Below are 113,492 nucleotides of genomic sequence, written 5' to 3' on the forward strand. Positions count from 1 at the left end.
TGGCCGACGTCCGGCTCGAGCTGTCGAAGCACACGCTCGAGCAGGCGAAGGCCCTCGCGGCCGCCGCGGTCGCCGCGACCACGGCCACCGGTGCCCGTCAGGCCGCCGAGGCGCTCGCCGGCTAGTCCCGACGGGCCGGCCCGGCCAGGCCGGCCGGGTCCGGCTCGGACCGGGTCCGGTCCGCCCGGGCTCAGCCCTCGACGGCCTGCTGCAGGTGCGCGGCGACGACCGCGTCGACCACCTGGCCGACGGCGGCCTCGACGGCCGCGACGAGCTCCGGAGCCGCGACCCGCGCCTCCTCGAGCGACAGGTCGCCGTCGACGGCCTCGGCGCCCTCGACGCCGGGCAGCAGCCCGGCCGCGACGGCCTCGTCGTGCAGGCGCAGCAAGGTCGCGACACGGTGCGGGGCGATCACGTCGGCGACGACGGCCTCGCGCACGAGGGGGGCCAGCTGGTCGACGGTGAGCACGGGGGAGTCGGTCGCCGTTCCGCCCCCCTCCTCTCCTGCCGTCGTCGCCCCGGCCACCGACGACACCGGTGCCGTCGCCGTCTGCTGCGCGACGCTCTCGAGCACGCCCGGCCAGCCCCAGCGGCCCTCGAGGGCCGTGAGGGCGCCAGGCAGGGCGACGGAGGCGGTGGTCGCGGAGGCCGTGCCGCCCGTTCCCGCGGTGGTCGGCAGCCACTCGGGCCGGTAGCGCTCCGCGCGCGGGAACCGATCGAGGTCGGCGGCGTAGTCGGCGTCCGAGGGCAGCACCCCGGCGTCGCCGGGCTCGAAGGGCGAGCCCGGGTTCACCCAGACGCGTCGGTCGAGGTTGAAGCGGGCGGTGAACGACCCGTCGCGCGAGACGGTGAGCGAGAGGGAGAACCAGGCGCCCTTCTCCGGGTCGGCCATCACCTCGCGGAGCTGCCCGCCGAGGGCGACGACGTCGGGCACGGTGCCGACGGTGCGGCTGCTGCCCGCGGCGTCGACGGCGTCGACCCAGAGGCGCGAGACCGAGCCCACCTCGAGCAGCTGGAGCGTGGCCGCCGCCCAGTCGGTGCCCTCGAGGCTGGCGGCGAAGCGCTCGGCGATGTCGTTCTGGAGCTGCTGCTGGCGGGGGACGTCCATGTCGGCGCGGCCTCTCGGTCGTGGTCGGTGATCGGGGGCGGTGCCGACGACGGGGCGGTGCCCGGCAGGACGGCACGAGAAGCATATGCGCCCGGGCGGGGCCGTGCCCTGATCCGGAGGACGCCGGGCTCGTTCCGGTCAGCGCGCAGGGGCGTGGAGCAGACTGTCCCCGTGGGCACCCCTATCCGACACCCGATGGTCGACGCGGTCACCGCGCAGGTCGTCCGGGTCGACAGCCGGGCCCGGGTCGTGCGGCTGAGCGCGCCCTTCGCCGACCTCCTCTCGCGTCGCCGCAGCCGACGACGCGTCGTGCTCGTCACGAGCGACCGGTCGCGGCTGACCGTCGGCGTGCGCGCCGCGCTCGTCGACGCCGGCGGCACCTGGGCCGTCCACGACGACGCCGGGGCCCTGCGCGACGGGCTGACCGGCCTGCCCTACGCCGACGTCGACGCGGCCGGCCGGCCCCAGGAGGACCCCCTCGCGCCGGTCGTCCCGGTCGACGTGCCGGCTGCGGTCGGCACCACCGCCCAGCTCAGCGTCGACCTCACGGTGCTGCACCGCGCCTCCCACGACACCAGCCTGGGAGGCGCGCTCGAGGCCCTCGGGACGGCCGTCTCCGGCACCGGCCCCGCGTCCTGGGGCAGCTCCGAGCCCCTCCTCCACGACTGGGACCGCTGGGTCCTCACGCAGCACGCTCGGCACGCCGCCCCCGAGACCGTCCGGGTCGTCGTCGAGGGCCCTCGCCTCTCGGGCACCGTGACCGCCCGGGTGACCGAGCACGGCATCGAGGAGACCACCGCCGTCACCATCGACGTGCCCGTCGTCGAGACCGCCGCCGGGGGCTCCGAGGGGGCCGAGGCGGACGCCCGACGCGCCCTCGACGCCGCGATCTCGCGCCTCACCGAGGCGCTCTCCGACATCGCCGGGTCGTCGCTGCCCACCTTCGCGCTCGTCGTGGCGCGGGAGGGCGACGTCGACCGCTGCGTGCGGGCGAAGACCTACCCGCCGCCGAACCCGGTCGCGCTGCTCATCGGCGCGCCCTCCGTGAAGCGGCTGGGCCTCGAGCTGTCCGCCCTCCCCTCGACACGGCCGGTGGTCGTCGTCGGTCGGCCGCGGCTGCCCGCCTACGTCGTCCCGCTCGGCGACGCGAGCACCTCCGGCTGGGACGCCCTCCACGACACCCTCGACGCCGTCGGGCCCGAGCGTCTCGCCACCATGGTCGCCACCCCCCTGCTGCAGGCGTGGGAGGAGGACCTCGCCGAGGCCGACCTCCTGCACGAGAGCGCCGTCGACGGCGCCGTCGGCGTCGCGGGGGCCGGCCGCCCCCGCGAGGGCGAGGTCGACGACGACGACGAGCAGCACGACGACGACGACGAGGAGACGCCCCCCGGTGCCCCGTGACATCACGATCCTGAGCCCCACCGTCCCCGACGCCCTCGACCTCGCCACGGCCGCGCGGGCCGTCGACGAGTCGTACGGCGTGCGCGAGATCGACGAGGGCGACGCCCTGCAGGTCTTCGCGGAGGGCGGCGAGCCCCTCCTCACCGTGTGGGGCGCGCGGGAGCTCACGACGGCGGGGGAGATCGAGCGGCTGCTGCCGCACCCTCCCGAGGTGCGCCTCCCGGTCTTCTGGGTCGACGCCGTGGCGCCCCTGGCCGACGCCGGCGAGGCCGGGGTCTCCGTGGCCCTGCGCCTGGCGCTCGGGCTCGACGCGACGTGCATCGTCGAGGACGACTGAGCCGCGCCGTCACCCTGCCCCTGGCGATCGACGGTCGCCCGGCGCGACGAGAGGCCCGGACCCCCTGGGGGAGTCCGGGCCTCTCGTCGTCGGAGGGCGGTGCCGGCGGAGGCTAGGCCCGCCCGCGCAGGACGGCCTGCTTGACCTCGGCGATCGCCTGGGTCACCTGGATGCCGCGGGGGCACGCCTCGGTGCAGTTGAAGGTGGTGCGGCAGCGCCACACCCCCTCCTTGTCGTTGAGGATGTCCAGGCGCACCTGGGCGCCCTCGTCGCGCGAGTCGAAGATGAAACGGTGCGCGTTGACGATCGCGGCGGGGCCGAAGTACTGGCCGTCCGTCCAGAAGACGGGGCAGCTCGAGGTGCACGCGGCACAGAGGATGCACTTGGTCGTGTCGTCGAACCGTTCGCGCTGCGTGGCGCTCTGGATCCGCTCCTTCTCCGGCTTCGACGAGGCCATCAGGAACGGCTGGATCTCGCGGTACGACTGGAAGAAGGGCTCCATGTCGACGACGAGGTCCTTCTCGAGCGGCAGCCCCTTGATCGCCTCGACGTAGATCGGCTGGGTGATGTCGAGGTCCTTGATCAGGGTCTTGCAGGCGAGCCGGTTGCGACCGTTGATGCGCATCGCGTCGGAGCCGCAGACCCCGTGGGCGCACGAGCGGCGGAAGGTCAGCGAGCCGTCCTGCTCCCACTTGATCTGGTGCAGGGCGTCGAGGACGCGGTCGGTGGGCAGCACCTCGACGTCGAAGTCCTGCCAGCGCGGCTCCGTGTCGACGTCCGGGTCGAACCGTCGGATGATCAGGGTGGCGGTGAAGGTGGGGATCGCGTCGGCGCCGGTGGGGGCGTTCTCGAGGACAGCGGTGCTCATGCTCAGTACTTCCGTTCCATCGGCTGGTAGTTCGTGATCACGACGGGCTTGGTGTCGAGGCGGATGTGGTCGCCCGCCAGCGACGAGTGGGCGTCGCCGGTGAGGTAGGCCATCGTGTGCACCAGCCAGTTCTCGTCGTCGCGCGTCGGGTAGTCCTCGCGGAAGTGCCCGCCGCGGCTCTCCTGGCGGGAGCGGGCCGAGTAGACGACGACCTCGGCGAGGTCGAGCAGGAAGCCCAGCTCGATCGCCTCGAGCAGGTCGGTGTTGAACCGCTTGCCCTTGTCCTGCACGGAGATGTTCTTGAAGCGGTCGCGCAGGTCGGCGATCACGTGGGTGACCTCGTCGAGGGTCTCCTCCGTGCGGAACACCTGGGCGTTGCGGTCCATGCTGTCCTGCAGCTCCTTGCGGAGGGTCGCGATGCGCTCGGTGCCGGTGGCGGCCCGCACGTCGTCGACGAGGCCCCGCACGAAGCCCGCCGGGTCGTCCGGCAGCGGCACGAACTCGGCCGTCCTGACGAACTCGACGGCGTTGTTGCCGGCGCGCTTGCCGAAGACGTTGATGTCGAGCAGCGAGTTGGTGCCGAGCCGGTTCGAGCCGTGCACGCTGACGCAGGCGCACTCGCCCGCGGCGTAGAGCCCGGGCACCACGGTCGTGTTGTCGCGCAGCACCTCGGCGTGGACGTTGGTGGGGATGCCGCCCATGGCGTAGTGCGCCGTGGGCAGGACGGGCACGGGCTCGGTGTAGGGCTCGACGCCGAGGTAGGTGCGGGCGAACTCGGTGATGTCGGGCAGCTTCGCGTCGATCACGGCCGGGTCGAGGTGCGTGATGTCGAGGTAGACGTAGTCCTTGTGCGGCCCGCCGCCCCGGCCCTCGCGGATCTCCGTGGCCATGCAGCGCGCCACGATGTCGCGCGGCGCGAGGTCCTTGATGGTGGGCGCGTAGCGCTCCATGAAGCGCTCGCCCTCGCTGTTGCGCAGGATGGCGCCCTCGCCGCGGGCGGCCTCGGAGAGGAGGATGCCGAGCCCGGCCAGGCCGGTCGGGTGGAACTGGAAGAACTCCATGTCCTCCAGCGGCAGGCCCTTGCGCCAGATGATGCCCACGCCGTCGCCCGTCAGCGTGTGCGCGTTCGAGGTCGTCTTGTAGATCTTGCCGAAGCCGCCGGTCGCGAAGATCACGGCCTTGCCCTGGAAGACGTGGAGCTCACCGGTCGACAGCTCGTAGGCGACGACCCCGGCGGGCCGCTCGACCCCGTCGACCTCGCCCATGATCAGGTCGAGGACGTAGAACTCGTTGAAGAACTCGATGCCGTGCTTGACGCAGTTCTGGTACAGCGTCTGCAGGATCATGTGGCCGGTGCGGTCGGCCGCGTAGCAGGCGCGACGGACGGGGCTCTTGCCGTGCTCGGCCGTGTGCCCGCCGAAGCGCCGCTGGTCGATCTTGCCCTCGGGCGTCCGGTTGAAGGGCAGGCCCATGTTCTCGAGGTCGAGGACGGCGTCGATCGCCTCCTTCGCGAGGATCTCGGCGGCGTCCTGGTCGACGAGGTAGTCGCCGCCCTTGACCGTGTCGAAGGTGTGCCACTCCCAGTTGTCGTCCTCGACGTTAGCGAGGGCGGCGGCCATGCCGCCCTGGGCGGCGCCGGTGTGCGAGCGCGTGGGGTAGAGCTTCGAGATGACCGCCGTGCTGGCGTTCGGCCCGGCCTCGATGGCCGCGCGCATCCCCGCCCCGCCGGCGCCGACGATGACGATGTCGTGCTGGTGGTAGTGGATGCCGTCGACGACGGAGCTCTGGGCGGAGGGTGCAGGTGTGGTCACGGTGCTTCCAGGTGGGACGTGGTGCAGGTGGACGGGGTGGTCGGTCGTGGGGCGTCGGCGCGGCGCCCGCCGACGGTCAGCGAGAGCAGATCGACGGGAGGAGGTCGGCCGGGGCGCCCGCGGGGCAGGGGTCGAAGGTCCAGATGACGAGCGAGCCGAGCAGCAGCAGCACGCCGCTGGAGACGACCAGGGCGCCGAGGAAGACCTTGCGGGTGGTCGGGCGGCCCACGTAGTCGTTGACGATCGTGCGCATGCCGTTCGAGCCGTGGATCAGCGCCAGCCAGAGGAGGAGCGTGTCGTAGACCTGCCAGAACGGGTCGGCCCACTTGCCCGCCACGAACGCGAAGTCGATGGCCTTGACGCCGCCCTCGCCCGCGAGCAGGTTGATGAAGAGATGGCCGAAGATCAGCACGACGAGCACGAGCCCGCTCGCGCGCATGTAGATCCAGCCCCACTTCTCCCAGTTGGTGCTGCGCTGGGCGGTGCGGGCCGACCGGGGGGCCTCGATGGTCTCAGTGGTCATCGCTCTACTCCGAGAAGACGTTCATGAGGTGGCGGGGGGCGAAGCCGAGCATCAGCACGGCCCAGAGGCCGATCACGACCCAGAACATGACGCGCTGGTGCTTGGTGCCGGCGCTCCAGAAGTCGATGAGGATGATGCGCAGGCCGTTGAGGGCGTGGAAGAGGATGGCGGCGACCAGGCCGGTCTCGCCGAGCCCCATCACCGGGTTCTTGTACGTGCCGATGACCGCGTCGTAGGCCTCGGGGCTGATGCGCACCAGCGCCGTGTCGAGGATGTGCACGAGGAGGAAGAAGTAGATGCTGACGCCGGTGATCCGGTGCAGGACCCACGACCACATGCCCTCACGGCCGCGGTAGAGCGTGCCCTGGAAGCGCTTGGCGCGCTGCGGCTCGCTGATGGTGGGTGCACCCGGTCGCCCCGAGGGCGTGCCCGGTGACGCCAGTGTTCCCGTCGACTGCTCGGCCATGAGCTGCCCTCCTCGCGGCTGGGGCGGTCGGCTGTGGTCAGGGAGGACAGCCGTGTCCACCGTGTGTTCTCAGAACACCCCGAGCATACGGAACGCGCGGTGGGCACCGCTGCCGAGGCTGCCCTAACTAGTTCGATGTCGAGAGACGGTCAGCTCGTCGCCGACAGCTGCCGGGCCCGGGCGGAGGCGCGGGTCGGCACCGCCGGAGCCGCCACCGCGTCGGCGTAGTGCCCGAGCAGCTCGTCCCCGAGGCGCTCCCAGGTGCGCCCGACGACGGCGCGGCGCCCCGCCTCCCCGAACCGTGCCCGGAGGGCCGGGTCGTCGACCAGGAGCCGGACGGCCCGGCGGAGCGAGTGGTCGTGCAGGGGGTCGACCAGGAACCCGTCGACGCCGTGCCGGACGAGGTCGAGGGGCCCGCCCGCGGCGGGGGCCACGACCGGCGTCCCGCTCGCGTGCGCCTCCTGGACCGTCTGCCCGAAGGTCTCCGTGACGCCGGTGTGCACGAAGACGTCCAGCGCCGCGTAGGCGTCCGCCAGCTCGTCGCCGTGGAGCGCCCCGGTGAACACGGGGTCGAGGTGGCGGAGCCGCCGCCGCAGCGACGGCAGCGCCGGGCCGTCGCCGACCACGACGAAGCGGGTGCCGGGCGTGCGGTGCAGGGCCGCGAGCCGCTCGACCTGCTTCTCGGGGGCGAGGCGTCCCACGTAGCCGACCAGCGCCTCCCCGGGGGCCGCGCCGACCGCCGCGCGGAAGGCGGCGGACCCGCCCGTGCCGCGCCGGTTCGGGTGGTAGCGCACCGAGTCGACGCCGCGGCCCCAGGTCGCGAGCCGGTCGACCCCGGCGCGGCGCAGGTCGCGCAGCGAGGCCGACGACGGCACCAGGGTGACGGTGGCCTGCTCGTGCAGTCGACGGACCAGGCGCCAGGCGACCGCGGCGGTGACGGGGCCGAGGCCGCTCGTGCTCGCGTAGCGGGCGACGTCGGTCTGGAAGACCGCGACGCTCGGCAGCCCGAGGCGGGCCGCCGCCGCGATCGCGTGACCGCCGAGGAGGAAGGGGGAGGCGACGTGGACGACGTCGGGGCAGAAGTCCGCGAGGGCGCCCGCGACGACCGGCGAGGGCAGCCCGACGGGGAACTGCCGGTACGCCACGCTGGGCACGCGGTGCACCCTGGCGGGGCCGTAGGAGTCGTGGCCCCGGCCCGCGGGAGCGATGACGATGGCCTCGTGGCCGCGTCGCTCCAGGTGGTCGAGCACCCGCAGCACGCTCGTCGTCACCCCGTTGACGGTGGGCAGGAAGCTCTCGGTCACGATGGCGACCCTCATGGGGACCTCCTCGGCTCGGCGTCCTCCCAGGCTCCGCGGGCGGCGTGGCCGGACCGCGGCCGCGCCGTGGCCCCGCGGTGGCGGTCGCGTGAACGCAGGGAGTCGCGGCCGGGGCCCTCGCTAAGGTGGCGGACATGACACAGCCCGAGAGCGTCGAGCGCTTCTACAGCATCATCCCCGCCGGCGGCATCGGGTCGAGGCTGTGGCCGCTCAGCCGGGCCGACGCCCCGAAGTTCCTCCACGACCTCACGGGCAGCGGGTCGACCCTCCTCCGCGCCACCTGGGACCGCCTCGCGCCCCTCGCCGGGGAGCAGCGCATCATGGTGGTCACCGGGCGGGCTCACCGGGCGGCGGTCGAGGCGCAGCTGCCCGCCCTCGCCGACCACAACGTCGTCCTCGAGAGCGAGCCGAAGGACAGCACGGCGGCCATCGGCCTCGCCGCGGCCGTCCTCCGCCGCCGGGAGCCCGACGTGATCGTGGGCTCGTTCGCCGCCGACCACGTCATCTCCGACATCCGGGGGTTCCAGCGTGCCGTCGGCGAGGCCATCGTGGCCGCCGACGCGGGCTGGATCACCACGATCGGGATCACCCCGACCGAGCCGGCCATCGGCTTCGGGTACATCCACGCCGGCGCCGCGCTGGCCGTCGACGGGGCGCCGAGCGCCCTCCGCGTCGAGTCGTTCGTCGAGAAGCCGGACCTCGAGACGGCGGAGGGGTACGTCGCGGGGGGCGACTACCTCTGGAACGGCGGCATGTTCATCTCCCGGGCCGACCGCCTCCTGGAGCAGCTCGGCGAGACGCGGCCGGAGCTCCTGGCGGGCCTGGAGGAGCTCGCCGAGGCCTGGGACACCCCTCGTCGAGGAGCCGCCGTCGACAGGATCTGGCCCGGCCTGGAGAAGATCGCGATCGACTACACCGTCGCGGAGCCCGCCGCCGCGGCCGGCCGCCTCGCGGTCATCCCGGGGACCTTCGACTGGGACGACGTCGGCGACTTCGCGTCCATCGCGAAGCTGCACTCCGGCGGGCGCAAGAGCGACCTCGCCATCCTCGGCGAGAACGCCCGGGTGCTCTCGGACGCCTCCAGCGGCATCGTCGTGGGCCACAGCGGCCGGCTCATCTCGCTGATCGGGGTGAACGACATCATCGTGGTCGACACCCCGGACGCCCTCCTGGTCACCACGACGGCGAACGCGCAGCGCGTCAAGTCGGTCGTCGACGCCCTCAAGCTGAGCGGCCGCAGCGACGTCCTCTGACGGCCCGACCGGGCTGTCCTGTTACGGGCCCGTTACGCGACGGTCGCGGTCGTGTAACGCCTCGGTCTCACTCTCCCGGAGCGGTCGGAGGGGCTCCGCGCAGTAGGTAACCTGTCGCCATACGTGCCCGGCGTCTCGTGCCGGGCAGCACCTTGGAGGACAACTTGACTACAACTGCGCGCAGGGCCGTCTTCGGCGGCCTCGCCCTGGCGAGCACCGTCGCCATCCTGGCCGGCTGTGCCTCGGCTCCCGAGAGCGACGACGCCGCGGGCGGCAGCTCCAGCGACTTCGTGCCCTGCATGGTGTCCGACGCCGGCGGCTTCGACGACAAGTCGTTCAACCAGCTGGGCTACGAGGGTCTGACCGAGGCCGCGGAGACCGCGGGCGCCGAGGCCAAGACCGTCGAGTCCGCCGACGAGACCGTCTACGACGCCAACCTCTCGAACCTCGCCGACCAGGGCTGCGGCCTGATCGTCACGGTCGGCTTCGCCCTCGCCGACGCCACGAAGACGGCGGCCGAGGCCAACGCCGGCGTGAACTACGCCACCATCGACGACGCGTCGATCACCGCCGACAACGTCAAGCCGATCACGTTCAACACGTCGGAGGCGGCCTTCCTCGCCGGCTACGCCGCGGCGAGCTACTCGAAGAGCGGCACCGTCGGCACCTTCGGCGGCATGCAGTTCCCGACCGTCACCATCTTCATGGACGGCTTCGCCGACGGCGTCGAGTACTACAACGAGCAGAAGAGCGCCGACGTCAAGGTCGTCGGCTGGGACGTCGCGTCGCAGACCGGCACCTTCACCGGCGGCTTCGAGGCCGGCACCACGGCCAAGCAGAGCGCCCAGACCCTGATCGACCAGGGTGCGGACGTCATCCTGCCCGTCGGCGGACCGATCTACCAGAGCGCCGCCGAGGCCATCCGCGACTCCGGCTCGGACGTCGTCCTGGTCGGCGCCGACTCCGACACCTACGAGACCGACAGCGCCAACAGCGACCTGTTCCTGACCTCGGTGCTCAAGGGCATCAAGCAGGCCACGAACGACGTCGTGACCCAGTCGGCCGACGGCTCGTTCTCGAACGAGCCCTACGTGGGCACCCTCGAGAACGACGGCGTGGGCATCGCTCCGTTCCACGACTACGAGGACAAGGTCGACGCCGGGCTCCAGGACGAGCTCGACACGATCAAGGCCGGCATCATCGACGGCTCGATCGAGGTCGAGTCGCCCTCGGCCCTCAGCTGAGCCGAGCCAGCACCCCCTCAGGCATCGTCTAGCATTGCCTGATCGAGGGCCCGGTCCGGACGGTCTCCACCGTTCGGCCGGGCCCTTCCCACGCCTACACCCGAGGTAGATTGACGAGATGAAGCTCGAGCTCCAGGGCATCACCAAGCGATTCGGCGCACTGACCGCCAACGACCACATCAGCCTCACCGTCGAGCCGGGCGAGATCCACGCCCTCCTCGGTGAGAACGGCGCCGGCAAGTCCACGCTCATGAACGTGCTCTACGGCCTGTACCAGGCCGACGAGGGCGAGATCCTGCTCGACGACGTCGTCCAGCGGTTCTCCGGCCCCGGCGACGCCATGGCGGCGGGCATCGGCATGGTCCACCAGCACTTCATGCTCGTCCCCGTGTTCACGGTGGCGGAGAACGTGATGCTCGGCCACGAGGAGACCCGCCCCGGCGGGCGGCTCGACCTGCAGGCCGCCCGTGCGAAGGTGCGCGAGATCTCCCGGCGCTTCGGCTTCGACATCGACCCCGACGCCGTCGTCGAGGAGCTCCCGGTCGGCGTGCAGCAGCGCGTCGAGATCGTCAAGGCGCTCTCGCGCGACGCCGAGGTCCTCGTCTTCGACGAGCCGACCGCCGTGCTGACCCCTCAAGAGACCGACGAGCTCATGGTCATCATGCGCCAGCTCCGCGACGCCGGCGCGGGCATCGTCTTCATCACCCACAAGCTCCGCGAGGTGCGCGAGGTCGCCGACCGCATCACGGTGATCCGCCTCGGCAAGGTGGTCGGCGAGGCCGAGCCCACGGCGACCAACGCCGAGCTGGCGTCGCTCATGGTCGGCCGCGCGGTGGAGCTCACCGTCCAGAAGGCCCCCGCCGTCCCGGGCGAGGCCGCCCTGGTCGTGGAGGGGCTCCGGGTGCTCGACCCCATCGGCCAGGTCGTCGTCGACGACGTCTCGTTCGAGGTGCGCCGCGGCGAGGTGCTCGCGATCGCGGGCGTCCAGGGCAACGGCCAGACCGAGCTCACCGAGGCGATCCTCGGCCTCCAGGGCCGGGTCGAGGGCCGCGTCACGCTCGACGGGCGCGACATCACGGGGCTGAGCGTCCGCCGCGTGCTCGACGCCGGGGTCGGCTTCGTCCCCGAGGACCGCAACGAGGACGGCCTCGTCGGCGAGTTCACCGTCGCCGAGAACCTCATGCTCGACCGCTCGCAGTCCGGGCCGTTCGTCAAGCGCGGCTCGCTGCGCCTCGCCGAGCTCGCCGCCTTCGCGGTCGAGAAGGTGCGGGAGTTCGACATCCGCACCCAGGGCATCACCACGCCCGCCGGGCGCCTGTCGGGCGGCAACCAGCAGAAGGTCGTGCTCGCGCGCGAGCTGAGCCGCGACCTGCGCCTCTTCGTGGCGGCCCAGCCCACCCGCGGCATCGACGTCGGGTCGATCGAGTTCGTCCACAAGCGCATCGTCGAGACGCGCGACCAGGGCGTGCCCGTCATCGTCGTCTCGACCGAGCTCGACGAGGTCGTGGCCCTGGCCGACCGCATCGCCGTGATGTACCGCGGCTCGATCATCGGCATCGTCCCCGCCGACACCCCCCGCGACGTGCTGGGGCTCATGATGGCCGGCGAGACGCCGCACGGAACGGAGCAGGCAGCGTGAGCGACGCCACCACCACGACCACCCCGACCCCGGCAGGCGGCCCGGCCGCCCCGGAGACGCGACCGGACGACTCGCGCGGGTCGCGCCTCCTGCGGGAGATCACGACCGGCAACGCGGCCATCTCGGTCCTCGCCGTGGTGCTCGCCCTCGTCGTCTCGGGCCTGCTGATCGGCTTCACCGACCCCACGGTCCAGTCGACCCTCGGGTACTTCGCGTCGCGGCCGACCGACTTCTTCCAGGCCTTCGGCCGGACGGTGGGCGGGGCGTACTCGTCGCTCTTCCAGGGCGCGGTCTACAACTTCCGGGTCGACGGCTTCGCCGCCGGGATCCGCCCGCTCACCGAGACGCTCAACTACTCGGTGCCGCTCATCGCGGCCGGTCTCGGCGTCGCCCTCGCCTTCCGGGTCGGCCTCTTCAACATCGGTGCCCGCGGCCAGATGCTCGTCGCGGCCGGAGCGGCGGGGTGGGTCGGCTTCTCGTTCGACCTGCCGCTCGCGGTCCACCTGCCCCTCGCGCTCCTGGCCGGCATCGCCGGCGGAGCCGTGTGGGGCGGGCTCGTCGGCCTGCTGAAGGCCAGGACGGGCGCGCACGAGGTGATCCTCACGATCATGCTCAACTACATCGCCTTCTACCTGATCTCGTTCGCCCTGCGCACGCCGGGCCTCCTGCAGGCCCCGGGCAGCCCGAACCCGAAGTCGCCCGCCACGCTCCCGAGCGCCGTGCTGCCCGACCTCTTCGGGGCCCGCTACAACCTCAACTGGGGCTTCATCCTGGTGATCGTCGTGACCGCCGTCGTCTGGTGGCTGATCAACCGGTCGACGCTCGGGTTCCGGTTCCGCGCGGTGGGCGAGAACCCCCACGCTGCCCGCACGGCCGGCATGGACGTCAAGAACATCTACCTGTACGCCATGCTCATCTCCGGCGCGCTGGCGGGCGTCGCGGGCTCGACGCAGGTGCTCGGCACGCTGACCACGGGCTTCACCGCGGGCATCGACGCCGGCATCGGCTTCGACGCCATCACGGTCGCTCTGCTCGGTCGCTCGCGCCCGTGGGGCGTCTTCGGCGCCGGCGTGCTCTTCGGCGCCCTCAAGGCCGGCGGCTACTCGATGCAGGCGGCCAACGGCGTGCCGATCGACATCGTGCTCGTCGTGCAGTCCCTGATCGTGCTGTTCGTCGCGGCCCCGCCGCTCGTCCGCAGCATCTTCCGTCTGCCCGCGCCGGGTGCCCGCAGGGCCCCCCGCGCCTCGAAGAAGGAGGCGGTGGTCACCAAGTGAGCACCCTCACCCCCGACGTCGCGGCTCCCGCCGCGCCCACGCCCGGCCTCGCCCGCGCCGTCACGCGCAGCTTCAAGGCCCCGATCGCGTTCGCGGTCTTCTCGGTCATCGCCGTCGTGCTCTTCGTCGGCCTGCAGCGGGAGGGCCGGAGCACCTTCCGCCTCTCGACGCCCACCGACTTCTTCGCCCTGCCCGACGCGGTGCTGCCGTCCGCCGCGACGGGCGTCGTCCTCACCGTCGTGCTGGTGCTGCTGACCGTCGGCGCGTTCCTCCTGGCCGTCCGCGCCGCGCGCGTGCCGATCTGGCTGGTCAGCGTGTTCGGCGTGGTCTTCCTCGTCGCCTTCCTCACCTGGACGAGCGCCGACGCGACGATCCCCGTGCCGGGCCTCCTGCTCGGGGCCCTCGCGCTCAGCACGCCGCTCATCTTCGGCGCCCTGGGCGGCGTCATCTCGGAGCGGGTCGGCGTCGTGAACGTCGCGATCGAGGGGCAGCTGCTGGCCGGCGCCTTCGTCTCGGCCGTGGTGGCCTCGGCCACCGGGTCGGCCGTCGTCGGCCTCGCCTCGGCCATGGTCGCGGGCGTGCTCGTCTCGATGGTCCTCGCGGTGTTCAGCATCCGCTACATCGTCGACCAGGTGATCGTCGGCGTCGTGCTCAACGTGCTCGTCACGGGCCTCACGAGCTTCCTGTACTCACAGGTGCTCACGAAGTCGGAGGCGCTCAACGAGGGCGTCCGCTTCCCGCAGCTGCCGATCCCCGGCCTGAGCCAGATCCCGATCATCGGGCCGGTGTTCTTCCGCCAGACGATCATCGTCTACCTGATGTACGTCGCGATCGCCGTCGTCTTCTACGGGCTCTTCCGCACCCGGTGGGGGCTGCGCCTCCGCGCCGTCGGCGAGCACCCGCAGGCCGCCGACACCGTGGGCATCAAGGTCAACGCGACCCGGTTCTGGAACGTCTCCCTCGCCGGTGCCATCGCCGGCCTGGGCGGGGCGTACTTCACCCTCGGCTCGCTGGGCAACTTCCAGAAGGAGATGACGGCGGGGGCGGGCTTCATCGCCCTGGCCGCCGTGATCTTCGGCCGGTGGGACCCGATCAAGGCCACGCTCGCGGCGCTGCTGTTCGGCTTCGCCTCGAACCTCCAGAACGTGCTCGGGGCCATCGGCTCCCCGGTGCCGAGCGAGTTCATGCTGATGCTGCCCTACGTCGTGACGATCTTCGCCGTCGCGGGGCTCGTCGGCCAGTCCCGCGGCCCGGCCGCCTCCGGCAAGGCCTACGTGAAGTCGTGAGCGTCGTCGAGTCCACCGACTGGGAGGCCCTCCGGGCCGCGGCCCGGGCGGCCATGTCCAAGGCGTACGTCCCCTACTCGAAGTTCCCCGTGGGGGCGGCCGCGCTGACGACCGACGGCCGGCTCGTCTCGGGCTGCAACATCGAGAACGCGTCGTACGGCATCACGCTCTGCGCCGAGTGCTCCCTCGTCTCCGACCTCGTCATGGGCGGCGGGGGGCGACTCGTCGCCTTCGCCTGCGTCGACGGCAACGGCGACGTCCTGATGCCATGCGGCCGCTGCCGGCAGCTGCTCTACGAGCACTCCGACGCCTCCATGGTGCTCGACACCGTCTCGGGCTTCCGCACGATCGACGAGGTCATCCCCGACGCGTTCGGGCCGCGCCAGCTCGAGGAGTTCCGCGCCTCGCAGGCGTAGGCGCCCCTCGGGGCGTGCACCGCGCCTCCTCGCCCCCGCCCTCCGTCCGGCGTCGTTCCGGGGCCGGCGAGACACCTCCGGAACGACGCCGCCACCGCTGAGGAGACCCCATGACCACCACCGTCGAGCCCTTCGACACCGTCGACCTGATCCGCGTCAAGCGCGGCTCTGGCGCCCTCAGCACCGCGCAGATCGACTGGCTGATCGACGCCTACACCCGCGGGTACGTGGCGGACGAGCAGATGTCGGCGCTGACGATGGCGATCTTCCTCAACGGCATGGAGCGCCGCGAGATCCGCGACATGACCCTGGCCATGATCCGCAGCGGCGAGACGATGGACTTCGCCGGCCTCGGCAAGACCACCGTCGACAAGCACTCGACCGGGGGAGTGGGCGACAAGATCACGCTGCCGCTCGCCCCGCTCGTGGCCTCGTTCGGCGTCGCCGTGCCGCAGCTCTCGGGCCGCGGCCTCGGCCACACGGGCGGCACGCTCGACAAGCTCGAGTCGATCCCCGGCTGGCAGGCGTCGATCTCGAACGAGCGGATGCGCGAGATCATGGCCGACACCGGCGCGGTCGTCTGCGCGGCCGGCTCGGGCCTCGCCCCGGCCGACGGCAAGCTGTACGCGCTCCGCGACATCACCGGCACCGTGGAGTGCATCCCCCTCATCGCGTCGTCGATCATGAGCAAGAAGATCGCGGAGGGCACGGCGGCCCTGGTGCTCGACGTCAAGTTCGGCTCGGGCGCCTTCATCCAGGACATCGAGCAGTCGCGCCTGCTCGCCCGCACGATGGTCGACCTCGGCACCGACGCCGGGGTCGCGACGACCGCCCTGCTCACCGACATGAACGTGCCGCTCGGCCTGACGATCGGCAACGCCCTCGAGGTGCGCGAGTCCGTCGAGACCCTCGCCGGCGGCGGCCCGGCCGACATCCGGGAGCTCACGGTCGCGCTGGCGCGCGAGATGCTGACCCTCGCCGGCCAGCCCGACGCCGACGTGGAGGCCGCGCTCGACGACGGCCGCGCGATGGACGCCTGGAAGGCCATGATCCGCGCCCAGGGCGGCGACCCGGACGCGGCGCTCCCGACCGCGCGCGAGACGCACGTCGTCACGGCAGAGCGCAGCGGGTACCTCACCGAGCAGCGGGCGCTGCCCTTCGGCGTGGGCGCCTGGCGCCTGGGCGCGGGCCGTGCCCGCAAGCAGGACCCCGTCCAGGCCGCGGCCGGCATCGAGCTGCACGCGAAGCCGGGCGACGCGGTGACGGCGGGCCAGCCCCTGTTCACGCTGCACACCGACGAGCCCGCGCGCTTCGAGCGCGCGCTCGAGGCGGTGCAGGGCGCCTGGAGCATCGGCGACGAGCGGACGACCCGCGGCCCGATCGTGGCCGAGCGCGTCTCCTGACGCCCGTCCCGGCGGCGTCCAGCCGGTGTGCCGGGCGTGCCCGACGAGCGCCCGGCTGGCTCGCCGTGGTCGTCCAGGGTCGGGGGCCCGCGCACGGGTAGGTTGGTCCCCATGAGCGCTCCGGACAAGGACTACCGACTGCCTGACGGCGGCCCCAGCATCGTCTCCCTCCCCAAGGTGTCGTTGCACGACCACCTCGACGGCGGGCTCCGCCCCTCGACGATCATCGAGCTGGCCGACGAGATCGGCTACGACCTGCCGGTCGGGGGCGACGCGGAGGCGCTCGAGCGCTGGTTCGTCGAGAGCGCGGACTCCGGCAACCTGCCCGACTACCTCGCCACCTTCGACGTGACGACGGCGGTCATGCAGACCGAGGCGGGCCTGCACCGCGTGGCCCGTGAGTTCGTCCTCGACCTGGCAGCCGACGGCGTCGTGCACGGCGAGGTCCGCTGGGCCCCCGAGCAGCACCTCACCGCCGGCCTGTCGCTCGACGCGACGGTGGAGGCCGTCCAGGCGGGCATCGACCAGGCCGTGGAGGAGCTCTCCGGCCAGGGCCACGACATCTCCGTCGGCCAGCTGATCACGGCCATGCGCCACGCCGACCGCGGTCTCGAGATCGCCCAGCTCGCGGTGCGCCACCGGGAGAACGGCGTCGTCGGGTTCGACATCGCCGGCGCCGAGGCGGGCTTCCCCGCCAGCGCCCACCGTCCCGCCTTCGACCTCCTCGCGCGCGAGTTCTTCCCGGTCACCGTGCACGCCGGCGAGGCCGACGGCCTCGACAGCATCCGCAGCGCCCTCCTCGACGGCCGCGCCCTGCGCCTCGGCCACGGCGTCCGCCTCGCGGAGGACATCCGTGTCGTCGAGGCCCGTGGCGGCCAGACCACGGTCGAGCTCGGCCCGATCGCGTCGTGGGTCCGCGACCGCGAGATCGCCCTCGAGCTCTCCCCGCAGTCGAACCTCCAGACCGGGGCGATCTCGGCCTGGGGCACCGACCTCGACGACCACCCCTTCGACCTGCTCTACCAGCTCGGCTACCGGGTCACGGTCAACACCGACAACCGCCTGATGAGCGACACGAGCCTCAGCAAGGAGCTCGCGCTGCTGGCCCAGGCGTTCGACTACGGCCTCGACGACCTGCTCGCGTTCCAGCTCAACGCCGCCGCGTCGAGCTTCCTGCCGCTGGAGGACCGCGACGAGCTGGCCGACCGCATCACGGCGGGGTTCGAGGCGGTCTGACGTGACGCTGCCCCCGGTGCCCGACTCCGCCGTCGTCATCGCCGCGCCCGTCACCGACTGGCGCGCGGCGGTGCACGCGGCGGCCGACGCGCTGGTCGCCTCCGGGTCGGCGCTGCCCGGCTACGGCGACGAGATGGTGCGGATGATCGACGAGCACGGCCCGTACGTCGTCATCGCGCCGGGACTCGCGCTCGCCCACGCCCGGCCCGACGACCTCGTGCTGCGTGACGGCCTCGCCGTCGTCACCCTCGCGGCTCCCGTGGCCTTCGGGCACCCGCACAACGACCCGGTGAGCGTCGTGCTCGGCCTCGCCGTCGAGTCGGTGGGCGGTCACCTCGAGTCGATCGCCGACATCGCGAACGTCTTCAACGACGCCTCGGTCATCCCCGCCCTCGCCGGCGCGGCCTCCGCCGACGAGGTCCGTCGGCTGCTCGGCGCTCCCGCCGTGGCCGACGGCGGCCGCTCGACGCCCGAGGAGGGCTCCCCGTGAAGATCGTGACCATCTGCGGCGTCGGCATCGGCAGCAGCGGCATCCTCAAGGTCAACGCCGAGCGCGTCCTGGCCAAGCTCGACATCGAGGCGGACGTCGTCGCGGCCGACATCGGCTCCCTGGTGGGGGTCGCCGACGACGCCCAGGTGATCCTGACCTCCGCCGAGTTCGTCGAGGCCATCGGCCAGACCTTCGCCGACGTCATCGTCATCCAGAACCACTTCGACCAGCAGGAGCTCACCGAGAAGCTGCAGCGTTCGCTGGGCTGACGGAGCCGGTCCAGGCACGGACGCACGGACGGAGGCCGCCCACCTCAGGGGAGCGGCCTCCGTCCTCGTCTCGCGGCGGACTAGGCCAGCAACGCCCGCATGCCCGCGTCGAGGTCGGCCACGGCCGCCTCGGCGGCGGCCCGGCGAGCCAGGGCGTCTCCGTCGGTGCTCGACGCGTCGATGTAGACCTTGAGCTTCGGCTCCGTGCCGCTCGGGCGCACGATGACCCTCGAGCCGTCGGTGAACCAGAAGCGGAGGACGTCGCCCGCGGGGAACTCCCCGAAGCCGTCCACGAAGTCGTCGACGTGGTCGACCCGTCGCGTGCCGACCTGGCGGGGCGGCGACTGGCGGAGTCGCGTGGTCAGCTCCGTGATCCGCTCCAGGTCGTCGACGCGCAGCGAGATCTGCGAGGAGGCGTAGGCGCCGAACTCGGCGTCGAAGTCGCGCAGGTGCTCGGCGATGCTCGAGCCCCGGCCGTGCAGCTCGGTGGCCAGGGCCAGGATCTCGACGGCGGCGGAGATGCCGTCCTTGTCACGGACCTTCGCGGGGTCGACCAGGTAGCCGAGGGCCTCCTCGTAGCCGTACAGCAGGCCGCCGACGCGGGAGACCCACTTGAAGCCGGTGAGGGTGTCGCGGTAGTCGAGGTCGTAGCGGCGGGCGACCTCCCGGAGGGCCGGCGACGAGACGATGCTCGCCGCGAGGGTCCCGTCGACGTCGTCCCGGCGGGCGCGCTCGGCGGCACGCCACCCCAGCAGGGCCCCGACCTCGTTGCCGGTCAGGCGCCGCCACCCCTCGGGGCCCGGCACGGCGACCGCGAGGCGGTCCGCGTCCGGGTCGTTGGCGATGACGAGGTCGGCGGAGACGCGGTCGGCGGTGGCGAAGGCCAGGTCGAGCGCCCCGGGCTCCTCGGGGTTCGGGAAGGCGACCGTGGGGAAGGCGGGGTCGGGCGCCGACTGCTCGGCGACGGGCACGGGCTCGGTGAAGCCGGCCGTCGCGAAGACGCGACGGGCGACCTCCCACCCGACGCCGTGCATGGCCGTGTAGACGACGCGGGGCTGCGAGCCCGACGCGGCGGTGCCGGCGAGGGCCGCGGTGCGCGCCACGTACTCGCCGACGAGGTCGTCGCCGGCTTCCCGGTGGTCGTCGGAGCGGGGGATCTCCGACACCGGCCGGCGCGCGGCCTCCTCGATCAGGGCGGCGATCTCCGTGTCGACCGGCGACACGATCTGCGACCCGGCGTCGAGGCCGCCGAGGTACACCTTGTAGCCGTTGTCGGCGGCGGGGTTGTGGCTCGCGGTCACCATGACCCCGGCGCTGACGTCGAGGTGGCGCACGGCGAAGGCGAGCACGGGGGTGGGCAGCGCCCGGGGCAGCAGCGTGGCGGAGACGCCCGCCGCGGCCATGATCTCCGCCGTGTCGCGGGCGAAGACGTCGCTGTTGGTCCGGCCGTCGTAGCCGATGACGATCGACGGCGTGGCCTCACGGCCGACCAGGAAGGCCGCGAAGCCCGCTGCCGCCTGGGCCACGAGCACGCGGTTCATGCGGTTCGGGCCGGCTCCGAGGGCGCCGCGGAGGCCCGCCGTGCCGAACTGCAGGCGGCCGTCGAAGCGGTCGCGCAGCTCGGCGGTCGCCGCGGCGTCGCCCGACCGCGCCGCCGTCAGCAGCGCGGCGAGCTCGGCGCGGGTGACCTCGTCAGGGTCCTGGTCGAGCCAGGCCTGCGCGTCGGCGAGGAGGTCCGTGGTCGCGTCGCCGCTCACAGGGCCGCCACGATGCGGGAGAGCAGGTCGCTGATGGCGGCCTCGGCGTCACGGCCGGCCTGCAGCACCTCCTGGTGCGACAGCGGCTCCTTCTGGATGCCGGCGGCGAGGTTGGTGATGAGCGACATGCCGAGGATCTCCATGCCGGCCTGGCGGGCGGCGATGGCCTCGAGGGCCGTCGACATGCCGACGATGTGGCCGCCCATGGCCTTCGCCATCTGCACCTCGGCGGGGGTCTCGTAGTGCGGCCCGCGGAACTGCGTGTAGACGCCCTCGTCGAGCGAGGGGTCGATGCCCTTGGCGAGCTCGCGGAGCCGCGCCGAGTAGAGGTCGGTGAGGTCGATGAAGGTCGCGCCCTCGAGGGGGGAGTCGGCGGTCAGGTTGATGTGGTCGCTGATCAGCACGGGGCTGCCCGGCTTCCAGGTCTCCTTGATGCCGCCCGCGCCGTTGGTGAGGATCATCGTGGTCGCGCCGGTGGCGGCCGCGGTGCGGACGCTGTGCACGACACGGCGGACGCCGTGGCCCTCGTAGTAGTGCGTGCGGGCGCCGATGACGAGGGCGTGCTTGCCGCTGGGAAGCAGGATGCTGCGGATCGAGCCGGTGTGGCCGACGACCGCGGAGGCGCTGAAGCCGGTGATCTCGGTGGCGGGCACCTCGGCGACGGTCTCGCCGATCAGGTCGGCCGCCGCGGCCCAGCCGCTGCCCAGCGTGAGGGCGATGTCGTGGCGCTCGACGCCGGTGGCCCGGGCGATGTCGGCAGCGGCGGTGCGGGCGACCTCGAACGGGTCGGCAGCGGGGTCGTCGAGGGGGTGCGTGGGTGTCTCGGACATGCGCTCCACTCTAGGGTCTGCTCCCCGGGCCGGCGGGCGCCGCCGCGGGCGTCAGTCGATGCTGAGCAGCACGTGCCCCGACGACACCGTCTGGCCGACCGTGGCCGAGATGCCCGAGACGACGCCGTCGCGGTGGGCCGCGACCGGCTGCTCCATCTTCATCGCCTCGAGCACGAGCACGAGATCGCCCTTGACGACCGACTGGCCCTCCTCGACGGCGAGCTTGACGACGGTGGCCTGCATGGGCGACGTCACCTGCGAGCCCGTCGCGGTGACGACGGTCGACCCGCCGGAGCGCCGGCGGGGAGCGGCGGCGGGAGGCGCGGTGCGGGCCCCCAGACCGGCCGGCAGCGAGACCTCGACGCGCTTGCCGCCGACCTCGACCACGACGGTCGTGCGCTCGTCGAGCGCGCGCGGCGCCTCGGCCTCGCCGCTCCAGGCGGGGATGTCGTTCTCGAACTCGGTCTCGATCCACCGGGTGTAGATCGAGAAGGGCGCCCCGTCGGCCGGGGCGAAGGCGGGGTCGCGCACGATGGCGCGGTGGAACGGCAGGACGGTGGGGAGGCCGGCGACCGTGAACTCGTCGAGGGCCCGGCGCGAGCGCTCGAGGGCCTCCTCGCGGGTGGCCCCGGTGACGATCAGCTTGGCCAGCAGGGAGTCGAACGACCCGCTGATCTCGTCGCCCGCCTGCACGCCGCTGTCGACGCGGACGCCGGGGCCGGTCGGGGCGGAGAACACGTGGACGGGGCCGGGGGCGGGCATGAAGCCCCGCCCGGCGTCCTCGCCGTTGATGCGGAACTCGAACGAGTGCCCGCGGGCGACGGGGTCGCCGTACTCGAGCGCGCCGCCCTCGGCGAGGCGGAACTGCTCGCGCACGAGGTCGATGCCGGTGACCTCCTCCGAGACCGGGTGCTCGACCTGGAGGCGCGTGTTCACCTCGAGGAAGGAGACGGTGCCGTCCTTCCCGACGAGGAACTCGCAGGTGCCGGCGCCGACGTACCCGACCTCGCGGAGGATGGCCTTCGACGCGCTGTAGAGGGCCTCCACCTGGGCCTCCGTCAGGAACGGCGCGGGCGCCTCCTCGACGAGCTTCTGGTGACGGCGCTGCAGCGAGCAGTCGCGCGTGGAGACGACCACGACGTTGCCGTGCTGGTCGGCGAGGCACTGGGTCTCGACGTGCCGGGGCTGGTCGAGGTACTTCTCGACGAAGCACTCGCCGCGGCCGAACGCGGCGACGGCCTCGCGCGTCGCCGACTCGAAGAGCTCGGGGACCTCCTCGCGGGTGCGGGCGACCTTGAGGCCGCGGCCGCCGCCGCCGAACGCCGCCTTGATGGCGACGGGGAGGCCGTGCTGGTCGACGAACTCGAGCACCTCATCGGCCCCGGAGACCGGGTTGAGCGTGCCGGGGGCGAGCGGGGCGCCGACGCGCTCGGCGATGTGGCGGGCGCTGACCTTGTCGCCCAGCTGCTCGATGGCCTCGGGCGAGGGCCCGATCCAGACGAGCCCGGCGGCCGTGACGGCGCGCGCGAAGTCGGCGTTCTCGGCGAGGAACCCGTAGCCCGGGTGCACCGCGTCCGCGCCCGAGCGGCGGGCGACGGAGAGGATCTTGTCGATGACGAGGTACGTCTCGGCGCTCGTCGTGCCCTCGAGCGCGTAGGCCTCGTCGGCGAGGCGGGCGTGCTGGGCGTCGCGGTCCTGGTCGGCGTAGACGGCGACGGAGCCGATGCCGCTGTCGCGGGCGGCCCGGATCACGCGGACGGCGATCTCTCCACGGTTGGCGATGAGGACCTTGCTGATACGAGGCATAGTTCCTCACCCTATTGCGCGGTCGACCCTTTTCTTTGGCTGACGTGCACAAGAACACGCGGGAGGCGCGTGATGCTTCCTACGAGGACGCCCCGGTCGGAGAGGTCCAGAGCTCCTGCCAGCCGACGCCGAAGCCTCGCACGAGCGAGCGGAGCACCGGCACGGAGAGCCCCACGACGGCGCTCGGGGTGCCCTCGATGTGGCTGATGAAGGCGGAGGCCCGGCCGTCGATGGTGAAGGCGCCGGCCACCTCGAGGGGCTCCCCGGTGGCCACGTAGGCGTCGAGCTCGGCCGGGTCGAGGTCGTCGGCGAAGGTGAGGTCGGCGGAGGCGACGGCTCCCGCGCCTCCGGACGGGTGCTGCTCCGTCGCCCGGGGCGCGCCTCCGCGGTGGTCGATCAACCAGTGGCCCGACCAGAGCGTGCCGTGCCCGACCTCGGCCATGCGGCGCCAGCGGTCGAGCGCGAGCCGCGGCAGGTGCGGCTTCCCGTGCACCTCGCCGTCGAACTCGAAGGCGCTGTCGCCGCCCAGGACGAGGCCGTCGAGCGGGCGGCCGTCGACGGTCACGTCGAGCACGGCCTCGGCCTTGGCCCTGGCCAGGAGCGACACGGTCTCGGAGGCCGTCAGGCGTCGCCCCGCCTCCTCCTCGGCCCGCGCGACCGCGGCGTCCTCGTCGACGCCGGGGCTGATCAGGACGGGCTCGACGCCCGCGGCCCGGAGGAGGGCGAGGCGGGCGGGGGAGGTGCTGGCCAGGTAGAGCGCGACGGTCATGCCCGCCAGCCTGTCAGACTCGACGCATGGGAGACATGCTGGGCCGCGAGGTCGAACTGGACGTGACGGGCATCGCACACGGGGGCATCTCGGTGGCCCGCCTCGACGGGCGCGTGGTGTTCGTCAGCGACACCCTGCCGGGCGAGAGGGTGGTCGCCCGCGTCACCGACGACAAGAAGAAGTCGTTCTGGCGCGCCGACACCGTGTCGGTGGTCGAGGCCAGCGAGCACCGGCGCCCGCACGTGTGGTCGGCCGCCGCCCTCGAGGTCGACCCGGTCGACCGGGCCGGCGGCGCCGAGTTCGGCCACGTCGACCTCGCCCACCAGCGCGAGCTCAAGTCGCAGGTGCTGCGCGACGCGCTCGTGCGCACCGGTGGCGTCCCCGAGGCCGAGGCGACCGTCACGGTCGAGGCCCTGCCGGGCGACGACGAGCGCCGGGGGACGGGCTGGCGCACGCGGGTCCGCCTGCACCTCGACGCCGACGGCCGACCCGGCCAGTACGCGGCGCGCTCGCACCGCGTCGTGCCCGTCCGCGACCTGCCGCTCGCCACCGACGAGGTCGCCGCCGCGGCCCCGCTCGGCGAGGCCTTCGCCGGCGAGGAGCACGTCGACGTCCTCGCGCCGAGCGTCGGGGGAGCGCGCCTCGTCATCGGGCGCCAGGCGCCCACCACCATCACCGAGACGGTCGGCGACCGCAGCTTCCGCCTCGACGACCGCGGCTTCTGGCAGGTGCACCGCGAGGCCGCGGCGACCCTGACGGCCGCCGTGCAGCAGATGGTCGACGTCGACCTCTTCGACCCGCGCGCCGACAACCTCGACCTCTACGGCGGCGTGGGCCTGCTGGCGGCTGCGCTCGGCGACGCCTTCGGCCCCTCCGTCCGCGTGACGAGCGTCGAGAGCGACGAGCGAGCCACCGAGCACGCCTCCGAGAACCTCGCCGAGTGGCTCGGCGCCTCGGCCGAGACGGGCCGCGTCGAGCGCTGGGTCCGCCAGCGCGCCGACCGCGCGACCGCCGCCGAGCGCGACCGCGCGCGGGCCGCGACCGTCGTGCTCGACCCGCCGCGCTCGGGCGCCGGCAAGGAGGTCGTGGCCGCCCTCGGCGTGCTGTCGCCGGCCCAGGTCGTCTACGTCGCCTGCGACCCGGTCGCCCTCGCCCGCGACGTCGCCCTGTTCCGCGACGCGGGCTACGACGCCGTCCGTCTCCGCGCCTTCGACCTCTTCCCGAACACGCACCACGTCGAGACCGTCGTGCAGCTGCGCCGACGCTGACGCGGCCGCCCCGGGCGGATACGATGGCGTCGTGCACGGCCGGGATCAGGGACCGGCCGCACGCCGACAGAAGGACCCACCGTGACTGACGCCACGACCGACGCTCCGGTCTCGCCCCCGCCCGCTCCGCCCGTGAGGGTCGCCATCGTCGACGACCACGAATCGGTGCGCCTCGGCATCCAGGCCGCGTGCCAGAACGAGGGCTTCGACGTCGTGCTCACCGCCGCGGGGGTGCAGGAGCTCGTCGAGGCGCTCGCCGGCCGCGAGGTCGACGTGGTCGTGCTCGACCTCTCCCTCGGCGACGGCTCGACCGTCACCGAGAACGTCAAGCGCGTCCAGGCCACCGGCTCGGCCGTCCTGGTCCACAGCATCGCCGACCGGGTCGCCAGCGTGCGCGAGGCGCTCGCGGCGGGCGCGGCCGGCGTCATCCCCAAGTCGTCGGCGACGAAGACCGTGATGGCCGCCGTCGCCACGGTCGCCCGCGGCGACGTGCTGAACAACCTCGAGTGGGCGAGCGCGATCGACGCCGACCGCGACTTCGCGAAGGCCCAGCTCGGTCGGCGCGAGCGCGAGATCCTCCACCTCTACGCCTCGGGCCTCCCGCTCAAGCTCGCCGCCCAGCAGCTCGGCATCGGCTACTCGACGGCCCGCGAGTACCTCGACCGCATCCGCGTGAAGTACGTCGAGGTCGGCCGCCCGGCACCCACCAAGGTCGACCTGCTGCGTCGCGCCGTCGAGGACGGCATCCTGCCGGGCCTCGACGCGGACGGCGGCGATGGCCGCTGAGCGGGCGCTCACCGCTCCCGCCCCGCCCCGCGCCTCGCGCAACCCGATCAGCCAGGCCCTCTTCGACAAGGTCCTCGGCCGGGTCATCGCGCTCGCGGGCCTGATCTTCGGGCTGCAGGCCTTCCCGAGCATGCTCGCCCAGATCGGCAGCATGCAGGTGGCGTGGGCCTGGATCATCGGCCTGGCCATGTTCGGCGGCTTCGTCGCCATCGGGGTGGCGAGCCTCCTCGTCCGCGGCGTCGAGACGGCCAGCGCCTTCGTCGCGGTCGCCTACCTCATCGCCCTCATCACCTGGCCGCTGGCCGTCCAGGACCCGAGCGTCGTGCAGCCCTCCGTGCCCTGGCTCTGGTACCTCTGCACGGTGGCCACCGCGGCGGCCGCCTTCGCCTTCTCGGCCTGGATCGCGACCGGCTACCTCTTCGTCGCCCCGCTGGTCTACGGGCTCATCCGGCTGACGCCCTCGGGGGGCGGGGCGACGGTCTCCCGCGCCGCCCTCGACTCCGTCTACGCCGTGCTGCTCGGCGGCGCCGTCCTCATCCTCGTCCTGATCCTGCGGCAGGCCAGCGCCAACGTCGACGCGGCCCAGGCGACCGCGGTGGCGCGGTACTCGAACGCGATCCGCGAGCACGCGACCGAGCTCGAGCGCGTCGAGGTCGACGCGATCGTCCACGACAGCGTCCTGACGACCTTCATCCAGGCGGCGCGGGCCTACAGCGCGGAGGAGAAGGTCCTCGCGACCTCGATGGCCCGGAACGCGGTGGCGCACCTCTCCAGCGCCGCCAGCCAGACGCCCTTCGACGAGTCGGCGACGACCCTCGGCTCCATGCGCGACCGGCTGGTCGTCGTCACGAGCGAGATGGGCGCCGACGTGGAGGTCAGCACGCGCGGCATCGACGGCCACGGCATCCCCTCGCCGGCGGCCGAGGCGCTCTACAGCGCGGCCGTCCAGGCCGTCGTCAACAGCTGCCAGCACGCCGGCGGCGACGACGTCCGACGGTGGGTGACGGTCGAGTGGACCGAGACCGGCGGAGCGCTCGTCGAGGTCGGCGACACCGGCCGGGGGTTCGACCCCGGGCACGTGCCGGAGGGGCGCCTCGGCGTCCGGGTCTCCATCGTCGAACGGCTCGCCAACGCGGGCGGGCTCGCCTGCATCGACTCGCGCCCCGGCGAGGGCACCGTCGTGCGCCTCGCCTGGCCGAGCGGCGACGTCGTCGGCCCCGCCGACGCCGCCCGCGAGGAGGCCGCGTCGTGAGGGTCAGCGTCCCGCGCTGGCTGATCGTCCTGCTGGCCGCCGTCTTCTCCGGCTACCACCTCGTCCTCGCCGCCGTCAGCCTCGACCGCTTCGACGACCCGTGGCCCGTCGTGGCGTGCATGGTCGTCTACGTCGTCGTGACGGTCATGGTGCTCTGGCCCTCGGGCCGCGCGCGCATGCCCGTCTGGCTCGCCGCGTTCGCGCTGGCCGTCAGCGTCGTCATGCCGCTCCTCGTGACGTCGCAGCTCGACCCGTCGCAGAAGAACGGCTACGCGACCTGGTACGTCGCGGCGATCGGCACGCTGATGGTCATCGTCGCCACCCGTCGCCGCCAGGGGTTCGCCTGGCTCGGGGTCGGCTTCATGGCCGTCCACGGCGTGACCTGGGGCGGGCTCGGCGCCGTCGCCGACCTCGGGGTCGTCGGCAGTGTCTCGTGGGTCGCCTTCGCGCACGCGATGACGGCCACCCTGACCCGCGCCGGCCGGGAGACGCGCGAGTTCATCCTCGCCGAGCACGAGGCGGCCGACTGGCAGGCCGCCCAGGAGGCGCACGTCAACGAACGCCAGTACCGCCTCCTGCAGACCAGCCGCACCGCACGGCCGATGCTGCAGGAGATCGTGGCCCAGGGCGGCGACCTCACGCCCGAGCAGCGGCAGGAGTGCCTCCACCTCGAGGGCGCGATCCGCGACGAGATCCGCGGCCGCCGCCTCCTCGACGACGACGTCCGGCGAGAGGTCATGGCCGCCCGACGCCGGGGCGCCGTCGTCAGCCTGCTCGACGAGGGCGGCATCGACGACCTCGATGCCCGGGAGCTGCGACGCATCCACCAGGCCCTCGCCGAGGCGCTGCACGGTTCGTCCGCCGACCGCATCATCATCCGGACGGCCTCCGGCGGAGGCGACGACGCGGTGACGGTCGTGGGCCTCGGCTCGGCCGACCTCAGCTCCAGCGCCCTCGGTCGAGGAGTCGCGGCGGAGGCCGACGAGGACGACGACGGCGACGAGGTCCAGCTCTGGCTGCAGATCCCGCGCTCGGTGCCGGAGCAGGCGGCTCCGTAGCGGCCACGCCCCGGTCGTGCCCGGAGCAGGCTGGGGGCCCCCGGACGACGAAGGAGGGCCGGACGATGAGTCCGGCCCTCCTGGGGAACGTCACTGGGTCAGGGCGGTAACCCGAATACCGCCCTGACCCGCCCCCGGTCGAGGAACCCGCTTACCCTAGTCGGCCCTCGATCGGCGGTGCTACTCAGAGAGAGACACCTAGCACTGATGACTATGCCGGTCGACCCAGGGTGTCCACAGTCGTCATTTAGGGGGACACCGAGGGGACGATAGGTCGGTCTACCCCCGTTCGGGAGCACTGACCGCGCGGATCTCGCCCTGGCCGGCCCCGCGGGACCGACTCGACCGGGGGACAGGGCGGGGTACGTCGGCGGGGCCCCGCGGGGTCAGCGGACCGGGCTGCGCCAGGCGCCCGGGCCGTGAGGGAGCGGGCCTCGGACGACCCGGGCCCGCGACGACCACTCCGAGGGGCTCGCCGGCACGGCCTCGGTGTCGCGCCGGCTCCGGGTCTCGGCCTCGACGGCGGCGAGGACGGCCGTGACGGCAGCGAGCTCTTCCGGGGTCGGCGAGCCCGCCACGACGCGGAGGACGTCGTTCACAGCGGGATGTTCCCGTGCTTCTTGGGAGGCAGCTCGGCCCGCTTGGTCCGCAGTGCGCGGAGCGCCTTGATGACCGAGACCCGGGTGGCCGCCGGCTCGATGACGCCGTCGAGCTCGCCGCGCTCGGCGGCCAGGAACGGGCTGGCGACGTTGTAGGTGTACTCGCTCGCCAGCCGGGCCCGCACCGCGGCGACGTCCTCGCCGGCGGCCTCGGCGGCCTTGATCTCGCCCCGGTAGAGGATGTTGACGGCGCCCTGGCCGCCCATGACGGCGATCTCGGCGGTCGGCCAGGCGAGGTTGATGTCGGCCCCGAGCTGCTTGGAGCCCATGACGATGTAGGCCCCGCCGTAGGCCTTCCGCGTGATGACGGTGACCAGCGGCACGGTGGCCTCGGCGTACGCGTAGAGGAGCTTGGCCCCGCGCCGGATGACGCCCGTCCACTCCTGGTCGGTGCCCGGCAGGTAGCCGGGGACGTCGACGAGCGTGAGGATGGGGATGCCGAAGGCGTCGCAGAAGCGGACGAACCGGCTCGCCTTCTCGCCGGCCTCGATGTTGAGCGTGCCGGCCATGGCCGAGGGCTGGTTGGCGATGACGCCGACCGAGCGGCCCTCGACGCGGCCGAAGCCGATGACGATGTTGGGGGCGAAGAGGGGCTGGACCTCGAGGAACTCGCCGTCGTCGACCACGTGCTCGATCACCGTCGTGACGTCGTAGGGCTGGTTGGGGCTGTCCGGGATCAGCGTGTTCAGCGTGCGGTCGGCGTCCGTCGTCTCGAGCTCGACCGGCCGGTCGAAGACGTGCGGCTCCGAGAGGTTGTTGTCGGGCAGGTAGGAGAGCAGCGACCGGGCGTAGTCGAGGGCGTCGTCCTCGTCGCTCGCGAGGTAGTGCGACACCCCGCTGACCTTGTTGTGGGTCAGCGCTCCGCCGAGCTCCTCGAAGCCGACGTCCTCGCCCGTGACGGTCTTGATCACGTCGGGGCCGGTGACGAACATGTGGCTCGTCTTGTCGACCATGATGACGAAGTCCGTCAGCGCGGGCGAGTACACCGCGCCTCCCGCGGCCGGGCCCATGATGAGCGAGATCTGCGGGATGACGCCCGAGGCGGCGGTGTTCAGCCGGAAGATCTCGCCGTACTTGCCGAGGGCGACGACGCCCTCCTGGATGCGCGCTCCGCCGCTGTCGAGGATGCCGATGATCGGCACGCCCGTCTTCAACGCCAGCTGCATGACCTTGATGATCTTCTCGCCCGCGACCTCGCCCAGCGAGCCGCCGAAGATCGTGAAGTCCTGCGAGTAGACCGCCACCTGGCGGCCGTGGATGGTGCCCGTGCCGGTGACGACGGCGTCGCCGTAGGGGCGCTTGGCCTCCATGCCGAAGGCGTGGGTGCGGTGGCGGACGAACTCGTCGAGCTCGACGAACGACCCGGGGTCGAGCAGCCCGTCGATGCGCTCGCGGGCGGTCATCTTGCCCTTGGCGTGCTGCTTGGCGACGGCGGCCTCGCCGCTCGCCGTCACGGCCTCGTGGTACCGGTTCTTCAGGTCGGCGAGCTTGCCCGCCGTCGTCCGCAGGTCGGGCTGGGGGGCCGCCGGGCCGTCGGCCTCGGGGCGGGTGGTGTCGGAAGTCACGCGCCTCACTCTACCCAGGGGGCGCTCCCCGGCCGTTGGAGCTCGTCGCACGTCCATCGGCTCCCGCGCTGTGGGACTCCTCACACGCCTAGGCTGACCGCGTGACGTTCCCGCTCGCCTCCGCCCGCTCGCCCCGCCTCGTCCACGTCGCCGAGACGGGCTCGACCAACGCCGACCTGCTGGCCGACGCCTCGGCCCCGCACGGCGCCGTCCTCGCCACGCTCTCGCAGACGGCCGGCCGCGGCCGGCTCGACCGGCGGTGGGTCGCCCGGCCGGGCCGCACCGTGGCCGTCAGCGTCCTCCTCGAACGCGGCTCCCTGCCGGTCGACGCGCTGGGCTGGGTGCCCCTGCTGGCGGGCCTCGCGATGCGCGCCGCCGTCGCGTCGCTGGTGGGCCCCGACCGCGTCGGGCTCAAGTGGCCGAACGACGTGCAGGTCGGCGGGGCCAAGGTGTGCGGAGTCCTCGCCGAGCTGCGCCCCGGCGCGTCGGCCGTGGTGGTCGGCGCAGGCGTCAACCTCACGACGCCCCGCGACGAGCTGCCCACCGACTCCTCCACGTCGCTCCGGCTCGAGGGGGCCGAGGGCTCCGCGGAGTCGCTGGCCGACCTGGTCGTGGCCGGCTGGCTCGACGAGGTGCTCACCGGGTTCGACGCGCTCGCCGCCGCCGGGGGCGACGCCGTCTCCTCCGGCCTGCACGCCCGCGTGGCCGCCGAGTGCAGCTCGCTCGGCCGCGAGGTGCGGGTGGAGCTGCCCTCGGGGGAGCTGCTCGCGGGCCTCGCCGTCGCCGTCGACGAGGGCGGCCGTCTCGTCGTCCGCACGCCGTCGGGCGCCGAGCGGTCGGTGGCCTCGGGCGACGTCACCCACGTCCGCCATGGGTGACGCGGTGGGAACGGCCGACCAGCAGCCGCCCGAGGTCGTGGTCGCCCGGCTGCGCCCCCACGCTCGGGTCCTGTTCTGGCCCTCGGTGGCCCTCATCGCGATCTGCGCCGGCGCCGGGTGGCTGAGCGGCCTCGTCGAGGCCGGGTGGCAGACGTGGGCCGTGCTCGGAGCGGCGGCGCTCCTCGCCCTGCTGCTCTGGGCGGTCCCGCTGCTCGTCTGGCTGGGTCGCCACACCGTGATCACCACGCGGCGCCTCATCGTCCGACGCGGCTTCTTCGTGCGCACCCGACAGGAGCTGCTGCACAGCCGGGGCTACGACCTGACCGTGCGTCGGAACGCCGCGCAGAGCCTGTTCCGCAGCGGCGACGTGCTCGTCGGCACGGGCCTCGACCGGCCGGTCGTGCTCTGGGACGTGCCGTCGGCGGACCTGGTCCAGGCCACGCTGCACGACCTCATGGAGGCGGCGTCCGAGCCGCTCGCGCGGCGGCGTCCGGTCGAGCGGCCGGAGCCCGGGGGCGACGATCGCGGCTGGACCGAGCGGCCCGGCCGCTGAGCGCCGACGTCGCCCACCCCGCCGACTGGCGTCCGAGCCCGAACTGGAATAAGGTATGTCGATGCGAATCTCTGTGATCGGTTGCGGTTATCTCGGTGCGGTCCACGCGGCCTGCATGGCCGAGCTCGGGCACGACGTCGTCGGGGTCGACGTCGACGAGAGCAAGGTCGCCGAGCTCGCCGCCGGTCGGGCCCCGTTCTTCGAGCCGGGGCTGCCGGAGGTCCTGGCCCGGGGGGTCGCGAGCGGTCGGCTGCGCTTCACGACCGACATGGCCGAGACGGCGGGGGCCCGGGTCCACTTCGTGGCCGTGGGCACGCCCCAGACCGCCGGCAGCCACGCCGCCGACCTCCGCTACGTCGACGCGGCCGTGGGCGGCCTGCTGCCGCACCTCTCCGACGGCGACCTCGTGGTCGGCAAGTCGACCGTCCCCGTGGGCACCGCAGCCCGTCTCGGCGACCTGGTGCGCGCCTCCTCGGGGGCGGACCTCGCCTGGAACCCGGAGTTCCTCCGGGAGGGCTTCGCCGTGGCCGACACCCTCTCGCCCGACCGCTTCGTCTACGGCGTGCCCGGCGGCGAGGGCGGCGAGCGGGCGACCGCCCTGCTCGACGAGGTCTACGCAGGCCCGCTGGCCGCCGGCATGCCGCGCCTCGTGACGGACTACGCGACGGCCGAGCTGGTGAAGGTGTCGGCCAACGCCTTCCTGGCCACCAAGATCTCGTTCATCAACGCCATGGCCGAGATCGCCGAGGCGACGGGGGCCGACGTCACCCAGCTGGCCGACGCGATCGGGCACGACGCGCGCATCGGTCGCCGGTTCCTCAACGCCGGCCTCGGCTTCGGCGGCGGGTGCCTCCCGAAGGACATCAGGGCGTTCCAGGCCCGGGCCGACGAGCTCGGCCTCGAGTCGCTCGCCTTCCTCGCCGACGTCGACGCCGTGAACCTGCGCCGGCGCCGTCGCGTCGTCGACCTCGCCGTGGAGCTCCTCGGCGAGGTCGAGGGGGCCCGGGTCGCCGTGCTCGGCGTCGCGTTCAAACCCGACAGCGACGACGTCCGCGACTCGCCCGCCCTCGACGTCGCACGGGCCCTCCACGGGCTCGGTGCCCAGGTCGTCGTCTACGACCCGCAGGCGGCGGGGACGGCCGCGAAGCTCGCCCCCGAGCTCGCGTACGCCGCCGACCTCGAGGAGGCGCTGGCCGGGGCCGACGTCGTCCTGCTCCTCACCGAGTGGCAGCAGTTCCGTCAGCTCGACCCGGCCGTGGTCGGCGCTCTCGTGGCGCACCGGCGCATCGTCGACGCCCGCAACGTGCTCGCGCTGCCCGCCTGGCGGCACGCCGGGTTCGAGGCGCGGGGTCTCGGGCGACCCTGAGCCGGTCCCCTAGCATCGAGCCCATGGTCCGCCTCCACCGCCCCGTCGTCCTCGTCGCCGCCTCCGGGCTCCTCCTCGCCCTGACCGGCTGTGTCGGAGGCGGTGACGCGGAGCCCAGCCCCACCACGTCGGCGCCGGCGTCGTCGCCGTCGACCGTCGAGCCGGCTCCCGAGCCGACGAGCGCGCCGCCGGTGCCCACGACGGGCGCCGACGCCTGGACCGACGACACGGGCTACGCCGCCTGCGTGGAGCACGCCGGCACCGACCTCGAGGCGGGCTACACGTGGTACCCGCGCACCACCCAGGCGCTCGTGGCAGGCAGCGACGGCACGACGATCGACATCACCGGCGTGTTCACCGGCGGTGACGTCGGCGTGGCGAACGTCACCTACGGCTGCGTGCTCGGCGGTACGCAGGCCGCCCCCGAGATCTCGGGCGCACTCGTCCGCTAGGCCGTCTGCCACGATGATGTCCGGGGCTCGACCGAGCCCGAGAGCACGAGACAGCCGGCCCCTCCCGACGCGGAGGCCGTCCCGGCGCGACTTCGAGGAGACCACATGGCGTTCCGCATCGGCGTGATCGGCGGAGGGCAGCTCGCCCGGATGATGGTGCCCCCCGCGGTGCACCTCGGCGTCGACATCCGCGTGCTCGCCGAGCAGGAGGGCAGCTCCGCCCGCCTCGCCGCGACCGCGGTGGGCGACTACCACGACGTCGACACCGTGCTCGCCTTCGCGCGCGACGTCGACGTCGTGACGTTCGACCACGAGCACGTGCCGCAGCGCGTCCTGCACGCCCTCGTCGAGGCCGGCGTGGCCGTCCACCCGTCGCCGGGCGCGCTCGCCGTCGCGCAGGACAAGCTCGTCATGCGCGAGCGGCTGACGGCGCTCGGACTGCCGGTGCCCGCCTGGGCCGCCGTGCACGACGCCGCCGAGCTGGCCGCCTTCCTCGGCGAGCACGGGGGCCGCGCCGTGGTCAAGACGCCCCGGGGCGGCTACGACGGCAAGGGCGTCCGCGTCGTCTCGGGCGCCGACGAGGCGGACGACTGGTTCGCCGTGGTCGCGGAACAGGGCGACGGGGGCGCCCTCCTCGTCGAGGAGCTGGTCGAGTTCCGCCGGGAGCTCGCGCAGCTGGTCGCCCGCCGGACGAGCGGACAGGTCGAGGCCTGGTCCCTCGTCGAGACCGTGCAGCGCGACGGCGTCTGCGCCGAGGTGACGGCTCCGGCCCCGGGCGCCGAGCCGGTGCTCCAGCGGGAGGCGGAGGCCATCGCGCGCCGGGTGGCCGAGAGCCTCGGCGTGACCGGGGTGCTCGCGGTCGAGCTGTTCGAGACCGTCGACGGGCGCCTCCTCGTCAACGAGCTCGCGATGCGGCCGCACAACACCGGCCACTGGAGCATCGACGGAGCCGTGACGAGCCAGTTCGAGCAGCACCTCCGCGCCGTGCTCGACCTGCCGCTCGGTGACCCGGCTCCCCACCGGCCCTGGAGCGTCATGGTGAACGTGCTCGGCGGCCCCGCCGAGGGCACCATGGCCGAGAGGCTCCCCGCAATCATGCTCGCGCAGCCCGGCGCCAAGGTGCACGACTACGGCAAGGAGCCTCGTCCCGGCCGCAAGGTCGGGCACGTGACGACGACGGGCGACGACCTCGCCGACGTCCGTTCACGAGCGCGCGCCGCTGTTCGGTTCTTCGAGGACTGACGGCTATCCTCTCCCTCGTGCCTGACCCGATCGCCTCCGAGCCGACCACCCCGACGCGGCCGAACGACCCCGCCGTCGCGCCGTCGGTCGCCATCGTGATGGGGTCCGACAGTGACTGGCCCACCCTCCGCAGCGCTTCGGACATCCTCAGCGAGCTCGGCGTGGCGCACGAGGTCGAGGTCGTGTCGGCGCACCGCACGCCCGAGAAGATGATGCGCTTCGGCCAGCAGGCGGCAGGGCGCGGCATCCGGGTCGTCATCGCCGGGGCGGGAGGCGCGGCGCACCTGCCCGGCATGCTCGCGTCGCTGACGACCCTGCCCGTGATCGGCGTCCCGGTCGCGCTGGCGAAGCTCGACGGCCTCGACTCGCTCCTGTCCATCGTGCAGATGCCGGCGGGCATCCCCGTCGCGACCGTGTCCATCGGGGGAGCGGCCAACGCCGGTCTCCTGGCCGCCCGCATCCTCGGCATCTCCGACGCCGCGCTCTCGGCCCGGCTGGCCGACTACGCCACAGGGCTGGGCGAGCTCGTCGAGGAGAAGAACGCCGCCCTCCACCGGTCGCTGTGAGCGCTCAGCTGCCCGTGCGGCACCCCGACCTGAGCTCGCCGTCGTTCATGACGAAGCGGGCCTGGACGCTGGTGCTGCTGAACGTCGTCGTGCCCGGCTCGGCCCAGGTGCTGGCGGGCAGCCGCCGACTCGGCCGCTGGGGCCTCGCCTCCACCCTGGTCTTCTGGTCCGCGGCCCTCGTCACGGCGGCGCTGGCGATCTTCTGGCGCACGCCCCTCTTCGACGTGGCGACGAACGTGGCCGCGCTGACCGTGGTGCAGGTCTTCCTCGTCTACTACGCCGTGCTCTGGTCCGTGCTGACCATCGACACGCTGCGGCTCGTCCGCATCATCCGCACCGTGCCGACCGCGCGGGGGTTCCTGGCCGGCGTCATGGTGCTGCTGATGGCCGGCACGGTCGGCCCGATGGCGTGGGGCGCGTACCTCACCGGGGTGCAGCACGGGCTCCTCGACTCGCTCTTCACCTCGCGCCTGGCGGCGGCCGACCCGGTCGACGGGCGGTACAACATCCTCCTGCTCGGCGGCGACGCCGGGGCCGACCGCACGGGCCTCCGGCCCGACAGCATCTCGGTGGCGAGCATCGACGCCGAGACCGGCGCCACGACCATCATCGGCATCCCGCGCAACCTCTACAACGCCCCCTTCTCGGAGGGCTCGCCGCTCTGGGGCCAGTACCCCGACGGCTACTCCTGCGGCGACGACTGCCTCGTCAGCTACCTCTACACCTACGGTGAGGAGCACCCCGAGCTCTACCCCGAGGCCGAGGCGAAGGGCAGCAACCCCGGCATCGAGGCGATGCGGGACGCCGTCTCGGGAGTCACCGGGCTCACGCTGCAGTACTACGTGCTGATCGACATGCAGGGCTTCGTCGAGCTGATCGACGCCCTCGGCGGCATCACGGTCGACAACACCGAGGGGCGCCTGCCGATCAACGGCGGCGTCGACGGCGCGGGCAACCCGATCAACGTCGACGGGTGGATCGAACCGGGCGAGCAGGTGCTCGACGGCTACCACGCGCTCTGGTACGCACGGGCGCGCCACGGCTCGGACGACTACCACCGCATGGCTCGTCAGCGCGAGGTGCAGCAGGCCCTGCTCTCGCAGTTCCAGCCCGCGACCGTCCTCGCCAAGTTCCAGTCGGTCGCGTCGGCCGGCGCCCAGACCGTCGACACCGACATCCCGCAGGGCGCCCTCAGCGCCTTCGTCGAGCTCGCCCTCCAGGCGAAGGAGCAGCAGATCACCGACCTGGAGATCGTGCCGCCGACCTACTCGAACGTCTACCCCGACTTCGACGTCATCCACGCCGACGTCGCCGCGGCGACGACCTCGGCCGCGGCGGAGTGAGGCTGCCGAGCCGAGCCGACGGGCCCGTCCGTCCTGTGCCGGGCGCATCCGACCCAGGACGACGTCGTGCCCGGCACCGTCCGTGGAACGCCCCTCGCCGCCCGGTGCCGCTCAGAGGTCGGCGTGCAGCTGCCACACCTTGTCGGCCGAGTCGCGCCAGCTGAAGGCCCGTGCCCGGTCGAGGCCGGCGATCCCGAGGCGCGACGACAGCTCGAGGTCGCTGACGACCTGGAACATCGCCTGGGCGAGCCGTTCGGGGTAGCCCTCAGCGTCGAGGCGGGGCACCACGACGGCAGCCTCGTCGGCCACCTCGACGAGGGCCGGGGCGTCGGAGACGATCGTGGGCGTGCCGAGGCTGAGCGCCTCGACGACGGGCAGGCCGAAGCCCTCGGCGAGGCTGGGGAAGACGAAGACGGAGGCGCGCTGCAGCAGGACGGCCAGCTGGGCGTCGGTCACGAAGCCGAGGGTGCGCACACGCTCGGGCGCGAGGCCGGCGGCCGCGGCGACGTCGGCGACGCGGACGTCGCCCCAGCCCTCCGGCCCGACCACGAGGAGCGGGAGGTCGGGGGCGTCCGGGTGCGCAAGCGCTCGGATGAGGGGCTCGAGGCCCTTCCGGGGCTCGACGGTGCCGACGCTCAGCACGTAGCGGTCGGGGAGGCCGAGCTCGTCGGCCACGGCGTCGGCGTCGGCGGGCACCCGGAGGTCGTCGCTGACGGCGCCCCCGACGACGCGGACCCGGTCGCCGAAGGGGAACAGCTCTGCGAGCTCGCTCGCGACGGCGTGGGTCGGCACCACGACCGCGTCGGCGTGGCGGAAGGCGCGCTTCGTCATCGCCTTGTGCCACCGGACTCCCCGGGGCGTGAGGGTCTCGGGGTGGGTCCACGGGACGGTGTCGTGGATCGTGACGACGGTCTGGTCGCCGGGGTCGAGGTCGCGGTCGTGGCGGCCGAGGGGGGCCAGGAGGCTCGTGGCGTGCACCATGCCCTTGCCCGGCAGCCCGACGAGGCCGGTCTGCCACGCGACGGCGAGCTCACGCCGCCCGAGGGGGGACTTCGCGAGGCCGGAGAGGCCCGGCACGAGGTCCGTCAGCCGGTCGTACTCGGCCTGGGGGTGGGCTGCGACGACGCCCTGCACGTCGCAGCCACGGGGGGCCGTGGCGACGAGGGCGCGGGTGAGCTCGCTCGTGTAGCGGCCGATGCCGCCCGGCACGGGCGCGAGGATCTGGTCGACGACGACCCGCAGCGTGGTCATCGGCCCCCGGCGGCGTCGCTCAGCACGCCCGTCCGGCTGGCCTCGGCCAGGGCGTCCTGCCACGGGCGCATCGGGGCGATCCCGGCTCGCTGCCAGGCGTCGTGGCCGAGGACGCTGTAGCTCGGGCGCGGCGCCGGGCGGACGAAGGTCGAGCTGTCGGTGGGGTGGACCCGTTCCGGGTCGAGGCCGGTGAGGCGGAACGTCTCCCGGGCGAAGTCGCACCAGCTCGTCTGCCCGGCGTTCGTGCCGTGGTAGACGCCGGCGGGAGCGTCGGCGTCGAGCAGGGCGACGATCTGGTGGGCGAGGTCGAGGGTCCAGGTGGGCTGACCGACCTGGTCGGCGACGACCGAGAGCGTGTCGCGGGCCGCGGCCAGCCCCAGCATCGTCTTCGGGAAGTTGGCGCCGTGGCGGCCGTAGAGCCACGCGGTGCGCACGACGTACGTGCCGTCGGGGTTCGCCGCGAGGGCGGCCCGTTCGCCGACGGCCTTGGTGCGGCCGTAGGCGTTGAGCGGTGCGTAGGGGGCGTCTTCTGCGTAGGGCGCCGTGGCGTCGCCGGCGAAGACGTAGTCGGTCGACACCGTGACCAGCTTCGCGCCGGAGGCGGCCGTCGCCTCGCCGAGGAGGCCGACGGCCGTCCCGTTGACCGCCAGCGCCGCCTCCTCGTCGGTCTCCGCGGCGTCGACGGCCGTGTAGGCGGCCGCGTTCACGACGACGTCGTGGCCGTCGACCGCGGCGAAGACGGCGTCCCGGTCGGTGACGTCGAGCTCGGCCCGGCCGAGGAGGGTCACGTCGCGGCCGAACAGGGCCTCGACGAGGTCGGAGCCCAGCATGCCGCGGGCGCCGGTGACGAGGTACTTGGCGTGCTGGGATGTCGTCATCAGAGGGCCGCTCGCTCCTTCAGGGGCTCCCACCACTGACGGTTGTCGCGGTACCACTGCACCACGTCGGCGAGGCCCTGGGCGAAGGGCACCTGGGGCTCGTAGCCGAGCTCGGCGCGGATCTTCGAGATGTCCACCGAGTAGCGGAGGTCGTGGCCCAGGCGGTCCTGCACGCGGTCGACGTAGGACCAGTCCTTGCCGGTGGCCTCGAGCAGCATCTCGGTGAGCTCCTTGTTGGTGAGCTCGGTGCCGCCGCCGATGTTGTAGATCTCGCCCGCGCGGCCGCCCACCAGCACCATCGCGATGCCGCGGGTGTGGTCGTCGACGTGGAGCCAGTCGCGGATGTTGTTCCCCTCGCCGTACAGCGGCACGTGACGGTCGTCGATGAGGTTGGTGACGAAGAGCGGGATGACCTTCTCGGGGAAGTGGTACGGGCCGTAGTTGTTGCTGCAGCGCGTGATCGAGACGTTCAGGCCGTGGGTGCGGTGGTAGCTGCGCGCCAGGAGGTCGCTGCCTGCCTTCGAGGCGGAGTAGGGCGAGTTCGGCTCGAGGGGGCGGTCCTCCGCCCACGAGCCCTCGGCGATCGAGCCGTAGACCTCGTCGGTGGAGACGTGCACGAAGCGGGCCAGGTCGTTGCGGAGGGCCGCGTCGAGCAGCTGCTGCGTGCCGAGGACGTTGGTCTCGACGAAGATCGAGGCGTCGCGCACGGAGCGGTCGACGTGCGACTCGGCCGCGAAGTGGACGACGGCGTCGACCTCGGGGAAGAGCGTGTCGAGCAGGGCCCCGTCGCGGATGTCGCCCTCGACGAAGCGGTAGCGGGGGGAGTCGGCGACGCTCGCCAGGTTGGCGAGGTTGCCCGAGTAGGTGAGGGCGTCGAGCACGACCACCTCGGCCCCCTCGAGGCCCGGGTACGCGTCTTCGAGGGTGCGTCGGACGAAGTTGGAGCCGATGAAGCCGGCTCCGCCGGTGACGAGGATTTTCACGGAGGTTCCTTGAGATTGTCGGTCTTCTGAGGTCGGTCGATCTTAGCCGGACGCAGCTCGGCGACGGGCTCGGCACGCGCGGCCGGCCCCGTCGGGGCGGGGACGCTGCCGACGCCGGCGCCCCCGGGATGGGGGTAGACCGTGGCGGCCGTGGCGTGCGAACGTCGTCGGATGCACGAAGAGCAGTCCGACGCGGCGTCGGCCGGGGGACCCGGGGCACCCGTCGACCGACGCCGCCTCCTGGCCTACGCCGCCGCGACCCTCGTCGCGGCGACGGGCGCTGCGGCCCTGAGGCCGTCAGAGGCGCGTGCGGCCGCCAGCCTCGGGGAGACGACGCAGGGCGTGACGACGGTGCAGTCGGCCCTCCGCGTGGCCGCGACGAACGCGTGGGGCGGGCAGGTGAACGGCAAGATCCCCTCGTCGCTCCTGGCCACCGTGCCGGCCGTCGTCTCCGGTTCGGGGTACCTGCGAGCCGACGCTGCCCGTCAGTACTTCGCCCTCGCCTCGGCCTTCCAGAACGAGATGGCACGTACCCTCGTGATCACCGAGGGGTACCGGAGCTACGACCGCCAGGTCGAGTACTGGAACAAGTACCAGGCGGGCACGGGCAACCTGGCCGCCTACCCCGGCACGTCGAACCACGGCTGGGGCATCTCGTGCGACTTCGGCTCCAGCGTCGACGTCGCAGGTTCGTACATGAAGCGCTGGATGGACGCCTACGCTCCCTCGTACGGCTGGACGCCGACGGGCAACACGTTCTCGCGCCCGGAGCCCTGGCACTTCGACTACACCGCCCCCTACGTCCCCGAAGCGGTCCAGGCGGTGTCGAACTCGACCGGCCTGATCGCGCTGCGGGTGCCCGAGGCCATGCCCGGCGTGGGCACGAGCTACACCTGCATGGTCGGCACCCGCTTCCTCCGGCACTTCACGACGATCGGTCAGGTGAACGCGATCCGGAGCGTCGGGGTGCCGTACTTCGACGTCGTCCGCCGCGTCGACTTCGAGGCGCTCCTCGACGTCTTCTCCGTCCCGAGGTCCGCCCTCGTGACGGACGCCGACTACTGGCGTCCGTGATCCTCAGCCCCCTCACCCAGAGAGCCCGCACATGATCGTCCTCCACTGCACCGACTACCTCCCCGAGGTGGGCGGCGGCTACGTCTGCATCGTCGCTCCGCGGATGCTGCGCCACGTGACGACGGAGTCCACCGTCGTCGCCCTCCGTGCCGTGGGCATGGCCCCCCGCGACATCGGCGCCCAGGGTTTCTACGACATCCTCACTTCGCTGTCCATCCCCCGCAGCGAGCTGAGGACCGGGGCTGACTACTCCCGTCGGTGACCTGGTCCCACCTGGCTCCGTGCTCGCGACGACGGCGCGTGCCCCGGTGCGCCGGGGAGGCTCCTTGCTAGGCTGCCCGGGTGCAGATCCGCGAACTGAAGATCCCTGACAGCTACGAGATCACGCCGAAGCAGTTCGGCGACGACCGTGGCGTGTTCCTCGAGTGGTACCGCTTCGATCGTCTGGCCGAGGTCGTCGGCCACCCGATCGACCTCCGGCAGGCCAACACCTCGGTCTCGAAGCGAGGCGTCGTGCGCGGCATCCACTTCGCCGACGTGCCCCGCGGCCAGGCCAAGTACGTGACGGCGACGCACGGCGCCGTCCTCGACTACGTGATCGACATCCGCGTGGGCTCTCCGACCTTCGGGCAGTGGGACAGCGTCCTGCTCGACGACGTCGACCGGCGTGCGATCTACCTCGCCGAGGGCCTCGGCCACGCCTTCGTCGCCCTGACCGACGACGCGACCGTGAGCTACCTCGTCACCGACACGTTCCACGCCGAGCGCGAGCACGGCATCGACCCGCTCGACCCCGAGGTCGGCCTGGTGTTCCCGCCCGAGGCCGGGGAGGCGCTCCTCTCGCCGAAGGACACCGCGGCTCCGGGACTCGCCGAGGCGGCCGCGTCCGGCCTGCTCCCCACCTGGGACGACATGCGTGCGTTCTACGCGTCGCTCGACACGAGGGAGGCCTGAGCATGAAGGGCATCATCCTCGCCGGCGGGTCCGGCACGCGGCTGTGGCCGATCACCAAGGGCATCTCGAAGCAGCTGATGCCGATCTACGACAAGCCCATGGTCTACTACCCCTTGTCGACCCTCATGATGGCCGGCATCCGCGAGGTGCTCGTCATCACGACCCCCGAGTACAACGACCAGTTCCGGGCGCTGCTCGGCGACGGCTCGCAGCTCGGCATGGAGATCGAGTACGCGGTCCAGCCCTCGCCCGACGGCCTGGCTCAGGCCTTCGTCATCGGGGAGGAGTTCATCGGAGACGACAGCGTCGCCCTGGTGCTGGGCGACAACATCTTCCACGGGGTGGGCCTCGGCTCGAACCTCAAGAAGAACGCCGACGTCGACGGCGCCACCATCTTCGCGTACCACGTCTCCGACCCGAAGGCCTACGGCGTCGTCGAGTTCGACGAGGCGTTCAAGGCCGTCTCCATCGAGGAGAAGCCCGCGGCGCCCAAGAGCAACTACGCCGTCCCCGGGCTCTACTTCTACGACAACGACGTGGTCCGCATCGCGAAGACGATCGAGCCGAGCCCTCGCGGCGAGCTCGAGATCTCCACCGTCAACGAGCGCTACCTCGAGTCGGGCTCCCTGCAGGTGCAGGTGCTCGACCGGGGCACCGCCTGGCTCGACACCGGCACCTTCGAGTCCATGATGCAGGCGTCGGAGTACGTCCGGGTCATCGAGGACCGCCAGGGCCACAAGATCGGCTGCATCGAGGAGATCGCCTGGCGCAACGGCTGGATCGACGACGAGCACCTCGCGGCACTCGCTGCACCTCTCGCCAAGAGCGGCTACGGCGTCTACCTCCAGAAGCTGCTCAGCTCCCGCTGACGACGCCCCGGCCGACCGACGGCGCTCCCGAGAGGGAGCGCCGTTCGTCGTCTCAGCCCCTCGTGACCCACCACGACCGGGCGCGGAGCCCCACCCGGAGGGCGAGCCGGAGGGGGGCGAGCCACCAGGAGTCGTAGCGGCGAGAGAGGTAGAGGGCGGCGCTGCGGTGGTGCACCCGCTCCATCACGGCGCTGTTCTGCGCCGTGCTGTGCGCGCCGGTGTGCGTGACGACGGCGTCGGGCACGTAGACGTTCGTCCAGCCGGCCTCTCCGAGCCGCGCGCCGAGGTCGACGTCCTCGAAGTACATGAAGTAGGAGTGGTCGAACCCGCCGACGGCGTCGTAGGCCTCGCGCCGCACGAGGAAGCAGGCACCCGACAGCCACCCGGCGGCGCGCTCGCGGTCGGAGTCTCGTTCGGCCTTGTAGGCGACCGACCAGGGGTTGGCCGGCCAGACCCGCCCGAGCAGCGCGTGGCCGACTCCCGTGCGGAGCGACGGCAGGGCCCGGGCCGAGGGGTAGGTCTCACCGGTGCCGTCGAGGATGCGCGGCCCGATCGACGCCGCCCCGGGGAGGCGGTCGGCCGCCGTCACGAGGTGGTCGAGCGACGAGGGCGACAAGACGACGTCCGGGTTGGAGACGAGCACGAGGTCGACGTCGTCGGGCAGCGCGTCGACGGCGGCGTCGATGCCGGCGCCGTAGCCGTCGTTGGCCCGGCGATCGACGAACACGGCGGCGTGCGCCCGGGCGATGCCCGCCTCGATCGTCGGGTCGCGGGAGTCGTTGTCGGCGACGACGACCGTCGCGCGGTCGACGGTCGTGGCGACCCCGACGGCCTCGTCGACGCTCTGCAGGAACGACCGGAGGGTCTCGCCGGAGTTGTGGGTCACGGTCACCACGCCGAGCACGTGGTTCACGAGGCCTCCCGGTAGGCGGCCACGTGCGCCGCAGCCGTCGCCGCCCAGGTGAACCCGGCGGCGCGGGCGACGCCGGCCCTGCCGAGGGCAGCCCGGCGTGCGGCGTCGTCGAGGAGGCGGCCGAGCTCGTCCCGGATCGAGGTCTCGTCGGGCTCCGAGTAGGCCACCGCGTCTCCGCCGACCTCCGGCAGGGCCGAGCGCCGTGTGGTGAGCACGCACGCCCCGCAGGCCATGGCCTCGAGCACCGGGAGGCCGAAGCCCTCGGCCGAGCTCGGGTAGGCGACGACCGAGGCACCGCCGAGGAGGGCGGGGAGCGACGCGAAGGGCAGGTAGCCGACCTCGCGCACGCCGTCGGCGGGGGAGAGGGCGTCGAGGAGCCGGGCCGCCTCGTCGTCCCAGCCCCGGGCCCCGGCCACCACGAGGTCGGGCACGGCCGCGGCGCCGCGGTCGGCACGCAGCTGCTGGTGAGCACGCAGGAGGAGCGCGACGTTCTTCCGGGGCTCGATCGTGCCCAGGAAGGCGAGCCAGGGCTCGTCGTCGGCGAGGCCGACCAGGCGGCGGAGCTCCACCAGCTCGGCGTCGGACGGAGGTGCGAAGGCCGCGTGGTCGACCCCGTGGTGCGCCACCCTCACGGAGGCACGGCGGGTCTGCACGTGGCGCACGAGCTCGTCGGCGGTCGCGGCGCTCGGGACCACGCAGACCAGGCGTCGGCGGAGCGAGGCCCTGATCCAGGCGGAGAAGAAGGTGCGCTTCAGGCGTCCGTGGCTGCCCGGGTCGCTGAAGAAGGTGGCGTCGTGCACCGTGACCACCCGGCGGCGTGCGACGAGGGGGAAGGTGTAGTGCGGCGAGTGGAGGGCACGGGCGCCGAGGCGACGACGGAGCAGGACGAGGCCGGTCTGCTCCCAGACGAAGCGGAGCGGGCGGCGGTCGACGGCCCGGGGCGCCTCGACGACGTGGGCCGTCGGCGCGAGTCGCCGGAAGTGCTCCACGTGCTCTCGCCGGACGACGACCGCGACCGGCTCGTCGGCGGCGTCGAGGGCGGAGACGAGGCCCTCGAGGTACCGGCCCACGCCGCCCAGCTCGGAGGGGACGGCGGTCCCGTCGATCAGGACCGACACGGTCTTCGACAAATGGAACCCCTCACGCAGACTCGGCAGCCGCCAGCATATCCGAGCCGACGACGCACTACAGTCGGTCCGGTGACCGCCCCGCATCCCGACCTGCCGCGCATCCTCATCGTGATCGGCGAGCCCGTCTCCGAGAGGCTCGCCGGCCCCGCCATCCGCGCGTGGGAGATCGCCACGATCCTCCACGCCGAGGGCCACGCCGTGACCATCGCCTCCCTGCGCGACGTGTCGCGCCGCACGGACGACTTCGACGTCGTCGAGTTCGGCCCGGAGAACGCGGAGCAGCTCGTCGACGACTCCGACGTCGTCCTCTTCCAGGGCGGCTTCTACGCGAGCATGCCCTGGCTGCGCGACAAGCCCCAGGTCCAGGTGATGGACCTCTACGACCCGTTCCACCTGGAGTTCCTGCACCGTCAGCACGGCATGGAGAAGGCGGAGGTCGACCGGGTCTTCGCCGAGCTGACGACCGAGCTCAACGCGCAGCTGTCACGGGCCGACCTCGTGCTCTGCGCGAGCGACCGTCAGCGCGACCTCTGGATCGGTCAGCTCGCGGCGCTCGGCCGCGTCCGCCCGCCCCTCGAGGTCGAGGCCGACGCCGCGGTCCTCGACGACCTCGTCCGCATCGTCCCCTTCGGGGTCCCCGACAGCGCCTTCGCCCCCGAGACCAGGGCCATCCGAGGGATCGTGCCCGGCATCGGCCACGACGACTTCGTCCTGATCTGGGGCGGCGGCATCTACGACTGGTTCGATCCGCTGACGCTGATCCGGGCCGTCGACCACGCCCGGGAGCACCTGCCGAACCTCCGCCTGTTCTTCCTCGCCAAGGTCCACCCCAACGCGGGCATCGACGGCCACGCCGTCCCCGACCAGGCCGTGGCCCTCGCGAAGGAGCTGGGCCTCTACGGCACCCACGTCGTCTTCAACGAGGAGTGGGTCGCCTACGACGACCGCGCAGCGTACCTCGCCGACGCCGACCTCGGCGTCACCACCCACCACGCCGGCCTGGAGACCCGCTTCAGCTTCCGCACGAGGAACCTCGACTACGTCTGGGCGGGTCTGCCCCTCATCACCACGGAGGGAGACGTCTTCGAGGACCTCATCCTCCGCCACGGCTTCGGGGCCACCGTGCCCGTCGGTGACGTCGAGGCCCTCTCGGCGGCGATCGTGGCCGCGGCGGCCGACGACGAGACCCGGGCCCGGTGGTCGGCGGCTGCCCGCGAACTGGCCGCGACGATGACGTGGCGCGCCAACCTGGCCCCTCTCGTCGAGTTCTGCCGTGAGCCTCGGCGGTCGTCGGTCGACACGTGGAACCTCGTGACGGCACCGCCGCCCGTCCTGCCGCGCACGCGGTTCGACGACGTCAAGACCCTGGGGCGCCTCCTCAGGACGGGAGGTCCCTCGCTCGTGGCGGAGCGGCTCCGCGACCGTCGTCGACGTGCCGCCCTCGCCGCGGTCACGGCGTCCGAGGCCGACGCGGAGGAGGAGCCGGGCGCCTAGCCCTCGCTCGCGGAGGCTCCCGTCGGGAGCGTGGCGACGACCGTGGCCCGGGAGACCGAGGCTCCGGCGTCGACGGCACGTCGCTCCGCGAGGGTGCGCGGCACCCGGGCCAGGAACTGCCCCAGGGCCCGGGCCCGCCAGACCGCCCGCCTCCGCTCCCGCGGAGAGCGGATGCCGTGCAGCCCGTCGACCAGGAGTCGCACGGTGGTCCGCGAGACCGCGCGCGAGACCATCGACCACGGTCCGTGTCGCAGGGCCACGACGAGCCGGTTGCGCGTGTTGCTCGTGACGAAGAGCTCCGACTCCACGCCCGACGACGAGGCGTGGCGGTGCAGCGCGACCGCAGCTCCGACGTAGCGGACGTCCCAGCCGCGGCGCCGGAGCTTCCAGCTGAGGTCGGTGTCCTCGTAGTACATGAAGAGGCTCTCGTCGAAGCCGCCGCTGTCGCGGACCGCCGTGACCCGCAGGGCGCAGGCGCCGCCTCCGAAGCCGAACACCTCGGCGGGGGAGTCGACGGGGTGGGGGCGCTGCCAGTCGCGGTCGCCGCCGTTGCCGGCCCGGTCGACCACGTTGCCCGTCGAGTTGGTGCGGTCTGACGTGCCGTCGGCGTCGAGCAGGAGGAGGCGAGCGGTGGTCGCGCCCAGCCGCGGCGAGGCCGCGAAGGGCCCGACGAGCTCGGACACGAACCCGGGCCGGGCCAGGGCGTCGTTGTTGAGCAGGACCAGCACCTCGGCGTCGCTCGCGGCGAGGGCGGCGCCGACGCCCGCCGCGAACCCGCGGTTGTCCGGCACCTGGACGAGGCGCACCCAGGGGGCCGCGGCGGCGATGCGGCCGGCCGAGCCGTCGCCCGAGCCGTTGTCCACGACCGTCACCGTGGCGCCCGAGGCGGCAGCCTCGGCCCGCAGGGACTCGACGCAGGCGATGGTCAGGTCCGCGCGTCGCCAGTTGACGACCACGACCTCCGTCACGGGCAGGCCCCGAACGTCGAGCACGGGCCCGCTCAGAAGGTGAGCTTGGCCGCGGCGCCGACCGGGCCGTAGGTCTTGACCGGCGACTTCACCGTGAAGGTCGCGCCGTCGGTGAGGCGGTGCAGCTCCTGCCCGCCCGTGCCGAAGACGGCACTGGTGACGCGGTACTCGCCGCTGCCGAGGTGAGCGTCGGACAGGGTGAAGCGGACCGTGCGACGCCCCTCGAGCACGGGGACGGTGACCGGCAGCACGCTCGAGTGAGTGCCGACGACGACCTGGCCGAAGGGGTTGTCGACGTGGACGCCGATGCCCCAGTCGGTCAGCCGTGTCTTCGCGTCGACCGTGATGTCGATCTCGAGGGGCCGGTCGGCCTCGACCAGGATCTGGTCGCCCGTGTCGCGGCCGGAGACCGAGATGCTCTCGACCCGGGCGATCTCGAAGCTGGACACCTCGACGTGGTCGGCGACGATGCGCTCCTCGGCCGCGTCGGTCGCGGTCTTGAAGCCGGAGCGCAGCACGCTCACGGCGTCCGTGGGGTCGCCGTCGAAGACGACCGAGCCCCTCGCCAGCACCAGGGCCCGCGAGCACAGGTCGGTGATCTGGTTCAGCGTGTGCGTGACCAGCACGATGGTGCGGCCCTCCGCCTGGAACGACGCGATCTTGTCGAGGCACTTCTTCTGGAACGCCTCGTCACCGACCGCGAGCACCTCGTCGACGAGGAGGAGGTCGGGGTCGACGTGCACGGCGACGGCGAACGCCAGCCGCACGTACATGCCGCTCGAGTAGAACTTGACCTGCGTGTCGATGAACTCCTCGATGCCGGAGAACTCCACGATGTCGTCGAAGTAGAGGTCGGTCTGGCGACGGCTGAGCCCCAAGATCGACGCGTTGAGGTAGACGTTCTCGCGACCGGTCAGGTCGCTGTGGAAGCCGGCGCCGAGCTCCAGGAGGGCCGCCATGCGGCCACGACGCACGACCGAGCCCGACGTGGGCTGGATGATGCCGCCGATCGCCTTGAGCAGGGTCGACTTGCCCGAGCCGTTCGGGCCGATGAGGCCGATGGTCGAGCCGGCGTCGATCTCGAGGTCGATGTTGCGGAGCGCCCAGAAGTCCTCCCGGTGCACCTTGCCGCGGCCCAGGCTGACGAGCCGCTCCTTGACGCTCTTGTCCTTGTGGAGGACGAACCTCTTCGAGACGTCGGCGACCTGGACGATGGGGACGGTGGTGTCGGACATCAAAGCTCCTGAGCGAAGTTGCCCTGCAACTTCGAGAAGATGCGCTGCGAGACGAACAGCAGGACGAGGCCCACGAGACCGGCGATCACCATGCGGGTGAAGAGGTCGTCGGGGGCCGTGCCGGGGGTGCCCGCCGACCAGAAGGCCTCCTGGAAGCCGATCACCGCGAGGGTGACGGGGTTGTCGAGGTAGACCTGGACCAGCCAGGCCGGGAGGTGGTTCTGCACCTGGGTCCAGGAGTAGACGATCGGGGAGCCCCACATGACCAGCATGAGGATGACCTCGACGAGGTACTGGACGTCGCGGAGGAAGACGTTGAGCGCGCCCAGCAGGAGGCCGAGGGCGACGGCGTAGACGAGCACCAGCGACAGCCCCGCGACCCCGTAGAGGAGGTGCGGCCCGAGCCGGAGGGAGCCGGTGACGGCCGCCGCGATCAGCAGGATCACGAACTGGATGCCGAAGTTGAAGAGCGACGACCCCACGCTCGAGAGCGTGAAGACCTCCCTCGGCAGGTACACCTTCTTCACCAGGCCCGCGTTCGCCACGATCGACGCGGTGCCGGCGCCCACGATCTCGGAGAAGACGGTGTAGACCGTCAGGCCGGCGAAGATGTAGATGGCGAAGTTCGGGATGTTGCGGGCGGCTCCGAGGAACTGCCCGAGGACGACGTAGTAGATGAAGAGCTGGGTGAGCGGACGCGCGAGGCTCCAGAGGAAGCCCAGCGTGGAGTCCTTGTAGCGGGCCTTGAGCTCGCGCTTCGTGAGCATGCCGAGCAGCTCGCGGTGGCCCCAGATGTCACGGACGGACGAGGCGAACCCGGACACGAACGTGCCGGTCGCGCCCGCGTCCTGCCAGTCGGTCTTCTCGAGTCTGGCGAGGCGCTCTGCAGCGACGTTCTTGGCATCAGCCATGGATGTGCGGCCTCCAGCCGGTACGGGTGCGCGGGTCGTGGCGAACCACCCCGAGACAATACAATAGACATCTTCGGCGAACGGAAAGGACCGGGCTCATCGTCAGGATTCCGACGTGGGCTGGCGCCAGGCGCCGCCTCATGAGAGGGCGCATCACCCTCGGACAGAAGCTCCTCCGCGACGGTGTCGCCGCCGGCACGGCGCACCGGTCGCCCTCCGACTTCCGCTCCTTCGTGGCGAGGCGCGCGACCAGCCGCTTCGTGGGCTTCCCCGAGTCGTGGCGCGACGTGGCGAGGCCGTCCGACGCGGGTCGCCCCGGCGTCGTCGTCGTGCTGCACGTCTTCTACCCCGAGCTCCTCCCCGGGCTCCTCGGCGAGCTCCGGCACCTCCCCGAGCCGTTCGACCTCGTGGTCACGGTCGCCGAGGGGGTCGACGTCCGCGTCGAGCCCCTGCTCCTCGACCTCGAGCTCCTCCGGGAGCACGTCGTCCTCCCCGTCGAGAACCGGGGGCGGGACATCCTGCCCCTGGTCTCCGTGGTGAACGCCGGTCTCCTCGACGGGTACGACGCCGTCCTCAAGATCCACACCAAGCGGTCCGCGTGGCGGGCCGACCACGCCGAGCTCCCGGGCTCGGGGGAGGAGTGGCGCGACGAGCTCGTCGGCGCCGTCCTGCCGTCGCGGGCCGGAGTCGCCGACGTCCTCCGCTCGCTCCGCACCACCCCGGCCGGCCTCGTGACGAGCGGGGCGTCGATCGTCGGCGCGGAGCACTGGGGGGCCGACCGCGAGCTGGTCGTCGACCTCCTGCGGCGCCTCGAGCTCGACGACCTGGTGCTTGACCTGCGGTTCCCCGCCGGGTCGGTCTGGTGGGGCGACGCCTTCCTCGTGCGGGGGCTGCGGGCCCTCCGCCTCGAGCGCGACGACTTCCCCGAGGAGGACGGCGCGGTCGACGGCACCACGGCGCACGCCGTCGAGAGGCTGCTCGGCGTGCTGGCGGTCGAGAGCGGCCTGACGGTCACCGCCGTCGACGCCCTGGGCGACCTCGAGCCCGACCACGTCGAGGAGGTGCGGGTCGTCCCGTTCTACCTGCCCCAGTTCCACACCTTCCCCGAGAACGACCGCTGGTGGGGCGCCGGCTTCACCGAGTGGACCAACGTCTCCCGCGCCGTGCCCGACTACGAGGGGCACGTGCAGCCGATGCTCCCGGGGCAGCTCGGCTTCTACGACCTCAGCCGCGACGAGGTCAGGCACGCCCAGCACGACCTCGCTCGTCGGGCCGGCGTGGCCGGGTTCATGTACTACCACTACTGGTTCGCGGGCCAGCGCCTCATGCAGATGCCGCTCGAGAGGCTGCACGCGAGCGACCTCCCCGAGGTGTTCTGCGTGATGTGGGCCAACGAGGACTGGACGCGCACCTGGGACGGCCGGGGCGACAGCGTCCTCATCGCCCAGGACTACGACGCGGTGCCGGCCGAGGAGTTCATCGAGCACCTCCTCCCGCTCCTGGCCGACGAGCGGTGGCTCCGCATCGGCGGCGCCGCCGTCGTCGCGGTGTACCGCCCGGCCCATCTCCCCGACCACCGGGCCGCCTTCGCGCACTGGCGTCGGCGAGCAGAGGAGGCCGGGGTCGGCCCGCTGCACCTGCTCGGCGTCGACGTCGGAGCGGTCTTCGAGGGGCTCGGGTCCGACGACCTCGCCGGCTCCGGCCTCGACGGGCTGATGGGGTTCCCGCCGCACAACCACGAGTGGCACTGGCAGGAGAGAGGCGGGCTCGGGGTCCGACCCGAGTTCGAGGGCCGCGTCCTGAGCTACCGGGGCATGGCCGACGGCGCTGTGTCGCGCCTCCGCCTCCCCGAGGGCACCGGGGCGGTGGTGCCGGGCGTCATGGCGGGCTTCGACAACACCGCGCGTCGACAGCTCGCCCCCGACATCTGGTACGGAGCGAACCCGTTCACGTTCCGCCGCTGGCTCGCCGAGGCGGCCAGGTCGGCGGCCCGGACGGCTCCGGGCGACCCCGTCGTGTTCGTGAACGCCTGGAACGAGTGGGCTGAGGGAGCCGTCCTCGAGCCCACCGAGAAGTTCGGCGCCACCTACCTCGACGCGGTGGCCTCCGTGACCCGACCCCGCCGCTGACGCCCCGGTGCCCCCGGCGGGCCCGGCTACACTCGATCGACGCGATCTACTGGGAGAAGACACATTGCTGCACCGATTCAGGGTCTGGGCCGTCTCGACTGCGAGGACGCGCCTCCCCATCAACTCTCGGGGGCGCGGGATCGCCATCGCGAGCTACCACACGTACAAGGGGGCGCGTGCGCTCGCCAGCGACGCCAGGACCCTCTTCGAGAAGGTGCCGCAGGGCAAGGCCGGCCTCGACACCTACAAGGAGTTCCTCGCCCAGCAGCGGCGGCTGCCGCACGCCCCCGCCGACCTCGTGTCGCAGACGACCTTCGCGGTCGTCGTCGAGAGCCGCGGCGACGCGGCCGACGCCGTCACGCTCGCCAGCGTCGACGAGCAGCACGGCAACACCCGGGCCCGAGCGATGGTCGTCCCGACCGGCACGACCATCGAGCAGGTGCTGTTCCAGACCGACGCCGACTTCGTGCTCTTCCTGCGCGGCGGCAGCGTCCTCCGGACGCACGCCCTCACCGACCTGGCCAAGCAGCACCGGGTGGACCCCTCCCTGGAGCTGATCGCCTTCGACTCCGACCACGTCGGTCGCGGGGGCACGCGGCGCGATCCCGTCTTCCGCCCCCAGTGGTCGCCCGAGATCCTCCTCGGCGCCAACTACCTCGACCGCGCCTTCGCCGTGTCGCGACGCGCCCTCGTCCGGGCTCCCGGCGCCGACGTCTCCGACTCGGGCGTCTGGCGCATGCTCCTCGACATCGACCTGCCGCCGCGCTGCGCGGGGCTCATCTCGCGCACCCTGCTGAGCGAGCCCGTCGGCATGTCTGCCGCGCCCGTGACGTCGCGGGACGCGGTCATGGTCCGCGAGGCCCTGGCCCGCCGGGGCGAGGAGGCGGTGGTCGCCGTCAAGGACGGCGTCACCCGCGTGCTGTTCGAGCCCGCGTCGTGGCCGAGCGTGTCGATCGTGACGCCGACGCGGCACGGTCGCGCGAACCTGTCGCGCCTCCTCCCCACGCTCGCCACCACCGACTACCCCGCACCGTTCGACCTCACCATCATCGACAACGGCGGCGAGACCCCCGAGAACGTGGCCTGGTACGCCGAGACCGAGCTGGGCGTCGAGCCGACGGTGCTGTGGTGGACGGAGACCCCGTTCAACTACTCGCGGGTCAACAACGTCGCGGTCGCCGCGACGACCGGCGAGGTCGTCGTCATGCTGAACGACGACACCGAGATCGTCGACCCCGCCTGGCTCCGCGAGATGGTCGGCCACCTCATGCGCGAGGGCGTCGGCACGGTGGGCGTCCAGCACCGCCAGGCCGAGGGCCTCATCCAGCACGGCGGCGTGACCATCGGTCCGAACGGGTTCGCCGACAACACCTTCGCCGGCCTGACCCCGGGCGACGACACCCTCCTCGGCTCCACGCGCTGGTACCGCGACAGCCTCGCCGTGACCGGCGCGTGCGTCGCGATCCGGCGCGAGTACTTCGACGCGGTCGGCGGCCTCGACGAGCGCTTCGTCCTCTGCGGCAGCGACGTGGTGCTCGGTCTCGACCAGGTGATCGCTGGTCGACGCAACGTCGTCGTGCCCTTCGACACCGTGCGGCACTACGAGTCCATCACGCGCGGGTCCGCCGTGCCGATGGAGGACTTCTACGCCAGTTACTGGCGGTACCACCCGTGGCTGCAGAACGGCGACCCCTACGCGAGCCCCAACGTCTCCCGTCTGTCGGCCGTGCCGCGGTTCGCCAGCACGCGCGACGTCGCGCCCGTCCAGCTCGCCTTCGCCGTCATGGGCCGTGCCTACACCAAGGTCGCGCAGAGCGGGTCGATCTCGGAGGAGGCCCAGTCGCTCCTCGCGACCGCGTCGGTCTCGAAGGGCGACGTCGCGAAGGTCCACGACCTGCACGCTTCCACGACGGGCTTCGCCGACGTCAAGACCATCAACTGGTTCATCCCGGACGTCGACATGCCCTTCTTCGGCGGGCTCAACACGGCGTTCCGCCTGGCTGACAAGCTGACCCGCGACCACGGCGTCACGCACCGGTTCATCGCGTTCGCCCAGCCGAACCACGCCTACATCTCGTCGGCCATCGCGGCGGCGTTCCCGAGCCTCGCCGACGCCGAGGTCATGTTCTACGACGGCTCGCAGGAGCAGATCGACGCCGTGCCGCCGGCCGACGCGGCCGTGGCCACCCTGTGGCTCACCGCCATGCACGTCGCCAAGTCGTCGTCGGCGCCGCGGAAGTTCTACCTCATGCAGGACTACGAGCCGGGGTTCTACCCGGCGAGCAGCATGTACGCGATGGCGGAGGAGAGCTACCGCCTGGGGCTCTACGGCATCTGCAACACCGAGAGCATGCACCAGATCTACAAGTCCTACGGCGGCTCGTCGATGTACTTCACCCCGGCGGTCGACCGGGGGATCTACCACCCCGACGGCCGACGGGAGAAGGGGGCGGAGGAGCCCGTCACGATCTTCGCGTACGCCCGCGACCACTTCCGCAACTGCTGGGAACTGGTCTACGCGGCGCTCACCGAGATCAAGCGTCGCCACGGGGACCGGGTGCGGATCCTGGCCGCGGGGGCTCGGTACCTCCCGAACAGCGCCGACTTCATCGACATGGGCCTCCTCGACTACCGGGCGACCGGTGCGATGTACCGGGAGACCGACATCGGCCTCACCATGCAGATCTCACGCCACCCGTCGTACCTGCCCCTGGAGCTGATGGGCAGCGGCGTGCCCATGGTGGCACCCGACAGCGAGTGGTTCACCTGGCTCTTCAAGAACGGCGAGAACTCGCAGCTCACGATGCGGACGGTCGACGACATCGTCGACAACCTCGAGAAGCTGATCCTCGACGAGGAGCTCCGTCGCCGCACGTCGGAGAAGGCTCTGGAGACGATCGACGCTCGACACGGCGACTGGGACGCTGCGCTCGACGGCATCTACGGGTTCCTGACCGACCCCGAGGGGCACCTCTCGGCGTAGGCCGACCCCGCCACGACACCTGCCCTGCCCCCCGATCCGGGGGGCAGGGCAGGTGTCGTCGGAGCGGGTGCCTGACATACCCTGGGTGAGTGTGATGCGGCCGAGGGGCACCCGACAGGTGGTCCTGACGCCCGCGCCTCGGGTACAGGGCCCAGGCGTGACGTAGGGCGAGAGGCCGACCCATGACCGTTCCAGTGACGACCAGACCTCTGTTCCGGTGGGTGGTGATGCTCGTGGCCGTGCTCGTCGCGGCGGGGACGCTCGTCGCGGTCCAGCCGCCCGGGGCGGCTCGAGCGGCCTCCTTCGAGCCGGGCAACATCATCAGCGACCAGAACTTCTACGACGCCAACGCGATGTCGCAGGCGCAGATCCAGTCGTTCCTGGAGGCGCAGGTGCCGTCGTGCGGCAACGGCAACTGCCTCCGCGGCAAGCGCACCGACACGACCAGCCGGCCCGCAGACGCCATGTGCGGCGTCTACCAGGGCGCGGCCTCCGAACTCACCTCGAGCATCATCTACAAGGTGCAGCAGGCGTGCTCGATCAGCGCCAAGGTCCTCCTGGTGACGCTGCAGAAGGAGCAGACGCTCATCACGGCGACCGCACCGAGCGACGCTCGGATCGACCGCGCCATGGGCTACGCCTGCCCGGACGACGTGTCGCGCCCCGGCTACTGCGACCCGGCCTACGCCGGCCTCTACAACCAGATCTACCGCGCCGCGTGGCAGCTCAAGCGCTACGGCAACCCGGCCGGGACGAGCAACTACTTCACCTGGTACCCCGTGGGTCAGGTGGCCCAGGTGCGCTACAACCCGAACGCCGCCTGCGGCAGCAGCGGTGTCTACATCAGCAACAAGGCCACGGCGGCTCTGTACTACTACACGCCGTACCAGCCGAACGCGGCGGCGCTCGCGAACATGACCGGCACGGGGGACTCCTGCTCGGCCTACGGCAACCGCAACTTCTGGCGTTTCTACACGTCGTGGTTCGGCGCGACGACGGGACCCACGAGCCCCTTCGGCAACGTCGAGTCCGTCACCACGGGCGTCGGGTCCCTGCGCGTCACGGGGTGGACGATCGACCCCGACGACATGCGGGCAGCCCTCGCGGTGCACGTCTACATCGACGGGGTCGGCGCCGGTGCCGTGACGGCGAACGCGTCACGCCCCGACGTGGGGGCGATCCACACCGCCGCCGGTGCCGGCCACGGTTTCGACGCCTCCTTCGGCATCGCGGGCGGGCGGCACGAGGTCTGCGTGTTCTTCATCAACGTCGGCGGCGGGGGCAACACCTCGTCGTGCTCGACCGTGACCGTCCCGACGGGCAACCCCTTCGGATACCTCGACTCCGCGGTGGTCAACGGCAACGCGGTCACGGTCAAGGGCTGGTCGATCGACCCCGACACGCGGGCACCGATCGACGTGCACCTCTACGCGAACGGGCAGGCGACGGTCGTCCGGGCCGACGAGGAACGCCCCGACGTCGGTCGCGCCTACTCCGCGTACGGCTCTGCCCACGGGTACGAGCAGGAGCTCACGCTGGCCGCGGGCTCGTGGAACATCTGCGCCTTCGGCATCAACGCCGGAGGGGGAGACGCGAACACCGTCCTGGGCTGCCAGACGGTGGTCGTCACGGGCACGCCGACCGACCAGGGCCGCACGCCCCGCGGCAACTTCGAGGAGCTGACGGCGACGGCCGGCACGGTGGCCCTCAAGGGCTGGGCGCTCGACCCCGACACGACGGCGCCCGTGTCGCTCACGGTGACCGTGGGCGGAACGAAGAGCACCGTCGTCGCCGACGCGGTGCGGGCCGACGTGGGCTCAGCGTTCCCCGGGTCGGGCGACCGTCACGGGTTCCAGGCCTCGCTCGCGGCGCCGTCCGGGTCGCAGCAGGTCTGCATCACTGCCGTGAACGACGGCCGGGGAGGCGACGTCTCGCTGGGCTGCCGGACGGTCACCGTGCCGTCGTCGGTGCCCGTCGACCGTGGCAGGACGCCCTTCGGCAACTTCGAGAGCGCAGCCGCTTCGGGCGGCGCGGTCACGGTCGCGGGCTGGGCGATCGACCCCGACACGGCGAAGCCCCTCCAGGTCCACGTGTACGTCGGGTCCGCGGCGACGGCGATCGTCGCCGACGTGTCGCGGCCGGACGTGGCTGCCGCCTACCCTGCGTCGGGTGACAGGCACGGCTTCAGCGCCACCCTGCCGGCCGGGACGGGCTCACAGAACGTGTGCGCCTTCGCCATCAACGACGGTGCCGGCGCCAACACGGTCCTCGGCTGCAAGACCGTGACCGTCACCTCGACCGCGCCGGTCGGCAACGTCGAGTCGGTCAGCGGCGCCGCCGGCTCCGTCTCGGCCACGGGGTGGATGGTGTCGCCGGGATCGCCCGACGCGGTGCCCGTGCACGTCTACGTCGACGGCGTGGGCACTCCGTTCACGGCCGATCTCGACCGGCCTGACGTGGGAGCGGCGTACCCGGCCCTCGGCTCGCGGCACGGGTTCTCCGCGACCGTCCCCGTCGCGGCCGGGGCCCACACGGTCTGCGTGTGGGGCCTCGACGTCAGGGGCGGCCAGCACCGCCAGTTCGGCTGCTGGCGGGTCACATCGAGCTGATCCGCGTCCGCGCTGACCGACGACGAGACCCCGGGCACCAGGTGCCCGGGGTCTCGTCGTTCGTCGGCGCGGCAGGACCACGCTCTCCGTCAGGAGGCCGCGTCGACCCGTTCGGGCTCATGCGCGGGCTCGACCGGGGAGGACCAGGACCGTGCGATCGCCGCCCGCACCACGAGACCCGCCACGAGCACCGTCGCGGCGACGACGACGGTCCAGAACTCCCACGTGAGGGGCGGCTGCCAGGAAGGAGCAGTGACCATGGCCCGCCAGCCGATCCCGTCCTGGAGGCCGGTGACGTACCGACGGAAGACCCAGACGACCGTGTGGACGTGGAGCACGGCGAGGACGACCAGCCCGACCGTCACGAGCCGGAGGCTCTCCCGTCGCCGCAGCGTCGAGGGGAAGGCGTCGTCGAGAGCCATGCCGGCGGCGATGACGAGGCAGGTGAGGATCGCGAGGATGTACCGGGCCTGCCAGATGTAGCCGTAGTCGGTGACGGCGAAGCCCTGGACGATCGGGGGCACGAGCACCATGGCGACGGCGAGGACGGCTGTGCCGAACCGTGCACGACCCCGGCCGAAGACGAGGGCCGCGACGATGAGGGCGAGCATGGCGAACCCCCAGAGCAGGACCGTCGTCGCCGGTGCGGGCGTGTCGATCCAGCCGAAGAGGCCCACGTAGCCCTGGCCGTTCTCGAAGGTGATGAAGATCATCCGGTTGAACCCCGACAGGAACGACGATCCCGCTCCGACGTAGGGCACCCCGGGGCTGAGGCTCTGGCTCGTGAGGGTCCAGAGGAGGCCGGCCGCGGCTCCGAGGCCGATCACGGCGGCTCCGACCCAGAACGCGGCCCGTCTCGCGAGAGCGCGCAGCAGGCTCAGGTCGAGCAGCGTCGCCACGACGATGAGGAGCAGCCACAGCAGGCCGATGCTCCGCGTGTTGGCGAGCACGACGGCGGCGACGACGACGAGGGCGATGCGGTGCCGGGGGAATCCCTCGGAGCGTCGCTGGGCCAGGAGCGACGCCCACGAGAAGAGCATGATGGCGGAGGTGATCTCCATGCTGCTGGGGTTCACCGAGCCCATGATGAACACGACCATGGGCGTGACGGCGACCGCGACGGCGGTCAAGGTCCAGGCGCGGGCACGCATCTGGCTGAGCGCCACGACGGCTGCCGCGAGGAGCGCGGACGAGAGCGCCGCGCTCAGCAGGCGCATGGCGTAGAGGGCGGGCTCGCCCTCCAGCACGAGGCTGGGAAGGCCGACGACGAGGTAGTACAGCGGGTTGTACGAGCCTGCGCTGGTCGTGGCCTCTTCCTGCTGCGTGGAGTCGGTGAGCGGCTCCTGGCACGAGGCCGGCACGGAGGGTGCGAACGCGAAGCAGGCCAGCTCGGCGGTGTCGGCGACGTACTCGGGCACCTCGACGTCCGCCGCCCCCGCTTGGACGTCGCTCGGCTCGCCCGTGAACTCGCCGCGCACGACGGCGGCGGCGTGGATGGTGTGCGCCGGCTCGTCGGGCACCGACATCAGGGGGCTCGCGAACGCCCACGCCCCGGAGAGCGCGAACAAGAGCGCGAACGCTGCCAGGAACACGTGCCAGGGCGACCGGGTCGCGTGCCGCCGTGCCTCGGCGCGGTCGATCGTGGTGGTGGTCGTCATGCGGTGTCGTGCCCCTCCGTCGGTCTCAGGCTGGAAGCCCTCGTCGATGCTATCGGCGCCGGGCGGACTCAGGACCCGGGCGAGGTGGGCGGGCTGGGGCTGCACCTAGACTGTCTCGCGGTCGTCCCGCCCGGGGCCGTCCCGGGAGGTCCACGTGTCACAACGAGTCGCGTCGTCCGCCGTGTACAGCACGGCCGGCATGGCGGTGCAGGGCCTGTCCCGCCTCGCCTACACGATCATCATCGGGCGCGTGCTCGGCACCGAGGCCCTGGGGCACGCGGGCGCCCTGCTCTCGCTCAGCATCTTCGTGGCCCTGTTCTGGCCGACGGCGGCCGGCAACACCTCGTCCCGCTTCCTGGCCGTCGCCCTCCACCGCGGCAGCTCCGACGCGGCCGTCAACCGCTTCCTCGGTGTCACGACCCTCGCCTCCTCCGTCCTCCTCGGCGCGATCTCCGTCCCGATCGCCCTCGCGCTCGGCAACGGACCGGTGACGGCTGCCAGTGCGGCGTTGCTCGTCGTCGGCTACGGCCTGTACGCCTATGCGCGGGGCGCGCAGCTCGGGTACCACCGGGCCGGGCGGATCGCCTTCTGGGACACCGCGTCGTCCGTGCTCAGCCTCGGGCTCCTCGTCGCCGTCGCGGTCGGCGGCCTCTCGGGTCTCGTGCTCCTCCCACTGGCGATCGGGTACGTCGTCTTCGCGCTCGCGTGCCGCCCGCGCGGGAACGGTCTGCCGGGCGCGGACGGCCTCCCCGAGGGGCTCGTCTCCTTCGCGGCGTGGAACGTCCTGGCGGGGCTGACGACGAACGGGCTCCTGCAGATCGCGATGCTGGCCGCCCAGGTCTACGGACGAGACGCCGAGGCGGGCGTCTTCGCGGCGGCGTTCACGCTGGCCACCCCGGCGTCGATGCTCGGCCAGGCCGTCAGCCAGATCGTCGTGCCCGCCTTCGCCCACCGCAGCGGAGGAGGAGGCCTGCGCGACCGTTCTTCAGCCTTCTTCGTGACTGCGTTCGCCGCGGTGTCGGCCGTCGCCTTCGGGCTCGTCGCGCTCGTGTCGCCGTGGGCACTCCCGATCTTCTACCCCGCGCAGGGCGCGGCAGCCGTCCCGATGCTGCAGTTCCTGATGCTCGGGGTCTTCGTCTTCACCGTGGCGCTCATCCCGGCCGCGCTGCTCCTCGCGGCCGGACGCTCGCGGGCCGTCGCGCTCGCCTCCATCGGAGGCTTCGTCGTGGGCATCGTCACCGTCGTGGCGACCGGGCCCTCGCTCGGCGTGTGGGCCGGGAGCGTCGGCTTCCTCGTCGGCTCGACGGTCAACCTGGTCGCGGTGGTCGTCATCGGGCTGGGCCGCGTCGACCAGCCGATCGACGACGCCGCTGCCCAGGCCGCGTCAGAGCAGACGACGAGCTAATGACCAGTAGCCGCGCATGGCCGCCTGGAGCACGCCGGCACCAGGAGGCAACGGGAAGACCTGCTGGTCGAGCTCGGCCGTCAGCAGTGCGCCCATCTCGCGGTCGGACGTGACCTGCGTCGATCGGATGCGGCGTCGCCGTGAGCGGACGTAGTCACCGTGGTCGGCGACCCAGCGCCGCGCCCGGCGGAGCTCCGGGCCCCATCCCTGCCGCGTCGCGACGAGCGACATGGCCACGTCGAGGGCGGCCGTGGGGAGCCAGGTCACGGCACGGAGGCGCGGGCTGAAGGAGCTCCGCACGAAGATGCGCCGGTTCTTCTCCAGCAGGTACATCTTGAGCGCGTTGCGGCTGAACTCATAGTGGTGGAGGACGACGGCGTCGGGAACGTAGACGACGCGACGGCCCGAGGCCCAGGTGCGCCAGCTGAGGTCGACGTCCTCGTGGTAGGCGAAGTACTCGTCGTCGAAGCCCCCGAGCTCGCGCCAGAGCGCGGTGCGGAGGGCGACGCCGGCGCCGGACGCCGAGGCGACGTCCTTCTCGACGGCGTGACGGCTCGCGGGCTCCCCGAACCCCCCGGCCCAGCTGAGGCCCACGACGTGGAGCGGGTTGCCTGCGGAGTTCATCGTCTGAGGGTCGTGGGCGAGCCGGATGCTGCCGCTGGCGATGCCCACGCCGGGTCGTGCGGCGACCTCGACGAGACGAGCCAGGGCGTCGTCCACGAACTCCGCGTCGGAGTTGAGCAGCGCGACGAAGTCGGTGGCCACGTCGGCGGCGCCGTAGTTCACGCCCCCCGCGAAGCCGAGGTTCTCCGGCGGGGTGAGGACGGTCATGCGGGGAACGGGCGGCAGGGTCGCCACAGCGTCGGAGGTGCACCCGTTGTCGACGACGACGACCGACACGTCGACGCCGCGGCTGTCGAGGGCGGAGCGGACTGCAGCGTGGAGATCGGGCTCCTCGCCCCACGCGAGGGTGACGACGGTGACGGCGGGCTGGGAGCTCGTCACGCGGAGCGCCCCTCGTGGTCGACGCGGTGAGGGGGCTCCGGGAGGTCAGCGGTGGGCGCGGCGGTCGTGCCCGGCTCGGGGGCCAGCTCCAGGAGCGACAGGCGCTGGTCCTGCAGCGCCACGTGCTCGGCGAGCGTCCTGGTCTTGTCCTCCAGGACGGTCAGCTCGGCGCTGTGCTGGACCGACACCAGGAAGAGGATGACGACGCTGACGAAGAAGCTGAGGTTGGTCGGGACGCGGATCCCGACGAGCTGGGCCGTCGCGGTGAGGAGCTGCGGGAAGACGGCCACCACGAGGGCGAGGACGCCGGCGAACAGCCACCAGAGAGCGTGCCGCTCGCGGACGCGTCGCCGGCGGAGCAGCTCGAACACGACGACGAGGACGAGCAGCGCCGAGACGATGCCGAAGACGTAGGTTGCTGTGGTCACGGGGTCGTCCCTGCTTCAGGCTGGAGTGTGAGCGGTGGCCGCCAGAGGGCGATCACCAGGGCGATGGCCGCACGGCCGAGGTAGACGGCCGCCTTGACCGGGGCGTGCGAGGGCGTGCCGCCGGCGCGCTCGCGCATGGTGACGGGGACTTGCTGGATCGTGCAGCCGGCACGGGCCGCCAGCACGAGGGACTCGATCGTGTCGCCCAGGTACTCTGCGGGGTAGTGCTCGGCGAAGATCTCGATCGCGCGGGGGCCAGCCCCCCGGAAGCCCGACGTCGTGTCGGTCAGGCGCGTCCCGGCGATCCGACCGATGACCACGGCGAGGACCTTCATCGCCCACTTCCGCGGCCCGCGGACGGTGTAGTCGCCCTCGCCCGCGAAGCGCGCGCCGATCGCGACGTCGTGGGTCTGCAGGGCGTCGAGGATCTTCGGCACCCCTGCCGGATCGTGCTGGCCGTCGGAGTCGACCTGGACCACGTAGCGGAAGCCGTGGGCCCTCGCGTACTTGAAGCCGGTGCGCATGGCCCCGCCGACGCCGAGGTTGAAGGGGAGGTCGACGACGGCGGCTCCCGCGCGTCGCGCCTCGCCGACGGTGTCGTCCCTCGAGCCGTCGTTGACGACGAGGACGTGCACGCCTCGGAGTGCGGCTCGCACCTCGGCGACCACCCCGGCGACGGCGTCCTCCTCGTTGAATGCGGGCATGACGATGAGAGTCTGCGCGAGGGCCGAGGACATGCGACGATCCTAGCGCGGGGGCCGTCGCTCCTCGGTCATCGCCTAGGCTCGTCTGGTCAGGTGGGGGCTGGACTCTCCGAGGAACGGACGAGAGGACCCGATGGCCCACGTGCAGCAGGCAGCCCGAGCCGGTGTCGAGACGCCCGGCACGGCGTCCCGGCTCCCTGACGGGCCGTGGGGCCGCCTGGCGGCGCTGCCCGTCGCCGTCGCCGCGGCGGCGGCTGCCCTGGGTCTCGGGGTCGACTCGCCCTGGGGCCTGGCGATCGCGGCCTGGCTCCTGCTGACCGTCGCGCTGTCGTCGCGGCTGACGGCCTCCGCCGCAGCGGGGGCGAGCGTGCTCGTCGTCCTCGTGCCCGCGCTCGTCGCGGTGCGCACCGGGCCGGCGACCGGCCTGCCGCCCCGGGAGACGGCGACGACCTGCTGGGCCGTCCTCGCTCTCGTGCTCGCGGTGGTCTGCGTCCTCGGCCGCCACCGCTGGGCGAGGCCCTCGGCGGCCACTGCCGCCCGTGTGCTCACCGTGTCGCTCCCGGGCCTCGTCGGCGTCGCCTCCGTCGGCGTCGTGCTCCTCTCGCCGGGCTCGGCCCTGACGGCGTGGGCCATGAGGAACGACTCCGCCAACAACGTCATGTTCGTTCGCTTCCTCCTGGAGGACGGCGGGGTCGACCCGTCCGTCCACCCCAACCCTGCCTACCTCCTGCAGGGGCTCGTGTCGCTCGGGCTCACCGCCCCGGCGTCGGTGAGCCAGACCCTCGACGCCTACGCGCTGCTGTGGATCGGGATCACCATCGCGGCCGCCGTGTCCCTGGCCGCCGTGGTCGCGTCCTCGGTCCGACGTCCGGGGCCCGCCGCCCTCGGCGCCGTCCTGGTGGGCTGCTTCACGTACTCGTGGTTCGTGGTCGGCTTCAGCATGACCTACGGCTTCGCCAACGTGCCGCTGGCCCTGTTGCTGCTCGCCTGCTCCCTCCTCGTGGCGCGGGGCACACCGTCGACGGCGGTGCTCCGCACGGCCGTCCTCGTCGCCGGGACCGTGCTCCTCCTGGCGACCTGGGCTCCCCTCGCCGTCGTCCCCGCCGCCCTCGGGCTCGTGGCGCTGCTCGGCGGCGGGCCGCGGGGCCTCGTGGCGCGGCTCGTGGCCGTCCCCGTCCACTCCGTGGTGCTCGGCGCTTCGCTCGCCGCTGCCCTCGCCTACGCGGCCGTCGTCGTGCTGCCCGATCTCCGGACGGACGGCGGGAACCTCTCCCAGGGCGGGGCCTTCCCGGACCTCAGCCCCTGGCCGTACGTCGTCCTGTCGGTGCTCGCGCTGGCGCTGGCGACGACGGCCGCGCTCCGGCAGCGGGGGCGCCGGGAGCGGCGAGGCGCCGACCAGCTCGTCGTCCGGGCCGTCGCGACCGTCGTGGCGGGCGGCGTCGCCATGGCGGGTCTCGTCGCCCTCGCCGCCGCCGGGTCGTCACCGGTCTGGGGCTACTACCCCCAGAAGCTCTCCTGGATCCTGGCGATCGTCACGGTGGCGCTCGTCGCGTCCCTCAGCCTCGACGCGACCGGACCCCTCACCTGGCGGGTCGCGGCGCCGGTCGTCACTGCCCTGGTGGTCGTGGGCGCCGTCACGACCGTGGTCGACGGGCCGGGCATCCGAGGCTACGTGCCCGCCCTGAAGGTGGCGCGCGGCATCGAGCCCGGTGCCGAGGAGGACGCGCGGGCCGTCCTGCGCCTGGCTGACGACCCGCGGCCGACGCTGGTGTGGCTCCTCGACTCCACCGCGTTCGACGACCTCGCCAACTCGTGGCTCGTGGCGAGCGAGGCGACGAGCGTGGACGACCCGATCCGGGCCTACGCGGGGACCATCGAGCACGACCCGGAGCAGGTCTGCGCCGCTCTCCGTCGCCTCGGACAGGACGCCGTCGTCGTGACCGGAGCCGACAACGTGCCCGCCGTCATCGCCGCCACGTGCCCTGCGCAGGGCAGCCAGGTCGTGGTCGGGTCGGTCGCTTCCGTGGCTGGCGGTGACGTGGGCCCGAGCGACGCCCCCTAGACTCACGGTTGCCTCGGCGCCCTGCGCTGTCGTCCAGCCCCGTCAGTCGTCCTCCCGGAGTCCTCATGAACGCCCACACCGGCGCCGGCGCCCTCGTTGTCCTGCCCACCTACGACGAGGTGGAGAACCTCCCGATCATCCTCGGCCGCCTGTTCGCGGCGGTGCCCGAGATCGACGTGCTCGTGGTCGACGACGGCAGCCCCGACGGCACCGGCGAGCTCGCCGACCGCATGGCGGCCGACGACCCGCGCATCAGCGTGGTCCACCGCACGGGCAAGCTCGGTCTCGGCTCCGCCTACGTGGCCGGCTTCGCCTGGGGCCTCGAGCGCCGCTACGACTTCGTCATCGAGATGGACGCCGACGGCTCCCACCCGCCGGAGGCGCTGCCCGAGATGATCGCGCAGGTCAGCGGCGACGCCCCCGGCGCGCCGAGCCTCGCCATCGGCTCGCGATGGGTGCCCGGTGGCTCGGTCGTGAACTGGCCCGTCTCCCGCCAGGTGCTGAGCCGTGGGGGCAACCTCTACGCCCGCCTCGTGCTCGGGCTCCCGCTCAAGGACGTCACCGCGGGGTTCCGGGTCTACACCCGAGCCGCGCTCGCCGCCATGGACCTCTCCACCATCGACTCCAAGGGCTACTGCTTCCAAGTCGACATGACGCTCCGCACCCTCGACGGCGGCGGCCGGGTCGTCGAGGTGCCCATCGAGTTCCGCGAACGCGAGCACGGCGAGTCGAAGATGAGCCAGGCGATCGTCGTCGAGGCCATGGCCCGCGTCACGCGCTGGGGCATCGAGCGCCGGGTCGCCACCCTGCTCGGACGCCGGCCCGGCCCCGGCTGGGTCGTCGAGCGCTGATCGCCGACGAGGCACGGGCGGTCGGCGACCTCGCCCGCGCCTCCTAGCGGTCGACCCTCGGCAGGCGCGTCCGCCACGACCGCTTGCGCGCGGCGATCGTCGCGATCGCGGTGAAGAGCATCAGCGTGCCCTCGAAGAGCACGAAGCTCTCGGCGAGGGCCGTGACGCCGATGAGCACGAGCACCAGGGCCGGCCACACGTACGCCACGATCGGGTGGCCGGAGGCGGTGGTCCAGCTGCGCACGAGGGCGAGCGACCCCGCGACGACGAGCAGCAGCACCCCGACGAGCCCGAGCTGCAGCCAGATGTCGAAGAACGCGTTGAGCCCGGTCGGGGAGGGGCGCCCGTCGGGGGCGAGGATCGTCGAGTACGGGAAGATCTCGGACGGCCACTGGCCGACGAACCCCCAGCCGGTGATGTCGTGCACCCCCGCGAGGTCGCGGATGCGGGCCCACAGGGCCGTCCGGGCCGTCACGTCGGAGGTGCCGTCGACGCTGCCGAGGAGCGACCGACGCACCGCCCAGCCCACGGTCGCGCCGACGACGACCACGGCGGCGACGACTCCCTGCAGCAGCGGGCGCCTCCGCTCGGGAGCCCGGCGCAGGGCCTGCAGCGCGAGGCCCGCCACCACGAGCGCCACCACGGCCAGCGCCGCCACGGGCGACCGCGCGAAGAGCAGGGTGGCGGCCGCGAGCACGCCGGAGGCGACGGCCTGGGAGCGCGGCACCGACCGGGTGAGGAACTCGACGGCGAAGGTCACCAGCGCGAGCGCGGCGAGGAAGCCCAGGTAGTTGCGCGTGCCGGCCAGCCCCTGGATCGGCCCGCCCGCCGCGAGGTCGCCGCGGATGCCGAGGAACGTGATCGGCTGGTCGACCAGGAGGCCCGAGAAGATCTCGAGGGCCATCGAGGTGACGAGGACGATGCGCAGTGCGTCGCCCACCGCCCGCACGACCTGCACCAGGTCGCGGCCGAGGGCGAGGTAGAGCCCGAGCGCGCCGAAGCCCGCGGCGTAGGCGACGCCCCCGAGCGTCGCCCAGGTGTACTCGCTCCAGAGCACGCTCACGGCCATGAACCCGAACAGGGCGATGAGGGAGACGGGCAGGATCCCGTGCCACTCGATGTGGCGTCGGCCGCCGAACAACGACAGCGCGGCGAGCACGAGGAGGGTGCCGAGGACGGCCAGGGCACCCGGCCAGCCCATCACCGACCGGATCGCCTGCGTGGTCGTCGCGAAGAGCACGACGGCCACCGACAGGGCCTGCGAGAACTGCCCCCCGGCCGAGAACCCCACCCAGGCCGAGAGGTAGCGGCGCAGCGGGTCCCGCGGGCGCTCGGCCGACCACGAGGTCACCGGTCGCGGTCCGTCCAGCCGTAGGCGTCGCGGCGCGTCACGACCACCAGCACGACGAAAACCGCCCAGCCCCACTCGACGATGAGGCGCGACTCGGTGAGGCCGTGCACGAGCAGCGCGGCCAGGAGCAGGACGGGCAGCGCGTCGAGCGCGCTCCAGGGCGCGACGCGGCCGACGCCGAGCACGCGGCGGTCGGTGGCCCACGACCACGCCCGCAGGGCGACGCCCACCACGACCAGCAGGAAGAGCACGAGCCCGACGGCGCCGAGCTGGAACCAGACGTCGAGGTAGGCGTCGTGGGCCTGCAGGTAGACGACCCCGTTGCGCTCGGCGAGGTCGCGGAACGGCTCCGCGATGGGGATCCAGTAGCTGACCCAGCCCCAGCCGACGACGGGGTGCTGCACGGCGAGGTCGACGACGGCGGCCCAGATGTCGGTGCGGCCCGTGAGGTCGCCGCTGCGCCCCGCGAGGGCGAGCAGCGGGCCCCTGGCGAGCACGACGGCGAGGGCGGCGACCACGACCGCCAGGCCGGCGAGGCCGTAGACGCGAGGGCGGCGAGGAGGCGCGGTGCGGCGGACGACGACCACGAGCGCGAGCACGAGGGCGACGGCCACCGCGCAGGCCGCGACGGTCGCCGACCGCGTGAGCAGCAGGGCGACGACGGCCGAGACGACCCCGACGCGTGCCGTGCTGCGGCTGATCGTCCGCGACGAGGCCTCCGCGAGGGTCACGACGAGGGCGAGCAGCGCGAGGACGGCGAGGATGTTGCTGTTGCCCTGCAGCCCCTGGATGCGTCCGCCCGTGAAGAGCTCGGCCCGGGACCAGAAGAACGCGTCGGGCACGCCCCCCGAGCAGTCGAGGTAGACGGGGCAGACGGGCTGTCGCACGAACGCCCCGACGACCACCTCGAAGAGGAGCGAGAGCACGACGTGCAGCCGCAGGGCGCGGCCGAGGGCGGTGACGATGAGGGGCCAGGGGAGCGACACCGTGACGGCGAGCGCACCGACGGTCGTGGCCAGCGTCGCGCCGATGCCGATGGCCGAGGCCGCCGGGTACTGCGACCACGCGATCGACGCGACCGCGAAGGCCAGCCAGAGGACGAGGAGGCGCGGGAGGGTCCGCAGCCGGGGCGGGTGCCGCACGACGACGACCACGGCGGCGACCACCATGGCGCCGCAGACCAGCCCCCAGCCCCAGAAGCTGGTGCCGTTCCGCAGCACGTCGCCACCGAAGAGGACGACGAAGACGAGCGTCGCGAAGAGCGTGCTCCGGCGCGCCGGGGGAGTCGACGGGTCGAGGCGCACGGGGGTCGTCGACGTCATGGGCACCAGGCTAGACGACCGGGGTCGCGTCGCCGGCCCTCCCGGTGCTCAGACGAAGGCGGCCTGGCCGGTGATGGCCCGCCCGACGATGAGGGTGTTCATCTCCCTCGTGCCCTCGTAGCTGTAGAGCGCCTCCGCGTCGGCGAAGTAGCGGGCGACGTCGTACTCGAGCACGATGCCGTTGCCGCCGAGCACCTCGCGGGCCCAGGCCACGGTCTCGCGCATGCGCGCGGTCGTGAACGCCTTGGCGAGGGAGGCGTGCTCGTCTCGCTGGACGCCCTCGTCGAGCATCTGCGACACCCGCACGACCATGCCGACGGACGCGGTGATGTTCCCGATGCACTTGACCAGCAGGTCCTGGACGAGCTGGTGGCGGGCGATGGGCTTGCCGAACTGGACGCGCTCGCCCGCGTAGGCCAGGGCCGCCTCGTACGCGCCGATCATGTTGCCGACGGCCGCCCAGGCGACCTCGGCCCGCGTGAGCCGGAGCACCGCGGCGGTGTCGCGGAACGAGTTCGCCTGCTGCAGCCGCAGGCTGTCGGGCACCCGGACGTCCTCCAGCGTGATGTCGGCGTTCTGGACGATCCGGAGGCTCTGCTTGCCCTCGATCTTCGTCGCCGTGTACCCGGGGGTCGAGGTGGGCACGATGAAGCCCTTCACCTGGCCGTCCTCCGCGCTCTTCGCCCAGATGATCGTCACGTCGCTGAACGTGGCGTTGCCGATCCAGCGCTTCGAGCCGTTCAGCACCCAGTCGTCGCCGTCCCGCGTCGCGACCGTGCGGAGGCCCTGGGCCGAGTCGGAGCCCGACAGCGGCTCGGTGAGGCCGAACGCCCCGACGAGCTCTCCGCTGGCGAGCCGGGGGAGCCACTCGGCGCGCTGCTCCGGCGAGCCGCCGACGCTGATCGAGCCCATCGCGAGGCCGTTCTGCACGCCGCAGAACGTCGCGACCGACGCGTCGCAGCGGGCGAGCTCGAGCGCGACCCAGCCCCGGAAGACCGCCGAGTTCTCGAAGGGCCGGGTCTCCTCCCACGGCATCCCGTAGATGCCGAGGTCGGCGAGCCCCTTCACGATCTCGTGGGGGAACTCCGCGCGCTCCCAGTGGCCGTTGACGATCGGCCGCACCTCGGTGTCGAGGTAGGCGCGCAGGTCGGCGAGGACGGCCTTCTCCCGGTCGCTGAGACCGGCCTCGTAGCCGTAGAAGTCGCTCGCGAGCGTGCTGAACGAGGTGAGGGTCGCTGATGACATCCGTTGCTCCGTTGCATCGTGTCGGTGCGGCCGGGCTCTCTGGCCCGACCGTCTCGGGACGACGCGAGCCTAGGCACGGCTCCGAGGGGCGGCAACGGGGTTGGTAGTTTTGACCAACGCACGCCCCCGGTCGTCCTCACGCCTTTGTAGAGGGGGCCCAAGCCCACGTCGACAAGCAGGTCTCCGCATGTTCCTCGCCATCACCAACACCCCCCGCGACTACGCCTGGGGCTCCCGCTCGGCGATCGCCGAGCTGCTCGGCCGCGCGCCCTCGGGTCGCCCGGAGGCCGAGCTCTGGCTGGGGGCGCACGCGGGCTCGCCGAGCGTCGTCGTGAACCCGGCCGTCGTCGACGGCGCCGACACCCTGGCCGACTGGTTCGCGGCCGAGCCCGCCCGGGCCCTGGGCCGCGACCGTGACGAGCTGCCGTTCCTGCTCAAGGTGCTCGCCGCCGACGAGCCGCTGTCGATCCAGGCGCACCCGACGCCCGAGCAGGCGGAGGCGGGCTTCGCGGCGGAGGAGGCGGCCGGGGTGCCGATCGACTCGCCGACGCGCAACTACAAGGACCCGTTCCCGAAGCCGGAGATCATCGTCGCCCTGAGCGAGTCCTTCGACGCGCTCTGCGGCTTCCGCACCCCGGCCGAGACGATCGTCGACGTCGACGCCCTCGACGCGGGCACGGGGCGACTCGCCGCCCTGCGCGGCAGCGTCGCGACGTCGCTGGAGTCGACCCTCGCCTGGCTGTTCGACGGCAGCGAGGAGTCGCGCGCGGTCGTGGCCGCCGTGGGCGAGCTGGCCCCCTCGGTCGCCGACCCGAGCCCGAGCGTCGCCACGGTCGTCGACCTCGCCGCGCGGTGGCCGGGCGACCCGGGCGTGGTCGTCTCCCTCCTCCTCAACCGCGTCTCCCTGCGCCGCGGCGAGGCCCTCTTCCTGCCCGCCGGCAACGTCCACGCGTACCTCCGCGGCCTCGGGGTCGAGCTGATGGCCCCGTCCGACAACGTCCTCCGGGGCGGCCTCACGCCGAAGCACGTCGACGTGCCCGAGCTGCTCCGCGTGCTCGAGTTCGAGCCGCTGCCCGTGCCGCGGCTGCTGCCGGTCGAGACGGCGCCGGGCGTCGAGCGCTTCGAGCCGGGCGGCGTCGGCTTCGCCCTCCTCCGCGTGCACGCGGGAGGCGCGGGGGCGGTCGTCGAGATCGGCGGGCCGAGCATCCTCCTCGTCACCGAGGGCGAGGTCGTCGTCAAGGGGCAGGACGGCTCGATGCGCCTCCGTCAGGGCGAGTCGGCCTTCGTGACCCCCGACGAGGTCCGTCTCGCGGTGACCGGGGGCGGCCAGCTCTACGTGGCGACCCCCGCCTGAGCCGGGCGGCCAGCCGCGGCGGGAGCCGCTCCCGCGCTCGGTAGGCTGAGCCGCATGTCATGGTTGGTCACCGGCGGCGCCGGCTACATCGGGTCCCACGTCGTCCGCGAGTTCACGAGGGCCGGCATCGACGCCGTCGTCTACGACGACCTGTCGTCCGGCCTCGAGGCGTTCGTCCCCGAGGGCGTCCCCTTCGTCCGCGGCACGATCCTCGACCGCGAGCTCCTGGTCGACACGATCCGCGCGCACGGCGTCACGGGCGTCGTCCACGTCGCCGGCTACAAGTACGCCGGCGTCTCCGTGCAGCGGCCGCTGCACACCTACGAGCAGAACGTGACCGGCACCCAGAGGCTCCTCGAGGCGATGGCCGAGACGGGCGTCGACCGCGTCGTGTTCTCCTCGAGCGCGGCGGTCTACGGCACGCCCCCCACCGAGCTCGTCACGGAGGGCACCCCGAAGGCGCCGGCCTCGCCCTACGGCGAGAGCAAGCTGATCGGCGAGTGGCTCCTGCGCGACCAGGGCGTCGCCGCCGGGCTGCGCCACACGAGCCTCCGGTACTTCAACGTCGTGGGCTCCGGCGAGGCCGGGCTGTACGACGCCAGCCCGCACAACCTCTTCCCCCTCGTGTTCGCCGCCCTGGCGGACGGCCGGACGCCCCGCATCAACGGCGACGACTACGACACGCCCGACGGCACCTGCGTCCGCGACTACGTCCACGTCTCCGACCTGGCCGTGTCGCACGTGGCCGCGGCCCGCCGCCTCGACGCCGGGGAGGCCGTCGAGGCGGCCTACAACCTCGGCTCCGGAGGCGGGGTGTCCGTCCGCGAGATCATGGACGCCATGCGCGAGGGCACCGGCGTCGACTTCGAGCCCGAGGTGGCGCCCCGCCGCCCCGGCGACCCCGACCGGATCGTCGCCGACGGCACGCTCGCCGGCCGTGACCTCGACTGGGTCATGCGGCACAGCCTGCTCGACATGGTCACCAGCGCCTGGGCCGCCGCTCCCCGGAGCTGAACCGGGGCGCTCGTCCCGACCCGCGACTCCCCGGTCCGGGCGTCGTCGGGGGGCTCGGGGGCCGTGCGGGAGGGGCCGCGCGACACGCCCGGGGCGCGACGACGTGCCCCCAGGACGGGTGACGTCACCCGGGCAGGGCGGATCGTACCCCGACACGCCGGAGCGAGCTTGACCCTCGATGGGGGGTCCAGGGTTTATTGGGGCTCGACTTGACGTCGTGTAGTTACACCGGTGTAATTGCCTGAGTCGCAGCCGTTCGGGGGGCGACGACGTCGAGGGGAGAGGTGCTGTGGCGATCAACGAGAACCGTGTCGACGGGATCGGTGCCGGGCAGTCCGTCGGCGCGGCCGTGGCCGTCGGAGCGGGGGTGCCCGACGACTGGCACGTCGATCCGGTGCTGCTCGGCGTCCCCGGGGTCCGCAAGGTCGCCGTCGACGACGACGAGGCCCAGCTGTCCTGGCAGGCCGACTCGCTCTGCGCGCAGACCGACCCTGAGGCGTTCTTCCCCGAGAAGGGCGGCTCCACCCGCGACGCCAAGAAGATCTGCGCCTCGTGCGACGTCCGGGCCCAGTGCCTCGAGTACGCGCTCCGCAACGACGAGCGCTTCGGCATCTGGGGCGGCCTCTCGGAGCGCGAACGACGCAAGCTCCGGAAGCGCGCGTAGCCCGCTCCTCCACCGTCATCTCCACGGCGCACGACCCCTCCCGGGGCCGTGCGCCGCGGTCGTTCATCGACCCCTCACAGGTACGCGCGGCGCGGCGCGGCGCGTCCGTCGCCCTCGGTGGCCGACCTAGGCTGCACAGGTCATGCAACCGAGAGTCACTGCGATCCTCGTCGCCCCTGGTGGAGCGACGCACCTCGACCGAACCCTCGACGGGCTGTCGCGCCAGACGCGACCGCCGGAGGCGCTCGTCGTCGTCGACGCCGGCGGGCGCGACAGCGCGGCGGGGCGGCTCTCGCTGAGCGGCGCGGCCCAGCTGACGAGCGTGCCCCCGACGACGACGTTCGTCGAGGCGCTCGCCCACGGCGCCCGGCTCTCCGGGAGCGGCGACGCCGACTCCGAGGCCGACGAGTGGCTGTGGTTCCTGGGGCACGACAACGCTCCGCGCCCCCGCGCCCTCGAACGGCTGCTCTCCACCGTCGAGGTGTCGCCCTCGGTCGCGGTGGTCGGGCCCAAGCTGATGCGCCTCGACGACCCCGCCGTCATCGCCGGGTTCGGTGAGACCGTGACGCGCTACGGCGCCTCCCTCGCCCTCGTGGAGAACGAGCTCGACCAGGGCCAGCACGACGACCGCCACGACGTGCTCGGCGTCGCCGCCGGCGGGATGCTCGTCCGCCGCAGCGTGTGGACCGCCCTCGGCGGCTTCGACCCCGGCCTGCCCCATGTCGACGCGGCCCTCGACTTCTCCGTCCGCGCCCGCCTGGCCGGCCACCGCGTCGCGCTCGTCTCCGACGCCCGCGTCGCGAGCGACGGCCCGCCCGAGGACTTCGGCCAGGCCGAGCCCCTCGGCGCCGGGCGCCGCACGCGCCTCCACCGGTCGGCGCAGCTGCACCGACGGCTCGTCTACGCACCGGCCGCCGCGCTGCCGCTGCACTGGCTGAGCCTCGTCCCCCTCGCCGTGGTCCGGAGCATCTGGCACCTTCTCACGAAGAACCCGGGAGCCGTCGGCGGCGAGTTCGCCACCGCCCTCCGCGCCGCCTTCGGCGGGACGCGCATCGCCCAGGCGAGGCGCTCCCTGTCGCGGACGCGGACGACGAGCTGGGCGGCGATCGAGCCGCTCCGCGCGACCTTCTACCAGATCCGCGAACGGCGGGTGACCGAGCGCGACGCCCTCGTCGCGCGGGGCGAGGACGCGGGCGACCCGCAGGCCAGCTTCATCGGCTCGGGCGGGCTCTGGGTCGTCGTGCTCACCGCCGTCGTCGGGGCGGTCGCCGTCCTCGACCTGCTGAGCCAGCCCGCCGTCACCGGCGGGGGCCTGCTCCCGCTCAGCACCTCGCTCGGCGACCTCTGGTCGTCGGTCGGCTGGGGCTGGCGCGACATCGGCACCGGCTTCGTCGGGCCGTCGGACCCCTTCACGGCCGTCCTCGCCGTCCTCGGCTCCGTCACGGCGTGGTCCCCGTCGACCTCGGTGCTCCTCGTCTACCTGACCGCGCTGCCGGTGTCGGCGCTGGGCGCCTGGTTCGCGACGCGCCGCGTCACGGGGCGCACCTGGGTGCCCGCCGTGGCCGCCGCCGTCTACGCCCTCTCGTCGCCGGTGCTCTCCGCCCTGCAGACCGGCCACCTCGGGGCCGCCCTCGCCCACGCCGCCCTCCCCTTCCTGGTCTGGGCCCTGATCGGCTCGGCCCGGTCCTGGGCGGCCGGCGCCACCGCCTCCCTCCTGTTCGCCCTGGTGGCGGCCTGCTCGCCGTCGCTCCTGCCGGCGCTCGTCGTGATCTGGCTGGGCTCCCTCGCGACCCGTCCGCGCGGCATCCACCGGATGATCGCGGTGCCCCTCCCGGCCGTGGCGCTGTTCCTGCCGCTCGCGATCGTGCAGATCGGTCGCGGCACCTGGTGGGGCGTCTTCGCCGACCCGGGCGTGCCGGCCAGGACGGAGCCCGCGTCACCGCTCCAGCTCCTCGTCACCTCGCCGGAGACGGGGCTGAACGGCTGGACGCGGCTCCTGGCGGGGACGGGCCTCCCGCCCGAGACCCTCGCCGTCGTCGTCGCGGCCGCCTTCCTGCCCCTCGCCCTCCTGGCCGTGGCGGCCCCGTTCGTCGGCGCCCTGCGCCGCGCGGTGCCCGCCCTCACGTTGGCCCTCCTCGGCTACCTGACCGCGGTGGCCGCCACCCAGGTCTCCGTCTCCGCCGTCGGCAGCGACAGCGTCGCCGTCTGGGCGGGCAGCGGTCTCAGCCTGTACCTGCTGGGCCTCGTCGGCGCCGCCGCCGTGACCCTCGACCGCCTGCCCCGCGTCGCCCCGCCGGCGGGCGTGCTCGTGGCTGTCACGAGCGTCGCCGTGGCCGTGCCGGTGCTCCTCGCCTCCTACGTCGGCACGGCCGACGTCCGCCCGAGCTCGGGGCGCATCCTCTCGGCCTACGTCACGGCGGAGGCCGAGGCGTCGCCCGACGTCGGCACCCTCGTCCTCACCCCCCAGCCCGACGGCACGCTCGGCGTCTCGCTCGAGCGCGGCCAGGGGGCGACGCTCGACGACCAGTCGACCCTCGACGCCACGTCGCAGCGGCTCAGCACGACCGACCGCGACCTGACCGTCCTGGCGGGCAACCTCGTCAGCCGCAGCGGCTTCGACCCGGCCGACGACCTCGACCGCCTCGGCGTCGGGTTCGTGCTGCTGACCGGCACGCCCGACGACGAGCCCGCGGCGGCGGCGCTCGAGCGCCGTGCGGGGGAGGCCCTCGACGGCACCGCGACCTTCCTGCCCGTCGGCGACACCTCGAACGGACTCCTCTGGCGCTACGTCGCCGCGTCCGAGCGGGCCGACGACCGCCCCGACCCGGGGCCGCTCCGCCCGATCGTCGGCGTCACGTGGGCGCTGGTGCTCGGCTCCGCCCTGCTGCTCGCGCTCCCGACCACGCCCCGTCGGCGTCGGTCACGGGCCGGCGTGCCCGAGGCCGAGCAGCCCGCCACCACCTTCGACGAGGAGCGAGATGACTGAGCGATCCGCAGCCAGGACCACCGGGCGCGTGGTGGTCGGCGTCGTGGGGCTCGCCGTCGCGGCCCTCGTGGTCGGCGCCGCAGCCGTCGTGCCGCTGCCCGCGCTCCGCACCGAGCCGGCCGGGCAGCTCGTCACCCCCGTCCCCGTCGACCAGCAGCGCGTCTGCGCCGGGAGCGTGCTCCGCCTCTCGGACGCGGAGGGGCAGCAGGCCACCACGGCCAGCGCCGTCGGACGCGCCGACGTCGACCGGGGCTCGACGGGCGACGACGAGGTCGAGGCGCTCGCCGGCGCCGACGGCAGCTCGTCGTCGCCGCAGCTCGTGACGGCACCCGTCGACGGCGACGACGTCCCCCTCGTCGCGGCGGCACAGAGCCAGGCCGTCGACTCGGACGACCTGGTCGGCTTCGCCTCCGCCCCCTGCACCGAGCCGACGAGCTCGACGTGGCTGGTGGGCGGCTCGACCGAGACCGGGCGCGTCTCGCTCGTCACCCTCGTCAACCCCACCGACGTGAACTCGACGGTCGACCTCGGCATCTGGGCCGAGGACGGCACCGTCCAGGGGCCGGGCATCGACGGCATCGTGGTGGCCCCGCGCAGCCAGAAGGTCGTCCCGCTCTCCGGCTTCGCCACCGGCCTCGCGTCCCCCGTGGTCCACGTGGAGAGCCGCGGCGGCCGCATCGTCTCCACGCTGCAGCAGTCGGTGGTCCGCACCCTCGACCCGGGCGGGGTCGACATCGTCAGCGGCTCGGCCGAGCCCGCCACCACCGCGGTCGTGCCGGGCCTCGTCGTCCGTGACTCGGCGAACCTCGAGGCGGCCCTCGCCGACGAGGGCAGCGCCGACCTCCAGAGCGTCCTCCGGGTGCTCGTGCCCGGCGACACGGGGGCCACCGTGACGGTCGACGTGGCCACCGCCGACGGGACGGGCACCAGCTTCGAGACCGAGGTCGGTGCGGGGCGCGTCACCGACGTGCCGGTCGACGGCCTCGCGGACGGGGTCTACACCGTCCGCGTCGAGTCGCCCGTGCCGGTCGTGGTGGGCGCCCGGTCGTCGACGGTCTCGGGTGAGGGCGCGGTCGACCTGGCCTGGGCCTCGTCCGCCTCGGCGCTGCAGGGCGACACGCTCGTCCAGGTGCCGGCCGGCGAGGGCGCCGTCCTCAGCATCGTCAACCCGTCCGCCGACGCGGCGACGGCGTCCGTGGCCGTCGAGGCGGCCGGCGACGACGCGGCCGGGCAGGCCGAGGAGGAGCCCCGGGAGGTGCCGGGCGGCTCCACGGTCGAGGTGGCGGTGGGCGCGGGCGACCGCGTGACGCTCCGAGGTGCCGACGGCCTCCGGGTCGGGGTCTCGTTCTCCGCGCCCGGGGCCCTGGCCTCGTGGGCGGTCTCGTCGCCGTTGCCCGCCTCCTCGCCCGTCACCGTCTGGCCGTAGCGGCCGTAGCTGCCGTAGCGGTCGTGACGGGCCCCGGTGCTCCGGGCGTGGGCCACGCGGGCTGCGCTGGCCCCGGTGGGCTCAGCCGTCGCGCCAGCGCTCCGGAGCGATCTCCCACGGGTCCTCGCCGAGCAGGTCGGCGACGGCCCGGAACACCCAGCCCTCGACGACCGACCGGTGCTGCTGCTCCGGGTCGGCCAGGCGCCGCGACTCGGGGACGGGCGTGAGGCGCTCGATCGGGAGGCGGTAGAGCACGACGCGGCGTGCCCGCCGGTCGACGCGCCAGCGCTCGACGCGCGCCTCGTCCGGGTCGGCGGGGAGCGCCTCGACCTCGACCGTGACGTCGTCGAGGTCGTCCGGACGCAGCTCCCGCAGGTACTCCACGGTGGCGGCGACGACGTCGTCGAAGGTGTCGACCCGCGTGCGCAGGAAGGGCAGGTGCGGCCCCGCGACGGAGGACCGGAGCCCCCTGCCGTGGCGGTCGCGGTGTCGGGACCGGTCGGTGACGCGGTGGGGCCTGGCCATCCGCCCATGCTACGCGGACCCTCCGGGGCGGACGGGTACGCTGGCCCGGATGGACGAGCGCCCCTGCAGCAAGGTCACCTGCCACGAGGAAGCGGTGGCGACCCTGACCTACGTCTACGCCGACTCGATGGTCGTCGTCGGTCCGCTGAGCGGGCGCGTCGAGCCCCACGGCTACGACCTCTGCGCCCGCCACGCGGCCTCGCTCTCCGCGCCTCAGGGCTGGCAGGTCCTGCGCCGGGTAGTTTTGGGCCATGAGCTCTGAGTCCCCCGTCGACCTGACCGCCTTCGTGAAGACCTACGACGTGAGGGGGCTCGTCGGGAGCCAGCTCACGGAGGAGGTCGTCGAGGCGTTCGGCGCCGCCTTCGCGGACGAGGTCGAGGGGGCCGGCCGAGAGCTCGTCGTCGGCCACGACATGCGCGACTCCTCGCCCGCCTTCGCCGCCGCCTTCTCGCGCGGCGCCCGGGCCCGGGGAGCGGACGTCGTCGCGCTCGGCCTGTGCTCGACCGACGAGTCGTACTTCGCCTCCGGCTCGCTCGACGCCCCGGCCGCCATGTTCACGGCGAGCCACAACCCCGCCACCTACAACGGCATCAAGATGAGCCGCGCCGGTGCCCAGGGCATCAGCCTCGGCACGGGCCTCGCCGACGTCCGCGACCGCGCGGCCGCGTACCTCGCGGACGGCGTCACCGCCGTCGACGCCCCCGGTTCGCTCCGCGAGTACGACGCCCTGGCGGACTACGCGGGCTACCTCCGCGGCCTGGTCGACCTCGCGGGCGTCCGGCCGCTGAAGGTCGTCGTCGACGCCGGGAACGGCATGGGCGGCATGACCGTGCCCGCGGTGCTCGGCGAGGCCGCCGGGCTGCCCGGCCTGCCCCTCGAGATCGTCCCCCTCTACTTCGAGCTCGACGGCACCTTCCCGAACCACGAGGCGAACCCGCTCGAGCCGGCCAACCTGGTCGACCTGCAGGCCGCCGTCGTCGAGCACGGCGCCGACCTCGGCCTCGCCTTCGACGGCGACGCCGACCGCTGCTTCGTCGTCGACGAGAACGGCGACGCGGTCACCCCCTCGGCCGTCGCCGCCATCGTCGCCGTGCGCGAGATCGCGCGCGTCCGCGCCGCCGAGCCCGACGCCGACATCGCCGTGATCCACAACCTCATCACCTCGCGGGCCGTGCCCGAGGCGATCGTCGCCGCGGGCGCCACCCCCGTCCGCACGCGCGTGGGCCACTCGCTGATCAAGGACGAGATGAAGGCCACGGGCGCGATCTTCGGCGGCGAGCACTCGGCGCACTACTACTTCCGAGACTTCTGGGGCGCCGACAACGGCATGCTCGCCGCGATGCACGTGCTCGCCGAGCTGGGTCACCAGGGCGAGCCCCTGTCGACGCTGACGAACCGGTACACGCCCTACGCGGCGAGCGGCGAGATCAACTCGACGGTCGACGACGTGCCCGCCGCCTACACGCGCATCGTCGAGGCGTGGGCCTCGCGGGGCGACGTCGACGAGCTGGACGGCCTCACCGTCTCGGGCACGGCCGACGACGGCTTCTGGTGGTTCAACGTCCGCCCCTCGAACACGGAGCCGCTGCTGCGCCTCAACGCCGAGGCGGCGACGCCCGCGGGCATGGAGCGCCTCCGCGACGAGGTGCTCGCGCTCATCCGCGCGTAGCCGACGTCGCGTCCTCCCGGGGCGGGCGTACCCCAGGGGGGTATGCTCGCGCCGTGGACGAAGGAGGCGCGGTGCGCGACGACGAGGGCCAGGCCGACCCGGGGGCGGTGCCCGGCCCGCCGGAGCCGACCCGCGACTCCCGGGCGACCGCGGGCCCCGGCTACGTGGGCGCCGGCTCGAAGGAACAGATCGTCAAGCGCCTGCGCCGGGCCGAGGGCCAGGTGCGGGGCATCCAGCGCATGGTCGAGGACGACGTCTACTGCATCGACGTCCTCACCCAGGTCAGCGCCGCGACCAAGGCCCTCGAGACGGTGGCGCTGCAGCTGCTCGAGGACCACCTCGCGCACTGCGTCGCCGAGGCCGCCCGCGAGGGAGGGGCCGTCGCCGACCAGAAGATCGCCGAGGCCTCCGCCGCGATCGCGCGCCTCGTCCGTTCCTGACGGGCTGCCGGGCGTCACCCCGGCGACGCGACACACGCTGTCGGGTGGGGGAGGATGGACCCATGCCCACTACTACGACTTCGCTGCCCTACAAGGTCGCCGACCTGAGCCTCGCCGAGGCCGGACGCCACCAGCTCCGCCTCGCCGAGAACGAGATGCCGGGGCTCATGGCCCTCCGTGAGGAGTTCGGCCCGACCCAGCCGCTCGCCGGCGCCCGCATCGCGGGCTCGCTGCACATGACCGTGCAGACCGCCGTCCTGATCGAGACCCTGACGGCGCTCGGCGCCCAGGTCCGCTGGGCCAGCTGCAACATCTTCTCCACGCAGGACGAAGCGGCCGCCGCGATCGTCGTCGGCCCGACCGGCACCCCCGAGCAGCCCCAGGGCGTCCCCGTCTTCGCCTGGAAGGGCGAGACGCTGGAGGAGTACTGGTGGTGCACGTCGCAGATCTTCGACTGGTCCGCCGAGGCGGCCGAGGCCGGCGCCGAGTTCGCCGGCCCGAACATGATCCTCGACGACGGCGGCGACGCCACGATGCTCGTGCACAAGGGCCGTGAGTTCGAGCTCGCCGGCGCCGTGCCCGCCGACGCCCCCGGCGACAGCCAGGAGTGGAAGGTCATCCTCGAGGTGCTCCGGGGCTCGCTCGCCGAGTCGACCGACCGCTGGACGACCATCGGCGCCGAGATCCAGGGCGTGACGGAAGAGACCACGACCGGCGTGCACCGGCTCTACGAGCTGTCGCGCGCGGGCGAGCTGCTCTTCCCGGCGATCAACGTCAACGACTCGGTCACGAAGTCGAAGTTCGACAACAAGTACGGGATCCGCCACTCGCTGCCCGACGGCCTCAACCGCGCCACCGACGTGCTCATCGGCGGCAAGGTCGCCTTCGTCGCGGGCTACGGCGACGTCGGCAAGGGCGCGGCGGAGGCGCTGCGCGGCCAGGGCGCGCGGGTCATCGTCAGCGAGGTCGACCCGATCAACGCCCTCCAGGCCGCGATGGACGGCTACCAGGTCGCGAAGCTCGAGTCGGTCGTCGGCACCGTCGACATCCTCGTGACGGGCACCGGCAACCTCAACGTCGTCACGGTCGACCACCTCCTCGGCCTCAAGCACCTCGCGGTGGTCGCCAACGTCGGCCACTTCGACAACGAGATCGACATGGCCGGCCTCGAGTCGCTGGCGGGCGCCGAGCGCGTCGAGATCAAGCCCCAGGTGCACGAGTGGCGCCTGCCCACCGGCCGCAGCATCCTCGTGCTCAGCGAGGGCCGCCTGATGAACCTCGGCAACGCGACCGGCCACCCCTCGTTCGTGATGAGCAACTCGTTCGCCAACCAGGTGCTCGCCCAGATCGAGCTGTGGGCGCACCGGGACCGCTACGAGACCGACGTCTACGTGCTGCCCAAGCACCTCGACGAGAAGGTCGCGCGCCTGCACCTCGACGCCCTGGGCGTCGAGCTGACGACCCTCACCGACGAGCAGGCCGCCTACATCGGCGTGCCCGTGGCGGGGCCGTACAAGGTCGACCACTACCGGTACTGACCACCACGGGGCGGGCCAGCGGGTCCGCCTCGTCGCCGGGGGCCGTCCGGGGAGCGCACGCCGCGCCTCCCGGGCGGCCTCCGTCGTCGTGGGGCGGGGCGGGGCTGAACGCGGCGGGGCTGGCACGACGACGCCCGGCGCGGGCCCGGCGACGGGCGGGCGCAGAGCGTGGGCGCCCCCGCGGTCGCGACGGCGAGGGTCAGCGCGTCGGGAAGCCGGGCACCGTGCCGGTCAGGGCGGGGTCGAGGCGTCGGAGGAGCGCGGCCTCCCGGCCGAGGGCGACGGCCTCGCGGTCGCGACGGAGGGCGCTGACGCCGGCGAGGAACGACTCGGCGTCGACCGCGGGCACCGGCGACACGAACGCGGCCACCTCGTCGGCGAGGCCGACCGAGACCCGGTGCCGGGAGGCGGGCGAGAGCGCCGGGGCCTGCTGGAGGAACGACGCCACGCGGCGGGCGAGCGGGTCCGGCAGCCGCGCGACGTCGGCGACGGCCGCCCAGCCCACGAGGTGCGGCGGCAGCTGCACGACGACTCGGCCCATGTGCGGGGCTCGTTCGTTGCGGCTGTAGGTGCCGGCCATCAGGTCGCCCAGGCGCCGGGACGAGCGGTTGAGCAGGGCGACGACGACCGCCAGGCCACCGGTCGTCATGACGATCTCGAGCAGGCCCACGAGGGAGCGCGTCAGGGCGTGGCGGAGGCCGATCGCGCCGCCGTCGAGCCGCACGATGCGGGCGCCGGTGGCCAGCTTGCCCAGCGACCGGCCGTGGCTGGCCGTCTCGACCACGAGGGGGAGCCCGATCAGGCACGACACGACGCTGGCGACGACGAGGGCCTGGGCCACGGCGTCGTCGGCCGCCCCGACCTCCGACAGCGCACCGACGAGGACGACCAGCAGCACGAGCACGAGGGCGTAGACCGCGTAGTCGATGAGGGCACCGGCGACCCGGAGCACGAAGCCGGTCGGGCGGAGGTCGAGGGCGACCGCCTCGCCGACGACCAGCTGGTCGGACGAGCCGCCCAGCGACTCCACCTGGTCGGGCCGGAGCGTGATCGGCGCTCTGCCACCTGCGCGGGGTCGGGACATGCCTAGTATCTAAGCAGAATGGATCTCGACGCCTACGCCGCCGCCCACGGTCACGAGTGGACCGAGCTCGACCGCCTCGCCCGCCGGCAGCGCCTCACCGGGCCCGAGGCCGACGAGCTCATCCGCCTGTACCAGTCCGGCGCGGCCGAGCTGTCCGCCCTGCAGACGGCGACCGGCCCCTCGGTCGTCGCCGACCGGCTGTCGATGACCCTCTCGCGGGCTCGCCTGCGGTTCACCGGCGCGGGGCGCGACCTGGCCGCGCAGGTGCCGGGCTTCTTCCTGGTCCAGCTGCCGGCTGCGCTGTACCGCGTGCGCTGGCTCTCGATCGCCGTGCTGCTCGCGACGGTGGTCGTCGCCACGGTGTTCGCCGTGTGGGCGGCCTCGACGCCGTCCGTGCTCGCGTCGTTCGGCACGCCGGAGTTCCGGCGGCAGTTCGCCACCGAGGACTTCGTGGACTACTACTCCGAGAGCGCGCCGTCGTCGTTCACGGGCCAGGTGTGGACGAACAACGCCTTCATCGCGGCTCAGTGCGTCGCCTTCGGCATCACCGGCGTGTGGGTGCCGTACGCGATCATCGGCAACGCGATCAACATCGGGGTCTCGGCCGGCATCATGGCCGACCAGGGCCGCCTCGACTACTTCTTCCTGTACATCCTCCCGCACGGCCAGCTCGAGCTCTACAGCATCTTCGTCGCCGGGGCCGCGGGCCTCATGATCGCCTGGTCGTGGATCGCCCCCGGGGCCCGGACGCGCGGCCAGGCGCTCGCGGAGGACGGCCGGGCGCTCATCACGATCGCCGTGGGCCTGATGCTCTCGCTGCTCGTCTCCGGGGTGATCGAGGGCTTCGTCACCCGGCAGCCGTGGCCCTGGGCGATCAAGATCGGCATCGGCACGGTCGCGCTCGCGGGCTTCCTCGCGTACCAGTGGGTGCTCGGCGGCCGGGCGCACCGGGCGGGGCAGACGGGCGACCTCGACGAGTTCGAGGCGGGCGCGCGGGAGCTCGTCGCGGGCTGAGCCCGCACCGGCGCGCCGCAGGCCGTCCGACGGGGCGGAGCCCTGGGCCGTTCGCCGCGCGCCCTGCGTCGCGCGCCGCGCGCCTCAGAGCCGCCCGGCCGCCTTGAGCGCGAGGTAGCGGTCGGCCAGGGCCGGCGGCAGGTCGGCGGGCGCGGCCGACACGACGTCGGCGCCCACCTGACGGAGGGCGGCGGCCACGCGGGAGGCGTCGAGCACGGCCCGCTCGGCGGCGGCGGCCCGGTAGACCTCCGACCGGCCGTCGCGGCGGAGCGCCGTCTCGGCCAGGGCCGGGTCGGCCACCGAGGCGACGACCACGAGGTGCTGACGGCTGAGCTGCGGGACGGCCGCGAGGAGGCTGCGGGCCGAGCCGGGGGAGTCGACGGTGGTCGCGAGCACGACCAGGGCCCGCTGGCTCGTGACCGAGCGGACGAGGGCAGGCACCGACGACCAGTCGGTGTCGACGAGCTCGGGCTCGACCGGGGCGAGCACGTCGACGAGCGACGAGAGCAGGGCCGCGCCCGTCGCGCCCTGCACCCGACCGCGCACGCGGCGGTCGAAGACGACGACGTCGACCCGGTCGCCGGCCCTCGACGCCAGCGCCGCGAGCAGCAGCGCCGACTCGAAGGCGGTGTCGAGGCGGGGCTCGTCGTCGACCCGGGCCGCGGAGGTCCTGCCGCTGTCGACGACCACGACGATGCGGCGGTCGCGCTCGGGGCGCCAGGTGCGCACGACGAGCTCGTCACGGCGGGCCGTCGCGCGCCAGTCGATGCTCCGCACGTCGTCGCCGCGGACGTACTCGCGCAGGCTGTCGAACTCGGTGCCCTGCCCGCGCACCATGACGCTCGTCCTCCCGTCGAGCTCGCGCAGGCGGGCGAGCCGGGAGGGGAGGTGGCGCCGCGACGAGAAGCGGGGCAGCACCCGGACGACGCCGGGCAGCTCCACGGTGGCCTGGCGGCCGGCGAGGCGCAGGGGGCCGATCGAGCGGACGGTGACCGCGTCGGCCCGCCGGTCGCCCCGGCGGAAGGGGGTCAGGGTCGTCGTCAGCGTCACCGCTCGCCCAGGCCGGAGCGACAGCGGACGTCGGGTCGACGCGGCCCCCGCCGACGGCTGCCAGGCGTCGCGCAGCACGCCGCGCAGGCGGCGTCGTCCGTCGTTGACGACGACGAGGCGCGACGCCGTGCTCTCGCCCAGCCGGACGGCCGCGGGCAGCTCTCGGCGCAGCCGGAGGGCCCGGGGCGACGCGGCGAGCAGCACGTCGAGGGCCACGAGCAGCGCGACGAGCACGATCCAGCCGAGCAGGACCCGGTCGTCGCCGGTCGCGACGAGGGGCACCACGCCGAGGGCCAGCAGGGCCACGGTCCATCCGGTGACGGCCATGCTCAGAGGGGGACCCGGACCTGCTGCAGCACCGAGCGGAGCACCGCGTCGGCGCCCACGCCCTCGAGCTCGGCCTCGGGCCGGAGCTTCAGCCGGTGCCGGAGCACGGGCAGGGCCATCGCCTGCACGTGGTCGGGCGTGACGCGGTCGAAGCCGGTCAGCCAGGCCCAGGCGCGGGTCGCGGCGAGCAGCGCGGTCGAGCCGCGGGGGCTCACCCCGACGGCGACGGACGGGCTCTCGCGGGTCGCCCGGGCCAGGTCGACGATGTACGCCAGCACGTCGGGCGAGGCTCCCACCCGGGCGACCTCGGCCTGGGCCCGCGCGAGCTCCTCCGCCCCGAGCACGGGGGTGACCCCGGCGGCCCGGAGGTCGCGGGGCGAGAAGCCGCCCGCGTGCCGCGAGAGCACCTCGACCTCGGCCTCGCGGGGCGGCAGGTCGAGGGTGAGCTTCATGAGGAACCTGTCGAGCTGGGCCTCGGGCAGCGTGTAGGTGCCCTCGTACTCGACCGGGTTCATCGTCGCCGCGACGAGGAAGGGCGTCGGCAGCGGGCGGCTGACGCCGTCGACCGAGACCTGGCGCTCCTCCATCGCCTCGAGCAGCGCCGACTGCGTCTTGGGGGGCGTGCGGTTGATCTCGTCGGCGAGCAGCACGTTGGTGAAGACGGGCCCGGGCCGGAACTCGAACCGGCCGCTGCCGGCGTCGTGGACGAGCGAGCCGGTGATGTCGCCGGGCATCAGGTCGGGGGTGAACTGCACGCGGGCGGTGTCGAGCGACAGCGCGTGGCTGAGCGCCCGCACGAGCAGCGTCTTGGCGACCCCGGGCACGCCCTCGAGGAGCACGTGGCCCTGGGCGAGCAGGGTCACGAGCATCCCGGTGACCGCGCCGTCCTGCGCGACGACGGCCTTGCCGACCTCGGTGCGCACGGCGGCGAAGGTCTGCTGGAGTTCTGAGGTCATGCGGTGATCCTCCCGGGGATCTCGTGGGGGCGGGGAGCAGGTCTCGGGGCGCGGCGGCCCGGGGGAGGCGCGGTGCCCGTCACCGGGGAGCCACCGCCTCCGAGACCGCGCGCTCGAGGTCGAGCAGGCTGTCGCTCAGGCGGACGAGCTCGCGGTCGTCAGCGGGGTCGGCGTCCACGAGCACGTGGCGGAGGCCGCGGGGGTCGGCGCCGGTGAGCTGACCGACGCGGGCGAGGACGTCGTCGAGCGACGCGGAGGCGGCCAGCCCGACCCGGCGCCGGAGCCGCACCACGGTGCCGATCCGGAGCTGGTCGAGCGCGTGCCGACGCGACCCCGACCGCTCGTAGAGGCGCGCCCGGCCCTCGGTCGTCTCGGACGCCCGGACGATCACGGGCAGGCGCTCGACCACGAGGGGGCCGAGCCGGCGGCCGCGCCACACGCCGGCGACGACGGCCGTCAGGGCCAGCAGGGCGAGCACCGGGGTGACCCATCCCGGCGTCAGGCTCGCGAGGGTGCCGCTGCCCTCGGGCACGTCGTCCGGGCTGGGCAGGTACCACACGACGTGGCCGGTCTGCCCGAGCAGCGAGAGCGCGAAGGCCGCGTCGTCGTCGTCGAGCACGGCGCCGTTGCTGATCGCGGTGGTGGCGCCCAGGACGGTCACCGTCCGGTCGCCGTCGACCAGCTCGACGAGGCCGGAACCGCCCGAGGCGTCGTCGGCGAGGCACGTGGTGACGTCGACGCCCGGGGCGACGTCGTCGACCGTGTAGGCGTACCCGCCGCCCTGCACGCGGTCGAGGCGCTCGACCGCCGGCAGGTCGCAGCCCGGCGCGACGGCGACGTCGTCGACCTCGGCCGCCAGGGCGAGGCCGGGCGCCAGGGCGTCGAGGGCCACCTGGTCGGGGGCGAGGAGGAGGGTCCGTCCGGAGGAGGCGGCGACGTCCCGCCACTGGTCGGCGACGAGCAGGGCACCGGCATCGTCGACCACCACGGTCGTGTCGGAGGCGTCGGCCCGGGCCTGCGCGGTCGTGGCGGCCAGCGAGGTGGTCACCTCCACCTCGACGCCCTGCTCCCTCAGCACCTCGACGACGGCCTTCGCCCCCGCGGGGGCCGCGTTCTCGGGGCCGAGGGCGCGACCGCCCGTCGCATCGCCGCCGCTCAGCAGCACGACGACCACCGCGACCGCGACGACTCCCGCGGCGAGCACGGCCCACGGGCGGGCCCGGCGGAGGGCGGCGCGGGGCGCGGGGGTCGACCGGGAGGGCGCGGCCGGCGTCGACGTCGTCACGCGGGCACCGCCGTCCGGTCGCCCTCGAGCGCACGGTCGAGATCGGTGATCTCGCGCCAGGCCTGCTCGGTGCCCGGACGGTCGAGGTAGCGGACCTCGTCGAAGGCCCGGGCGGCCGCTCGCAGGCGGTCGGCCCGGGCCGGGAAGAGCCGTGCCGCGCGGTCGCCCACCGTGCGGGCCGTGGTGCCGGGGCTCGTGGTCAGCACGTCGCGCTCGACGAGGGCCCGCGCGAGGGCCCGGAACGACTCGACGACGGCGCGGTCGAGGTCGCCGGCCGCCGCGGCCTCCCGGGCGGAGGCGCGGAGGGCGTCGGCGTCGCGCTCGTCGTCGTCGCCGAAGAGCTCGCCCGGGCGGGCGGAGCGGCGCTCCAGGTGCGGCACCCCGTAGACGAGCACCACGCCCACGACGACCGCGACGACGACGACCAGGACGATCACGAGCGCGACGGCCGGTGCTCCCTCGGCGTCGCCCAACCGGACGCCCTCGATCCACGACCAGAACGCGTCGGCGGCACGGTCGAGCCAGGTCGGCTGGGCGGCGACGTAGTCGCGCTCGGTGAGCTCCTGCTGGAGCAGGCGCCGCGCCTCCTCGGGGTCGGGCCGGAGCGGAGCGGCGACGAGCGTCACGGCGGCGGAGGCGAACGTCACCGCGGGGGAGCCGCGTCGCCCCAGGGCGAGCGCCACGGGTCGGGCAGGTCGGCCTGGCCGGCGTCGCGTCGCTCCACGTGCCGGACGAGCTCGAGGTCGAGCCCCTCGGTGCGGATGCGGCGGTCGACGTACACGAGGGCGGTGCTCGCGGCCTGGACGACCGAGCCGATGGACGCGACCACGGCGGCCACGGCGAAGGTCAGCAGGTACCCCGCGCCCGTCACGACGAGGACGGTCGGGGAGGTCAGGTCGCCGGTCGGCGCGAGCGCTCCGGCGAGGAGGCCGGCGAGGAGCGAGATCGGGGTGCTCGCGACCTGGGTGGCGACCTGGATCATCACGAGGACGAGCACGACGACGCCGAAGGTGCGCCAGAACGAGCCGCGGACGAGGCGCCAGGAGCGCGAGACCGCGGCGCCGAGGGTGAGGCGCTCGAGCATCAGGGCGCTCGGCACGAGGCTCAGCTGCACGCTGAGCCAGACCCCGACGGCGAGCGCTCCGAGCCCCGCGAGGAGGCCGGAGACGATGCCGATCGCGATGCCCGTCCCGCCGCCGACGACGAAGCCCAGCGCCACGACGCCGGCGACGACCGCCACGGCGACCAGGTACGCCAGCGTCAGCAGGGCCGACCAGCCCAGGAGGGCGCCGCGCCGGCCCGCCGTGAGCGCCCACAGCCCGCCGAGGCGCAGCCGCTGGCCGAGCAGCTGGCGGGAGGTCTCGAGCACGAAGAGGCCCTGGAGCAGGGCGCTGACGACCACGGAGAGGAGGAGCGGCACGATCGTCGAGAGGAGCGTCACCGCGACCGCGCCGGCGGCCACGGCGTCGCGGTCCTGGGGCAGGGCGGAGTCGACGCGGCTGAAGGCGGCCGCGGCCGTGCCGCCGGTGACGCCGAGGGTGACGACGAGCAGGACGACCTGGGCCAGGAGCGCGGTGCCGAAGGTGGTGCGCGGGTTCCGGCGGAAGACCTGGAACGAGCCCGTGAGGACCTCGCCGAAGGTGAACGGCCGGAGGGCGAGCAGCCCGGGGCGGGGAGGCGGCGTCCAGCCGGGAGGCGGACCCGGGGCGGGGGGCTGCTGCTGGGCCCACGGCGCCTGCTGCCCGTACGGCGTCGGCTGCCCGGAGGGAGTCGCCTGCCCGAAGGGAGTCGGCTGCCCGTAAGGAGTCGGCTGCCCGGAGGGAGTCGGCTGGCCGGGGGGAGTCGGCTGCCCGGTGGGCTGGTGCTGCCCGCCCGGCTGCTGCTCCGGCGCCGGGGGCAGGCGCTCGCCCCAGCGGGGCTCGTCCCGGCCCGCGCCGGGCGCCGCCCAGCCGTCCACGTCCGTCATGGTGCCCCCCGGTGGTCCGCCCGCGGGATCGCCCCGCGGTGCCGCCATGTTCCCACGCGGCGGGCGGCGGGTGCCAGCCGACGGGCGCCTCCTGCACTAATCTCGGGTGACGTGCCGCCTCCCGAGCGGCCCAGCCGAGGACGGAGACCATGACCCCGCGCATCCTGGTGGTGGACGACGACCCCGCGCTCGCCGAGATGATCGGCATCGTGCTCCGGGCCGCCGACTTCGAGCCCCACTTCTGCAGCGACGGCAGCGCCGCCGTCGACGCGTTCCGCAACTCGGCCCCCGACCTCGTCCTGCTCGACCTCATGCTGCCGGGGATGGACGGCCTGGCCGTCTGCGCGGCGATCCGGGCCGAGAGCGGGGTCCCGGTCATCATGCTCACCGCCAAGGGCGACACCGTCGACGTCGTCGCAGGCCTCGAGGCCGGGGCCGACGACTACGTCGTCAAGCCCTTCGACCCCAAGGAGCTGGTGGCCCGGGTGCGCACCCGCCTGCGGCCCTCCAGCGAGCCGACGACCGACGTCCTGACCGTCGGCGACCTCCGCCTCGACGTCGCGGCCCACGAGGTCCGGCGCGGCGACACGGTCATCGGCCTCACGCCCCTCGAGTTCGAGCTGCTGCTGGCGCTGGCGTCGAAGCCCCAGCAGGTCTTCACCCGCGAGATGCTCCTCGAGCAGGTGTGGGGCTACCACTACAAGGCCGACACGCGCCTCGTCAACGTGCACGTGCAGCGCCTGCGCGCGAAGGTCGAGCACGACCCGGACGCCCCGCGCATCGTGACGACGGTGCGCGGCGTCGGCTACCGTGCCGGCTCGTCCGCCTAGGCCCTCCGGTGCCGCGGGGGCGCCCGCGGCTCGCGGGGCCGGGCCCGTGACGGTCGAGTCCGTCGCCGCCGCCCTCCGCCGCGCGTGGCTGGGCCGGCGCGGCTGGCCGTCCCGCGTCGCGGGCTTCTGGCGGTCCTCCCTGGAGTTCCGCACCGTCGCGACCACCGTCGTGATGGCGGGCCTCGGGGCGACGATCATCGGCACGACCATCTCCGTGAGCATCGGCGCGAACCTGTACGACCAGCGCCGCGACCAGGTGCAGTCCGAGTCTCTGCGCGCGACGCTTCTCGCCCAGAGCATCTTCGACTCGGCCACGGCGACCGAGGACGCCGACCAGGTCGAGCTCGACTCGCTGCAGAACGAGGCGCAGAGCGCCATCCTCGCGTCGACGTCGAGCCCGGGCGGCACGAGCATCGCCATCCTGCGGACCCCGGGCCAGACGACGGCGCAGACCATCCAGGCGATCGCGAGCCCCGACTTCCCCGCCGACCAGATCACGCCGGAGCTCCGTGACCAGGTGGCGGCCGACACGGGCGCCCTCGCCCTCCAGCCCGTCTCGCTCCGGGGGCCGGGCGGCGACGCCCCCGGCCTCGCCGTGGGCTCGACGCTGCAGGTGCCGACGGCCGGCCAGTACGAGCTCTACCTCGTCTACGACCTCAGCGACGCCCAGACGACGCTGTCGCTCATGCAGCGGACGCTGGCGCTCGGCTCGCTGGCCCTCGTCGTCCTGATCGGCGTCGTCACCTACGTGGTCGTCCGGCTCGTCGTGGGGCCCGTGCGGGTCGCCGCCGAGACAAGCCAGAAGATCGCGGCCGGCCAGCTCGACCAGCGCATCCCCGAGAAGGGCCAGGACGTCGTCGCGACGCTCGGGCGGTCGTTCAACGGCATGGCCGACGCCATGCAGAGGCAGATCTCCCAGCTCGCCGAGCTGTCGCGCGTGCAGCAGCGCTTCGTCAGCGACGTCTCGCACGAGCTGCGGACGCCCCTGACGACCATCCGGCTGGCGGGCGACGTGCTCTACGACCAGCGTGCCTCCTTCACGCCGACGGCCGCCCGCACGACCGAGCTGCTGCACACGCAGGTCGACCGCTTCGAGGTGCTGCTGGCCGACCTGCTCGAGATCTCGCGCTTCGACGCGGGGGCGGTCGAGCTCGACCTCGAGAGCACGCGCGTGGTGGGTCTCGTCGACGACGTCGTCGCCGAGTTCGAGCCGCTCGCGGCGGAGGTCGGCAGCACGGTGACCATCGACGCGCGCGGCGGCTACCTCGAGGCCGAGGTCGACCCCCGTCGGCTGCGGCGCATCCTGCGGAACCTGCTCGGCAACGCGATCGAGCACGGCGAGGGGCGACCGGTCGAGGTCGAGGTCGACAGCGACGAGGAGGCGGTGGCCGTGGCCGTCCGCGACCACGGGGTCGGGATGACCCCCGCCGAGGCCGAGCGCGTCTTCGACCGGTTCTGGCGGGCCGACCCGTCGCGTCGCCGCACCATCGGGGGGACGGGCCTCGGCCTGGCCATCAGCCTGGAGGACGCGACCCTGCACGGCGGCCGGATCGACCTGTGGTCGCGCCCGGGCGAGGGGAGCCGCTTCGTGGTCACCCTGCCGCGGGCGGCGGGCACGACGGCGACCACCCGGCCGCTGCGGGCCGAGCCGGACGACGCCGCGACCGTGCAGGCCACGGCCCCGGGCACGCCGGAGCCCACCTCGGCCGAACCGTGGAGCGGGACGACGGAGGTGCACGGTGGCTGAACGACGACGGGCGAGGGCGGTGGCCGCGCTGGCGGCGGTGCTGCTCGTCCTGACGGGCTGTGCCTCCATCCCCGACCGGGGCCCGGTCGAGCGCGGTGACGACGTCTCGAGCGAGGTGCCGAGCGAGGTGGTCTACACGCCGAGCGGCCCGGTGGCCGACAGCTCGCAGGAGAAGATCCTCCGCGACTTCCTGGCCGCCGGCACCGGCCCGCAGGACAACTACGCGGTCGCCCGGCAGTTCCTCGCGGGAGGCTTCGCCGACGACTGGGACCCGCGGGCCAGCGTCACGGTCCGCCCGGGGGACGGCGCCACCACCCGGGTCGGCGAGGCCGACCTCGAGTACGCCTTCCTGACGTCGGCGACCGTCGACCAGGGCGGGCACTACGTGCCGTCGACGAGCGACGTCCCGACCACCCTCGCGTACTCGTTCGTGCGGGAGGACGGGCAGTGGCGCATCAGCGAGGCCCCCGACGGCACCGTGCTGAGCCCGGCGACCTTCCAGTCGGTGTTCCGGGCGCACGCGGTCTACTTCTACGACCCCACGTTCACGTACCTCGTGCCCGACGAGCGCTGGTTCCTCGCGCGGTCGTCGACGAGCACCCGCATCGCGAGCGCGTTGCTGGCCGGCCCGTCGGCGTGGCTGCAGGGCGCCGTCGTCTCCGCCTTCCCCGACGGGACGCAGCTGTCGCTGACCGCGATCACCGTGGTGGACGGCACCGCCCGCGTCGACCTGACCTCCGACGCCCTGAGCGCGACGGACGACGCGAGGGCGCGCATGCAGGCGCAGCTGCTCGCGAGCTTCTCGACCCTCTCGACGGTCACCGCCGTCGAGCTCAGCGTCGAGTCCGCGCCGCTCGACGTGCCCGACCTGGGCCGGGCCGCGCCGCTCCGCGACCCGGCCGTCGACGCCCGCCCGCTGGTGCTCGCGCAGGGCGAGCTCGGCTTCGCCTCCCGGTCGGCCCTCGCGCCCCTCGACGGGCTGTCGGCGACCGTGGCCGCCCTGTCGCCCACCTCGGTCGAGGTGTCGGCCGACCTCACGCGCGCCGCGGTCGGGACGGCGGGCGGCAGCGCCCTGGTCACGGCCGACGGCCGCAGCCTGCTCGTCGACCCTCGCCCGGGCCTGGTCGCGCCCTCCCTCGACGGGGCCGGCTGGCTCTGGAGCGTCCCCGCCGACGACGCGCGGAGCGTGACGGCGTGGTCCCCGGACGGCAGGCCGCAGGTCGTCGCCTCGACCCTGCCCGTCGGCGACCGCGTCGTGTCGTTCCGCGTCTCGCGCGACGGCACCCGGGCCCTCGTGCTGCTGGACGACGACGGGGCCTCGCGGCTGCTCGTCGTGGCCCTGCTGCGCGACTCGCGGCAGGTGCCGACCGCCCTGGGCCCGCCCCTCGAGCTCGCGGCGCCGACGGGGTCGCCGGTCGACGCGACCTGGGCCGACCAGCTGACCGTGGCGACCCTGACGACGGCCGACGACACGACCCGCGCCACGCTCAGCGAGGTCGGGGGCGCCGCCGTCACCGCGGGCCGTCCGGGCGACGACGCCTCCGCGATCGCCGGCGGCACCGGCCTCGCCCGGCTGCAGGTGCTCTCGGGCGACGGCGCCGTGCTCGAGCCCCGGGGGAGCACCTGGCAGGGGACGGGCGTGACGGCCGACCTCCTGGCGACGCAGCGCTGACCCGGGCGGCGCGGCGCACCGCCGCCCCGTCGTCCCTCCCCACCGTGGTCGTGCGCCCGTTCGTCCCCGGGGCGGCGGGCGGACCGGCGTCCGGCGGCCGGCACCGTGCGACGGTGTCGGCGTGACGACCTCGCCCCGACCCTCCGCCGCCGGCCTCGGCCCCGTCCTCCGCGAGGCGCTCGGCGTGCTGTCGCCGGTCCGCTGTGCGGGCTGCGGCCTCCCCGACGTGGAGCTCTGCCGGGCCTGTCGGGTCAGCCTCGAGCCGAGCCCGGAGGTCGACGAGCTGCCGGGCGGGCTGGTGGTCGTCTCCGGGCTGCGGTACGAGGCCGAGGTGCGCTCGACGGTGCTGGCCTACAAGCAGCAGGGGCGCCTCCGCCTGGCGACGGCCCTGGCACCCGCGCTGGCCGCCTCGGTGGCGCTCGCCGCGCCTCCCGGGGTCGGCGGGGCCCCGCCCGTGGTCGTCGCCGTCCCGTCGTCCCCGCGGGGGCGGCGGCGCCGTGGCTGGGACCCGGTCGAGCTGCTCGTGCGCCGGGCCGGGCTCCGGGCCGTCCGCCGGGGGCTCGTCGCCCTGCCGGGCCGCGGGGCGCAGAAGGAGCTCGACCGCGAGGCCCGCCGGCGCTCGCGGGCGGGCAGCCTCCGGGCCCGGCCGGGGCTGGCGGGGCTCCGGGTCGTGGTCGTCGACGACGTGGTGACCACCGGCAGCACCCTGCTGGAGGCGCGGCGTGCGCTGGCCGCGGAGGGCGCCGTGAGCCCTCCCGCGGCCGCCTGTGGACGGCCTGGGGATCTGTCCCGTCGGTGGCCGGGAGGTGACAGGCGGGGGTCCACCTGGCTACGGTGGGCAAAAGGCGTGAAAGGACATCCGCCTGGCTGACAGGCGGCACGTCGATAGCCAGAGGAGGTCGTCATGGAAATTTCCGTCACGGGTCGAAACGTCGGCATCACCGATCGTTTCCGCGACTACGCCACTGACAAGGCCGACAAGGTGGCGCAGCTCGCCACGAAGGCGCTCGCCCTCGAGATCAAGGTCTCGCGGCACCACGAGAAGTCGAGCGGCCAGGCCGGCGACGACCGGGTCGAGCTGACGCTGATCGGCCCCGGGCCGCTCGTGCGGGCCGAGTCGACCGGGAGCGACAAGTACGTCGCCTTCGACCTGGCCATCGCCAGGATGCTCGAGCGGGTGCGGCGCGCGAAGGACCGGCAGAAGGTCCACCGGGGCCAGCACCGACCGACGTCGCTCCGTGAGGCCTCCGGAGCGGACTTCAGCGGCATCGACGTCACGCCCGCCGCCGCCGAGACCCTGGACGCCGTGCGCACCGGCTCGATCGCGACGGTCGTCGCCGACGACGAGGCGCCCGCGGCCGAGGAGCAGGAGGACGACTACTGCCCCGTCGTCATCCGCAGCAAGGTGTTCGCGTCGACGCCGATGACCGTCGACGACGCGCTCTACTACATGGAGCTGGTGGGGCACGACTTCTACCTCTTCATCGACGCCGAGACCGAGCGCCCGAGCGTCGTCTACCGGCGCAAGGGCTGGGACTACGGCGTGATCGGGCTCGACCAGAGCGCGAGCGAGCTGCAGGAGGCCGCCACGCAGGCCCGCGCCGGCGTCGTCGCCTGACCCGGTCCGCCCCGGGGCCCGCGGCCACGGTCCGGGCGCGGGGGGAGCAGATCGCTCCTCCCCGCGTCCAGGGCCGTGGCCGCTAGGCTTGCTACCATCCGAGCTGGTCCAACCGGGCCTCCTCACGGGCTGGCGTCACCAGCCGCCCCCGGGGCACGCGGCTCCGCCGCCTGCCCGACCGAGTCTCAGATCCAGGGAGTCACCAGTGGCCAACGTCCTCGAGAGGGTCCTCCGCGTCGGCGAGGGCCGCATCCTCCGCCGCCTCAAGGCGTACGCGAACGCCGTCAACGAGCTCGAGGACGACTTCAGCACGCTGACCGACGACGAGCTGCGCGCCGAGACCACCGAGCTCCGCGAGCGGTACGGCAACGGCGAGTCGCTCGACGACCTGCTGCCCGAGGCGTTCGCCGCCGTGCGGGAGGCCTCGAAGCGGACCCTCGGCATGCGCCACTTCGACGTGCAGCTGATGGGCGGTGCCGCCCTCCACCTCGGCAACATCGCCGAGATGAAGACCGGTGAGGGCAAGACCCTCGTCGCGACCACCGCCGCGTACCTCAACGCCATCGCGTCGCGCGGCGTGCACGTCATCACGGTCAACGACTTCCTCGCGAGCTACCAGTCCGAGCTGATGGGCCGCGTCTTCCGCGCCCTCGGCATGACGACCGGCTGCATCCTCGCGGGCCAGACCCCGGCCGAGCGCCGGGAGCAGTACGCCGCCGACATCACGTACGGCACGAACAACGAGTTCGGCTTCGACTACCTGCGCGACAACATGGCGTGGCAGGCCTCCGACATGGTGCAGCGCGGCCACTTCTTCGCGATCGTCGACGAGGTCGACTCGATCCTCATCGACGAGGCCCGCACGCCGCTCATCATCTCCGGCCCTGCCTCGGGCGAGGCGAACCGCTGGTTCGCGGAGTTCGCGACGATCGCGCGCCGCCTCGTGGCCGGCACCGACTTCGAGGTCGACGAGAAGAAGCGCACCGTCGGCGTGCTCGAGCCCGGCATCGAGAAGGTCGAGGACTACCTCGGCATCGACAACCTCTACGAGTCGGCGAACACGCCGCTGATCTCCTTCCTCAACAACGCGATCAAGGCCGACGCCCTGTTCAAGCGCGACAAGGACTACGTCGTCATCAACGGCGAGGTCCTCATCGTCGACGAGCACACGGGTCGCATCCTGAGCGGCCGCCGGTACAACGAGGGCATCCACCAGGCCATCGAGGCCAAGGAGGGCGTCGAGGTCAAGGCCGAGAACCAGACCCTCGCGACCGTCACCCTGCAGAACTACTTCCGCCTCTACGGCAAGCTCTCCGGCATGACCGGCACGGCCGAGACCGAGGCCGCCGAGTTCATGAGCACGTACAAGCTCGGCGTCGTGCCCATCCCGACCAACAAGCCGATGAAGCGGATCGACCAGACCGACCTCGTCTACAAGAACGAGACGGCGAAGTTCGACCAGGTCGTGGAGGACATCGTCGAGCGCCACGAGGCGGGCCAGCCCGTCCTCGTCGGCACCACCAGCGTCGAGAAGAGCGAGTACCTGTCGCGCCTGCTGGCCAAGAAGGGCGTCCGCCACGAGGTCCTCAACGCGAAGAACCACGCTCGCGAGGCCGCCATCGTCGCGCAGGCCGGTCGCGTCGGCGCCGTGACCGTCGCCACCAACATGGCCGGTCGAGGCACCGACATCATGCTCGGCGGCAACGCCGAGTTCCTCGCCGTCGCTGAGATGAACGGCCGTGGCCTCAGCCCGGTCGACACCCCCGACGAGTACGAGGCCGCCTGGGACGACGTCTTCGCCGCCAAGAAGGCCGAGGTCGCCGAGCAGGCCGAGAAGGTCGTCGAGGCGGGCGGGCTCTACGTGCTCGGCACCGAGCGCCACGAGTCGCGGCGCATCGACAACCAGCTCCGCGGGCGCAGCGGGCGTCAGGGCGACCCGGGCGAGAGCCGGTTCTACCTCTCGCTCACCGACGACCTGATGCGCCTGTTCAACTCGGGGGCGGCGGAGTCGCTGATGGGCCGCGGCAACGTGCCCGACGACCTGGCCATCGAGAACAAGATCGTGGGCCGGGCCATCCGCTCCGCCCAGTCGCAGGTCGAGTCGCGCAACGCCGAGATCCGCAAGAACGTCCTGAAGTACGACGACGTCCTCAACCGCCAGCGCGAGGCCATCTACGGCGACCGCCGCCACATCCTCGAGGGCGACGACCTGGCCGACCGGGCCAGCGCCTTCCTGGAGGCCGTGGTCGACGAGGTCATCGACCAGCACACCGGAGACGGCAGCCCCGACGACTGGGACCTGGACGCGCTCTGGACGGAGCTGCGCACCCTGTACCCGATCTCGATCACCATCGACGAGGTCATCACCGAGGCCGGCTCCAAGGGCAAGGCGACGAGGCAGTTCCTGGGCCAGGAGATCCTCTCCGACGCGAAGGTCGCCTACGCCGAGCGCGAGTCGACGCTGGGCGAGGCCGCGATGCGCGAGCTCGAGCGACGGGTCGTCCTCTCCGTGATCGACCGCCGCTGGCGCGACCACCTCTACGAGATGGACTACCTGAAGGACGGCATCGGCCTGCGGGCGATGGCACAGCGTGACCCGTTGGTCGAGTACCAGCGTGAGGGCTACGCGCTCTTCCAGAGCATGATGGGCCAGATCCGCGAGGAGTCGGTCGGGTTCCTGTTCAACCTCGAGGTCGAGGTGCAGGGCCAGGTCGGCGCCGCCGAGGCGCCGGTGATCGCCGCCAAGGGCCTCGAGCCCGAGAAGGCGCAGCCGAAGCTCGAGTACTCCGCCCCGAACATCGCGGGCGAGGTCGAGGTCCGCGACCAGAAGGGCCGGCTCGAGCAGGCGGCGACCGCCAAGGCCCAGAAGGCGCAGGACGACGCGGAGCAGGGCGACGGCCCCGACGTCGCCGCCGCGCGGACGACCAGCGGCACCGGCGCCCCGGCCGGCAAGGGCGCCTTCGGGCAGCCGACCGGGGGCGCCGCCGCCGCGCCGGTCAACCGGGCCGAGCGACGAGCGGCCGGCAAGAAGTCCTGACCCGCCGGTGACGACGAGGGAGGCCGGGCACGGACCGCGAGGTCCGCGCCCGGCCTCCCTCGCCGTCCGGGCTGACCGTCGTCCGGGCTCTCGTCGTCTCGGAACGGGGCCCCGGCCGTGCTGCCGGGGCGTCGCGCTCAGAGCACGTGGAGGGCCGTCGCGCGCCACCGGTGGCCGGTCGTCTCGAGACGGATGGCCACCGACCTGGTCCGGGCGCGCCCGTGCACGACGACGACCGTCTCGGCGACCCCCGGGGCGGGTTCGCTGACGTGGACACGGCCCACCCGGAACACGGGCCGTTGGCTCCGGACGCCGCTCGCCTCGCGGGCGCGGGCGGCGAGTCGGACCCGTTTCTGCAGCACGGCCCACACTTCGCCGTTCACCCACCGGGAGACCTGGTCGAGGTCGCGTGCACCGGCCAGGATCTCGAGGACGCACCGTGCCAGGCCCTCCGCGGCGACCGCGGCGTCGGGCAGGCTGGGCGGCGCCGCGGGACCACGGGCGGCCGCAGGGGCGTCGTCCACGGCGTGCAGGAGGCGCGGTGCCGGGGGAGCGTCGGGCGTCGCGTCGGTCGTCGTGACCGGCGCGTGCTCGGTGCCGGTGACGGCGTGGAGGCGGCGGCCTCCTGCATCGGCCCGCTCGTCGTCCGGGACGGGATCGGTGGCGGCGGCCACGGCAGGGACGGGCATCAGGCTCGGACTTTCGTCGGGGGACTTCGTCGTCGTTTCGGTGACTACTCGCGTTCAACATATGACATGTCCTCCATGTCACGACAGGGCCGTGGCCGGCCTGTGGACAATCGGGTCTGCCCACCGGCAGGGGAGGGGCAGGGGCCGTCTCGCACGTCGACCTAGACTGGGGCGGTGTCGACGCTCAGTGATCTCGTTCTCGCCCAGGGCCGCTCCACCGAGGCGGACGTCGAGTGGCTCCATCTCCTCGTCGGCGACTGGCAGCTGCTCGCGGACCTCGCGTTCGCCGACATGGTGCTCTGGGTGCCCACGGAGGGCGACAGCTTCGTCGCCGTCGCCCACGCTCGCCCGTCGAGCTCGGCGACGCTGTTCTACCGGGACTTCGTCGGCCAGGAGGTCCGCCCGGAGTGGCGCACGCAGATCGAGCAGGCCTTCACCACGACCCGCATCGTCGACTCGGCCGCGCCCGACTGGTACGAGGAGACCCCGACGCGGGTCCGCGCCGTCCCTGTGCTCCGTCGCCTCGGGGCGAGCCGCCCCGACGTCACCGACGCTCCCATCGCGGTCATCACCCGCCACACCAACCTCAGCGAGGCGCGGACCCCCAGCCGCCAGGAGCTGACCTTCAACCAGTGCTCCAACGACCTCTTCTCGATGATCGCGGCCGGCGACTTCCCCGACCTCGGGGCACCGACCGGGCCGCGTCGCGGTGCCCCCCGCGCCTCCGACGGCCTGCTGCGCCTCGACGTCGACGGCCTCGTGACCTTCGCCAGCCCGAACGGCCTCTCGGCCTTCAACCGGATGGGGTTCGCCGGCGAGCTCGAGGGGGAGTCGCTGGCCGAGGTCACCACCGGGCTGCTGCAGGGCAAGCTCGTCATCGACGAGTCGTTGCCGCTCGTGGTCACCGGCCGCGCGCCGTGGCGGACGGACATCGAGGCCCGCGGCGTCACCGTGTCGCTCCGGGCGATCCCGCTCCGTGACCGGGGCGAGCGGGTCGGGGCCATCGTGCTCTGCCGCGACGTGACCGAGCTGCGCCACCAGGAGCGCGAGCTCATCACGAAGGACGCCACGATCCGTGAGATCCACCACCGGGTCAAGAACAACCTGCAGACGGTGGCCTCGCTGCTCCGCATCCAGGCCCGCCGCACCCGGACCGACGTCGCGCGCGAGGCGCTGACCCAGGCCATGCGACGGGTCGCGTCGATCGCGGTGGTCCACGACACCCTCTCCGAGGGCCTCAGCCAGAACGTCGACTTCGACACCGTCTTCGACCGCGTGCTCATGCTCATCGCGGAGGTCGCCTCGAGCCACAACACGACGGTGAGGCCGACTCTGACGGGCAGCTTCGGCGCGTTGCCGAGCGAGTACGCGACCCCGCTCGCCCTCGCGCTCACCGAGCTGGTCACCAACGCGGTCGAGCACGGCCTCGACGGCCGCGACGGGGAGGTCGAGATCGTCGCCGAGCGCGACGACGAGCAGCTCACCGTGAAGGTGCGCGACAACGGTGTGGGCCTGCCCGAGGGCAAGGTCGGCTCGGGCCTCGGCACGCAGATCGTCCGCACCCTGATCCAGGGCGAGCTCGGCGGGACCATCGACTGGCACACGCTGGTCGGCAGCGGCACCGAGGTCACCATCGAGATCCCGTTCCGGTGGCTCACCCAGGCTTAGCGCCCCGGCCCCACGCACGACGAAGCCGGCCCCCTCGGGGGCCGGCTTCGTCGTGCGTGCTGTGCTGAGCGGTCAGCTGGCGCGGCGGGCGCGAGCGGCGCGGCGCTTCAGCGCCCGGCGCTCGTCCTCGCTGAGGCCGCCCCAGACGCCCGAGTCCTGACTGGTCTCGAGGGCGTACTGCAGGCAGGTCTCGGTGACGGTGCAGCGACCGCAGACGCTCTTCGCCTTGTCGATCTGGTCGACGGCCGGGCCGGTGTTGCCGACCGGGAAGAACAGCTCGGGGTCAGCTGTCAGGCACGCGGCTTTGTCACGCCAATCCATCGATGGGTACTCCTTTTAAATGCTGGACCGGCGCGTCGAAGCACCAGGTTCCGGATGGGGGAAAGATGAGAATTCGGGAGGCGCGCACCACCATGTGCCCGTCACTTCGACCTCGAATATGCTCGCATACTGGGGGAGCCAGATCAAGGATTTTCATGGAGGCCCCAGCGTGACCGACGCCCGCGACACCGAGCCCGACGACGAGACAGAACTGTCCGCGAGGCCGCGGCGGAGCGCTCTCCTCTGGCTGCTCGTCCTGCTGCTCTCCGCCGAGACGGCCCTGCTCGGGGTGGCGACCGCCTACCTGCTGATCGAGCTCGTCACCGTGCGCCCCGACTCCTACGCCTCGGCCACTGCGATCCTCGTCCTCACCCTCCTGGCCACCGTCTGGCTGGGGGCCGTCGTCGTCGGGGTGCTGCGCGGCCGGGCCTGGATCCGAGGGGCGGCGATCGTCTGGCAGGTGCTCCAGATCGCCGTCGGCGTCGGCAGCCTCCAGGGGGTCTTCGCGAACGCCGCGGTCGGCCTCTGGCTGATCGTGCCCGCGGTGGTCGTGGTCGTCCTGCTGCTCGTGCCGAGCGTCGTCGCCCAGACGTCCATCCGCGACGAGGCGCCTCCGCACGCGTACTGACGCGCCCCCGCACGCGTGCTGACGACGCGAGGCCCCGCCCGCGGTCGCGGACGGGGCCTCGTCGTGGGACGCGGCCGTCGGTCAGTCGATGCCGAGCTTCCGGCGGAGCATCGCCACGTGGCCCGTCGCCTTCACGTTGTACAGCGGCAGCTCGACCGCACCGTCCTCGTCGACCACGAACGTCGAACGGATCGTGCCCGTGACGACCCGGCCGTAGCTGTTCTTCTCCCCGTAGGCGCCGTACGCCTGGTGCACGGTCAGCTCCGGGTCGCTCAGCAGCGGGAAGGTCAGGCCCTGCTCGTCCTTGAACCGGCGCAGCGCCTCCGGCTCGTCCTTCGACACCCCGAGCACCTGGTAGCCCGCCGAGGCGAGCGAGTTCAGGTTGTCGCGGAAGTCGCAGGCCTCCGTCGTGCAGCCCGGCGTCGACGCCGCCGGGTAGAAGTACACGATCACCCGGCGCCCCGCGAAGTCGGACAGCGACACCGGCGCGCCCGACTCGTCGGGCAGGGTGAACGACGGCGCCGAGGCGCCCTTCTCGAGCGTGGTGGACATGCTTCTCCGATCTCGCGGCACGACGGGCGTGCCGGTGGTTCTCAGGGGGTCTCCGGACATGCTAGAGTCATTCCTCGTTGCGGAACGTCCCGCAGCACGCACCTCTAGCTCAATTGGCAGAGCAACTGACTCTTAATCAGTGGGTTCTCGGTTCAAGTCCGAGGGGGTGCACGCGATATCTGATCCCCCGTGTGCCCGCTTCGCTGGGCAGCGGGGGATCTCGCGTTCCACGCTTCTGTCCGCTCCGCGGACACGCGGCTCGTCGTCGGGCGGGGCGGGGGTCTGACCCGCCAGGTCGCTGTGGCTCGGGGCGGCGGCGCTGCGCGCGCCGGGGTGGAACGTCGCTTCGCTCGTTCCGGGGCGGCGGCGCTTCGCGCGCCTGAGCGGGGGGAACGTCGCTTCGCTCGTTCCGGGGGCGGCGGCGCTTCGCGCGCCTGAGCGGGGGGAACGTCGCTTCGCTCGTTCCGGGGGCGGCCGGGCCCGGCGCGGGTCAGGGGGCGGGGCGGGGGGTGAGGAGGGCCGCCAGGGGGAGAGCTGCGGCGAGGAGAGCGGTGGGGAGGGGTGACGCCGGGTCCTGGGAGGCGGCGAGGACGTCGACGGCGTAGACGGCGGCCCACGGGACGAGCGAGACGATGACGACCGCGGCCGCGGTGGCGCGGCGACGACGGGCGAGGACGGCCGCCGCGAGGAGGGCCGCGAGCATCAGCAGGAGGAGCGTGGCGGCCTGGAGCGGGCCGGACCAGAACCAGCCCCGCGCGGTCTGGCCGAGGCCGTGGGCGACGGCCACGGCGGCGGTGAGGACCGCGACGGTGACGGTGCCCCCGACGACGAGCCGGGGCGACCGCGGCGTGCCGACCATCGCCACGATCGCGCAGGCTCCGACGAACCCCAGCGTCGTGCTCGTCGGGCCGTCCCAGCCCAGGTCGAAGCCGTCACGGCCCGTGACGGGCAGCACGAGGCAGAGCAGCAGGGAGGCGGCCAGCCAGCCTCGCGCGATGCCCCACCGGCCGGCGAGGCCGACCGCCACGGCGGCGACCCACAGCAGCGCCAGGACGACCCCGGGGTCGAGGAAGGGCCCGAAGTGGCTGAGCTCGTGCTGCAGCGCGCGCTCCCGGAGGAACGGCCCCCACGACGTCGTGACCGCGTGCACCAGCGACCAGCCCGTGCCGGTGGCCAGGGCGACCGTCGCCGCCCCGTCGCGCACCGACGTCGTCCGCGCGAGCAGGCCCTCGACGACGCCCGACCCGGGCGAGACCAGCGTCGACTCGACGGGATCGATCAGGCGGCCCTGCGTGGTCTCGGTCACGGGACGACGGTAGGGCGACCGGACCGTCGGTGTCGTCATCCTGGGGGAGGAGGGGGAGGAGGGCCGCCCGCGGGTGGGCAGCCCCGTGGAGGTGTGGAGTGCCGGCCCTCAGGCCCCGTCGTCGTCGCGCGGGTGCTGCGCAGCCGCGTCGCGCCCGGTCACCGGGTACGGCCCGGTCATGCCCTCGCGGAGGCGGGCGGCGGCGAGGATGCGGTCACGCTGCAGGTACCAGCCCAGCACGAGCAGCGGGATGATCAGCACGAGCGACGCCACCGTGAGCGACCCGATCGGCCAGTCGATCGCCATCAGCACGAGGACGGCGACCAGGAAGGCGAGCGTCAGCCAGCTGGTGACCGGCGCGCCCGGCAGCCGGAACGAGGGCTCCTTCGCCTTGCCCTGCCGCGCCCACTGCCGCAGCCGCATCTGGCAGAGGATGATCGTGCCCCACGCGGTCAGGATGCCGAGCGACGCGATGTTGAGCACGATCTCGAAGGCGGCGCTGGCGCCGACGACGGCGTTCAGGCCGACGCCCAGCAGGGTGATGCCGGCGGTGAGGAGGATGCCGCCGAACGGCACGCCGCCCTTCGACATGACGGTCGTGAACTTCGGTGCGGAGCCGTTCATGCCCATCGAGTGCAGCACGCGACCCGTCGAGTAGAGGCCTGCGTTGAGGCTCGAGAGCGCGGCCGTGACGACGACGAAGTTCATGATCGAGCCGGCGACCTCGCCGATCTCGGGCGAGCCGATGCTGCTGAAGAACGTGACGAACGGGCTCTCGCCGGCCCGGTAGGCCGTGAACGGGAGCAGCAGCGACAGCAGCACGAGCGAGCCGACGTAGAAGACGGCGATGCGGATGATGACGGTGTTGATGGCGCGGGGCACCACCTTCTCCGGGTGCTGGGTCTCGCCCGACGCCGTGCCGACCAGCTCGATGGCCGCGTACGCGAACACCACGCCCTGCACGACGATGACGGCGGGCAGCAGGCCGTTCGGCAGCAGGCCGCTGGCGGCGATCACCGACCAGCCCGTGTCGACGGCCTCGCCGCCGTTCGTCACGGGGAAGGAGGCGGCGAGCCAGACGACCCCGACGACCAGGAAGACCACGAGCGCCGCGACCTTGATGATCGCGAACCAGAACTCCATCTCGCCGAAGACCTTGACCGCCAGGAGGTTGACCGAGAGCACTACCGCGAGGGCGACGAGCGCCAGCAGCCAGTCGGGCGCCGACGTGAACGCGCTCCAGTAGTGCAGGTAGAGGGCCACCGCCGTGACGTCGACGATGGCCGTCATCGCCCAGTTGAGGAAGTACATCCACCCCGCCGCGTAGGCCGCCTTCTCGCCGAAGAACTCGCGGGCGTACGACACGAACGACCCCGACGACGGACGGTGCAGGACCAGCTCGCCGAGGGCCCGGAGGATGAAGAAGGCGAACACGCCGCAGATCGCGAACACGACGGCCAGGGCCGGGCCGGCGTTCGCGAGGCGGCCGCCGGCTCCGAGGAAGAGCCCCGTCCCGATGGCGCCCCCGATCGCGATCATCTGCAGCTGCCGGGGCTTCAGCCCGTGCTGGAACCCAGCCTGCTCGTGGCTGAAGTCCTGCGGGACGTGCTCGGTCGTGGAGTCGCCGTCGTGGTCGCGGGGAGTGGTCATATATCGACCCTAGAGCGTGACGTACGCCCCCTGCACGTCCGTGACGTCGGGCCGGGTCGACGGTCGTGGAGCCGCCGTGTACCCCGCTCCCGGTGTCGCCTCAGTGAGACCACCGACGACGCACAGCGGAACACCAGGGCCCGGAGGGGGAGGCGCGGGTAGCGTCACTCCTGGCCGTCCCCCACCGGGGGCGGCGCCGAACGATCCGCACCACCGAGCCGGGCAGCGCCCGAGCCGCAGGAAGGCACCACCCGTGAGCACGACGACCAGCATCGAGCCCCTCCGTCGCAGCGCCCGCATCCTCACCCGGTCGATCGCCCCCGACCTCGTCCAGGTCTCGACCCCCGACCGCGTGCTCGGCTTCGTGAGGTCCGACCGCGACTCCTACGTGGCCCTCCGCGGCACCGACCCGCGCTGGGCCGACGAGCTCGGCCGCTACATCAGCCAGGGCCTCGCCCTCGAGGCGCTCCGCCTCCGCAAGCGCTCGGTCTGACCCGGGTCAGCCGCCCGCGGGCGCGCCGTCGCCCACGGTCGCGAAGAACGAGGTGAGCTCCCTGTCGATCCTGGCCCGCGCCTCCTCGTCGGTCAGGGCGGGCGTGCCGTCGCCCGACTGCTCGCCGTAGGAGCCGAACTGGGCGTGGCTCGAGCCGTCGATCTCGACCATCGTCGCGTCGGCCGGCAGCATGTCGCGGTACCGCTCGACGTCGTCGGGCGTGCTGAGGCCGTCGTCGCTGCCGGAGAGGCTCAGCACGGGCAGGTCGTCGTCGCCCGAGAGGTCGGTCGTCGCGCAGTACGAGCCGAACAGCACGAGGCCGTCGACCGAGGGGTCGTCCGCCGCGTAGCCGCAGGCGCGCACCCCGCCGAGCGAGTGCCCGCCCACCGCCCAGTTCGTCACCTCGGGGGCCGCGGCCGTGAAGTGGTCGAGGCCCCGCCAGTCGAAGAGACCGAAGCCGAGCACCGGGCGCTCGATCACGACGGTGACGCCGGTCGCGACCAGCCCGGAGAGCACCTCCTCGTAGGCCTGCGGGTCGACGCGGGCGCCGGCGACGAAGACGAGGCCCTGGTCGAGGGCCTCGGTCTGCGCGGGGCGCATGACGACGAGGTCGGGGCGGTCGGTGACGGCGACCCGCGGGTCGTCGGCCACGGCCCGGAGCGAGGAGGCGGTGGCCGACATGGGCAGCTTCGCCCACGTGAAGAAGCCGACCGCCACCAGGACCACGACGGCGAACGCCCCGAGGCCGATCGCCTTCGCGACGCGCCGGGCCCGGCTGCGGTGTCGGGCGGGGGTCGAGGGGGTGGCGGCGTCGTGACGGGAAGCTGTGCGTTGTCTCACGGTCTCAGTGTGGCGGGTGCCCGCCTGGACCTCGCTGGCAAGGGTCCGACAGGGTGGACGGATGCCTTGGATACAGCTCGTCATCTCGGTGGCCGCCGCCGTCGTGCTCACCTTCGTCGTCTCCGCCGTCGTCGGCTGGGTGTTCGGATTCGTCGCGAAGCGGAAGGAGTGGGCGGCCGCCTTCGTCGCCCGCATGCGCCGGCCGTTCCGGTGGACGCTGCTCGTCGTGCTCCTGACGATCGCTCTCCGGACGTCGTTCGACGCCATGTTCGGCACGCCCTGGCCGGGCCAGGAGGCGGTCTCGCAGCTGTTCCGGTGCGCGGTCATCGTCGTCGTGGCCTGGTTCGTCGGCGCGCTCGCGATCTTCTTCGAGGACCTCGGGCTGGCCCGCTACCGGGTCGACACCCCCGACAACCGGGTCGCCCGGCGCGTCCGCACGCAGGTGCTCATCCTCCGCCGCCTCACCATGGTGGTCGTCGTCGTCCTGGCCCTCGGCGCCGTGCTGCTCGGGTTCCCCGGCGTCGAGGCGGTCGGCGCGAGCGTGCTGGCCAGCGCCGGCCTCGTCTCGGTCGTGGCGGGCCTGGCCGCGCAGTCGACCCTCGCGAACGTCTTCGCGGGCATCCAGCTCGCGTTCTCGGACGCCATCCGCATCGACGACGTGGTGGTGGTCGAGGGGCAGTGGGGCCTGATCGAGGAGATCACGCTGTCGTACGTCGTCGTGCACATCTGGGACGACCGGAGGCTCGTGCTGCCGTCGACCTACTTCACGACGACGCCCTTCGAGAACTGGACCCGACGCACCAGCGAGCTGCTCGGCGCCGTCGAGCTCGACCTCGACTGGCGCGTCGACACGGGGGCCATGCGCGCCGAGCTCGACCGGATCCTCGCGGGCACCGACCTCTGGGACGGCCGCACGAAGGTGCTGCAGGTGACCGACGCCACGGGCGGCTACGTGCGCGTCCGGGTCCTCGTGACGGCGAAGGACGCCGGCACGCTCTTCGACCTCCGCTGCCTCGTCCGGGAGGACCTCGTCACGTGGCTGCACGCCCAGGCCCCCGAGGGCGTGCCGCGCAGCCGCGTGCAGATGGTCGACGCCGAGCCCGTCCGCCCGCGGCGCCCGGCCGCGTCGAGCTCCGGCTCCGGCGGGCTCTTCACCGGCGAGAACGCCGACAGCGAGCGCACGGCGCTCTTCACGCAGGCCATCCCGATCCCGATCGTCCACGACGCCGACCCCGCGCCCCGGCCGTACGCCTCGTCCCTCGGCGCCGAGGCCGAGCACGACCCGCACGTCGCCGGTCGGCCCGACGGCCGGGGCGACGGGCGCCGCGACCGCTAGGCCCCTCGGCGCCCGCACGACGAAGGAGGCGCGCCCCGGTCAGCCGGGGCGCGCCTCCTTCGTCGTGTCGGGGGCTCTCAGTCGTCGGACTTCGAGGCCTCGACGACGTTGCCCACCGCGATCGCCGTCGTGGCCGCCCAGGCCACGGCGGTGAGCAGCAGGCGCCAGTCGCGGGGCCCGGCGGCGAGGCTCTTGATGAGGCTGAGGCCCGAGAAGGCGGAGCTGATGATGGCCCCGTTGAAAAGGAATTTGCGCACTGGTCTCTCCTGTGGTCGGTGGCTCCACGCTACCCGGGGGCGCCCTCAGGGGCACGGCTGTGTATGGTGAGCTGCCCGGCGCCCGTGCCGTGCCCGTCCCGCCCGAGGAGACCCGTGCGCACAGCCGTCCTGGGAGCAGTCCTGCTCGTCGTCGGGGCCGTCGCCCTCGTCGCCGGGGTCCTCACCGGAGACGAGCTGCTGGCGCTCGTCGAGCGGGTCGCCCCGGTGCTCGGCTTCGTCGTCGCCCTGACCGTCGTCTCCGAGCTCGCCGCCGAGGCCGGGCTGTTCTCCTGGCTGGCCGGGGTCGCCGCCCGTGCCGCCCGAGGCCGCGTCGTCGTGCTCTGGGCCGCGGTGGTGGTGCTCGCCCTCGTCTGCACGGTCTTCCTGTCGCTCGACACCACGGCCGTGCTGCTCACGCCCGTGGTCGTGCTGATCGCCCGGCGCGTGGGCCTGCCGCCCCTGCCCTTCGCCCTGACCACGGTCTGGCTCGCGAACACCGGCTCGATGCTGCTGCCCGTGTCGAACCTCACGAACCTCCTCGCGCTCGACGCCCTCGGCTCGCCGTCGCCCCTGAGCTTCGCGGCGCTCGTCGCCCCGGCCGCCGTCGTCGGCGCCGTCGTGCCGGTCGCCGCCGTCGGGCTCCGCTACCGCCGCGAGCTCCGCGGCCGCTTCGATCCGCCCGCCGCGGAGGCCCCGGCCGACCGCGTCCTGTTCGGCGTCGCCGCCGCCTCCGTGGCCCTGCTCGTCCCCGCCCTGGTGTCGGGCGTGGAGGTCTGGATCCCCGCCGCGGCCGCCGCGCTCGTGCTCGTCGTCGCCACCGCCGTCCGCCGTCCGTCCGTGCTGCGGATCGGCCTCGTGCCCTGGGGCACGCTCGTCTTCGCGAGCGGCCTGTTCGTCGTCGTCGAGGCGGCCCACTCGCTCGGGCTCGCCGACGCGCTCGCCGCCCTGGTCGGGTCGGGCGAGGGCCTGCCCGACCTGCTGCGCCTCGCGGGCGGCAGCGCGGTCGCGGCCAACGTCGCCAACAACTTGCCGGCCTACCTCGCGCTCGAGCCGGTCGCCGGGTCGCCGCTGCGGCTCGTCGCCGTGCTGATCGGCGTCAACATCGGCTGCCTCGTCGCGCCCTGGGCCTCGCTGGCCACGCTGCTCTGGCACGGCCGGCTGACGTCGATGGGCGTCGAGGTCGCCTGGGGGCGCATCGTGCTCGGCGGCCTCGTCGTCGCGGTGGTGGCGGTGCCGCTCGCGGTGGTCGCGACCGTGCTGGTCGCCTGACCGACCGCGGCCCGGGGCGCGCGCAGGGCCTCGCGGGCGAACGACAGCGTGCGGCGGAGGGCGTCGACCAGCGACTCCTCGCCGGCCCCGCGCCGGTCGGCGTGCACCTCGGCGACGACCGCGCCGCTCCAGCCGGAGGCGGCCAGGTGCGAGAGCACCTCGGCGACCGGCTGCGTGCCCGTGCCCGGCACGAGGTGCTCGTCGACGAGGCCGCCCGGCCGGGCCGAGACGGTGCCGTCGCAGAGGTGGACGTGACGGAGGCGCTGGCCGAGCGCCAGCGCGAGGTCGAGGGCGTCGCGGCCCGCGACGGCGGCGTGCGAGAAGTCGAGCGTGGTCGCCGCCACGTCGAGGCCGACCGGGTCGTGTCCGGGGGAGTAGACGTCGGCGACGACCGGGCCGAGGCGCCACGGGAACATGTTCTCGACGGCGAGCTCGACGCCCGTCGCGGCCTCCACGTCGCGCACGACCTCGACGAAGCGGGCGGCGATGCGGCGCTGCCAGCGGAACGGCGGGTGCACGACGACGGTCGGCGCCCCGAGCTCCGCGGCCAGCTCGGCCGAGCGCAGCAGCTTGTCGCGCTGGTCGCGACCCAGGGCGAAGTGGGCCGCCGGCAGCACCGGCGCGTGCACCGACAGCGCGGGCAGGCCCCACCGGGCGACGGAGGCGCGGAGCAGCGAGGCGTCGCGGCTGCCCCGGTCGGCGGTCACCATCACCTCGACGCCGCCGTAGCCCACCCGGCGGGCGAGGCGGAAGGCCTCGTCGGCCGGTCGCGGGAAGACGCAGGACGTGCTCATGCCGACCGTGATCACGCGGCCAGGCTACGACCGGGGCGTGACCACGCCGCGGGGCCGAGCGTGAACGTCGGGCGAACGGCGGGCCAACGCGGCCGCTAGAGCCAGTCGCGCTTCCGGAACTGCCACCACAGCAGGCCGCCCACCCCCACGATCAGCACGCACGAGGTCACGAAGCCCGACACCTGGCTGAAGCCCGGGTACGGCACGTTCTGCCCGTAGAAGCCGGTGATGGCCGTCGGCACGGCGATGATCGCCGCCCAGCTGGTGACCTTCTTCATCACGTCGTTCATGCGGTTGGACTGCAATGCGAGGTTCGTGTCGAGGATGGTCGAGACGAGGTCGCGCAGGCTGTCGTTCTGCTCGGCCACCCGCAGCACGTGGTCCTGCACGTCCTGGAAGTAGGGCTGCATCACGGGGTCGACGTCGTGCAGGTCGCGTCGCAGCAGGGTGGCGACGAGGTCGCGCATCGGTGCCGACACCCGGCGCAGCAGCACGAGGCTCTTGCGCAGCGCGAACGACCGCTTCTGCACGTCGACCGTGCGAGGTGCCGGGTCGAAGAGGTCGTCGGCGATGCCCTCGATCTCGTCGTCGAGCGCGTCGGTCGCGGCCGAGTGCCGGTCGACGACGCTGTCCACGAGGCCCCAGAGCAGGAAGGGGACGCCGTGCGCGGCCAGCTCGACGTTCTGGTCGTAGGTCGCCGCGAGGTGCGCGACGTCGAACTCGGGGTGGTGGATGGTGACGAGCGCCCGCCGCGTCAGGAACGCCTTGACCTCGCTCGTCGTCAGCACGCCCGAGCGGGCGTCGAGGGCCACGTCGTAGAGCACGGCGAAGAGGTGGCCCTCGTAGTGGTCGATCTTGGGGCGCTGCCCGCCGACCAGGGCGTCCTCGACGGCGAGCTCGTGCAGGTCGAGCTCGTTTTCCAGCTGGGCGAGGTCGTCGGCCGTGGGGTCGGTGAAGTCCACCCAGACGGTGCAGTCGCGCTCGAGGTGGTCGCTGACCTCGGCCAGCGGGAACGCCTCCGCGACGAGCCGCCCGTCCCGGTACGCCCGGGTCTGCGTGGGCGTGCGGGTCTCGGTCGGGGCCGTCGTCATGGGGGCATGCTATTCCCGTGACCCCGCACGTGAAGCAGCGCCCCGACGCCCCCGACGGCTTCTTCGAGGCGGAGGCCGCGGGCCTGGCCTGGCTCGCCGAGGCGGCGCCCGACGGCGGCGTCCGCACGGCGCGCGTCCTCGAGGTCGGCCCCGGCCGGATCGTGCTGGAGGAGGTACCGGAGGCGCGGCCCGGGCCCGCCGCCGCCCGCGCGTTCGGCGCGGCGCTGAGCGTCACGCACGCGGCGGGCGCCGACGCCTTCGGTGCGCCTCCTGCCGGCTGGCGGGGCGCCTCCTTCATCGGGCGTCGCCCCCAGGCGACCGAGCCCTCCGACTCGTGGGGCGCCTTCTACGCGGAGCAGCGGGTGCGCCCCTTCGCGTACCTCGCCCACGACGCGGGCACCCTGACCACCGACGAGCTGGACGCGGTCGAGACGGCCTGCGACGCGGTCGCCGCCGGCGCCTTCGACGACGGCGCGCGGCCCGCCCGGCTGCACGGCGACCTCTGGGCCGGCAACGTCCTGTTCGGCGACGACGGCGTCGTGCTGATCGACCCGGCGGCGCACGGCGGGCACCCCGAGACCGACCTCGCCATGCTCCAGCTGTTCGGCTGCCCGCACCTCGACGACGTCCTGGCCGGGTACGACGAGCGCTCCCCGCTGCGACCCGGCTGGCGGGAGCGCGTGCCCCTGCACCAGCTGCACCCCCTCGCCGTCCACGCCGCGGGGCACGGCCGGTCGTACGGCCGGGCGCTCGCCGAGGCGGCGGAGGCGGTGCTGCGGCTCGGCTGAGCGGGGGAGGAGAGCCGGGGGACGACCCTGATCCCCGGCGGGGGCGCGCTGATAATCTGGCCGTCCCTGCGTCGACGCGGGGGGAACCCACGGAGCTCCACCCATGCCTGACACCACCACGCCCGACCGCTACGGCTTCGTCGTCGTCTCGAACCGCCTGCCGGTCGACCGCGTCGTCGCCGACGACGGCACCGCCAGCTGGCAGCACTCGCCCGGCGGCCTCGTCACGGCCCTCGAGCCCGTGATGCGCGCGAACGACGGCGCCTGGGTGGGCTGGGCCGGGCAGCCGGACCTCGAGTTCGAGCCCTTCGTCGACCAGGGCATCGAGATCGTGCCCGTGCCGCTCAGCGCGGAGGAGGTGCAGCGCTACTACGAGGGCTTCAGCAACGACACCCTGTGGCCGCTGTACCACGACGTCATCGCCGCCCCGACCTACCACCGGGTCTGGTGGGAGGCCTATGTCCAGGTCAACCAGCGCTTCGCCGACCGCGCCGCCGAGATCACGGAGGAGGGCGGCACGATCTGGGTGCAGGACTACCAGCTGCAGCTCGTGCCGAAGATGCTCCGCGAGGCCCGCCCCGACGTGACCATCGGCTTCTTCAACCACATCCCCTTCCCGCCGCTCGGCATCTTCTCGCAGCTGCCCTGGCGTCGGCAGATCCTCGAGGGCCTGCTCGGGGCCGACGTCATCGGCTTCCAGCGCGGCGACGACGCGTCGAACTTCTCACGGGCCGTCCGACACCTGCTCGGCTACTCGACCACGCGCCCGTACGTCGAGGTGCCGGTCGACGACGAGGCCGCCGTGGTCTCGCGTCGCGGCCGCAAGGTGCGCCGGGTGCTCGCGAAGCACTTCCCGATCTCGATCGACGCGGCCAGCTACGAGGAGCTCGCGGCGCGGCCCGAGATCCAGGCCCGTGCCCGTGAGATCCGCGAGGGGCTCGGCAACCCGAAGACGGTGATGCTCGGCGTCGACCGGCTCGACTACACCAAGGGCATCCGGCACCGCATGAAGGCCTTCGGCGAGCTCCTCGCCGACGGGCGGCTGAGCGTGGAGGACGCCACGCTCGTGCAGGTCGCCAGCCCGAGCCGCGAGCGCGTCGAGACCTACAAGACCCTGCGCGACGAGATCGAGCTGACGGTCGGCCGCATCAACGGCGACTACGCGACGATGAGCCACACCGCCATCAGCTACCACCACCACGGCTACCCCCGCGAAGAGATGGTGGCGCTGTACCTCGCCGCCGACATCATGCTCGTCACGGCGCTGCGTGACGGCATGAACCTCGTCGCGAAGGAGTACGTCGCCGTCCGCCGCGACAACGACGGGGTGCTCGTGCTCAGCGAGTTCGCCGGCGCCGCCGACGAGCTGAAGAGCGCGCTGCTGATCAACCCGCACGACATCGGCGGGCTCAAGAACACCATCATGCGGGCGATCGAGATGCCGAAGCGTGACCGCACGACGCGCATGCGCTCGCTCCGGCGCCGCGTGCTCGAGAACGACGTCGAGGCGTGGAGCGCCTCGTTCCTCCAGGCGCTCGAGAACGTGCGGCCCGGGCAGCAGATCACGCAGCCGGCGGACGCCGCCGAGACCGAGGGGGGCGACGCGTGAGCGCCGACGACCAGACCCGCAGCACCGGCGACGCCCGCCCCGGGGAGGCCGACCGGGCCCTCTCGGACGCGCTCAGCCGTCTCGCGACGACTCCGCGCCTCCTCGTGGCCCTCGACTTCGACGGCACGCTCGCTCCCGAGGTCGACGCCCCGATGGAGGCGCGGGCCCTGCCGGAGTCGGTCGACGCGATCCGCAGGCTGGTCGCGATGGGCGACACCACCGTCGCCCTCGTCTCCGGCCGCGACATCTCGTCGCTGCTCCAGATCGCCGACGTGCCGGAGGAGGTCGTCCTCGTGGGCTCGCACGGCATCGAGGTGCGCATCGACGGCGAGACGACGACCCTGAGCGACGACGAGCAGGCGCGCCGCGCCGTCATCTCCGACGCCCTGCACGGCGCCGCGGCCGGGCGCGAGGGCGTCTACGTGGAGGAGAAGCCCGCAGGGCTCGCCCTGCACACGCGCCTCGCCGACGCCGCCACGACGGAGGAGGTGCGGGCCGCCGTCCGGCAGCGCCTCGCCGACGAGCCCGGCGTGCACGAGCGCGAGGGCAAGAACGTCCGCGAGTACGCCGTGCGGCCCACCGGCAAGGACGACGGCGTGGCGCGGCTGCGCGAGCACTACGACGCGACGGGCGTGCTCTTCGCGGGCGACGACGTCACCGACGAGGACGCCCTGCGCTCGCTGGGCGACGGCGACCTCGGCGTCAAGGTGGGCCCGGCCGAGACCGTCGCGCTGCACCGCGTCGCGGACGCCGAGGCGATGGCCCGGCTGCTCACCGAGCTGGCCGACCTGCGCGACCACCTCGGGCACGCCTGACGACGCCCGCCCCGACAGGGGCCGCGGCTGTCCGCTCGGCGCAGCGTAGTGGCCCCGCGTCGCGCGGGCGGTCCTCCCAGGTGACCGACAGGTAGGGTGGACTCTCCGCCCGACTCCTCGTCGCCGCCCGCCCGGCGCGACCGACGAACTCGACAGCCTGACGGAGGTGCCCCGCGTGATCGTCGCACTCCTGGCCTTCGCGGTCGCCTCGGTCGTCGTGGCCTTCGGCCGCCGACTCGGCACGCGCCTCTTCGTGGTCGCCGCCCTCGTCCCGGCCG

At 73.4% G+C, this 113,492-nt stretch carries 102 protein-coding genes, 1 tRNA gene and 1 pseudogene (2 of these 104 cut by a window edge); 61 read left to right on the forward strand and 43 right to left on the reverse strand.

The window, feature by feature from the left end; all coding sequences use genetic code 11:
* Positions 1-125, forward strand: the 3' portion of a protein-coding gene (gene ptsP / locus ASF82_RS03095) for a phosphoenolpyruvate--protein phosphotransferase (protein WP_082514270.1). It extends 1,525 nt beyond the left edge of the window; 125 of the gene's 1,650 nt are visible here — the last part of the coding sequence; its start codon lies beyond the left edge, outside the window; the stop codon is at positions 123-125.
* 65 nt (positions 126-190) lie between these two features.
* Here ptsP and ASF82_RS03100 read toward each other — a convergent pair whose 3' ends face one another.
* The gene (locus ASF82_RS03100; RefSeq protein ID WP_056053221.1) at positions 191-1,108 is read right to left on the reverse strand and encodes a hypothetical protein; all 918 of its coding nucleotides are present in this window, start codon (positions 1,106-1,108) and stop codon (positions 191-193) included.
* Positions 1,109-1,279: 171 nt separating this feature from the next.
* On the opposite strand from ASF82_RS03100, the gene ASF82_RS03105 reads away from it, so the two are divergent.
* Positions 1,280-2,509 carry a DUF6177 family protein gene (locus ASF82_RS03105; protein WP_156369898.1) on the forward strand — a complete coding sequence of 410 codons (1,230 nt, stop codon included), beginning with the start codon at positions 1,280-1,282 and terminating at the stop codon, positions 2,507-2,509.
* Positions 2,499-2,846, forward strand: coding sequence for a hypothetical protein (locus ASF82_RS03110; protein WP_056053227.1), 348 nt, complete (start codon positions 2,499-2,501; stop codon positions 2,844-2,846). Before ASF82_RS03105 ends, ASF82_RS03110 begins: the two co-directional genes overlap by 11 nt.
* Before the next feature lie 112 nt (positions 2,847-2,958).
* Here ASF82_RS03110 and ASF82_RS03115 read toward each other — a convergent pair whose 3' ends face one another.
* The 5 genes from ASF82_RS03115 to ASF82_RS03135 form a co-directional block, all read right to left on the reverse strand.
* Positions 2,959-3,714: a succinate dehydrogenase iron-sulfur subunit gene (locus ASF82_RS03115; RefSeq protein ID WP_056053230.1), complete on the reverse strand. Its 756-nt coding sequence runs from the start codon at positions 3,712-3,714 to the stop codon at positions 2,959-2,961.
* Positions 3,715-3,716: 2 nt separating this feature from the next.
* Positions 3,717-5,525 (reverse strand): succinate dehydrogenase flavoprotein subunit, encoded by a 1,809-nt coding sequence (gene sdhA, locus ASF82_RS03120; RefSeq protein WP_056053232.1) that lies wholly within the window; start codon positions 5,523-5,525, stop codon positions 3,717-3,719.
* Positions 5,526-5,601: 76 nt separating this feature from the next.
* Positions 5,602-6,048 (reverse strand): succinate dehydrogenase hydrophobic membrane anchor subunit, encoded by a 447-nt coding sequence (locus ASF82_RS03125; protein WP_056053235.1) that lies wholly within the window; start codon positions 6,046-6,048, stop codon positions 5,602-5,604.
* Between the two features lie 4 nt (positions 6,049-6,052).
* Positions 6,053-6,514, reverse strand: a complete 462-nt coding sequence (gene sdhC, locus ASF82_RS03130) for a succinate dehydrogenase, cytochrome b556 subunit (protein WP_082514271.1) — start codon at positions 6,512-6,514, stop codon at positions 6,053-6,055.
* Between the two features lie 149 nt (positions 6,515-6,663).
* Positions 6,664-7,833 carry a glycosyltransferase family 1 protein gene (locus ASF82_RS03135; protein WP_056053238.1) on the reverse strand — a complete coding sequence of 390 codons (1,170 nt, stop codon included), beginning with the start codon at positions 7,831-7,833 and terminating at the stop codon, positions 6,664-6,666.
* Positions 7,834-7,967: 134 nt separating this feature from the next.
* Here ASF82_RS03135 and ASF82_RS03140 point away from each other — a divergent pair, with 134 nt between their 5' ends.
* The 10 genes from ASF82_RS03140 to ASF82_RS03185 all read left to right on the forward strand — a co-directional run bounded on the left by ASF82_RS03140 (position 7,968) and on the right by ASF82_RS03185 (position 18,343).
* Positions 7,968-9,086 (forward strand): mannose-1-phosphate guanylyltransferase, encoded by a 1,119-nt coding sequence (locus ASF82_RS03140; RefSeq protein WP_056053241.1) that lies wholly within the window; start codon positions 7,968-7,970, stop codon positions 9,084-9,086.
* A 164-nt stretch (positions 9,087-9,250) separates the two neighbouring features.
* Positions 9,251-10,330, forward strand: coding sequence for a BMP family protein (locus tag ASF82_RS03145; protein ID WP_056053244.1), 1,080 nt, complete (start codon positions 9,251-9,253; stop codon positions 10,328-10,330).
* 118 nt (positions 10,331-10,448) lie between these two features.
* The gene (locus ASF82_RS03150; RefSeq protein WP_056053245.1) at positions 10,449-11,969 is read left to right on the forward strand and encodes an ABC transporter ATP-binding protein; all 1,521 of its coding nucleotides are present in this window, start codon (positions 10,449-10,451) and stop codon (positions 11,967-11,969) included.
* Positions 11,966-13,243 carry an ABC transporter permease gene (locus ASF82_RS03155; RefSeq protein ID WP_082514272.1) on the forward strand — a complete coding sequence of 426 codons (1,278 nt, stop codon included), beginning with the start codon at positions 11,966-11,968 and terminating at the stop codon, positions 13,241-13,243. The genes ASF82_RS03150 and ASF82_RS03155 overlap by 4 nt, the downstream gene beginning before the upstream one ends.
* Positions 13,240-14,529, forward strand: coding sequence for an ABC transporter permease (locus ASF82_RS03160; protein WP_056053248.1), 1,290 nt, complete (start codon positions 13,240-13,242; stop codon positions 14,527-14,529). The genes ASF82_RS03155 and ASF82_RS03160 overlap by 4 nt, the downstream gene beginning before the upstream one ends.
* Positions 14,526-14,945, forward strand: coding sequence for a cytidine deaminase (locus ASF82_RS03165; protein ID WP_255354139.1), 420 nt, complete (start codon positions 14,526-14,528; stop codon positions 14,943-14,945). The genes ASF82_RS03160 and ASF82_RS03165 overlap by 4 nt, the downstream gene beginning before the upstream one ends.
* A 110-nt stretch (positions 14,946-15,055) precedes the next feature.
* Entirely contained in the window at positions 15,056-16,348 is a 1,293-nt protein-coding gene (locus ASF82_RS03170; RefSeq protein WP_056053251.1) for a thymidine phosphorylase, read from the forward strand.
* A 111-nt stretch (positions 16,349-16,459) separates the two neighbouring features.
* Positions 16,460-17,584, forward strand: coding sequence for an adenosine deaminase (locus ASF82_RS03175; protein ID WP_056053254.1), 1,125 nt, complete (start codon positions 16,460-16,462; stop codon positions 17,582-17,584).
* Between the two features lies 1 nt (position 17,585).
* Positions 17,586-18,074 carry a PTS sugar transporter subunit IIA gene (locus tag ASF82_RS03180; protein ID WP_056053258.1) on the forward strand — a complete coding sequence of 163 codons (489 nt, stop codon included), beginning with the start codon at positions 17,586-17,588 and terminating at the stop codon, positions 18,072-18,074.
* Entirely contained in the window at positions 18,071-18,343 is a 273-nt protein-coding gene (locus ASF82_RS03185; RefSeq protein ID WP_056053260.1) for a PTS sugar transporter subunit IIB, read from the forward strand. The genes ASF82_RS03180 and ASF82_RS03185 overlap by 4 nt, the downstream gene beginning before the upstream one ends.
* Positions 18,344-18,423: 80 nt before the next feature.
* Here ASF82_RS03185 and ASF82_RS03190 read toward each other — a convergent pair whose 3' ends face one another.
* The 4 genes from ASF82_RS03190 to ASF82_RS03205 form a co-directional block, all read right to left on the reverse strand.
* Positions 18,424-20,100, reverse strand: coding sequence for a phospho-sugar mutase (locus tag ASF82_RS03190; protein ID WP_056053264.1), 1,677 nt, complete (start codon positions 20,098-20,100; stop codon positions 18,424-18,426).
* Positions 20,097-20,930: a purine-nucleoside phosphorylase gene (locus ASF82_RS03195; protein ID WP_056053268.1), complete on the reverse strand. Its 834-nt coding sequence runs from the start codon at positions 20,928-20,930 to the stop codon at positions 20,097-20,099. The genes ASF82_RS03190 and ASF82_RS03195 overlap by 4 nt, the downstream gene beginning before the upstream one ends.
* A gap of 51 nt (positions 20,931-20,981) precedes the next feature.
* Positions 20,982-22,736, reverse strand: coding sequence for a biotin carboxylase N-terminal domain-containing protein (locus ASF82_RS03200; RefSeq protein ID WP_056053271.1), 1,755 nt, complete (start codon positions 22,734-22,736; stop codon positions 20,982-20,984).
* A 79-nt stretch (positions 22,737-22,815) separates the two neighbouring features.
* Entirely contained in the window at positions 22,816-23,505 is a 690-nt protein-coding gene (locus tag ASF82_RS03205; protein WP_056053274.1) for a nucleoside triphosphate pyrophosphatase, read from the reverse strand.
* A 26-nt stretch (positions 23,506-23,531) separates the two neighbouring features.
* On the opposite strand from ASF82_RS03205, the gene ASF82_RS03210 reads away from it, so the two are divergent.
* The 4 genes from ASF82_RS03210 (at position 23,532) to ASF82_RS03225 (ending at position 27,869) form a co-directional block, all read left to right on the forward strand.
* Positions 23,532-24,773, forward strand: a complete 1,242-nt coding sequence (locus ASF82_RS03210; protein WP_056053277.1) for a class I SAM-dependent RNA methyltransferase — start codon at positions 23,532-23,534, stop codon at positions 24,771-24,773.
* A gap of 81 nt (positions 24,774-24,854) precedes the next feature.
* A complete protein-coding gene (locus ASF82_RS03215) occupies positions 24,855-25,559 on the forward strand; it encodes a response regulator transcription factor (protein ID WP_056053280.1) in 705 nt (234 codons plus the stop codon).
* Complete coding sequence (locus ASF82_RS03220) at positions 25,549-26,811, forward strand: sensor histidine kinase (protein WP_056053284.1); 1,263 nt, start codon at positions 25,549-25,551, stop codon at positions 26,809-26,811. Before ASF82_RS03215 ends, ASF82_RS03220 begins: the two co-directional genes overlap by 11 nt.
* Complete coding sequence (locus ASF82_RS03225) at positions 26,808-27,869, forward strand: hypothetical protein (RefSeq protein ID WP_056053287.1); 1,062 nt, start codon at positions 26,808-26,810, stop codon at positions 27,867-27,869. Before ASF82_RS03220 ends, ASF82_RS03225 begins: the two co-directional genes overlap by 4 nt.
* A 386-nt stretch (positions 27,870-28,255) precedes the next feature.
* Here ASF82_RS03225 and ASF82_RS03230 read toward each other — a convergent pair whose 3' ends face one another.
* Together ASF82_RS03230 and ASF82_RS03235 are read right to left on the reverse strand one after the other, a co-directional pair.
* Positions 28,256-28,468, reverse strand: a complete 213-nt coding sequence (locus ASF82_RS03230) for an acyl-CoA carboxylase subunit epsilon (protein WP_056053290.1) — start codon at positions 28,466-28,468, stop codon at positions 28,256-28,258.
* Positions 28,465-30,102 (reverse strand): acyl-CoA carboxylase subunit beta, encoded by a 1,638-nt coding sequence (locus tag ASF82_RS03235; RefSeq protein WP_185231907.1) that lies wholly within the window; start codon positions 30,100-30,102, stop codon positions 28,465-28,467. The genes ASF82_RS03230 and ASF82_RS03235 overlap by 4 nt, the downstream gene beginning before the upstream one ends.
* Before the next feature lie 92 nt (positions 30,103-30,194).
* On the opposite strand from ASF82_RS03235, the gene ASF82_RS03240 reads away from it, so the two are divergent.
* The 7 genes from ASF82_RS03240 to ASF82_RS03270 all read left to right on the forward strand — a co-directional run bounded on the left by ASF82_RS03240 (position 30,195) and on the right by ASF82_RS03270 (position 36,493).
* Complete coding sequence (locus tag ASF82_RS03240) at positions 30,195-30,971, forward strand: biotin--[acetyl-CoA-carboxylase] ligase (protein ID WP_056053293.1); 777 nt, start codon at positions 30,195-30,197, stop codon at positions 30,969-30,971.
* Positions 30,964-31,524 (forward strand): PH domain-containing protein, encoded by a 561-nt coding sequence (locus ASF82_RS03245; RefSeq protein WP_082514274.1) that lies wholly within the window; start codon positions 30,964-30,966, stop codon positions 31,522-31,524. Before ASF82_RS03240 ends, ASF82_RS03245 begins: the two co-directional genes overlap by 8 nt.
* Before the next feature lie 61 nt (positions 31,525-31,585).
* The gene (locus ASF82_RS03250; RefSeq protein WP_056055733.1) at positions 31,586-32,890 is read left to right on the forward strand and encodes a UDP-glucose/GDP-mannose dehydrogenase family protein; all 1,305 of its coding nucleotides are present in this window, start codon (positions 31,586-31,588) and stop codon (positions 32,888-32,890) included.
* Between the two features lie 23 nt (positions 32,891-32,913).
* Positions 32,914-33,342, forward strand: coding sequence for a hypothetical protein (locus ASF82_RS03255; protein WP_056053296.1), 429 nt, complete (start codon positions 32,914-32,916; stop codon positions 33,340-33,342).
* Between the two features lie 105 nt (positions 33,343-33,447).
* Entirely contained in the window at positions 33,448-34,584 is a 1,137-nt protein-coding gene (locus tag ASF82_RS03260; protein WP_056053300.1) for a 5-(carboxyamino)imidazole ribonucleotide synthase, read from the forward strand.
* Positions 34,585-34,682: 98 nt separating this feature from the next.
* The gene (purE, locus tag ASF82_RS03265; RefSeq protein ID WP_056055736.1) at positions 34,683-35,150 is read left to right on the forward strand and encodes a 5-(carboxyamino)imidazole ribonucleotide mutase; all 468 of its coding nucleotides are present in this window, start codon (positions 34,683-34,685) and stop codon (positions 35,148-35,150) included.
* Positions 35,147-36,493, forward strand: a complete 1,347-nt coding sequence (locus tag ASF82_RS03270) for an LCP family protein (protein WP_056053305.1) — start codon at positions 35,147-35,149, stop codon at positions 36,491-36,493. The genes purE and ASF82_RS03270 overlap by 4 nt, the downstream gene beginning before the upstream one ends.
* Positions 36,494-36,604: 111 nt before the next feature.
* Here the strand turns inward: ASF82_RS03270 and ASF82_RS03275 are convergent, their stop codons facing one another.
* The 3 genes from ASF82_RS03275 to rfbB are packed head-to-tail and all read right to left on the reverse strand — an operon-like array spanning position 36,605 to position 39,605.
* Entirely contained in the window at positions 36,605-37,744 is a 1,140-nt protein-coding gene (locus ASF82_RS03275; RefSeq protein WP_056053308.1) for a glycosyltransferase family 1 protein, read from the reverse strand.
* Complete coding sequence (gene rfbD / locus ASF82_RS03280; RefSeq protein ID WP_056053311.1) at positions 37,741-38,622, reverse strand: dTDP-4-dehydrorhamnose reductase; 882 nt, start codon at positions 38,620-38,622, stop codon at positions 37,741-37,743. The genes ASF82_RS03275 and rfbD overlap by 4 nt, the downstream gene beginning before the upstream one ends.
* Positions 38,622-39,605, reverse strand: a complete 984-nt coding sequence (gene rfbB, locus ASF82_RS03285; RefSeq protein WP_056053315.1) for a dTDP-glucose 4,6-dehydratase — start codon at positions 39,603-39,605, stop codon at positions 38,622-38,624. Before rfbB ends, rfbD begins: the two co-directional genes overlap by 1 nt.
* 171 nt (positions 39,606-39,776) lie before the next feature.
* Here rfbB and ASF82_RS03290 point away from each other — a divergent pair, with 171 nt between their 5' ends.
* From ASF82_RS03290 to rfbA, 4 genes are all read left to right on the forward strand, one after another.
* A complete protein-coding gene (locus ASF82_RS03290; protein ID WP_056053318.1) occupies positions 39,777-40,679 on the forward strand; it encodes a D-alanyl-D-alanine carboxypeptidase family protein in 903 nt (300 codons plus the stop codon).
* 31 nt (positions 40,680-40,710) lie between these two features.
* Positions 40,711-40,941: a hypothetical protein gene (locus tag ASF82_RS03295; protein WP_056053321.1), complete on the forward strand. Its 231-nt coding sequence runs from the start codon at positions 40,711-40,713 to the stop codon at positions 40,939-40,941.
* An 80-nt stretch (positions 40,942-41,021) separates the two neighbouring features.
* Entirely contained in the window at positions 41,022-41,633 is a 612-nt protein-coding gene (locus tag ASF82_RS03300; protein ID WP_056053324.1) for a dTDP-4-dehydrorhamnose 3,5-epimerase family protein, read from the forward strand.
* 2 nt (positions 41,634-41,635) lie between these two features.
* Positions 41,636-42,502, forward strand: a complete 867-nt coding sequence (gene rfbA, locus ASF82_RS03305) for a glucose-1-phosphate thymidylyltransferase RfbA (RefSeq protein ID WP_056053327.1) — start codon at positions 41,636-41,638, stop codon at positions 42,500-42,502.
* 52 nt (positions 42,503-42,554) lie between these two features.
* On the opposite strand, the gene ASF82_RS03310 is transcribed toward rfbA, so the two are convergent.
* Positions 42,555-43,415, reverse strand: a complete 861-nt coding sequence (locus tag ASF82_RS03310; protein ID WP_056053331.1) for a glycosyltransferase family 2 protein — start codon at positions 43,413-43,415, stop codon at positions 42,555-42,557.
* Entirely contained in the window at positions 43,412-44,545 is a 1,134-nt protein-coding gene (locus ASF82_RS03315; RefSeq protein WP_235491148.1) for a glycosyltransferase family 1 protein, read from the reverse strand. The genes ASF82_RS03310 and ASF82_RS03315 overlap by 4 nt, the downstream gene beginning before the upstream one ends.
* Positions 44,546-44,614: 69 nt before the next feature.
* On the opposite strand from ASF82_RS03315, the gene ASF82_RS03320 reads away from it, so the two are divergent.
* Complete coding sequence (locus tag ASF82_RS03320) at positions 44,615-46,039, forward strand: glycosyltransferase family 4 protein (protein WP_056053335.1); 1,425 nt, start codon at positions 44,615-44,617, stop codon at positions 46,037-46,039.
* Here ASF82_RS03320 and ASF82_RS03325 read toward each other — a convergent pair.
* Genes ASF82_RS03325 through ASF82_RS03335 form a run of 3 tightly spaced genes read right to left on the reverse strand, consistent with a single transcriptional unit; the run spans position 46,036 to position 49,153 of the window.
* A complete protein-coding gene (locus tag ASF82_RS03325; RefSeq protein WP_082514276.1) occupies positions 46,036-47,031 on the reverse strand; it encodes a glycosyltransferase in 996 nt (331 codons plus the stop codon). The genes ASF82_RS03320 and ASF82_RS03325 overlap by 4 nt on opposite strands.
* An 8-nt stretch (positions 47,032-47,039) precedes the next feature.
* Positions 47,040-48,242 carry an ABC transporter ATP-binding protein gene (locus tag ASF82_RS03330; protein WP_056053339.1) on the reverse strand — a complete coding sequence of 401 codons (1,203 nt, stop codon included), beginning with the start codon at positions 48,240-48,242 and terminating at the stop codon, positions 47,040-47,042.
* The gene (locus tag ASF82_RS03335) at positions 48,242-49,153 is read right to left on the reverse strand and encodes an ABC transporter permease (protein WP_056053342.1); all 912 of its coding nucleotides are present in this window, start codon (positions 49,151-49,153) and stop codon (positions 48,242-48,244) included. The genes ASF82_RS03330 and ASF82_RS03335 overlap by 1 nt, the downstream gene beginning before the upstream one ends.
* A 140-nt stretch (positions 49,154-49,293) precedes the next feature.
* On the opposite strand from ASF82_RS03335, the gene ASF82_RS03340 reads away from it, so the two are divergent.
* The 3 genes from ASF82_RS03340 to ASF82_RS03350 all read left to right on the forward strand — a co-directional run bounded on the left by ASF82_RS03340 (position 49,294) and on the right by ASF82_RS03350 (position 56,874).
* Positions 49,294-51,282, forward strand: coding sequence for a glycoside hydrolase family 99-like domain-containing protein (locus ASF82_RS03340; protein WP_056053345.1), 1,989 nt, complete (start codon positions 49,294-49,296; stop codon positions 51,280-51,282).
* A 64-nt stretch (positions 51,283-51,346) separates the two neighbouring features.
* On the forward strand, positions 51,347-54,265 hold the full coding sequence (locus ASF82_RS03345; protein ID WP_056053348.1) for a glycosyltransferase: 2,919 nt from the start codon (positions 51,347-51,349) through the stop codon (positions 54,263-54,265).
* 194 nt (positions 54,266-54,459) lie between these two features.
* A complete protein-coding gene (locus ASF82_RS03350; protein WP_156369899.1) occupies positions 54,460-56,874 on the forward strand; it encodes a hypothetical protein in 2,415 nt (804 codons plus the stop codon).
* 89 nt (positions 56,875-56,963) lie between these two features.
* Here ASF82_RS03350 and ASF82_RS03355 read toward each other — a convergent pair whose 3' ends face one another.
* On the reverse strand, positions 56,964-58,532 hold the full coding sequence (locus tag ASF82_RS03355) for a DUF2142 domain-containing protein (RefSeq protein WP_056053353.1): 1,569 nt from the start codon (positions 58,530-58,532) through the stop codon (positions 56,964-56,966).
* Between the two features lie 154 nt (positions 58,533-58,686).
* Between ASF82_RS03355 and ASF82_RS03360 the strand changes: the two genes are divergently transcribed.
* Positions 58,687-59,937: a lipopolysaccharide biosynthesis protein gene (locus ASF82_RS03360; protein ID WP_156369900.1), complete on the forward strand. Its 1,251-nt coding sequence runs from the start codon at positions 58,687-58,689 to the stop codon at positions 59,935-59,937.
* Here ASF82_RS03360 and ASF82_RS03365 read toward each other — a convergent pair.
* From ASF82_RS03365 to ASF82_RS03375, 3 genes are read right to left on the reverse strand one after another with little or no spacing between them, the layout of a single operon-like run.
* The gene (locus ASF82_RS03365) at positions 59,917-60,942 is read right to left on the reverse strand and encodes a glycosyltransferase (RefSeq protein ID WP_056053362.1); all 1,026 of its coding nucleotides are present in this window, start codon (positions 60,940-60,942) and stop codon (positions 59,917-59,919) included. The two genes, ASF82_RS03360 and ASF82_RS03365, sit on opposite strands and share 21 nt — an antisense overlap.
* Complete coding sequence (locus ASF82_RS03370; protein ID WP_082514277.1) at positions 60,939-61,370, reverse strand: DUF2304 domain-containing protein; 432 nt, start codon at positions 61,368-61,370, stop codon at positions 60,939-60,941. Before ASF82_RS03370 ends, ASF82_RS03365 begins: the two co-directional genes overlap by 4 nt.
* Positions 61,367-62,107: a glycosyltransferase family 2 protein gene (locus tag ASF82_RS03375; protein ID WP_056053363.1), complete on the reverse strand. Its 741-nt coding sequence runs from the start codon at positions 62,105-62,107 to the stop codon at positions 61,367-61,369. The genes ASF82_RS03370 and ASF82_RS03375 overlap by 4 nt, the downstream gene beginning before the upstream one ends.
* 100 nt (positions 62,108-62,207) lie before the next feature.
* Between ASF82_RS03375 and ASF82_RS03380 the strand changes: the two genes are divergently transcribed.
* Both ASF82_RS03380 and ASF82_RS03385 read left to right on the forward strand, forming a co-directional pair.
* Positions 62,208-64,136 carry a hypothetical protein gene (locus ASF82_RS03380; protein ID WP_056053366.1) on the forward strand — a complete coding sequence of 643 codons (1,929 nt, stop codon included), beginning with the start codon at positions 62,208-62,210 and terminating at the stop codon, positions 64,134-64,136.
* Between the two features lie 65 nt (positions 64,137-64,201).
* Positions 64,202-64,987: a polyprenol monophosphomannose synthase gene (locus ASF82_RS03385; protein ID WP_056053369.1), complete on the forward strand. Its 786-nt coding sequence runs from the start codon at positions 64,202-64,204 to the stop codon at positions 64,985-64,987.
* A 43-nt stretch (positions 64,988-65,030) separates the two neighbouring features.
* Here the strand turns inward: ASF82_RS03385 and ASF82_RS03390 are convergent, their stop codons facing one another.
* Genes ASF82_RS03390 through ASF82_RS03400 form a run of 3 tightly spaced genes read right to left on the reverse strand, consistent with a single transcriptional unit; the run spans position 65,031 to position 68,905 of the window.
* Positions 65,031-66,338: an O-antigen ligase family protein gene (locus ASF82_RS03390; RefSeq protein WP_056053372.1), complete on the reverse strand. Its 1,308-nt coding sequence runs from the start codon at positions 66,336-66,338 to the stop codon at positions 65,031-65,033.
* Positions 66,335-67,660 carry an O-antigen ligase family protein gene (locus tag ASF82_RS03395; protein WP_056053377.1) on the reverse strand — a complete coding sequence of 442 codons (1,326 nt, stop codon included), beginning with the start codon at positions 67,658-67,660 and terminating at the stop codon, positions 66,335-66,337. Before ASF82_RS03395 ends, ASF82_RS03390 begins: the two co-directional genes overlap by 4 nt.
* A gap of 48 nt (positions 67,661-67,708) precedes the next feature.
* On the reverse strand, positions 67,709-68,905 hold the full coding sequence (locus tag ASF82_RS03400) for an acyl-CoA dehydrogenase family protein (protein ID WP_056053381.1): 1,197 nt from the start codon (positions 68,903-68,905) through the stop codon (positions 67,709-67,711).
* 187 nt (positions 68,906-69,092) lie between these two features.
* Between ASF82_RS03400 and manA the strand changes: the two genes are divergently transcribed.
* From manA to ASF82_RS03425, 5 genes are all read left to right on the forward strand, one after another.
* A complete protein-coding gene (manA, locus tag ASF82_RS03405) occupies positions 69,093-70,259 on the forward strand; it encodes a mannose-6-phosphate isomerase, class I (RefSeq protein WP_056053385.1) in 1,167 nt (388 codons plus the stop codon).
* 54 nt (positions 70,260-70,313) lie between these two features.
* A complete protein-coding gene (gene galE / locus ASF82_RS03410) occupies positions 70,314-71,273 on the forward strand; it encodes a UDP-glucose 4-epimerase GalE (protein WP_056053387.1) in 960 nt (319 codons plus the stop codon).
* A 349-nt stretch (positions 71,274-71,622) separates the two neighbouring features.
* Positions 71,623-71,937, forward strand: coding sequence for a WhiB family transcriptional regulator (locus ASF82_RS15115; protein ID WP_156369966.1), 315 nt, complete (start codon positions 71,623-71,625; stop codon positions 71,935-71,937).
* 142 nt (positions 71,938-72,079) lie between these two features.
* The gene (locus tag ASF82_RS03420) at positions 72,080-74,923 is read left to right on the forward strand and encodes a glycosyltransferase (RefSeq protein WP_056053390.1); all 2,844 of its coding nucleotides are present in this window, start codon (positions 72,080-72,082) and stop codon (positions 74,921-74,923) included.
* Positions 74,916-76,349: a DUF5719 family protein gene (locus ASF82_RS03425; protein ID WP_156369901.1), complete on the forward strand. Its 1,434-nt coding sequence runs from the start codon at positions 74,916-74,918 to the stop codon at positions 76,347-76,349. The genes ASF82_RS03420 and ASF82_RS03425 overlap by 8 nt, the downstream gene beginning before the upstream one ends.
* Before the next feature lie 81 nt (positions 76,350-76,430).
* Here the strand turns inward: ASF82_RS03425 and ASF82_RS03430 are convergent, their stop codons facing one another.
* Positions 76,431-76,874: a hypothetical protein gene (locus ASF82_RS03430; protein ID WP_056053396.1), complete on the reverse strand. Its 444-nt coding sequence runs from the start codon at positions 76,872-76,874 to the stop codon at positions 76,431-76,433.
* A gap of 49 nt (positions 76,875-76,923) precedes the next feature.
* Between ASF82_RS03430 and ASF82_RS03435 the strand changes: the two genes are divergently transcribed.
* The 4 genes from ASF82_RS03435 to ahcY all read left to right on the forward strand — a co-directional run bounded on the left by ASF82_RS03435 (position 76,924) and on the right by ahcY (position 80,522).
* Positions 76,924-77,136 (forward strand): DUF3499 family protein, encoded by a 213-nt coding sequence (locus ASF82_RS03435; protein ID WP_056053400.1) that lies wholly within the window; start codon positions 76,924-76,926, stop codon positions 77,134-77,136.
* A complete protein-coding gene (locus tag ASF82_RS03440) occupies positions 77,126-78,544 on the forward strand; it encodes a phosphomannomutase/phosphoglucomutase (RefSeq protein WP_056053403.1) in 1,419 nt (472 codons plus the stop codon). Before ASF82_RS03435 ends, ASF82_RS03440 begins: the two co-directional genes overlap by 11 nt.
* Before the next feature lie 164 nt (positions 78,545-78,708).
* Positions 78,709-78,984, forward strand: coding sequence for a metal-sensitive transcriptional regulator (locus ASF82_RS03445; protein WP_056055744.1), 276 nt, complete (start codon positions 78,709-78,711; stop codon positions 78,982-78,984).
* Between the two features lie 62 nt (positions 78,985-79,046).
* The gene (gene ahcY / locus ASF82_RS03450; RefSeq protein ID WP_056053406.1) at positions 79,047-80,522 is read left to right on the forward strand and encodes an adenosylhomocysteinase; all 1,476 of its coding nucleotides are present in this window, start codon (positions 79,047-79,049) and stop codon (positions 80,520-80,522) included.
* 199 nt (positions 80,523-80,721) lie between these two features.
* On the opposite strand, the gene ASF82_RS03455 is transcribed toward ahcY, so the two are convergent.
* A complete protein-coding gene (locus tag ASF82_RS03455; protein ID WP_056053408.1) occupies positions 80,722-81,606 on the reverse strand; it encodes an RDD family protein in 885 nt (294 codons plus the stop codon).
* 18 nt (positions 81,607-81,624) lie between these two features.
* On the opposite strand from ASF82_RS03455, the gene ASF82_RS03460 reads away from it, so the two are divergent.
* Positions 81,625-82,620 carry a stage II sporulation protein M gene (locus ASF82_RS03460; protein WP_056053410.1) on the forward strand — a complete coding sequence of 332 codons (996 nt, stop codon included), beginning with the start codon at positions 81,625-81,627 and terminating at the stop codon, positions 82,618-82,620.
* A gap of 84 nt (positions 82,621-82,704) precedes the next feature.
* Here ASF82_RS03460 and ASF82_RS03465 read toward each other — a convergent pair whose 3' ends face one another.
* The 5 genes from ASF82_RS03465 to ASF82_RS03485 all read right to left on the reverse strand — a co-directional run bounded on the left by ASF82_RS03465 (position 82,705) and on the right by ASF82_RS03485 (position 88,204).
* The gene (locus tag ASF82_RS03465) at positions 82,705-83,997 is read right to left on the reverse strand and encodes a DUF58 domain-containing protein (RefSeq protein WP_056053413.1); all 1,293 of its coding nucleotides are present in this window, start codon (positions 83,995-83,997) and stop codon (positions 82,705-82,707) included.
* Positions 83,998-83,999: 2 nt separating this feature from the next.
* Positions 84,000-84,953 (reverse strand): MoxR family ATPase, encoded by a 954-nt coding sequence (locus ASF82_RS03470; protein ID WP_056053416.1) that lies wholly within the window; start codon positions 84,951-84,953, stop codon positions 84,000-84,002.
* 79 nt (positions 84,954-85,032) lie between these two features.
* Positions 85,033-86,238, reverse strand: coding sequence for a DUF4350 domain-containing protein (locus tag ASF82_RS03475; protein WP_162240251.1), 1,206 nt, complete (start codon positions 86,236-86,238; stop codon positions 85,033-85,035).
* On the reverse strand, positions 86,235-86,885 hold the full coding sequence (locus ASF82_RS15735) for a DUF4129 domain-containing protein (RefSeq protein ID WP_162240252.1): 651 nt from the start codon (positions 86,883-86,885) through the stop codon (positions 86,235-86,237). Before ASF82_RS15735 ends, ASF82_RS03475 begins: the two co-directional genes overlap by 4 nt.
* Positions 86,882-88,204, reverse strand: coding sequence for a hypothetical protein (locus tag ASF82_RS03485; protein ID WP_056053422.1), 1,323 nt, complete (start codon positions 88,202-88,204; stop codon positions 86,882-86,884). Before ASF82_RS03485 ends, ASF82_RS15735 begins: the two co-directional genes overlap by 4 nt.
* Before the next feature lie 149 nt (positions 88,205-88,353).
* Here ASF82_RS03485 and mtrA point away from each other — a divergent pair, with 149 nt between their 5' ends.
* From mtrA to secA, 6 genes are all read left to right on the forward strand, one after another.
* The gene (gene mtrA / locus ASF82_RS03490; RefSeq protein ID WP_056053426.1) at positions 88,354-89,034 is read left to right on the forward strand and encodes an MtrAB system response regulator MtrA; all 681 of its coding nucleotides are present in this window, start codon (positions 88,354-88,356) and stop codon (positions 89,032-89,034) included.
* A 46-nt stretch (positions 89,035-89,080) separates the two neighbouring features.
* The gene (gene mtrB / locus ASF82_RS03495; protein ID WP_156369902.1) at positions 89,081-90,781 is read left to right on the forward strand and encodes an MtrAB system histidine kinase MtrB; all 1,701 of its coding nucleotides are present in this window, start codon (positions 89,081-89,083) and stop codon (positions 90,779-90,781) included.
* Positions 90,774-92,453 carry an LpqB family beta-propeller domain-containing protein gene (locus ASF82_RS03500; RefSeq protein ID WP_156369903.1) on the forward strand — a complete coding sequence of 560 codons (1,680 nt, stop codon included), beginning with the start codon at positions 90,774-90,776 and terminating at the stop codon, positions 92,451-92,453. Before mtrB ends, ASF82_RS03500 begins: the two co-directional genes overlap by 8 nt.
* Before the next feature lie 121 nt (positions 92,454-92,574).
* The gene (locus ASF82_RS03505) at positions 92,575-93,324 is read left to right on the forward strand and encodes a phosphoribosyltransferase family protein (RefSeq protein WP_056053431.1); all 750 of its coding nucleotides are present in this window, start codon (positions 92,575-92,577) and stop codon (positions 93,322-93,324) included.
* A 33-nt stretch (positions 93,325-93,357) separates the two neighbouring features.
* Entirely contained in the window at positions 93,358-94,071 is a 714-nt protein-coding gene (hpf, locus tag ASF82_RS03510) for a ribosome hibernation-promoting factor, HPF/YfiA family (protein ID WP_056053434.1), read from the forward strand.
* Positions 94,072-94,276: 205 nt separating this feature from the next.
* On the forward strand, positions 94,277-97,108 hold the full coding sequence (gene secA, locus ASF82_RS03515) for a preprotein translocase subunit SecA (protein WP_056053437.1): 2,832 nt from the start codon (positions 94,277-94,279) through the stop codon (positions 97,106-97,108).
* A 137-nt stretch (positions 97,109-97,245) separates the two neighbouring features.
* On the opposite strand, the gene ASF82_RS03520 is transcribed toward secA, so the two are convergent.
* A complete protein-coding gene (locus ASF82_RS03520) occupies positions 97,246-97,797 on the reverse strand; it encodes an Rv3235 family protein (RefSeq protein WP_056053439.1) in 552 nt (183 codons plus the stop codon).
* A gap of 174 nt (positions 97,798-97,971) precedes the next feature.
* On the opposite strand from ASF82_RS03520, the gene ASF82_RS03525 reads away from it, so the two are divergent.
* Positions 97,972-99,465, forward strand: coding sequence for a sensor histidine kinase (locus tag ASF82_RS03525; protein WP_056053441.1), 1,494 nt, complete (start codon positions 97,972-97,974; stop codon positions 99,463-99,465).
* A gap of 72 nt (positions 99,466-99,537) precedes the next feature.
* On the opposite strand, the gene ASF82_RS03530 is transcribed toward ASF82_RS03525, so the two are convergent.
* Positions 99,538-99,786, reverse strand: a complete 249-nt coding sequence (locus tag ASF82_RS03530) for a WhiB family transcriptional regulator (protein ID WP_056053444.1) — start codon at positions 99,784-99,786, stop codon at positions 99,538-99,540.
* Between the two features lie 118 nt (positions 99,787-99,904).
* On the opposite strand from ASF82_RS03530, the gene ASF82_RS03535 reads away from it, so the two are divergent.
* Positions 99,905-100,414 (forward strand): hypothetical protein, encoded by a 510-nt coding sequence (locus ASF82_RS03535; RefSeq protein WP_235491149.1) that lies wholly within the window; start codon positions 99,905-99,907, stop codon positions 100,412-100,414.
* 81 nt (positions 100,415-100,495) lie between these two features.
* Here the strand turns inward: ASF82_RS03535 and bcp are convergent, their stop codons facing one another.
* Complete coding sequence (bcp, locus tag ASF82_RS03540; RefSeq protein WP_056053447.1) at positions 100,496-100,966, reverse strand: thioredoxin-dependent thiol peroxidase; 471 nt, start codon at positions 100,964-100,966, stop codon at positions 100,496-100,498.
* A gap of 98 nt (positions 100,967-101,064) precedes the next feature.
* On the opposite strand from bcp, the gene ASF82_RS03545 reads away from it, so the two are divergent.
* A tRNA-Lys gene (locus ASF82_RS03545) sits at positions 101,065-101,137 on the forward strand.
* 319 nt (positions 101,138-101,456) lie between these two features.
* On the opposite strand, the gene ASF82_RS03550 is transcribed toward ASF82_RS03545, so the two are convergent.
* Positions 101,457-102,272 carry a hypothetical protein gene (locus tag ASF82_RS03550; RefSeq protein WP_056053450.1) on the reverse strand — a complete coding sequence of 272 codons (816 nt, stop codon included), beginning with the start codon at positions 102,270-102,272 and terminating at the stop codon, positions 101,457-101,459.
* A 108-nt stretch (positions 102,273-102,380) separates the two neighbouring features.
* Entirely contained in the window at positions 102,381-103,922 is a 1,542-nt protein-coding gene (locus ASF82_RS03555) for an amino acid permease (protein ID WP_056053453.1), read from the reverse strand.
* A gap of 253 nt (positions 103,923-104,175) precedes the next feature.
* Between ASF82_RS03555 and ASF82_RS03560 the strand changes: the two genes are divergently transcribed.
* Positions 104,176-104,415, forward strand: a complete 240-nt coding sequence (locus tag ASF82_RS03560) for a hypothetical protein (RefSeq protein WP_056053456.1) — start codon at positions 104,176-104,178, stop codon at positions 104,413-104,415.
* A 6-nt stretch (positions 104,416-104,421) separates the two neighbouring features.
* On the opposite strand, the gene ASF82_RS03565 is transcribed toward ASF82_RS03560, so the two are convergent.
* Positions 104,422-105,255 carry an alpha/beta hydrolase gene (locus ASF82_RS03565; protein ID WP_235491150.1) on the reverse strand — a complete coding sequence of 278 codons (834 nt, stop codon included), beginning with the start codon at positions 105,253-105,255 and terminating at the stop codon, positions 104,422-104,424.
* Between the two features lie 61 nt (positions 105,256-105,316).
* On the opposite strand from ASF82_RS03565, the gene ASF82_RS03570 reads away from it, so the two are divergent.
* Positions 105,317-106,591 (forward strand): mechanosensitive ion channel family protein, encoded by a 1,275-nt coding sequence (locus ASF82_RS03570; protein ID WP_082514432.1) that lies wholly within the window; start codon positions 105,317-105,319, stop codon positions 106,589-106,591.
* Positions 106,592-106,668: 77 nt separating this feature from the next.
* Here the strand turns inward: ASF82_RS03570 and ASF82_RS03575 are convergent, their stop codons facing one another.
* Positions 106,669-106,848 (reverse strand): hypothetical protein, encoded by a 180-nt coding sequence (locus ASF82_RS03575; protein ID WP_056053459.1) that lies wholly within the window; start codon positions 106,846-106,848, stop codon positions 106,669-106,671.
* 114 nt (positions 106,849-106,962) lie between these two features.
* Here ASF82_RS03575 and ASF82_RS03580 point away from each other — a divergent pair, with 114 nt between their 5' ends.
* Positions 106,963-108,117 (forward strand): SLC13 family permease, encoded by a 1,155-nt coding sequence (locus tag ASF82_RS03580; protein WP_056053463.1) that lies wholly within the window; start codon positions 106,963-106,965, stop codon positions 108,115-108,117.
* A gap of 68 nt (positions 108,118-108,185) precedes the next feature.
* On the opposite strand, the pseudogene ASF82_RS16005 reads toward ASF82_RS03580, so the two are convergent.
* Both ASF82_RS16005 and ASF82_RS03590 read right to left on the reverse strand, forming a co-directional pair.
* Positions 108,186-108,911: pseudogene (locus ASF82_RS16005) on the reverse strand (sugar phosphate isomerase/epimerase family protein); the annotation flags it as partial.
* A gap of 95 nt (positions 108,912-109,006) precedes the next feature.
* The gene (locus ASF82_RS03590; protein WP_056053471.1) at positions 109,007-110,002 is read right to left on the reverse strand and encodes a magnesium transporter CorA family protein; all 996 of its coding nucleotides are present in this window, start codon (positions 110,000-110,002) and stop codon (positions 109,007-109,009) included.
* Positions 110,003-110,019: 17 nt separating this feature from the next.
* On the opposite strand from ASF82_RS03590, the gene ASF82_RS03595 reads away from it, so the two are divergent.
* From ASF82_RS03595 to ASF82_RS03610, 4 genes are all read left to right on the forward strand, one after another.
* Positions 110,020-110,790 (forward strand): fructosamine kinase family protein, encoded by a 771-nt coding sequence (locus ASF82_RS03595; protein WP_156369904.1) that lies wholly within the window; start codon positions 110,020-110,022, stop codon positions 110,788-110,790.
* A 103-nt stretch (positions 110,791-110,893) separates the two neighbouring features.
* Complete coding sequence (gene otsA / locus ASF82_RS03600) at positions 110,894-112,399, forward strand: alpha,alpha-trehalose-phosphate synthase (UDP-forming) (protein ID WP_056053476.1); 1,506 nt, start codon at positions 110,894-110,896, stop codon at positions 112,397-112,399.
* Complete coding sequence (gene otsB, locus ASF82_RS03605; RefSeq protein WP_082514283.1) at positions 112,396-113,214, forward strand: trehalose-phosphatase; 819 nt, start codon at positions 112,396-112,398, stop codon at positions 113,212-113,214. Before otsA ends, otsB begins: the two co-directional genes overlap by 4 nt.
* Before the next feature lie 175 nt (positions 113,215-113,389).
* On the forward strand, positions 113,390-113,492 hold the 5' portion of the coding sequence (locus ASF82_RS03610; protein WP_056055757.1) for a Na+/H+ antiporter subunit A. It continues 2,864 nt past the right edge of the window; only the first 103 of its 2,967 coding nucleotides appear in the window; it begins with the start codon at positions 113,390-113,392; its stop codon lies off the right edge, out of view.

The organism is Frigoribacterium sp. Leaf164 (assembly GCF_001423665.1).
Taxonomy (GTDB): domain Bacteria; phylum Actinomycetota; class Actinomycetes; order Actinomycetales; family Microbacteriaceae; genus Frigoribacterium; species Frigoribacterium endophyticum.

What these genes read in the sequence shown, in the direction of transcription:
- ASF82_RS03100 (WP_056053221.1), bottom strand. Translation starts at nt 1,108, where the DNA reads ATGGACGTCCCCCGCCAGCAGCAGCTCCAGAACGACATCGCCGAGCGC.
- ASF82_RS03115 (WP_056053230.1), bottom strand. Translation starts at nt 3,714, where the DNA reads ATGAGCACCGCTGTCCTCGAGAACGCCCCCACCGGCGCCGACGCGATC.
- ASF82_RS03125 (WP_056053235.1), bottom strand. Translation starts at nt 6,048, where the DNA reads ATGACCACTGAGACCATCGAGGCCCCCCGGTCGGCCCGCACCGCCCAG.
- sdhC (WP_082514271.1), bottom strand. Translation starts at nt 6,514, where the DNA reads ATGGCCGAGCAGTCGACGGGAACACTGGCGTCACCGGGCACGCCCTCG.
- ASF82_RS03135 (WP_056053238.1), bottom strand. Translation starts at nt 7,833, where the DNA reads ATGAGGGTCGCCATCGTGACCGAGAGCTTCCTGCCCACCGTCAACGGG.
- ASF82_RS03140 (WP_056053241.1), top strand. Translation starts at nt 7,968, where the DNA reads ATGACACAGCCCGAGAGCGTCGAGCGCTTCTACAGCATCATCCCCGCC.
- ASF82_RS03150 (WP_056053245.1), top strand. Translation starts at nt 10,449, where the DNA reads ATGAAGCTCGAGCTCCAGGGCATCACCAAGCGATTCGGCGCACTGACC.
- ASF82_RS03170 (WP_056053251.1), top strand. Translation starts at nt 15,056, where the DNA reads ATGACCACCACCGTCGAGCCCTTCGACACCGTCGACCTGATCCGCGTC.
- ASF82_RS03175 (WP_056053254.1), top strand. Translation starts at nt 16,460, where the DNA reads ATGAGCGCTCCGGACAAGGACTACCGACTGCCTGACGGCGGCCCCAGC.
- ASF82_RS03195 (WP_056053268.1), bottom strand. Translation starts at nt 20,930, where the DNA reads ATGTCCGAGACACCCACGCACCCCCTCGACGACCCCGCTGCCGACCCG.
- ASF82_RS03200 (WP_056053271.1), bottom strand. Translation starts at nt 22,736, where the DNA reads ATGCCTCGTATCAGCAAGGTCCTCATCGCCAACCGTGGAGAGATCGCC.
- ASF82_RS03205 (WP_056053274.1), bottom strand. Translation starts at nt 23,505, where the DNA reads ATGACCGTCGCGCTCTACCTGGCCAGCACCTCCCCCGCCCGCCTCGCC.
- ASF82_RS03210 (WP_056053277.1), top strand. Translation starts at nt 23,532, where the DNA reads ATGGGAGACATGCTGGGCCGCGAGGTCGAACTGGACGTGACGGGCATC.
- ASF82_RS03220 (WP_056053284.1), top strand. Translation starts at nt 25,549, where the DNA reads ATGGCCGCTGAGCGGGCGCTCACCGCTCCCGCCCCGCCCCGCGCCTCG.
- ASF82_RS03245 (WP_082514274.1), top strand. Translation starts at nt 30,964, where the DNA reads ATGGGTGACGCGGTGGGAACGGCCGACCAGCAGCCGCCCGAGGTCGTG.
- ASF82_RS03250 (WP_056055733.1), top strand. Translation starts at nt 31,586, where the DNA reads ATGCGAATCTCTGTGATCGGTTGCGGTTATCTCGGTGCGGTCCACGCG.
- ASF82_RS03255 (WP_056053296.1), top strand. Translation starts at nt 32,914, where the DNA reads ATGGTCCGCCTCCACCGCCCCGTCGTCCTCGTCGCCGCCTCCGGGCTC.
- ASF82_RS03260 (WP_056053300.1), top strand. Translation starts at nt 33,448, where the DNA reads ATGGCGTTCCGCATCGGCGTGATCGGCGGAGGGCAGCTCGCCCGGATG.
- purE (WP_056055736.1), top strand. Translation starts at nt 34,683, where the DNA reads ATGGGGTCCGACAGTGACTGGCCCACCCTCCGCAGCGCTTCGGACATC.
- ASF82_RS03275 (WP_056053308.1), bottom strand. Translation starts at nt 37,744, where the DNA reads ATGACCACGCTGCGGGTCGTCGTCGACCAGATCCTCGCGCCCGTGCCG.
- rfbD (WP_056053311.1), bottom strand. Translation starts at nt 38,622, where the DNA reads ATGACGACATCCCAGCACGCCAAGTACCTCGTCACCGGCGCCCGCGGC.
- ASF82_RS03290 (WP_056053318.1), top strand. Translation starts at nt 39,777, where the DNA reads ATGCACGAAGAGCAGTCCGACGCGGCGTCGGCCGGGGGACCCGGGGCA.
- ASF82_RS03295 (WP_056053321.1), top strand. Translation starts at nt 40,711, where the DNA reads ATGATCGTCCTCCACTGCACCGACTACCTCCCCGAGGTGGGCGGCGGC.
- rfbA (WP_056053327.1), top strand. Translation starts at nt 41,636, where the DNA reads ATGAAGGGCATCATCCTCGCCGGCGGGTCCGGCACGCGGCTGTGGCCG.
- ASF82_RS03330 (WP_056053339.1), bottom strand. Translation starts at nt 48,242, where the DNA reads ATGTCCGACACCACCGTCCCCATCGTCCAGGTCGCCGACGTCTCGAAG.
- ASF82_RS03335 (WP_056053342.1), bottom strand. Translation starts at nt 49,153, where the DNA reads ATGGCTGATGCCAAGAACGTCGCTGCAGAGCGCCTCGCCAGACTCGAG.
- ASF82_RS03340 (WP_056053345.1), top strand. Translation starts at nt 49,294, where the DNA reads ATGAGAGGGCGCATCACCCTCGGACAGAAGCTCCTCCGCGACGGTGTC.
- ASF82_RS03355 (WP_056053353.1), bottom strand. Translation starts at nt 58,532, where the DNA reads ATGACGACCACCACCACGATCGACCGCGCCGAGGCACGGCGGCACGCG.
- ASF82_RS03375 (WP_056053363.1), bottom strand. Translation starts at nt 62,107, where the DNA reads ATGTCCTCGGCCCTCGCGCAGACTCTCATCGTCATGCCCGCATTCAAC.
- ASF82_RS03380 (WP_056053366.1), top strand. Translation starts at nt 62,208, where the DNA reads ATGGCCCACGTGCAGCAGGCAGCCCGAGCCGGTGTCGAGACGCCCGGC.
- ASF82_RS03385 (WP_056053369.1), top strand. Translation starts at nt 64,202, where the DNA reads ATGAACGCCCACACCGGCGCCGGCGCCCTCGTTGTCCTGCCCACCTAC.
- ASF82_RS03395 (WP_056053377.1), bottom strand. Translation starts at nt 67,660, where the DNA reads ATGACGTCGACGACCCCCGTGCGCCTCGACCCGTCGACTCCCCCGGCG.
- ASF82_RS03400 (WP_056053381.1), bottom strand. Translation starts at nt 68,905, where the DNA reads ATGTCATCAGCGACCCTCACCTCGTTCAGCACGCTCGCGAGCGACTTC.
- manA (WP_056053385.1), top strand. Translation starts at nt 69,093, where the DNA reads ATGTTCCTCGCCATCACCAACACCCCCCGCGACTACGCCTGGGGCTCC.
- galE (WP_056053387.1), top strand. Translation starts at nt 70,314, where the DNA reads ATGTCATGGTTGGTCACCGGCGGCGCCGGCTACATCGGGTCCCACGTC.
- ASF82_RS03420 (WP_056053390.1), top strand. Translation starts at nt 72,080, where the DNA reads ATGCAACCGAGAGTCACTGCGATCCTCGTCGCCCCTGGTGGAGCGACG.
- ASF82_RS03425 (WP_156369901.1), top strand. Translation starts at nt 74,916, where the DNA reads ATGACTGAGCGATCCGCAGCCAGGACCACCGGGCGCGTGGTGGTCGGC.
- ASF82_RS03430 (WP_056053396.1), bottom strand. Translation starts at nt 76,874, where the DNA reads ATGGCCAGGCCCCACCGCGTCACCGACCGGTCCCGACACCGCGACCGC.
- ASF82_RS03435 (WP_056053400.1), top strand. Translation starts at nt 76,924, where the DNA reads ATGGACGAGCGCCCCTGCAGCAAGGTCACCTGCCACGAGGAAGCGGTG.
- ASF82_RS03440 (WP_056053403.1), top strand. Translation starts at nt 77,126, where the DNA reads ATGAGCTCTGAGTCCCCCGTCGACCTGACCGCCTTCGTGAAGACCTAC.
- ahcY (WP_056053406.1), top strand. Translation starts at nt 79,047, where the DNA reads ATGCCCACTACTACGACTTCGCTGCCCTACAAGGTCGCCGACCTGAGC.
- ASF82_RS03455 (WP_056053408.1), bottom strand. Translation starts at nt 81,606, where the DNA reads ATGTCCCGACCCCGCGCAGGTGGCAGAGCGCCGATCACGCTCCGGCCC.
- ASF82_RS03460 (WP_056053410.1), top strand. Translation starts at nt 81,625, where the DNA reads ATGGATCTCGACGCCTACGCCGCCGCCCACGGTCACGAGTGGACCGAG.
- ASF82_RS03465 (WP_056053413.1), bottom strand. Translation starts at nt 83,997, where the DNA reads ATGGCCGTCACCGGATGGACCGTGGCCCTGCTGGCCCTCGGCGTGGTG.
- ASF82_RS03470 (WP_056053416.1), bottom strand. Translation starts at nt 84,953, where the DNA reads ATGACCTCAGAACTCCAGCAGACCTTCGCCGCCGTGCGCACCGAGGTC.
- ASF82_RS03485 (WP_056053422.1), bottom strand. Translation starts at nt 88,204, where the DNA reads ATGACGGACGTGGACGGCTGGGCGGCGCCCGGCGCGGGCCGGGACGAG.
- mtrA (WP_056053426.1), top strand. Translation starts at nt 88,354, where the DNA reads ATGACCCCGCGCATCCTGGTGGTGGACGACGACCCCGCGCTCGCCGAG.
- hpf (WP_056053434.1), top strand. Translation starts at nt 93,358, where the DNA reads ATGGAAATTTCCGTCACGGGTCGAAACGTCGGCATCACCGATCGTTTC.
- ASF82_RS03520 (WP_056053439.1), bottom strand. Translation starts at nt 97,797, where the DNA reads ATGCCCGTCCCTGCCGTGGCCGCCGCCACCGATCCCGTCCCGGACGAC.
- ASF82_RS03530 (WP_056053444.1), bottom strand. Translation starts at nt 99,786, where the DNA reads ATGGATTGGCGTGACAAAGCCGCGTGCCTGACAGCTGACCCCGAGCTG.
- ASF82_RS03535 (WP_235491149.1), top strand. Translation starts at nt 99,905, where the DNA reads ATGCTCGCATACTGGGGGAGCCAGATCAAGGATTTTCATGGAGGCCCC.
- bcp (WP_056053447.1), bottom strand. Translation starts at nt 100,966, where the DNA reads ATGTCCACCACGCTCGAGAAGGGCGCCTCGGCGCCGTCGTTCACCCTG.
- ASF82_RS03555 (WP_056053453.1), bottom strand. Translation starts at nt 103,922, where the DNA reads ATGACCACTCCCCGCGACCACGACGGCGACTCCACGACCGAGCACGTC.
- ASF82_RS03570 (WP_082514432.1), top strand. Translation starts at nt 105,317, where the DNA reads ATGCCTTGGATACAGCTCGTCATCTCGGTGGCCGCCGCCGTCGTGCTC.
- ASF82_RS03590 (WP_056053471.1), bottom strand. Translation starts at nt 110,002, where the DNA reads ATGACGACGGCCCCGACCGAGACCCGCACGCCCACGCAGACCCGGGCG.
- otsA (WP_056053476.1), top strand. Translation starts at nt 110,894, where the DNA reads ATGCCTGACACCACCACGCCCGACCGCTACGGCTTCGTCGTCGTCTCG.